The sequence below is a fragment of the Stenotrophomonas sp. PI_27 genome (assembly GCF_027854495.1).
Lineage (GTDB): Bacteria > Pseudomonadota > Gammaproteobacteria > Xanthomonadales > Xanthomonadaceae > Stenotrophomonas > Stenotrophomonas pavanii.
The window spans coordinates 1-114,023 of sequence record NZ_JAJNOF010000014.1; the positions used below are offsets into that span (position 1 = coordinate 1).

A 114,023-nucleotide genomic window follows, 5' to 3' on the forward strand; every position below is an offset into this window, starting at 1 on the left:
TGCACTGCGGTTGCCACCCTGCCTGGACACGCCGTTCAGTAGATCCACGCCATGCGTGGATGGGGCAACCTCAGTACACATCGCGCCGGTAACGACCGGCCAGCAACAGCGCTTCCTTGCCCGCAGTACCCAGCACCTGCTCGATCACCGCATCCACGGCCGGGGCCATGCCCTGCAGGCTGCCGCAGACCAGGATCGTTGCGCCGTCGTCCACCCACTGCCGCAGCGTTGGTGCTTCGGCCAGCAGCCGGTCCTGCACGTAGCGATGCGCACCGCCATCGCGGCTGAACACAGCATCCAGCCGCGCCAGCGTTCCGCTCGCCAGCATTGCCTGCAGCTCGTCGCCGAAATGGAAGTCGTGTGCGGCGGTGCGCTCACCGAACAGCAGCCAGGTGCGGCGCGCGCCCTGCTGGGCACGTTCGTGCAGGTGGGCGCGCAGGCCGGCGATGCCGGTGCCGTTGCCGATCAGCAGCAGCGGCACATCGGCGGGCACGCCATGGAAATTGTCATTGCGGCGCAGGCGCAGCTGCACCGGCTCGCCGATGGCCACGTGGTCGCACAGCCAGCCGCTGCCGATGCCGGGCGTGCCGTCGGCGCGCAGCTGTCGGCGCAGCAGCAGCTCCACCGCGCCGTCGGCCATCACCGAGGCGATCGAGTACTCACGATGCGGCAGCGGCTGCAGGGTCGCCAGCAATGCGGGCAGGTCACCCGGCGGAACCAGCGAGGGCAGGTGCGAGCGCGCGACGCGCGCCAGCAAGGTCTGCCCGTCCTCCAGCACGGTGTCCGCATCGAAGCCCTGCGCGTGCAGCCAGGCGCGCGCGCTGGCGCAAGCATGTTGCGGGCCGATCTCGGCGATATCGCCGGCCTGCCACTGCGCCTCTGCGCCGGCCGGTGGCTGCAGGCGCAACCAGTACACCGGACCGCCGGGGCTGCCCGGGTTCAGATGCTCGCGCTGCAGCAGCGTCCACGGCTGGTACGCGGCCGGGCTCCAGTCCGGCAGTTCACTGGCGCCGCCGCCGAGTTGCCCCAGCAACTGCTGCCAATGCCGCAGCGCGGCCGGATCGGCGTTGTCGACTTCGATCGCATCGAACAGTGGATGCGCGCCATGCTGGCGCAGCCATTGGTCGAGCTGGTGGCCAAATCCGCAGAAGTGGCCATAGCTGCGGTCGCCCAGTGCGAGCACGCCGTACTGCAGGTGCTGCAGTGACGGCGGCGCGGCCATCACCCCGCGCAGGAAGGGCAGGGCGTGGTCGGGCGGATCGCCCTCGCCGGTGGTGCTGGCAATGAACAGCGCGCGCTGGCTGTCGGCCAGCAACGCGGCGTCGACGTCGTGCAGACCGCGCACGCGCACGGGCATGCCGGCGCCGCGCAGGGCTTCGGCACTGCGTTCGGCCAGCTCGCGGGCAAAGCCGGTCTGGCTGGACCAGACCAGCAGGAGGGGCGCCGTGTCTCCGGTTGCGGCATCGTCGCGCGGGCGCCCACGCCACCACAGTGCAGCGCAGGCCAGCGCATACACGGCCGTGGCGAGTGCCGCGATGTGCAAGTGTCGAATCGGTGGCGCGCCCTGCCACCATGCCTCACCGAGATGCAGGCGCAGCAACGCCCCGCCGATCAGCGCCAACAGGAGCAGGGCCAGGGTGTTGCCGAGCCACGCGCGCGACCGGCGTCCGCTCATGCGCCCTGCTCGTCGAGAAGACGCTGGAAGGCGCTGCTGAGGAACTCCTGCGGGCCGCCTGCAGCGCGCTGCAGGTAGCGCGCCGCCAGGCCTTCGCGCTCGGCCAGCGCCATGCCCTGGTCGCGACCGAGTACGGTCAGCGCGGTCGCCCAGGCATCGGCGTGCATCGCATCGCCGGCCACCACCGTGACTGCCGCAGCGACCTGGCGCACCGGCCTGCCGGTACGCGGATCGAGGCTGTGGCTGTAAGCCTCGCCATCGGCGTGGTACTGGTGCCAGCGATCGCCGGAGGTGGCCACCGCCCGGCCATCCAGTGCCAGCACGCGAGGCGGGGTATCGGTCCGCGCATCTTCTTCCGGTGCGGACTCCACCAGCACGCGCCACGGCTGGCCATCCGGTTTCCGGCCATAGCCGGCCAGTTCGCCACCGACCTCGATCAGCGCGGCAGCGATGCCTTGTCCGCGCAGCCACGCGGCGACGTGATCGACGCCGAAGCCCTTGGCGATCGCAGAGAGATCCAGTTCCAGCCCACCCGGTTGCAGCAGCGCATCGCCCTGCCACTGCAGGCGCTGCCAACCGCAGCGCTCACGCGTGGCCTGCAGGGTGGCGGCATCGGGCTGGCGGCGTTCACCGGCATGTGCACCGAAGCCCCACAGTGCAACCAGCGGACCGACGGTGGGATCGAAGGCGCCGTCACTGGCCGCAGCGATGGCCTGTGCGCAGGCCAGAACGCGGCGGGTCTCGGCCGGCAGCGTGCACCACTGGCCGGCAGCGGCATGATTGAAGCGGCTGAGGTCCGAGCCGGCTTCCCACGTGCTCATCTGCGCGACCACATCATCCAGGCGCGCCTGGATGCCAGCATGCAGCGGATGCAGGTCGCGCTGGCGTGGCGCGACCAGCGACACGCTCCAGGTGGTGCCCATGGTGGTGCCGCCGAGGCGGGCGATGTCGAGCAGGGGATCGGTCATGGGGGTCTGCTGCAGGCGCGATGCCGGGGCCTGCCCGGCATCGCCGCCCACGTCGTTACTGCGGCAGCACTTCCAGCGTGGCGACGTAGCTCAAGCGGCGCTTGGCGGCCTGCTTCAGCGACGTCTTGTTGTCCTCGGTACCGGTTTCCAGCCAGTACATGCCGGCTTCCGGCCAGGTCACCTTGATCTCGCCCTTGGCATCGCTGGTGACCTTCAGCTCGTCCTGCGCGTTGCGGTAGCGGGTGGCACCACGCACGATCTCGAATTCCAGGCCGGCGGTCGGCTTGCCGTCGACCAGCACGCGGAAGGTCGCTTCCTCGCCGGCGAACAGGTCGTTCGGGTGGCCGACGGCCACCAGCTCGATGCCGCGGTTGGTCGGCTTCAGCGCGGTATCGTTCGGCGCACCGTTGGTGACGAACGTCTCCACGCGGCCGACCGACTGGCTCAGTTCCAGCTTCTTCGCGTCCTTGGGCAGTTCGCCAAGGGTGGCGACGCTGCCGCGCCAGCGCTTGCGCTCGCCGTTCTGCTCGTAGGTGGCGAACAGGCCGTCATTGACCGACGCGATGCGGTAGGTACCCGGTTGCTTCAGTTCGATGTCGAACACGCTGCGGTACTTGCCGGTGGCCGCGTTCTGCGGCTGCACGGTGCTGCCGTCCGGCGCGGTGATCACCAGCGACTCCAGGCGCAGCGGCACGTGGTTGAAATAGAACAGGTCATTGGAGACCGCACCGTCGACGGTGATCCACGGCGCGTTGCCGGCGATCACGGTCTGCGAGGGCAGCAGCCAGGCCTTGTGGGCCAGGGCGGAGAAGGGAAGGGCAGCGGCCAGGGCGGCGGCGAGGACGAGCGTGCGCTTCATGCGGAAGACTCCAGTTGGAAGGGGTCGGATCCCTTTCCAGCGGAAAGGGCTCTGACCCCGAGGGATAGGGCGATGGGGTCAGAGCCCTTCCTGCGGAAGGGATCCGACCCCGGCTCAGGCGGTTACGGTTTGACGGCGAGGGTGACCTGTCCCAGCTCGGTGGCGCCCTGCGCCTTGCCGTTCTGCGCGGTGGTCGCCGGCCAGGTGAAGGGAATCTTCAACAGTTCACGGCCGCCGACTTCGCGCACGGCTTCCACCACCAGAGTGTAGTTGCCCGGGGCCAGCTGCTTCAGGGCCGGCTGCCTGTCGTTGAACGACAGCGCGTGCTTGCCGGCCGGGCGGGTCGGGCCGGTCACGCCATCCACCGGAACCTGCAGGGTGCGGCCGCTCTTGCGCCACCACTGGCGCAGGTCGGGAAGCCACTTGGTGCCGTGGCCTTCGCTGTTGCTGGTCTGCTGGTACCAGACCGACAGGTTGGCCGCGACCTTCTGGTCGGCGCCTTCCAGCCACACCGCCACGTACGGGCGGTGGTACTCGGCCACGTTGAGCTTGGGCACTTCGACATTGATGTCGAGGGTGGCGGCATAGGCCGGCGAGGTGGCCAGCAGGCCGCTGAGGGCGATGGTCAGGGTGACGCGCATGGGGCGGCTCCGGGAACGGGGGAAAGTCAGTGGATCAGCAGCAGGGCGATCAACAGCGGGATCATCAGGCCCAGGCCGACCAGCGGCCAGGTCATGCGCCGCTGCCGCGCATGCAGGTGCAGCAGGAACAGCCCGGTGATGCAGAACACCAGGCAGGCCACGGCGAACAGGTCCAGGAACCAGCCCCAGGCCGGGCCCGCGTTGCGGCCCTTGTGCAGGTCGTTGAGGTAGGACACCACGCCGCGCGAGGTCGATTCGTACTCCACCGCGCCGGTCTGGCGATCGATGCTCAACCAGGCGTCGCCACCAGGGCGCGGCAGCGACAGGTAGATCTCTTCGGCCGACCACTCGGCCGGGCGTCCGCCGATGGCGATGCCGAGCTGCGCGTCCAACCATTGGCGGGCCGGGCGCGGAATCGGCGCGTTGCCGTCCTCGCGCGTGCCGAGCTGGCCCAGCAGCGCGGCCGGCAGCGCCAGGTGCTGGTTCTGCACCTGGGGCCTGGCTTCGATCTTCGCCGCATGGTTGAGGGTCAGGCCGGTCACCGCGAACAGCAGCATGCCGATCAGGCACACCGCCGAACTGATCCAGTGCCACTGGTGCAGCGTCCGCAGCCAGAAGCCACGGTTCTGTTGCTGCTGCACGGTGGAAGTAGCAGGACGGCTCACGGCACGGTTCGGGGCGGACGGGGACTGCCCATTACATCATTGATGAGAATAGCTCGCAATTGCGTGTCGTTCTGTATCCCTGGAGCAGGTATGGGGGGGCGGCCAGCGGCCGGCACCACCGATCGGTAGATCCACGCCATGCGTGGATGAAGCGGTGCCGACCAGGGTCGGCACCCACCGGGGCAGGGCGCGGCGATCAGAACGTCGCGTTCAACGAAATCCAGTAGCTGCGGCGCTGGTCCTTGGTCGCGTAGTCGTCCACGCAGTTGAACTCGCTCTGGCTGATCAGCAGGCACGACTGTGAGACGAAGTCCTTGTCGAACAGGTTGTTGACCCGCGCGTTCACCGTCAGCCAGGGCGTGGCCTTCCAGCTGCCACCGAGGTGGAAGATCGTGTAGTCCTCGTAGTAGCGGGTGTGGCGGGCGCCGTTGGCGTCCAGCAGCGTGTCGCGGTAGCGGTCGTAGCGGCCTTCGCCGGTCAGCGACAGGCTGATCGCTTCGTTGAGCTGCCAGTTGAGGCTGGCATTGGCCATGTGCCTGGCCGGCATGGTGCCGCTGATCGGCAGGCCCTTCTGCGCGCCGCTGGTCTGCTCGCTCCGGGTCCAGGTGTAGTTGCCGCGCAGCTGCAGGCTGTCGAGCAGGTCGACATGCGCGGCCAGTTCGGCGCCACGGGTCTCGGCCTTGTCGATGTTCACGCTCTGGGTGAAGGTGCTGTAGCCCAGGGCCGCCCAGCCCGGGCCGATGTCCACGCAGTAGCCGCTGCCGGCGCGGGCCACTTCGCAGTTCGGGAAGGTGCCGCCGCTGGCGATCTTGTCCTCGAACGTGTTGAAGAAGCCGGTGACATTGAAGCCCCAGCGCTGGCCCTCGTAATAGGCCGCCAGCTCGTAGTTGGTGCTGGTTTCGGGCTTCAGGTTCGGCGAACCGACCAGCGGCAGCACGCCCTGGCCACCGAAGCCGGTGATGCCCGGGAACAGCTGGTCCGGACGCGGGGTCTTGTAGCCGGTGCTGACGCCACCCTTGAAGGTCCACGCATCGCTGGCGTTCCACACCAGGTAGCCACGCGGACTGACGTGGCTGCCGAACACGTTGTGGTCGTCGTAGCGCAGGCCGAAGGTGGCGGTGAGGGTATCGGTCAGCGCCCAGTTGTCCTCGGCGAACAGCGCCCACATGCGGTGCGTCTGCTTGACGTTGCTGCGGTAGCCGGCGCCGTCCATGCCGAACACACCGTCGACCATGTCGGTGTCGTTGTATTGGCCACCCACGGTCAGCGTGTGCGCGCCGAAGTCCAGGTCGAGCATGGTGTCGAGCACGTAGCCTTCCAGCTCCATGGTCCGCAGCGGACGCGGCAGGAATGCCTGCAGGCGTGCCATCTCGCTCGGGTTGAGGGCGGCCAGTGCATTGCCACGGCCGGCTGCACAGTTGCTGGCGGCGCCGGTGCGGCGGCAGACGTCATTCCACAGCGCCTGCAGGTTGGCGCGCTCGTCCAGGGTCAGCGGCAGCGAGCGGCCCAGGTTGCTGCTCCTGCTGTGGGTCAGCGAGGTCTGCCAGGTGCCGAAGCTGTAGCGGCCCTGGTGGGTCAGCGACAACTGGTCGCGCTCGTAGCGCTGGTAGGCGGTGTAGCCCACGCGCGGCTGCACTACGCGGCGGGTGAGCGTGCCGTTGCCGTTCGGGTTGGGAATGACCGCGTTGCCGACGCGCCACAGGCTGGCCAGGCTGTCGAGGGTGCCGGTCTGGCCCTCGCTGTTGTCGAACTTCTGCCGCGACACGTCGTAGTCCAGCCACAGTTCGTGGTCGTCGTTGATGCGGACGTCCAGGCGTACGCCGCTGTTCCAGTTGGTGTTGGCGACCGACTTGCCACCACCGCCGAAGCCGATGCTGCGCTCCCACAGGGTGCCATCCGGCAGCGGCAGCGCATCCCATTCGGGGTTGGATGCCTTGGCATCGTAGTAGCTGCCGCGTACCGCCAGGCTCAGGCGATCCTTCAGCAGCGGGCCGCTGAGGTAGAGGTCGGTGGTGCGTGCGTCGCCGAACTGGTCGTCCTGCTGCACGGTGAAGCCCTGGCTGACCGAGCCGTGCCAGCTGTCCTGGTTGCGGCGGGTGATGATGTTGATGACGCCGCCCATCGCGTCCGAACCGTACAGCGTGGACATCGGCCCGCGCACGACTTCAATGCGTTCGATCGCATCCAGTGGCGGCAGGTAGGCGAACTGGCCGCCACCGAAGTTGTTCGGATAGATCTGACCGACGTTGCTCTGGCGGCGGCCGTCGATCAGCACCAGGGTGTACTCGGACGGCAGCCCGCGCATCGACACGGTGGCGCGGCCGTTCTTGTCGGTGGCCTCCAGGCCGACATCGATGCCTTCGACGTCGCGCAGCGCATCGACCAGGCTGGTGTACGGCCGCCTGCTCAGTTCCTCGCGGCTGACCACGCTGATGCTGGCCGGGGCATCGATCACCTTCTGCTCGAAGCCGGCGGCGGTGACCACCACCTTGTCCAACGTCTGCGGGGCGCCGGAAGCGTCACCGTGGGCGAAAGCGGGGCTGGCGAAAGCCGCCAGTACGGCGCTGGTCAGCAGGGTACGGGACAGGGACGAACGGACACGATGGCGCTGGGCCATGGCAGTTACCTCGAAGGATGCAGGGGGGCGCGATGCCGCGCGCGAACGGCGTGGCAGGCACGGAAGGCCCGGTCAGGGGCGGCAGGGATGAAGCAGGCAGCGGCGTGCAGGCGCGACCGCGCAGGCGGTCACGTCGGGCCGTGGATCAGGCGAGTGGCGGCGCCTGGCCGCGTTGCTGGCGGCGCCCGGGCGCATCGGCCCAGGGCGTGTCCGGAGCGGCCAACGGCCAGTCCGGGCGCACGCCGGGCATGGCCGGCGTGGCGGGTACGAGTTCAAGCTCGGTGCGCAGCCATTGGCTGGCCAGCAGCAACGGCGGGCGTGCCTTCTCGGCTGATTTCACCGGAGCGGCAGCACATCGGCGCAGCTTGGCCGGTGCTTCTTCCAGCAAGGTGCCTTGGCCGCCGCGCTCTTCCAGCGGCATCTGCACGGCCATTCCGGCTTGGGCCTGTGGCAGCAGCGGCAGCGCGCCCAGCAGCAACGCCAGCATCGCCACCCATGCCAGCAGGCTGGCCAGCGCAGGACGCTGGCCGCGCATGGCGGTACCCATCGTGCGATGGATCAGTGGGCGAGGGCGAAGCGGGCGCAGCAAGCGAAGATCCCCAGGGGCCTGCCGGCAGCGGCCGGCATCAACGGGGCGTGATTGTAATGAGAGCCGTTAGCTGTTGCAAATGAGAATGATTGCCAACGTGTCGCAGGCCGGCGCGACGGGGGCTCAGACTTCGCTCCAGCGCCGCAGCAGGTTGTGGTACACGCCGGTCAGCTGCAGGATCGCCTCAGCGTCGGCGCCGGTCTGGCGCAGGCGCTCGATCGCGCCATCCATTTCCCACAGCAGGCGGCGCTGCACATCGTCGCGGATCATGCTCTGCACCCAGAAGAACGACGCCACGCGTGCGCCACGGGTGACCGGCCGCACCTGATGCAGGCTGCTGGACGGATAGACGATCAGGTCGCCGGCCGGCAGCTTCACTTCGTGCTCGCCGTAGGTGTCGCTGATGACCAGCTCGCCGCCTTCGTATTCGTCCGGCGCCGACAGGAACAGGGTGCAGGAGATATCCGAACGCAGCTGTTCGCCGTTGGCCAGGTTCATCACCGCGCCATCGACATGGAAGCCGTAGGTGCCGCCGCCGCTGTAGCGGTTGAAGCGCGGGGGCAGGTACTTCAGTGGCAGCGCGGCGCTGAAGAACAGCGGGTGCCGGGCCAGCGCGACGAGGATGACCTCGCCCAGTTCGCGGCGCAGCGGCGACGCCTCGGGCAGCTGCTGGTTGTGCTTGGCCTGCGCGCCCAGGTGGCCGACCGTTTCGCGGCCATCGGTCCAGTCGGCGGCATCGAGGCGGCGGCGGAAGTCGGCCACCTGGTCGGCGCTGAGGATGTCGGGGATGTGCAGCAGCATGCGGGACTCCTCAGAGCGACGGTGGCGCAACCAGGGCGCGCACCTGTGGATGCGGCGATGCGGCCAGTTCGGGCACGATGTGCGCCATGAACGCCGGGCTGCCGTGGGCCAGTGCAAGCCGTAGCCAGTGCACGGCCCGCTCGACCTGGCCGGCCTGCAGCAGGATCGAGGCGTAGTTGGCCTGGCCGCGGAAATCACCGGCCTCGGCCGCGCGCTGGTACCAGGCCAGCGCTGCCTGCGGATCGGCTGCGGTATCCAGCCCGTCCTCGAGGTGGCGGGCCAGCAGGTTCATCGATTTGGCATGGCCCAGGTGCGCGGCACGGGTGTACAGGGCCAGTGCCTGCGCGCGGTCCTGGGTGACGCCGCGGCCGGTGGCCAGCAGGTTGGCCAGGTTGTACAGGCCCCAGTCCAGCCCGGTGTCGGCTGCGCGCCGGTACCACACCGCCGCCAGTGCCGGATCCGGCGCGGTGCCCTGGCCCAGTTCATGGCAGCGGCCAAGCATGTTCATCGCCATCGGTGCGCCGTTGTTGGCGGCGGTTTCGTACCAGAGCAGCGCAGCCGAAGCATCCTGCGCGGTGCCTTTGCCTTCCATGTGCATCTGCGCAAGCAGCAGTTGTGCCTCGACCTGTCCGGCCTGCGCGGCGTCGCGGACGCGTGCGAACGCGGCCTGCGGATCGTGCTGCAGCAGCTCGGCCAGGGCGTCGCTGTCGATGGGGGTACGGTTCGCCATGGGGTGAGTATCGCCGGAAACAAAAACGGCGGCAGGAGAACCTGCCGCCGTGGTGGAACGAAGCTACATCAGAACTTCACGTTCAGTGCCAGGGTGGCCGAGCGCCCCGGGGCGATGCTCGCGTAGTGCGAGGCATAAGCCTTGGTGAAGTAGGTCTTGTCGGTCAGGTTCTGCACGTTGAGCTGCAGGCTGATGTTCTCCTGGATCGCGTAGCTGGCCATCGCGTCGAAGCGGGTGTAGCTGGCGATCCACTTGGTGTTGGCAACATCACCGTACTGCTTGTCGGAGTAGAACGCACCGGCGCCGAGGGTCAGGCCGATCGGGAAGCGGTAGGTGGTCCACAGGTTGGCGCTGTGCTTGGCGGTGTTCGGGAACACGTTGCCGTTGTACGGCGAGGGCACGTAGACGTTGGACGGGCAGGTACGACCGACCGGTGCGCCACAGACGAAGCCGTTGTCCTTCAGTTCCGAGTCCAGGTAGGTGTAGCCGCCGTACAGGCTCCAGGCCTCGGTCAGCTGGCCGGTGAAGCCGAGCTCGAAGCCGTTGATTTCCTTCTTGCCGGCATTCTGGCTGGTGCCGTTGTCGACGGTCACGCGCGCGTTGTTCATCACGGTGTGGAAGATCGCCGCGGTGAGGTTCAGGCGCTGGTCGAACAGGTCCCACTTGGTGCCCAGTTCGAGGTTCTTCGTATCCTGCGGCTTGAGGTCGGCCACGGCGGCGCTCAGGCCGTCCGAACCATCGCCCCCGTCCATGCCCGGCGGCGTCGAGGAGGTGCCCCACGACAGGTAGATGCTGCCGTTGGCAGCCGGCTTGAACACCACGCCGGCCTGGTAGTTCAGGAAGTCGTTGCTGTTGCGCACGCGGGTCGGCGCCTTGCCGGCCACCGGGGTGGTCAGGGTGGTGCGGAAGTCGTCGTAGCGCAGGCCGAGGTTGATCATCCACTGCTCATTGAGCTCGATGGTGTCGAACACGTAGGCCGAGGTGGTCTTGGTGCGCTGCTCGACGTCCAGCGCCTTGTCGCTGCGATACACCGAATGGGTGGCCGCCCACGGATCGCGCGGGTTCGGGTTGGCGAAATCGGTGCAGTTGTAGCCGGTGGCTGCGCCGGTGGTCGGGCACTTGCTGTTGCCGGTGAGCGGGTTGCTGGTGCCCGGGGTCATCAGGTAGCTGCCGCGGGTCATCTTCTCGTCGCTGTACTCCACGCCGGCGCTGTAGCTGTGCTTGAGCACGCCGGTCTGGAAGGCGCCGGTCAGGCCCAGCTGGTCGGCGAAGCTCTTGACGTCGACGGCACGGCTGTTGGTACGGCGCCACAAGGTGCCGTAGTTGTTCGGGTTGCCTTGGCTGTCGTCCGGCTGGGTCCACAGGTAGTCGTTGCTGGTGTTGCCCAGGCGCGCGATGTTGCGCAGCTTGTGGCCGCCGAAGTCGTAGCTTGCATCCAGGGTGCTGATGTCGGCGCGGGTGCGCTGGAAATCACGGTCGACCAGGCCGTAGTAGTTGTTGCGGTCCGGCACCATCGGGCGGCCGTCGACCCACTTCGACGCCGGCGCACCGCTCGGGTTGCCGTACGGGAAGCCACCGGCGTCCGGCAGGTCGTCGCTCTGCATGTGGTAGTGGCTGGCGATCAGCTGCGCCGGGCCGTTCAGGCCGAACGCGATCGACGGCGCGATGCCCCAGCGGCTGACGTTGGCGGCGTCGCGGCCGGCGATGTCCGATTCGTGCTTCATCAGGTTCAGGCGCGCGGCGATGCCATCGCCCAGCACGTAGTTGGCGTCCACGGTGCCGCGCGCGTAGCTGTCGGTACCGATGCCCATGCTGGCGCTGGTCTCGTTCTTCAGCTTCGGTGTCTTGCTTACCAGGTTGAGGCTGCCACCGCCGGAATCGCGGCCGCCGTAGGCCGAGCTCGGGCCCTTGACCACTTCCACCTGCTCCAGGTCGAAGATTTCGCGGGTCTGCGAACCGACGTCGCGCAGGCCGTCGACGAAGACGTTGCTCTGCGAATCGAAGCCACGGATGAAGGGGCGATCACCGGTCGGGTTGCCGCCTTCGCCGGCGCCGAAGGTGATGCCCGGCACCATGCGCAGCGCATCCTGCAGGTTGGTCGCACCGGTTTCGGCGATCAGCTTCTCCGACACGATCGACACCGACTTCGGGGTGTCCAGCAGTTCGGCGGTGAACTTCGGCGAGGACGGATTGAACCAGCTGCCGCGCACCTGCACCTTGTCCAGCTCGGTGGCATTGCGGGAGCCGGCGTCGGCGCTGTCGGCAGCCTGCGCAGCCAGCGGCGCGAAGCCCGCAGCCAGGGTAGCGGTGGCGAGCAGGGAAACGCGCGGGGCGTGCTTGCGGGACGTGATGTAGGTCATGGCGATGGGTCGTGGCGTGGATCGGGAAAGGGCGAGGGGCGAAGCGCAGGCAGCGCGTCGACACATGGAAGGCTTCTTCTGCAGGACCGGGCCGATGCCCGGCTGGCAGGAAACGCAATCAGGCGCACGGCAACGGCCGCAGGGCGCCTCAGCTGGCGTGCGGTGCGGGCGGCGCGTGGCCGGGGTTCAACCGCAGTGCGGGATCGTGCCGCTGCCAGCGCAGGGCGTCGGAGCGCCACAGCGGAATGTGCGCGACCAGCACGGCACGCGGGGGAGCCAGTGCGGTGCAGGGTGCGGCGCCCTCGCCATCCAGCGGCGGCTCCGGTGCCGGGGCGGCATGGTGCGGGCATTCGTCCACCGGCGGGGCCGGCAACGGCATGGCTTGCTGCAGCCCTTCAGCGTGCGCCTGCCAGCCGTGGGCCGCAGGCCCGTTGCCGCGCCCTTCGTGCAGCGCCGACCAGCCCAGCAGCAGCGTCAGCAGCGCGGCCACGAGCAGCGGCCACCCTTGGCGGGCGAGCTGGCACAGCGTGGCGGTGGGCGCGGGCGAAGCCATGGCGCAGGGGTGGCGTCGTTACGAAGGTGTTACGTAGAATAACATTAACGATAATGATTCGCATATGCGCAATCGAATGAGCGGTCTGGAGGCCCCGAGAGGGTCCTGAAGGCCTCTCAGTGCGCTCCGCTGGCTCCACCCCCTTGGGTGAATCCACCGGCGGCCAGGAGGGCACTTCAATCGCGGTCGTCGCGGGTCCAGACGGCGTCGTGTTCGCGCTTCACCGGGAACTTGGGCACCGGCGTATAGGCCGGTGCGCACAGGGCGCGGCCATCGCGCACGTCGAAGCGCGCGCCGTGCAGCACGCATTCCACGCTGCCTTCGGTGGTGTTGAACTCGCCTGAAGACAGCTCGAACTCTTCATGCGTGCACTGGTCTTCCAGGGCGTACAGCTCACCGTCCAGGTTGAATACCACGATCGGCGTGCCGGTCACTTCGTCGAACACACTCTTCATTTCGCCCGGCAGCAGCTCGTTGCCGGCGCAGACGAAGGTCCAGGTATCGCTCACGCGGCGGCTCCGGCCAGCGGCTTTTCCAGGATCTCGAAGCGCAGGTCGTCGCGCTTGGGGATGCCGAAGCGCTCATCGCCGTACGGGAATGGCTTCTTGATGCCGGTGCGCTGGTAGCCACGACGCTCGTAGAAGGCGATCAGCTCGTCGCGCACGTCGATCACCGTCATCTGCATCACCGGCACCTTCCATTCGCGCGCGGCGTGTGCTTCGGCCGCCTCCATCATCTGCTTGCCAACGCCACCGCCCTGCTGCGCCGGATCGACCGAGAACATGCCGAAGTAGCCCTTGCCGTCGACATCGGCGACGTGTGCGCAGGCCACCAGCTGGTCCCCGCGCTCGGCCAGCAGAATGGTCGAGCGCGGCCGGTCCAGGTCGGCCTGGATGCCTTCGGCGTCGATGCGGGCGCCATCCAGCAGGTCGGCTTCGGTAGTCCAGCCGACGCGGCTGGCGTCGCCACGGTAGGCCGAGGTGACGAGGGCGATCAGGGCGGGGATGTCGGCCGGCGTGGCGGCGCGGAAGGTCAGGGTGGTCATGGGGACATTCTATGTGGGGCGGGGAAGGGCGCGGGAGGTCGCAGGATGGGGGGCTTTGCAGAGTGTGTCGACTACATCCTGTTGACGTCTCCTTCATGTTTCGTTCATAACTGCAGCCAGCACCCGCCCACCGTGAAGCAACGCGTGGCTGTCTGCCGGCGCGGGTGCCGCCTGGTCGAAGGCCAACTGCCGTTCGGCGCAGGTGGGGCACACAGGGACGTCGATCCAGGGAGGATCTGCATGCAGTCTGGCCTCATTTCTCATCCGCGCGCCGCAATGGCTGCCAAGCATCTGCTTCTGGGTGTCGTTGGCCTGTGCGTGCTGGCACCGGTCGCCGTTTCAGCCCAGATCGTTCCCACCTGGCGGCAGGAGTACGACAAGCGGCTGAAGTACGGGGACCTTGTCGAACCGCTGAAGGGCGAGATCTTCGGCGAGCAGGTCAATCTCTATGACGGCTCGATCAGTTTCAAGGCTACGGATATTTCGATTCCGGGCAACAGTGGGCTCGCGGTATCGCTCAGCCGCAGTTACGGGGATGTCAGCGGCAGTGCAAATGACAAGGAATATGGAAACTGGGATCTCGACATTCCATCGCTTTCAGGCACCTACGGAGACCAGCCCGAAACCGCGATCGGCGGGCATTGGACGCCAAGCGCCCGTTGCTCGACAGTTTCCGCACCCCCGTCGCTGGATGTCTGGAATTACAAGCAGACCCAGACCATCAGTTTTGCTCCGCACACCTATTGGGAGGGGGTGAGGCTTTCATTGCCGGGCGGAGGCGGTGAAACCGTCCTGGCGGGCAGCGGGGACGCGCGCCAGCCAACGCCCCAGGTTGGCACGCCAACCCCCTGGAACACAAAAGGGGGATGGTTCTTCTCCTGCCTCAGTGCGCTCAAGAGCGGCCAGCCGGGCGAGGGTTTCCTAGGGCACGCGCCAGACGGAACCAAGTACTACTTCGACTGGATGGTGGCGCGCGAGAACGAGTCTGCCGTTCTCCAGCCCTACGACACCATCACCCATGCCACGTTGAAACGGAAAAAGGTCTTCCTCTATCCATCACAGGTTGTCGATCGTTTCGGCAATTGGGTCCGGTACGAATGGAGCGGCGGGCGGCTGGATCGAATCGTTGCCAACGATGGGCGCAGCATCACCCTTGCCTATGACTCCCAGGGGCGCATCGCAACGGCAACCGCAGCAGGCCGAACCTGGTCCTATGGCTACACCCCGGCCGGTGTGTTGCAGTCGGTGACGCTGCCGGACGGGACGGCGTGGAGCTACAACCTGCCGCCTGTCAATGTGACGAAGAAGTACCAGGAGTACACCGGGCAGGACGTTTGGGCCTATATGGAGGTCCCGGCTCTTTGCGCGAAGACGAACAAGATTGTGCAGACCGAGGTTGCAGCCTCCATCACGCACCCATCAGGCGCGGTAGGAACCTTCGTGTTCCGACCTTTCCGGCATGGCCGCAAGAATGTTCCGTTCAACTGCCAGACTTCCGGCGACGACCAGTTGCTGGCCGACGGATGGAATCTCACGCCTATCTATCGGGACGCGATGTCGCTGGTGGCAAAGCGGATAAGTGGCCCGGGGATGCCCACGGCGGAGTGGAGCTATCAGTACACCAATCTGGGGTGGGAGTACGACAGGAGAGTCGACCAGGCTGGGTGGCCGGCAATCCCGGTGGGGCAGGCAGAGCCCAAGATAACGATTGAAACCCTGCCGGATGGCACGATCCGGACATACGAATTCGGAAAGGAAGTTGGCTATAACGACGGTCTGCTGCTGTCGACGACAACCAGCTCTGGTGGCGCGGTGGTTCGAACCGAGCGCAGTAACTACTACCCGGACGCGCAGCTTGCCAGCGCACCGTTCCCGCGCGAGGCGGGTCGGAACCTCAAGTACGGGGCCACGGAGCTGGGAGAGCATCTGAACCGCCCAGTGCAGAGCACGATCATCAATCAGGACGGCGTGCAGTTCACCCGTACGGTGCAGGCCTTTGATGCCTTCGTCCGCGAAGTTTCCGTCGTCGAAGCGAATTCCGCTGGACAGAGTCGCACCAGCAGTACCAGCTACTACGACAATCCCGCGCTATGGGTGAACGGCCAGACGGCGCGCAGTGTGCTCAACGGCATCGAGCAGTCCCGCACCGAATTCGATACGACCAAAGCGCTGCCGCTGCGCGCCTACGCATTTGGCCGCCTGGCCCAGCAGGTGACCTACGCAGCCGACGGCACGGTTGCATCGGTGGCCGATGGCCTTGGAAATACCAGCCATCTGTCGGGATGGAAGCGTGGTGTTCCGCAGCAGCTCCGCCTGCCGGCCACGCCCGAAGCGCCCAATGGTGCGGTGCGCACGGTTGTCGTCGACGACAACGGTTGGATCACCTCGCTGACCGACGAAACCGGCGCAACCACCAGCTTCAGCTACGACAGCATGGGCAGGCTGCGCAGCCTGCAGTTCCCTGGCGGCGACAGCGTGAACTGGAATGGCGTAACCATGGACCTGCAGCGACTGGGTAGCGCGCAGCTGGGGGTTCCCGCCGGTGCATGGAAGCACTCCCGCACGCAGGGCGGGCGGCGCACCGATACCTACCTGGATGCGATGTTCCGCCCGGTGCTGGTAACCGAAAACGCCAACAACGTGCTGGACAGTGCCGTGGTGACCCGCTACGACACCAGCGGCAAGACCGTGTTTGCCTCGTATCCCACGCGGCAGCTCTCCGATATCAATGCCGCCCTGGCCGGCACCACGACGCAGTACGACGCGTTGGGCCGCCCCACCGTGGTCAGTCAATCGTCCGAGCTGGGGGCACTGGTTACCCGCACCGAGTACGTGGGCAAACTGTCGGTGAAAGTGACCAACCCGCGCGGCCAGGCGACGACGACACGTCACCTTGCCTACGACCAGCCCAGCTACGAGATGCCGCTGACGCTGCAGCACCCGGAAGGCGTGGTGACCGAGATCCAGCGAGACACGTTGGGCAAGCCGCTGGCGATCACCCGCCGCAGTGCAGACGGCAGCCAGTCGCTGACCCGCCGCTACGTCTATGACGGCTACCAGCAGCTGTGCAAGACCATCGAACCGGAAACCGGTGCGACCGTGCAGGACTACGACGCGGCAGGCAACGTGCTGTGGTCGGCGGCCGGCACGGGTTTGACCAGTACCACCGACTGCAATCGCAATGAAGCGCTGGCCAGTGGACGTGCGGTGAAGCGTAGTTACGACGCCGCCAACCGCTTGTCGACCCTGATCTTCCCGGATGGGCGTGGAAATCAGAACTGGTCCTACGCACCTGATGGTCTGCCTGCCGAGATCAGTACGCAGAACGACCCGGCCCGGCCGATGGTCGTCAACCGCTACCAGTACAACCGCCGCCGCCTGCTCAGCGGCGAAACCCTGCAGCATCCGGATCTGGGAAGCCTGAGCCTGGCCTATGGCTACGATGCCAACGGCACGCTGGCCAGCAATACCTATCCGGGTGGGCGTGTCGTCAGCTATGCGCCGGATGCACTGGGTCGGGCGACGACGGTCGGCGGCTATGCAAAGGAGGCCAGTTACTTCGCCAACGGCGCGCTGGCCCGCTTCGTCTATGGCAACGGGATCGTGCACACGTTGACCCAGAATGCCCGCGGGCTGCCCGACCGCAGCCGCGATGCCACCGCAGCGGCCGCAGTGCTGGATGACAGCTACGACTACGATGCTGGGGGCAACGTGATGGCCATTTCCGATGGCCTGCCCGGGGCGCCCGGCAACCGGGACATGACCTATGACGGCCTGGACCGGTTGCGGACGGTCACTGCGCCGGGCTTCGGCAACGCGCTGTATGAGTACGACGCGCTGGACAACCTGCGTCGTGCCAAGGTCGGCAGTCGCGATCGTACGCACTATTTCGATCCGACCAATCGGCTGGTCAATGTGATCGAAACCGGAACCGGGGCGACAGTGACCGGTCTTGGCTATGACGTGCAGGGCAATCTTTCGGTGCGCAATGGTCAAGCTTTCGCGTTTGACTACGGCAACCGGCTGCGCGCGGCGGGGACAGCAGAGAGTTACGAGTACGACGCCCACGGGCGCCGGGTGAAGGCCAGCGCCAGTGGCAAGGGGGCGATCTATTCGTTCTACGACAACGGCGGTGTGCTGCGATTCCAGCGCAACGAACGTACCGGCAAACAGACCGACTATCTCTACCTGTCAGGCAGCCTGGTGTCCCAGGTGCATGGCGAAGCCGCACCCGGCGTTCCCGCGCTGAGTGCGCCGGGCTACATCACCCAAGGCAGCGTGAACCTGACCTGGAGCCCGGCCGGTGGTGCCAACCGCTATGAGCTGCAGCGTGCCCTTGCGGGCACCTGGAGCACGGTCTTCGATGGCGCGGCGCAATCGTTCACCAGCACCGGCCTGGTCACGGGAACCTATCAGTTCCGGGTGCGCGGCTGCCGGGCGGTGTGCGGCGGATGGAGCAATGTCGCATCAGTGGCCGTGGCACTGGCGCCATCCATCGTGCCGACCTTGAACGTGCCTGCCACAGCTCTCAATGGCAGTTACAGCGTTGCATGGTCTGCGGCATCCGGTGCCGAGCGCTATGAGCTGGAGGAAAGCGCCAATGGTGGCGCCTGGGTCCAGGTACATAACGCCATCGGTCAGTCCAAGGCCTTCAGTGGCAAGGCAGCGGGAGGCTACAACTACCGGGTTCGCGCATGTAACCCGGTGGGGTGCACGGGATACAGCGCCACGGCTGCGGTGACGGTGGTGTATCCGCCTGCCACTGCGCCAGGTCTCTCTGCGCCAGCACGCGCTGCGCCGGGCAGTATCGGCATTGGCTGGAACGGGGTGGCTGGTGCCACGGGCTACACCCTGCAGGAAAGCAGCAATGGTGGCGGATGGGTCACGCTGTTCGACGGCGACGCAGGTTCCTATGCCACCGCTGCCCGCGGCGTGGGCAACTATGGCTATCGGGTTGCTGCCTGCAATGGCGCGGGCTGCGGGCCGTGGTCGGCCACGGCGGCGGTAGCAGTGATCGGGCCGCCGACGATCGAGCCGGTGATCAGCGCGCCGGGCCTGGTGAACGTGCCGCAGTACAGCCTGAGCTGGTCGGTGCCGGCCAACAGCGAGAGCTTCGTGCTGGAGGAGAGTGCCAACGGTGGTGGCTGGACGGTGGTGCATAACGGCGGCGGGAACAGCTTTGGTGCCAGCCGTGGTAAGGGTAGCTATGCGTATCGGGTAAGGGCGTGCAATTTCGCCGGATGTAGCCCCTATTCAGGCATTGCGACGGTTGTGGTCGCACTTCCGCCTGGCACGCCCAGCTTCTACCTTGCCGAATGGTTGACCACCCGCAAGGCACCGTATCAGGTGCAGTGCTCGGTAGGCTGGAGCCAAGTGGCCGATGCGACCGAGTACCAGCTTGAGAGTGGTGGCGGTGGAAAGCGCCTGTATACCGGGCCGAACGCTTATGTGAGTGCGGACGGCAATGCCTACTGTGCTGGTGACTATCGCGTGCGTGCCTGCAATGCCGGTGGTTGCTCGCCGTGGTCGGCCGACCATCCCGTCACCCGCGGCGTACTGAGCTGGGACTAAGCCATGAATGGACTCTCTTTGCTGTTGATTCGGGCGGTGCTCGTGGTGGTGGTGCTGGCGGCCTGTGTGGCTCCGGCGGCCGCACAGGAAGTCGTCGAGTACATCCACACTGATGCACTGGGTTCACCGGTGGCGATCACCGATGCCAGCGGAAACGTCATCGAGCGTATGGTGTATGAGCCGTATGGGGCGGTGGTGAATCGGCCGTTGAAGGATGGGCCGGGATATACGGGGCATGTGACGGACTCGGGGACCGGGCTGAGTTATATGCAGCAGCGGTACATGGATCCGCAGTTGGGGATTTTCTTGTCAACTGATCCTGTCACGGCCTATCAGCAGTCAGCTGAACAGTTCAATCGATTCAGATATGCAAATGGCAGTCCTTACAGATTTACCGATCCCGATGGGCGATCAGCTGCATTGGCATTTGAGTTCATTGCCCCTGTCGTAATCCTCGCAACTGGCTACTACATACTAACTACTCCTGAGCAGCGCGCAGACATGGGGCGTCGCCTGGAGGCTGGGATTAGGGGGGCAGTTAAGCAGAATCAGTCGAGTTCAAATACTCCGTCTGATAAGCCTATTGTTGATGATCTTGTTAAAGGCAAAGGACCTGCGCCTGGCGAGGCTGGTAAGAGAGGCGAGTTTGGTGGCGAGCCAGAGGGCGGCGATGCGGACTGGAAAAAAATGAAGGAGACCCCAGGCGTTACCGGTGACGACAGCAACCTTCAACTGCCTGGAGGGGGGAGTGCAAACCGACATGACAGCACGCGACCCTATCCTGATGGATTGGTTCCTAAGGGTACCGATACAATCAAGGTCTACGTTACGGGTAGTAAGATTCCGATCACTGTTAGATATCCGAAGAAGCCATGAACAATGTATGCTGCTGGCCTGACTTCATCGCGCTGTCCCTCTCCAATGTGACCCCTCCTGATGTCCCCCTGCTCAGGGAGGATTGGGCAGGGATGGCGTTTGATCGCAACCTGTATGAGGATTTTGCTCCGAACGATGTTTGGGTGGCGTGGCTGAGCGCACTTTCGGAGCACTTTGCAGATATCGCGATGTGCGCGGTTCGATGTTCAGAGTGCTCCGACAGGGGAAGCCCCGTGGAAATTGAGCGAGGTCTGGATGGCCTGCGCTCCTACTGGCTGGAAGATGGGAACTTCATGCGTGATCATTTCTTGTTTTCGCGTGATGGTCGCTGGGTTGTAAAGCTGGATCAGGACGTGACGTTATTTGCGGGGGATGTCACTTTCCTTGCGGATGTTGTCGCGCGACTTGGTGGTGTAGAGCATGTCGAGAAGATGATGCGACGGGACCTGATTGGTACAGCTGAGGACGTTGTTGGCCTCGGTGGATACATCAAGGGGCTTCTTGCGCCCTTGAACGCAACGACTCCATAGCAGATTGCTGCGTAGATGATTGGGTGTGCAGGTGCTATGTGATGGAGTAGCTTCAAAAGGAGGAGCTGAGTGCCAGGGTTTGTTGAGAGCTTCCCCATTTGGGCTTCCATCATTCTGGGTGCCATGTGGATAAACGCATTTGCGGCTCACAGGATGTTGCTGAAAATCGAGCGTGAACGACCGGAAGTACTCGCTGCAGTCGGAATCATCAAGGTTGATTGGTGGCTTAGGTGCTTGCGCGGTATTGCAGTGCTTGCCCTTACTTCCAAAGGGCAGGCGCTCTATCAAGGGGGAACGGTGGGTGCTGAGGGGCGTCGTGATGATGTACGTCTTCTTGATTGCATCCGGGGTATCCATGCTTGTTGGCATGTAGGAGACGGTGCCTCAAGGCCGTTGATGGTGGACGGATCGGCATTACGGTGAGATTGCCCGTTCCTGGCATCACTCGGTGCTTCCCGGTCACGCCTCTGCTTGGTTGCGTTCAGTGCGCAATAAAAAACGCCGCAGTTTCCTGCGGCGTTCTCATACTTCTTCGATTCTGGCGAATCTTCAGCCCAGCAGCTTTCGCACCTTCGTCAACGCCGTCATGAACCGCTCGATCTCGGCATGCGTGTTGTAGAACGCGAGCGAGGCGCGGCAGGTAGCCGCGACGCCGAAGTACTGCAGCAGCGGGTGTGCGCAGTGCTGGCCGGAGCGCACCGCCACGCCTTCCAGGTCAAGCAGGGTCGCCAGGTCGTGCGCATGCGCGCCATCGATCAGGAACGAGACCACGGCGGCCTTCTCCGGCGCTTCGCCGATGATGCGCAGACCGTCGACGCGGCGCAGCTCTTCGGTGAAGTGCGCCAGCAGTTCGGCTTCGCGGGCTTCCACGTTCTCCTGACCAAGCTGCTGCAGGTAGTCGGCAGCCACACCCAGGCCGATGAAGCCGGCGATGTTCGGGGTGCCGGCTTCGAATTTGTGCGGGGCATCGTTGAACACGGTGCCGTCGAAGCTGACTTCCTTGATCATCTCGCCGCCACCGAGGAACGGCGGCATCGCATCCAGATGCTCGCGGCGCGCCCACAAGGCGCCGGTGCCGGTCGGGCCGCACATCTTGTGGCCGGTGATCGCGTAGAAGTCGCAGCCGATCGCGGCGACGTCGACCTTGCGGTGTGGCACGGCCTGCGAGCCGTCGACCACGGTGATGATGCCGCGCTTGCGCGCCTCGCGGCAGATCTCGCGCACCGGGTTGACCGTGCCCAGCACGTTGGAGACATGGGTGACCGCCAGCAGCTTGACCTCCGGGGTCATCGCCGCGCGCAGCGCATCCAGGTCCAGTGCGCCGTCAGGCGTGATCTCGGCCACGCGGATGGTGGCACCGGTACGCTGCGCGACCAGCTGCCACGGCACGATGTTGGCGTGGTGCTCCATGCGCGACACCAGGATCACATCACCGGTCTTCAGCCGCGGCAGCGCCCACGAGTACGCCACCAGGTTGATGGCGAAGGTGGTGCCGCTGCACAGCACCAGCTCGCTGGGGCGCACGTTGAGGAAGCGCGCCAGCGTGTTGCGCGCGCCTTCGTAGGCGTCGGTGGCCTCGCTGCCCAGCGCGTGCACCGCGCGGCTGACGTTGGCGTTGTAGCGGCGGTAGAACTCGTCCACCGCGCCGATCACCTGCACCGGCTTCTGGCCGGTGTTGGCATTGTCGAAATAGACCAGTGGCTTGCCATGCACTTCACGCATCAGCAGCGGGAAGTCGAGGCGGACGCGATCCCAGTCGGGGGCGCCAGTGCGTTCTTCGATCGGGCGCGGGGTGGACAGGTTCATGCCACACCTGCCTCGGCCAGGGCCTTGTCCAGGCGGCGTGCCAGCTGCGCACGCAGCGCGTCCGGCAGGATCTTCAGCGGTTCGTGGCAGAACGCGGCGCTCAGCAGTGCTTGCGCCTGTGCCTGCGGCAGGCCGCGCGAGCGCAGGTAGAACAGCGCGTTGGCATCGAGCTGGCCGACGGTCGCGCCGTGCGCGGCCTTCACTTCATCGGCGTCGATCACCAGCGTCGGCTGGGTGTCGATCTCGGCATCGGCCGACAGCAGCAGGTTCTTGTTGGACAGGTTCGCGTCGGTGCCGTCGGCGCCTTCGCGGATCTGGATGCCACCATGGAACACCACGCGGCTTCGGTTGGCGGCGACGCCGCGCCACAGCAGTTCGCAGGCGGTATCGCGCGCGATGTGGTCGATGCCCAGGCGGGTTTCGACGTGGCGGCGGCCGTTGCCGAGCAGCACGCCATTGGCGGTCAGCTGGGCGTTGTCGCCTTCCAGGCGGACGTTCAGTTCATGGCGGCTGAGCGCGGCGCCCAGTTCCAGGTCAACGCGGTGGTACTGCGCGTCGCGGGCCAGCACCGCGTCAGTGCGCAGGAAGCTGGTCTGGCGTGCGCTGCCGGCCTGCACGCGGGCGTGCTTGAGCACGGCATCGCGGGCGACGTGGGCATGCAGCACGGTGTTGTCCAGGTGGGTGGAATCACCGACGCTGAAGCGGTGCTCGACCACGCCCAGGCTGGCGCCGGCGCGCAGTTCGATCAGGTGGCGGTGATGCCAGGCCAGGTCGGTGTCGCCGGCGACGCTGGCGAACACCAGCTGCAGCGGGACGTCGACCTGCACGCCTTCATCCACGCGCAACACCACGCCTTCATCGGCCAGCGCGGCGTTGAGACGGGCAAAGATCTCTTCGCTGCGCTCGTAGCGACGGCCAAGGAAACGCGCGGCGTCTTCGCCGGAGGCCAGTGCGGCCGACAGCGGCTGCAGCTGCACGCCGTCCGGCAGCGCCTGCACGTCGCTCAGCGCGGCGTCCAGGCGGCCGTTGACGAACACCAGGCGCGGTGCCGGGATGTCGTCCAGCAGCGCGGCGTCCAGCACCGGTGCCTGCAGCGGTGCCGCAGCGAACGCGCGGCGCTCCAGCTGGCGCAGCGAGGTGTACTTCCAGGCTTCGTTGCGGGCGGCGGGAAGACCGTCGCGCAGGGCTGCATCCAGCACTTCGCGGCGCGCATCACTGCCGCAGAAGGCCTGGGCCATCGAGTCAAGCAGGGCGCTCATCAGACCGCCGCCTCGGGCACGACCCGGTCCTTCAGGAAATCATAGCCGTGCGCTTCCAGTTCCAGCGCCAGCTCGGGGCCGCCGCTCTTGACGATGCGGCCATCGGCCAGCACGTGCACCACGTCCGGCTTGATGTAGTCCAGCAGGCGCTGGTAGTGGGTGATGACCAGGAACGAACGGTCGGTGCCGCGCAGTGCGTTGACGCCGTCGGCCACGCTCTTCAGCGCGTCGATGTCCAGGCCCGAGTCGGTCTCGTCCAGGATCGCCAGCTTCGGTTCCAGCACGGCCAGCTGGAAGATCTCGTTGCGCTTCTTCTCGCCGCCGGAGAAACCTTCGTTCACGCCGCGGTGCAGCAGTTCGTCCTTCAGATGCAGCACGGCCAGCTTCTGACGCACCAGCTTGAGGAACTGCATCGAATCGAGTTCTTCCTCGCCGCGCGCCTTGCGCTGGGCGTTCAGTGCCGCGCGCAGGAAGTAGGTGTTGTTCACGCCCGGGATTTCCACCGGGTACTGGAACGCCAGGAACAGGCCGGCGGCGGCGCGTGCTTCCGGGTCCAGCTCCAGCAGGTCGACGCCGTCGAACTGCACGCTGCCTTCGGTGACTTCATAGCCGTCGCGGCCTGCCAGGACATTGCCCAGGGTGGACTTGCCGGCGCCGTTCGGGCCCATGATGGCGTGCACCTGGCCGGGCTTAACATCCAGCGACAGGCCCTTGAGGATTTCCTTGCCGCCGATGCGGGCGTGGAGGTTTTCGATCTTCAGCATGGTGGGGATTTCCGTGGGGCGGGCCAGGGCCCGCCGGTAAAGAGAATGCGTTTGCGAGGGGCAGGGGCGGGCGCTCAGCCCACCGAACCTTCCAGCGAGACTTCCAGCAGCTTCTTGGCTTCCACCGCGAACTCCATCGGCAGTTCGCGGAACACCTGCTTGCAGAAGCCGTCGACGATCATCGACACCGCGTCTTCCTGGCTGATGCCACGGGCGCGGCAGTAGAACAGCTGGTCGTCGGAGATCTTGGAGGTGGTGGCCTCGTGCTCGACGGTGGCGCCCGGGTTCTTCACCTCGACGTAGGGGAAGGTGTGCGCGCCGCACTGCTTGCCGATCAGCAGCGAATCGCACTGGGTGTAGTTGCGCGCGCCGTCGGCGTTGCGGTCCACCCGCACCAGGCCGCGGTAGGTGTTCTGGCCGCGGCCGGCGCTGATGCCCTTGCTGACGATCTTGCTCTTGGTGCGCTTGCCGACGTGGATCATCTTGGTGCCGGTGTCGGCCTGCTGGCGGTGGTGGGTCAGCGCCACCGAGTGGAACTCACCGACCGAGTCGTCGCCCAGCAGCACGCAGGACGGGTACTTCCAGGTGATCGCCGAACCGGTTTCGACCTGGGTCCAGGTGACCTTGCTGCGCGCGCCACGGCATTCGGCTCGCTTGGTGACGAAGTTGTAGATGCCGCCGACGCCGTTCTCGTCGCCCGGGTACCAGTTCTGCACCGTGGAGTACTTGATCTCGGCGTCTTCCAGCGCCACCAGCTCGACCACTGCGGCGTGCAGCTGGTTCTCGTCGCGCATCGGCGCGGTGCAGCCTTCCAGGTACGACACGTAGGCCTTGTCCTCGCACACGATCAGGGTGCGCTCGAACTGGCCGGTGTGGCCGGCGTTGATGCGGAAGTAGGTGCTCAGCTCCATCGGGCAGCGCACGCCCTTGGGAATGAACACGAAGCTGCCATCGGAGAACACCGCCGAATTGAGCGCGGCGAAGTAGTTGTCACCGACCGGCACCACGGTGCCCAGGTACTGGCGGACCAGCTCCGGGTGTTCCTTGATCGCCTCGGACATCGAGCAGAAGATCACGCCCTTCTCGGCCAGTTCCTTGCGGAAGGTGGTGCCGACGGACACCGAGTCGAACACCGCATCCACCGCCACGCCGGCAAGCTTGGCGCGTTCGTGCAGCGGCACGCCCAGCTTGTCGTAGGTGTCGAGCAGTTCCTTCGGCACGTCATCCAGCGAGGCGTACTTCGGGCCCTTCGGCGCGGAGTAGTAGCTCAGCGCCTGCAGGTCGATCGGCGCGATCTCCAGCTTGGCCCAGTCCGGCATCGGCAGGGTCAGGAAGTGGCGGTAGGCGTCCAGGCGCCACTGCGTCATCCACTCCGGCTCCTCCTTCTTGGCCGACAGGGCACGGATGGTGTCCTCGTCCAGGCCCGGGGGCAGGGAGTCCGATTCGATCTCGGTGATGAAGCCAGCCGAATACTTGCGGCCGAGCTGTTCGTGGATCTCGCGGTTGGGCGTGTCGTCGTGGGCGACGTTTTCGATGGTTTCGGTGGCCATGGGGGCTGCCTGTGGATCAGGAGACGACATCGACAGCGATGGTGCGGCGCTGTTCGTCATCGGCAAGGGGAAGAGGGGGCAGGATCTGGGCGAGGGTGACATCGCGCAGGGCCTCGGAGACCACGTCGTTGATCAGTCGCCAGCTGCTGCGCGCGCCGCACTTGGGCGCCATGCCGCACTGGTGGTGGTCGTGGCTGCATTCGGTCAGGGCCAGCGGCCCTTCCATTGCTTCGACCACCTCGAACAGCGAGATCTCGATGGCCGGGCGGGTCAGCCGGTAGCCACCACGGACGCCGCGCAGGCCTTCGACCAGGCCGGCCTGGGCCAGCGGCTTGAGGACCTTGCTGACGGTGGGCGGCTCCAGGCCGGTGAATTCGGCCAGCTCGGTGGCGCTGAGCACCTCGCCCGGACGGGCGGCGAGCACGGTCAGCACGACGGTGGCGTAATCGGTGAGCTTGGTGACGCGCAACATGGGGATGCGAGTGGTTCTTAAAGCGGACTGAAATTGTACGCTTTTATTCGCCACCATCCAACCCGGGCATTCAGCCGGCGCTGGGGCCGGGCGGGGAGGACACGCCGGGGCCGTTGCCGGGCCGCAATCCTGCGCCAACGGGGTGATTTTCGCAAATCACCCGGAATGGGCGAGAATCAAGGTTCCATCCGCTGCAAACAGCCCGTGCCGATGCCGAAGAAGATCCAAGCCCGCAAGTCCGCCATCCATGGCAACGGCGTGTTCGCCGTGGCCCCGATCAAGCAGGGCGAGCGCGTGATCCAGTACAAGGGCCTGCTGCGCAGCCACGGCGACGTTGATGCCGATGACAGCGGCGACGTCGAAAGCGGCCATACCTTCCTGTTCACCCTCAACGATGACTGGGTGATCGATGCCAACTACAAGGGCAACGATGCGCGCTGGATCAACCATAGCTGCGACCCGAACTGCGAGGCCGTGATCGAGGAAGACGAGGACGGCGACAGCCGCGGCGACAAGGTCTTCATCGAGGCGCTGCGCGACATCACGCCCGGCGAGGAACTGACCTACAACTACGGCATCACCCTGGCCGAGCGCCACACCGCCAAGCTGAAGAAGATCTGGGAGTGCCGCTGCGGCTCGCCCAAGTGCACCGGCACCATGCTGCAGCCCAAGCGCTGACCCTTCCGGCGGTGCCGACCGCTGGCCGGCACGGATGCTCTCCACCTGCCGTGCACGGCAGGGTCACCGCCGTGCAAGGCAGGTTCGTCCACGCTGTGCGCTCCCCAACTGGAGTGCACCCATGGCAGAACGATTGAAGGGCAAGCAGATCGCCATCCTGGCCACCCACGGCTTCGAGCAGTCCGAGCTGACCGAGCCCAAGCGGCTGCTGGAAGCGGAGGGCGCGCGGGTCAGCGTGGTGTCGCCGGCGAAGGAAGCGACCATCAAGGGCTGGAAAGAGAAGAACTGGGGCGACGCTGTCGCGGTCGACATTCCGCTGGATGAGGCGGATCCGGCGCGCTTCGATGCCCTGGTGCTGCCCGGAGGCGTCATCAATCCGGACACGCTGCGTACCGATGACGCCGTGCTCGGTTTCATCCGCTCGGTGGATGAAGCCGGCAAGCCTGTGGCGGCGATCTGCCATGGCCCGTGGCTGCTGATCAACAGCGGCCTGGCCGATGGCCGCGAGCTGACCTCCTGGCCGTCCCTGCAGCAGGATCTGGCGAACGCGGGTGCGAAATGGCGCGATGCCGAGGTGGTGGTCGACGGCAACGTCATCACCAGTCGCAAGCCGGACGACATTCCGGCCTTCAGCGAGGCGGTAGTGAAAGCGCTTGCCGCCTGACGCGTACCGGTAGTGCCGGCCGCTGGCCGGCAGATGCAGTCACTGCGCTGCCGGCCAGCGGCCGGCACTACCTCATCGACCCGGTACGACCTTATTTACCCAGTACGCCTGGCGGCACCAGGTTGCCCAGGTTCTGGTTGAACGTGACCACCAGCTTGCCGTTCTTCACCTGCGCCGACTGCACCTGCAGGGCGCCGAGCAGGCCGGCCACGGCCGGGTCCAGCTTGTAGATCGGCTCACGCTGGGCGTAGTCGCTCAGCCACGCGTTGAGCAGGCTGCGGGTGCGCGAGTCGAGGCGGCCGCCCTGGTTGGCCGGGGTGAAATCGTCCACGCTCGGTTGCTGCAGGTGGAAGCCCTGGGTCTGCGCGTCATAGCGCAGGCCGCTGCTGAGCTTGACCGTGCCCAGTTTGGCCGGACTGCCGCCGGCAGTGGCCAGCGCCACATCCATGCCCAGGTTCAACCGTTCGCCGGCCGGCAGGCTCAGCTGTGGGTGGCTCATGGTCAGCGCGATCAGGCCGCCGAGGGCGTCCTGGGTGCGCGGGAAGCTACCGTCCAGGTACTGCTGCACATCGCTGGCGCCGACCGACAGTTCGCGGCCGGAGATGGAAGGGGCGGCCTGTGCGCCGATCGCCGCAGCGATCAGCACGGTGGAGGCCGCGAGGCGGGTCATCAGGGAACGCAGGCGCATGGCAGTGACCGGTGAGCAGGATGGAGTGGATCAAAGAGTAGCCGCGCAGGCTGAATCGCGCGTGCATGCTGCAGCAACGGTTCAGTCCAGCGTTGGGCGCAGTTGTGCCGAGTGGATCTGCCAGGCACTGCCATCGCTGCTGGGCTGCACGCGGTACCAGCCGCTGAAGCGGAAGGTGCCGTTGGCGGTGACCGCGCGGACCTGCACCGGCACCTCAAGCAGCTGCGGTGGCTGCCGATCATCGCGCGCGATCGGGGGATCGCTGTGCAGGCGCAGGGTGCGCAGGTCCTGCAGCTGCCGCAGCGCGGCGTCGTCGGCGCGCCGTGGATCGCCGGGCGGAATCGTCCAGGCGGCGTCACTGGCGGCGCGGTCGCGGTTGAGCAGTGCGGCGACGTAGCGGTTGAGCATCGTCGAAGGCGGCTCTGCGCCGTCGTCGACGGCAGCCAGCAGCGGGATGTCGCTTGCCTGCAGCGCCGGCGCCTGCGGGCCAAGCGCCGGGTCGGTGGCCGCAGTGGCCGCAACGTCCTCGGACGCGTGGGCGCGTTCGCCGGTTACCTCGGCGGCCGGGCGCGAGCAGCCCGGCAGCACCCAGGGGGCGATCAGTAGCGGGATGATCTGGAACAGGGCCCTGCGCATGCCTGCCTCCTCCCCGAGGCAACCGTGGCGCGGCAGTGTACCGATTGGGCGGGGATCAGCGCGAGGAGGGCAGCTGCTCCAGCGCGTCCAGCGCCGGCAGCACCTGGGCGGCGATGGCCGCCAATGCGTGGCCGTCGGTCCCGGCGTGGCGCTGCACGATGTCGCGCAGCAGCTGGGTGGCGATCACCAGCGTCGCGCGCTCGTCGCCGCTGATGCCGGCGGTACGCGGGGCCGCTTCCAGCAGGCGCATCAGGTCGCGGCTGGCGCGATGTTCCAGTTCGATGGTGCAGCGCCCGGTGCACTGCAGCCCGTCCTTTTCGATCGGGGTCACCGAGATCCGGTAGCGGGTGGAGGGGCTGGCCATGAGGATGTGCTCGCCGTAGCTGTGGAGGATGTGCCCACCATAGGCAAGGCCACGGCCGGCGGCGACGGCCACCGCTGCACGCAGTGTTCCACCCGGTACGTTCCAGCGCCTGCCGAGGCGCCGCCCGGCCAATAGCGACGGGCTTGAACGGGGATCGCCCAGCGTGCGGCAACGCTGTGTTGCGGATTGCTCCGGGGCGACGTCCCGCGCATGGCGCGGATTCCCCGCAGGGCGCGCGCAAAAAAAACGGGACGGCCAGAGCCGTCCCGTCGGAATCCGCGTCGGGCGCGCGCTTAGAGCGCGGCGTCCTTCAGCTTCTTCAGCGGACGCACCTTCAGCTTGGTGGTGGCCGGCTTGGCGGCGAACCACTGCTCTTCCTTGGTGAACGGGTTGATGCCCTTGCGCTTCGGCTTGGCCGGCACATTGACGGTGGTGATCTTCAGCAGGCCCGGCAGGGTGAAGGAGCCTGCGCCCTTCTTGTGCACGGAGGAGGCGACGGCGCTTTCCAGCGAGGCCAGCACAGCGCGGACGTCCTTGGCGACGACGCCGGAGGCTTCAGCGATGTGTGCAACCAGGCCGGACTTGGTCAGCACTTCCTTGATCGGCTTCGGAGCGGCCGGCTTGGCGGCTGCCTTCGTCGCGACTTTCTTCACTGCCTTCTTCGGGGCAGCCTTCTTAGCGGTCTTTGCCATGGTTTCCTGTTCCGTGAACGGTTGGTTGTTTGGTCGGCGCCGAACCCCGTCGGCAAGCGCAATGTAGGGCAACTCCGGGGCGCCGCCAATAGCCCGAAGCGCGGAAAGTGCATGTTTTTTCATATCCAGGCCGATTCAGTACATGGCCGGCGGTGGGGATGGGGGCGTAGTGGCGCGCGCGGTGAGCGGCCCCTGTCCATCGAGCGGATGCGCGAAACCACTGAAAACAAGGGAAAAATGCGCTCCGGGCTGGCGAGGAAGTGTCCACGTGCGGGTGCGGGGACGACGTCCGGCCTGCGGCGGAGCGACGCAGGGCTAACGCGTGGCATGCGAGGGTGACCGTTCATCACCGCCACGCAGGAGCAGCACAATGGGAATCTCGCGACACGCCACCGCGCACTGGGAAGGCGATCTGAAGTCGGGCAAGGGAGCGTTGAGCACGCCGCAGAGCGGCCTGCTGGACAAGACCCGCTACGGCTTCAACAGCCGTTTTGGCGACGAAAAGGGTACCAATCCGGAAGAGCTGATCGCCGCCGCGCACGCGGGCTGCTTCACCATGGCGCTGTCGGCCAAGCTGGGCGAAGCCGGCTTCACCCCGACCTCGCTGGACACCGAGGCGAAGGTCGACCTGTCGCTGGAAGGTGGCCCGCAGCTGTCGCAGATCCGGCTGAAAGTGAAAGCGGTGGTGCCCGGCATCGACGCGGCGCAGTTCCGCGCCATTGCCGATGACGCCAAGCAGAACTGCCCGGTATCCAAGGCGCTCAGTGCGGTGCCGATCAGCCTGGAAGCCGAACTGGGCTGAGCCGAGGTAGTGCCGGTCGCTGGCCGGCAACCGCATGATGCCGAGGTCCATGTAGCAGCCGGCCAGCGTTATGGCGGCCTCCCTGGCCGCCACCCTCCGGGCCGTCGCGTCCGACGTTGGCAGCGGCTCGTGCCGCTGCCTTCGGCTCTACCACCCGCCAGCGCGATCACCAATCAAGGGTGCCGGTAATCACCGTCTGCACCTGGCCGCCCGACCAGACCTCGCCGTCCTCATCGACCCGCAGGGTCAGGCGCGCATCGTGGCCGACCTCGCGGCCCTGGCTGACTTCGAACGGTGCACGGCCGTGGGGCAGGGCCTGGCGCAGGTCCAGCCACGCGGCCAGCACTGCATTGGCAGCACCCGAGGCGGCGTCCTCGAAGCGCCGGCCATTGCCGACGAAGGCACGCACGGCCAGGTCGAATCCCTCGTGGCCATCGCTGAAGGCATAGGCGAACACGCCCATGCTGTCGGTGGACTCGGCCAGCGCCGCCACCGCGTCCCAGTCCGGGTGCAGAGCGCGCAACGCCGCTTCATTGGCCACCTGCACCAGCCACCAGCTGCGTCCGCCCTGCATCCGCGCCGGCGGCAGCGTGCCCAGCGGCCAGTCCTTCAGTGCCGCCTGCAGGCGCGGGTCGGTGGCCTCGGCGATCTCCGCCAGCTGCGCGCGCGGGGTGCGGATGGCGATGCGCTGCTGCGCGCCCTCGCCGCTGATGCGCAGGGGCAGGGCGCCGGCAATGCCGTCCTGCACCAGCACGCCATCCACGGCTTTGGCCAAGCCTGCCTGCAGCACCGCATGCGCCGTGCCGACGCTGGGGTGGCCGGCGAACGGCACTTCCTTCTGCGGGCTGAACATGCGCAGCCGGTAGCTGGCACCGGCGGCCTGCGGCGGGAACACGAAGGTGGTTTCGGGCAGGCGCGTCCAACGCGCGATGGCCTGCATGCTGGCGTCGTCCAGGCCCTCGGCATCGAGTACCACGGCCAGCGGATTGCCGGCACCGGCGCGCGGGGAGAACACATCCAGCTGCAGGAAACGGCGGGTGGTCATCGGGGCGGAACTCCAGTAAACAGGTGGCATAGCGTAGCGCGGGGCACCAAATAGGGGACGGAGGGAATTAAGTCGCTTTTGCCCCATGTGCCATAAGCGACTTAATTCCCTCCGTCCCCCTTTTTTTCGTGCGCTACCAGCGGACGCGGCCGTCGATGACCGGCTGCACCTGGCCGCCGATCCAGACCGTGCCCTGCGCATCCACCTCGACGTGTACGCGGCCATCGCGGCCGACTTCGCGGCCCTGGCTGGCAATGTAGCGGCCCTCGACGCCGGGCAGGGCATTGCGCTGCCGCAGCCAGGCGCCGATCAGCGCGTTGGCGCTGCCGGTGACCGGATCTTCCGGCACGCTGGCGGCATCGGCCGGGCAGAATGCGCGCACCACGCGGGCGTGGCCGCTGCCGGCCTCGTCGGCGAACACCGCCACGCCGGTGGCGTCGGTGGCCAGGCTCCAGTCGCGCAGGGCAGCCATGTCCGGTGCCAGCCCGCGCACGGCAGCGGCGTCGCGCAGCGGCAGCAGCCACCAGCGTGCGCCGTTGTCCCAGAGTTCGGGGACGTGCCCGCGGGCGGCCAGTGCCAGCAGTGCTTCAGGTGCCCCCTCTGCGGCCGTCGGCAGCTGCCGCGCCGGTGGGCTGGCCAGCTGGATTTCCAGTGCCCCGGCCGGGCCGCTCACCCGCACCGGCAACAGTCCCGCCGCGCATTGCTGCAGCAGGGCGCCATCACGCGGTCGGGCCAGCTCGCAGGTCACCGCCGCCCAGGCCGCGCCGACGCTCGGGTGGCCGGCGAACGCCAGCTCGCGGGTCGGGGTGAAGATGCGGATGTGGTAGTCGGCGCCGGGCACGCTGGGGCGCAGGAAGAACACGGTCTCGGACAGGTTCAGCCAGGCGGCCAGGGCCTGCATCTGGCTGCTGGAGAGCGCGTCGGCGTCCAGGATGGCGCCCAGCGGATTGCCGGTGCCGGGGCGGGGGGCGAAGACATCGAGCTGCAGGTAACGAAGGACGGCCATCTGCGGGGGTATTGCGCTTAGAATCAAAGGTTCCGCCCCCAAGGGCGGCTTCCCCACATTCTACATAGCCAATCCATGTCAGCTTCCCCCCTTGTCGATCGTTGGATCGTACTGAAGTTCGGCGGCACCTCGGTGTCGCGTCGTCACCGCTGGGACACGATCGCGAAGCTGGCGAAAAAACGCGCGGAAGAGACCGGCTCGCGCGTGCTGGTGGTGGTGTCGGCGCTGTCCGGTGTCACCAACGAACTGACCGCGATTGCCGATGGTGCGCCCGACAGCCGGGACCGGGTGGCAGCGCTGGTCGAACGCCATGAAGGCTTCCTGGCCGAGCTGGGCCTGGGCCGCGAGGTGCTGGCCGAGCGTTTGGCGGCGCTGCAGGGCCTGCTCGACGATGCGCGCGCGGCCACCCGTCCGCTCGCCTGGCAGGCCGAAGTGCTGGGCCAGGGTGAGCTGCTGTCGTCGACCCTGGGCGCGGCCTATCTGCACGCCTCGGGCCTGGACATGGGCTGGATGGACGCGCGCCAGTGGCTGGACGCGATGCCGCCGCAGCCGAACCAGAGCGAGTGGTCGCAGCGACTGTCGGTGAACTGCCAGTGGCGTGCCGATGCGGAGTGGATGCAGCGCTTCCGCGCGCAGCCGACCCGCCTGCTGATCACCCAGGGCTTCATTTCGCGGCATGCCGACGGCGGTACCGCCATTCTCGGCCGCGGTGGCTCGGATACCTCGGCGGCGTACTTCGGCGCGCTGCTCGGCGCCAGCCGCGTGGAGATCTGGACCGATGTGCCGGGCATGTTCAGTGCCAACCCCAAGGATGTGCCCGACGCGCGCCTGCTGACCCGGCTGGACTATTACGAGGCGCAGGAAATCGCCACCACCGGCGCCAAGGTGCTGCATCCGCGCTCGATCAAGCCGTGCCGCGACGCCGGCGTGCCGATGGCCATCCTCGATACCGAGCGCCCGGAACTGCCGGGCACCAGCATCGACGGCAGCGCCGCTCCAGTGCCCGGGGTAAAGGCGATCAGCCGCCGCAACGGCATCGTGCTGGTGTCGATGGAAGGCATCGGCATGTGGCAGCAGGTCGGCTTCCTGGCCGATGTGTTCAACCTGTTCAAGAAGCACGGCCTGTCGGTGGACCTGATCGGTTCGGCCGAAACCAACGTCACCGTGTCGCTGGACCCGTCCGAGAACCTGGTCAACACCGATGTACTGGCCGCCTTGTCGGCCGACCTGTCGCAGATCTGCAAGGTGAAGGTGATCGTGCCGTGCGCGGCGATCACCCTGGTCGGCCGTGGCATGCGTTCGCTGCTGCACAAGCTGTCGGACGTGTGGGCCACGTTCGGTCGCGAACGCGTGCACATGATTTCGCAGTCGTCCAACGACCTGAACCTGACCTTCGTCATCGACGAGGCAGATGCCGATGGCCTGCTGCCGATCCTGCATGCCGAGCTGATCGACAGCGGTGCGATGCCGGTGGAAGAAACCGAAGTGTTCGGCCCACGCTGGCGCGAGATTGCCGGCACCGTGCGCCCGCGCGGCACGCCGTGGTGGCGCGGCCAGCGTGCGCACCTGCTGCAGCTGGCCGATGCCGGTACGCCGCGCTACGTCTACCACCTGCCGACGGTGCGCGCCCGTGCCCGCACGCTGGCGGCGATCAAGCCGATCGACCAGCGCTACTACGCGATCAAGGCCAACAGCCACCCGGCCATCCTGCAGCTGCTGGAAGCGGAGGGCTTCGGCCTGGAGTGCGTGTCGCACGGCGAGCTCAAGCATGTGTTCCAGCACCTGCCGGAGCTGTCGCCGCGGCGCGTGCTGTTCACTCCCAGCTTCTGCCCGCGCAGCGAGTACGAGGCGGCGTTCGCCCTGGGCGTGACCGTGACCGTCGACAACGTGGAAGCGCTGCAGCGCTGGCCGGACCTGTTCCGCAACCGCGAACTGTGGCTGCGCGTCGACCTGGGCCGGGGCGAAGGCCACCATGCCAAGGTCCGCACCGGCGGCAAGGATTCCAAGTTCGGCCTGCCGATCGCCCGCGTGGACGAGTTCGTGCGCGCGGCCACCGAGCTGGGCAGCCGCGTGGTCGGCCTGCATGCACACCTGGGCAGTGGCGTGGAAACCGCGCAGCACTGGCGCCTGATGTGCGATGAGCTGGCCGGTTTCGCCCGCCGCATCGGCAGCGTGCAGACCATCGACATCGGTGGCGGCCTGCCGATTCCGTACAGCGACGAAGACGAGCCGTTCGACCTGGACGCCTGGGCCGAGGGCCTGGCCGAGGTCAAGGCGCTGCACCCGGCATTCCGCCTGGCGATCGAGCCGGGTCGCTACCTGGTGGCCGAATCGGGCGTGCTGCTGACCCATGCCACCCAGGTGGTGGAGAAGGACGGCGTGCGCCGCGTGGGCCTGGATGCCGGCATGAACACGTTGATGCGCCCGGCGCTTTACGACGCCTGGCATGACATCGAGAACCTCAGCCGGCAGGGGGGGTATGCCGAAGCGGCGTTCGATGTGGTTGGGCCGATCTGTGAATCCAGCGATGTGTTCGGCAAGCGCCGCAAGCTGCCGGTGTCCACTGCGCCGGACGACGTGATGCTGATCGCCGATGCCGGTGCCTACGGCTATGTGATGGCCAACACCTACAACCAGCGGGCGATGCCGCGCGAAGACGTGATCGAGTGATTGCCTTCCGCACCCTGCACCCGCCCACCGACACGTCCCGCGCGCATGCGCGGGCCTGTGCCTGACCGGATACACCATGACTGCTTTCGACAAACACCAGGTTTCCCGCTTCCGCTTCGTCCGCTGCGACTTCGCTGCGGATACCGGCGTGGCCCGGCTGGTCTACGCCTTCGATGACGGCCCGGAGATGGTGGAGACCATCACCGTGCCCGGCGCCCCGTTCGTGCTGGACCCGGCGCGTGCGGCAGCGGTGCAGCGCGCGCTGCAGCTGCTGCACCTGATCGCCGGCGTCAGCTACTACAAGGCCGGCGTACCGGATACGGTCAGCATCGACAGCTACAGCATCGATGCCGATACCGCGGCGCTGGTGGAGACCATTTACCTCAACGGCCTGGGCGAATTCGCCTACCGCAACGGCCTGAACCTGCGCGGCCGCTTCCGGTTGCCGGTGCAGGGCGAGGCCGTGCAGGCGCCGGCGCTGGGCCTGCAGCCGCACGCGCTGGTGGCCATCGGCGGCGGCAAGGATTCGCTGGTCAGCATCGAAGCGCTGCGCCGTGCCGGCGTGGACGAGACGGTGACCTGGATCGGTGGCTCGCAGCTGATCCGTGCGTGCGCCGAGCGCACCGGCCTGCCGACATTGAACCTGGGCCGCACGCTGGCACCGGAGCTGTTCGAGCTGAACCGCCAGGGCGCCTGGAACGGCCATATCCCGGTGACGGTGGTGAACTCGGCGATCATGGTGCTGGCCGCGTTGCTGCACGGCGTGGACCAGGTCGTGTTCTCCAACGAGCGCTCGGCCAGCTACGGCAGCCAGATTCCAGGCACCGGCGAAGTGAATCACCAGTGGTCCAAGGGCTGGGCCTGCGAGCAGGCGTTCGGCAGCCATGTGCAGAAGTACGTGGCGGCCGACCTGCAGTACTACTCGCTGCTGCGCCCGATGTCCGAGCTGGCGGTGGCCCGCCAGTTCGCCAAGAATGACTTCTACGACGCGCATTTCTCCAGCTGCAACCGCAACTTCCACATCCTCGGCGAGCGCCCGGTGAACCGCTGGTGCGGCGTCTGCCCGAAGTGCCATTTCGTGTTCCTGGCGCTGGCCCCGTTCATGCCCAAGACGCGCCTGGTGCGCATCTTTGGCCGCAACCTGCTGGACGATGCCGAGCAGGCCGGTGGCTTCGATGCGCTGCTGGAATTCCAGGACCACAAGCCGTTCGAGTGCGTGGGCGAAGGCCGCGAATCGCGTGCGGCGATGGCGACGCTGGCGCAGCGCCCGGAGTGGAAGGAAGACGTGCTGGTGAAGCGCTTCTGCAATGAGATCCAGCCGCAGCTGGACGCCGCCGAACTGGAACTGGCACCGCTGCTGCAGCTGCAGGGCGAGCACCGTGTTCCGGCCGCGCTGTGGGAACGGGTGCGTGAAGATTTCGAAGCTTGAGGGAAAGCGCGTTGCGCTGTGGGGATGGGGCCGTGAGGGCCGCGCCGCGTTTGCGGTGCTGCGTGCGCGCCTGCCCACGCTGGCATTGAGCCTGTTCTGCCCGGCGTCCGAGGTCGAAGCGGCGCGTGCGGAAACGCAGGGTGCGCTGGACGTTCGCGGTGAGCCGTCGGCCGAGGCGCTGGCGGCGTTCGACGTGGTGATCAAATCGCCCGGCATCAGTCCTTATCAGCCGATCGCGCTGCAAGCAGTGGCGCAGGGCACCACCTTCATCGGTGGCACCGCGCTGTGGTTTGCCGAGCATGCAGGTGCTGATGGCATCGTGCGCGACACCGTGTGCGTGACCGGTACCAAGGGCAAGAGCACCACCACCGCGCTGGTCGCGCACCTGCTGCGCGCGGCCGGCCACCGCACCGGCCTGGTCGGCAACATCGGCCTGCCGCTGCTGGAAGTACTGGATCCACAGCCTGCGCCCGAGTACTGGGCGGTGGAGTTGTCCAGCTACCAGACCGGTGAGGTGGCACGCAGTGGCGCCCATCCGCAGGTGGCGGTGGTGCTGAACCTGTTCCCGGAACACCTGGACTGGCACGGCAGCGAACAGCGTTACATCGAGGACAAGCTGCGGCTGGTGACCGAAGCCGCGCCGCGCATCGCGGTGCTCAACGCCGCCGATCCGCACCTGGCTGCGCTGTCGCTGCCCGAGAGTGAGATGGTCTGGTTCAACCAGCCGCAGGGCTGGCACATGCGCGGTGACGTCGTGCATCGCGGCGAACAGGCCGTGTTCGATACCCGCAATACGCCGCTGCCGGGCCGCCACAACCGCGGCAACCTGTGCGCGGTGCTGGCCGCGCTGGAGGCACTGGGCCTGGACGCGGTGGCGCTGGCACCGGCGGTGCAGGATTTCCGCCCGCTGCCGAACCGCCTGCAGCGCATCGGCGTGGCGAAGGGCCTGACCTACGTCAACGATTCGATCAGCACCACGCCGCATGCCAGCCTGGCTGCGCTGGAGTGCTTCGCCGGCCAGCGCATCGCGCTGCTGGTGGGCGGGCATGACCGTGGCCTGGACTGGACCGATTTCATGCAGCACATGGCGCACGATGTGCCGCCGGTGGAGATCGTGACCATGGGCAGCAACGGCCCGCGCATCCACGCGATGCTGCAGCCGCTGGCCGATGCCGGTCGCTTCGGCCTGCACGCTGCGGGCGATCTTGCCGAGGCGATGGCGCTGGCGCGTGCCGCGCTGGGCGAGCAGGGTGGGGTCGTGCTGCTGTCGCCGGGCGCGCCGAGCTTCGGGGCCTACCGCGACTACGTGGCGCGCGGACGTCATTTCGCCGCGCTGGCTGGATTCGATCCGGACAGCATCAGTGCGATCCCGGGGTTGGGCATCGCCTGATCCGCCGGATCGGGGGCGGATCCCTTTCCGCAGGAAAGGGCTCTGCCCCCCCATCCACGCACGGCGTGGATCTACCATGGGCCCTTCCAGGACGGATCGAGAAGCCCGCATGTGTACCTTCATCACCCTGTTCCTGCCCGCATTGTTCTCGCACGTTGAAGCCGCCGCGATCATGGAGCGCAGCGGACGGCGCCTGTTCGCGCAGGATTCGCCCAGCCTGCTGGCGGCCACCGGTCCCGGCTGGCAGCCCTGGCTGAGCGCGGGCCACTGCGATTGCGGTACGGCGCTGGCCTCGTCGCATGGCGAGCGGGAGTGGAACGGCGATGCCGAACGCTGGCGGAAGAAGGGCTGGAGCGCGGCGAAGATCGCCCGTGCGCTGGCCGAGCAGCGGGCACGACAGGAACGGGATCAGCAGGAACGTCGCGATGACGCCCTGGTCGACGCCGGCCAGTGGCTGCAGCGTGTCGACGCGCTGTTGCAGGCTGGGGCCGCGCGCATTGGCCTGCTGGTACGCGACTACGACGGTTCTGTGGGGGCCCGGCAGCCGAAGCCGCCGGAACGCCACTGGCCGCGCGCGCACCTGGCGGCGTCGGATCTGCTGGCATTCGAGCCGGGCACGTTGCACTGGATCGAACGCGGGTAGTGCCGGCCGCTGGCCGGCAACCCGCGGAGAAATTCATCCGCGCATGGCGTGGCTCCACTGTAGCGCCGAGCCCACGCTCGGCTGCCTTCATTCGTCTTCGTCGATGAACGCGTAATCGCCGTCAATCAGCTGCTGCAGGTAGGCGTCGAAGCTGGGCGCGATCACCGCGTAGCTGTCCGGATCGTGCAGGTAGCGCACCACCTGGCCGACCGTACCGCCCGGTGCGGGATCGAAATCCAGGTACAGCATCGAGGTGCCGCCATTGTTCATGCAGTGCGAGAAGCACAGCCGGCGGCTCATCGGCAGATCGGCGTCGATGCCCTTGCCGAGGATCTCCGGCTCGTCATCCAGCCATTCTTCATAGATGGAACGGATGCTGTCGTCCCACTGCCGCTGGTCCTCGAAGATCTGTGCGACCGAGCGCAGGTAGTACGGATAGCCGCCGTCCTCAACGTCAGAGCCGAGCATCAGCACGCAGACCTCGCCGCCGGGGTACTCGCGGAAGTGGGTGCCATCCACGCGCGACAGCAGTTCCACCAGGCTGTCCGGCACCTGCGGCCACTGCACACGCAGGCGCTGCAGGTCTTCGGCGCTGGCGCCCTGCACATGGGCCCACTGCGGGGCATCGTCGGCAGACAGGCGTGGGATCAGGCCAGACAGAAAGCGGTCAACAACGTTCATGCGGAAAAAAGGGGACGGAGGGGATTAAGTCGTATCCAACCACACCTGCGTCACGTCGCCAATGCAGAATGCGACGCGGGAGGGGCAAATGCGGCTTAATCCCCTCCGTCCCCTTTTTCTTGCGGAGCAGGCGCATGAATCGTTGGCGATGCGGTGTGGCGGTGGTCCTGGGGCTGGCGGCGATGCCGGCGTGGGCGGCAATGAAGACCCAGCCGGTGGAATGGAAACACCAGGGCACGACCTTCAGTGGCGTGCTGGTCTATGACGATGGCGGGCACGGGAAGCGTCCGGGGCTGGTGATGGTGCCGAACTGGAAGGGCGTGAACGAATCGGCGGTCGAGAAGGCCAAGCAGCTGGCCGGCGGCGACTACGTGGTGCTGGTGGCCGATGTCTACGGCAAGGGCGTGCGGCCGAAGACCGATGCCGAGGCCGGGCCGGTGGCGACCAAGCTGCGCAACGACCGGCCGCTGCTGCGCGCACGTGCGCTGGAAGCGGTGAACGTGCTCAAGGCCCAGGCCGGCAAGGTGCCACTGGATGCCAGCCGGATCGGTGCGGTGGGCTTCTGTTTCGGCGGTACCACCGTGCTTGAACTGGCTCGCGCCGGTGCGCCATTGGCCGGTGTGGTCAGCCTGCACGGCGGGCTGGGTTCGCCGCTGCCGGCGCAGGCCGGTGGTAGCCATCCGTCGGTGCTGGTGCTCAACGGCGCCGACGACAGGAGCGTGACCGCCGAGGACATCGCTGGTTTCCAGAAGGAAATGGATGCGGCCAAGGTCGATTGGGAGTTCACCAACTACAGCGGTGCGGTGCACTGCTTCGCCGAGCGCGATGCCAACAGCCCGCCGGGGTGCCAGTACAACGAGCGGGCGGCGAAGCGCGCGTGGAAGGCGCTGGATGAATTCTTCGAGGAACGTTTCGAGAAACGCTGATCGGTGCAGCGGTAGTGCCGGCCGCTGGCCGGCATTCCCGTGGCATCGGCAGCCTCAGGAGGTTGCCGGCCAGCGGCCGGCACTACAATGCGGTCGATGCGAGGGGTTGGCACCCACCGATGTTTCCGTGCCGACCAACGGTCGGCACGCCGCCATCAATGCGAGCGCTGCACCGCGTAACGTGCCAGGCCGCGCAGGGCCGCCACGGCATCGTTGTCGCCCAGGCCATCGAGCGCGCGCTCGGCGGCTTCGGCATATTCCTCGGCACGCGCGCGGCTGTACTCCAGGCCGCCGGTAGCACGGATCGCGGCCAGCACTTCCGGCATCGCCGAGGCGTCGCCGTCCTGCACGATGGTGCGCAGGCGTTCGCGGGTAGCGGCGTCGGAGTGGGCCATCGCGTGGATCAGCGGCAGCGTGGCCTTGCCCTCGGCCAAGTCGTCGCCCAGGTTCTTGCCCAGCTCCTCGGCGTTGGCCGAGTAGTCCAGCACGTCGTCGGCAATCTGGAACGCATAGCCCAGGTGCATGCCGTAGTCGAACAGGGCCTGCTGGGTCGCCTCATCCACGCCGCTGGCCAGCGCGCCCAGGCGGGTGCCGGCGGCGAACAGCACCGCGGTCTTGCGCTCGATCACGCGCAGGTAGGCGGCTTCGTCGGTATCCGGGTTGTGCACGTGCAGCAGCTGCAGCACTTCACCCTCGGCGATGCGGTTGGTGGCGTCGGCCAGGATCTGCATCACCGGCATGCGCTCCAGCTCGACCATCAACTGGAAGCTGCGCGAGTACAGGAAGTCGCCGACCAGCACGCTGGGCGCGTTGCCCCACAGCGCGTTGGCGGTGCTGCGGCCGCGGCGCAGGCTGGATTCGTCCACCACGTCGTCGTGCAGCAGGGTCGAGGTATGGATGAATTCGATGATCGCCGCCAGCTGGTGGTGCTCCGGCCCGGCCTGGCCGACCGCATGGCCGGCCAGCATCACCAGCATCGGGCGCAGGCGTTTGCCGCCGGCGGAAATGATGTGGTCGGCGATCTGGTTGATCAGCACGACGTCCGAAGACAGCCGGCGCCGGATCAGGGCGTCGACGGCGGCCATGTCGGCCGCGGCAAGCGACTGGATCTGGGGCAGGCCCAGGGCGGGACGGGTGTCTTCGGTGATGGTCATGCGATCAGGCTTTCAGGCTCACCACTGATTATAGGCGCTGGCCGTGAATTCGGGCGCAAACCGGCCCGCGCGGCAATTCCAGCCCGGCCTGCGCGGCCCTCCGCGTGAATACGTATGCAGGTTGCGCCATGCCTGGGAGCCCGCCGCTAAGCTTGCCGGATCAGGATTTCGGCCCGCTGCCGGCGGGTCCCGCATGCCCGGAGGGGGGCTGTCGATGTTGCACTATCCATGGTGGCGCGGAGCCGTCATCTACCAGATCTACCCGCGCAGTTACCTCGATGCCAACGGCGATGGCGTGGGCGATCTGCCCGGCATCATCCAGCGCCTGGACCACATTGCCGCGCTGGGCGTGGATGCGATCTGGATCTCGCCGTTCTTCAGGTCGCCGATGGCCGACTTCGGCTACGACATCGCCGATTACCGCGACGTTGATCCGCTGTTCGGCAGCCTGGACGACTTCGACCGCCTGTTGGCCAAGGCCCACGGCCTGGGCCTGAAGGTGATGATCGACCAGGTGCTGAGCCACACCTCGATCGAGCATGCCTGGTTCCGCGAGAGCCGCCAGGACCGCAGCAACCCGAAGGCCGACTGGTACGTCTGGGCCGACCCGCGCGAGGACGGCACGCCCCCCAACAACTGGCTGTCGCTGTTCGGCGGCTGCGCCTGGCAGTGGGAGCCGCGCCGCGAGCAGTACTACCTGCACAACTTCCTGGTCGACCAGCCGGACCTGAACTTCCATCACCCGGACGTGCAGCAGGCCACCCTGGACAACGTGCGCTTCTGGCTCGACCGCGGTGTGGATGGCTTCCGCCTGGATGCGATCAACTTCTGCTTCCATGACGCGCAGTTGCGCGACAACCCGGCCAAGCCTGCCGACAAGCGGGTGGGCCGCGGCTTCAGCCCGGACAACCCGTACGCCTACCAGTACCACTACTACAACAACACCCAGCCGGAGAACCTGCCGTTCCTGGAGCGCCTGCGCGCGCTGCTCGACCAGTATCCGGGGGCGGTCAGTCTGGGCGAGATCTCCTCGGAGGATTCACTGGCGACCACGGCCGAGTACACCCGCGATGGCCGCCTGCACATGGGCTACAGCTTCGAGCTGCTGGTGGACGACTACAGCGCCGCTTACATCCGCGATACGGTCTCGCGCCTGGAAGCGGCAATGACCGAAGGCTGGCCGTGCTGGGCGGTGTCCAACCACGATGTGGAGCGCGCGGTCAGCCGCTGGGGCGGCCACCCTGCCGACCCGCGCCTGGCGCGGATGCTGGTGGCGATGCTGTGCTCGCTGCGCGGTTCGGTCTGCCTGTACCAGGGCGAGGAGCTGGGCCTGGCCGAGGCCGAGGTGCCGTTCGAGGCCCTGCAGGATCCCTATGGCATCACCTTCTGGCCGAATTTCAAGGGCCGTGACGGCTGCCGTACCCCGCTGCCGTGGACCGATGCACCGCTGGCCGGCTTCACCACCGGCCAGCCCTGGCTGCCGATCCCGGCCGAACACCGGGCCGTGGCGGTGGCCGTGCAGGAGCGCGACCCGCATTCGGTGCTGGCGGCGTTCCGCGCGTTTCTGGCCTGGCGGCATACCCAGCCGGCCCTCCTGCACGGCAGCATCAGATTTCTTGAAAGCGCCGAGCCTGTGCTGCTGTTCGAGCGTATGCTTGCAGATGAAACCCTCCTGCTGGCCTTCAACCTGTCGGCCGAGGCGGTGAGCCATCCGCTGCCGCCAGGCGACTGGCAGCAGGTGGCGGTGCCGGGCCCGGATGCGGGCACGGTGCAGGGCAATGAACTCCAGCTGCCGCCACGCGCGGTGTATTGCGCCCGACGCAGCTGACCGTTTTCTCCGGTGGCGGTACTTGCGGGGACGGGGCCGAAGTGCCCCGTCCCTTTTTTGTGGGTGGGGTTCCGGCGAAAGGCATCCACGCAAAAGAAAACCCGCTGCCTGCGCAGCGGGTTTCCGGTCCTGCTCCCTTTGTGTTGCCGGCCAGCGGCCGGCGCTACCGTGCCCGGGGTGCCGGCCAGCGGCCGGCGCTACCGTGTCCGTGTTGCCGGCCAGCGGCCGGCGCTACCGTGTCCATGTTGCCGGCCAGCGGCCGGCACTACCGGGTCCGGGGTGCCGGGCAGGGCCCGGCGCTACCTCAGAACTTGTAGTTCACGCCCAGCATGTAGGTGCGGCCCCACTCGATGTACTCCAGCGGGCGGTCCTTGCTGCCGGCGTAGGTGCGGTACGGCTCGTTGGTCAGGTTGCTGCCCTGCAGCAGCAGGGTGAGACCGCGCAGGGTGCTGCTGTCGCTGAAGGTGTAGCTGATCTGCGCGTCGGTCACGTTCTCGCCGACCACGTAGCGCAGGCTGCGGTTGCCGTTGAAGTTGCCGATCTCGCCAATGAAGTCCGAACGGCGGCGCTGGCTGACGCGTGCTTCAAAGCCACTGCGCTCGTAGTAGGCGGTGAAGTTGTACACGCGCTTGGACAGCCCCGGCAGGCTGATCGGATCGCTGCCGACGCTGGACGCGCTTTCCGGGTCCAGGATGGTGATGTCGCTCTTGTTGAAGGTCGCGCTGGCCTGCAGGCCGAAGCCACGCAGGTTGTCGGTCAGCATGTCCAGCGGGAACGATGCGGTCAGCTCCAGGCCCTTCAGCGTGCCGCCCTTGCCGTTCTGCGGCGCGGAGAAGGTGCCGGTGGTCAGCACCGGCACGGTCATGCCCGGCGGCGGTACGTAGCTGCCCAGCAGGGCGGTGAAGTCGTAGTTGTCGACCGACTGCGTGTAGACGTAGCTCTTCAGGTCCTTGTAGAAGATCGCGGCGGCGACGTAGGCCTTCTCGCCGAAGTACTTCTCGTAGGACAGGTCCAGTGCGGTGGCGCGCCACGGATCCAGCAACGGGTTGCCGCCACTGCCGCCGGGGCGGCCGGTGGCGGTATCCACGCCGAACTCCAGGCCGGCACGCATCTGGTCCACGCGCGGCCGCGCAACCTGCTTGGCGGCGGCGAAACGCAGGGTCTGCTGGTGCGGGAACATGAAGGCCAGGTTCAGGCTCGGCAGCCAGTCATTGTAGGTGCGGCCGTTCGAGTACGGCTGTACGTTGTTGCCGGCCGACTGCGAGCTGTCCCAGTAGCGCGAATCCGAGCTCTGGTCGGTGTGCTGCATCTGCACGCCGATGTTGCCGCGCACGCCGACTTCGCCGATGTCGGTGTTGATGTTCAGGCGCGCCCAGGCGGTGGTGATCTTCTCCTGCACCGTCCACGACTTGGGAATCAGGTAGTCCAGGTTGTCGACCGGGTTGAAGGTCATGTAGCGGCCGACCGCGGCCGGCACGTTCCAGGCCGGGATGGTGCCGAGGCCGGCGAAGCCGAGGTTGACCGGGCGGTACTGCAGGTCCGAGGCGATGTTGGCATCGCCCTGCGCACCGAGCAGGATGTTGCCTTCGGACTGGGTCTTCACCTTGCGGCGGTCGGCGTAGTTCACGCCGATGTCGATGTCCGGCGCCCAGGAGGCGATGGCATCGGGCAGGGCGATGGTGGCGGCCAGCTTGCCGCCCTTCAGGCGGTCTTCCACCTGCGGCACCTTGCCATAGCCGGAACCGTAGATGGTGTTGGTCAGGAACAACGCATCGGGATTGGAGTAGTTCAGGCCCGGGCGGATCTGCGAGAAGCCGTCCTGGCGGATCGTCACGCCGATCGTGTCCAGCTGCGGCATCGGGGTCAGCTGCAGGTTGTTCTCCAGGTTCAGCTCATCGCGCGTGGCCTTGGAGTAGTTCAGGTCGGCGACCAGCTTGACGCCACCGAAGTTGAACTCGTTGTTCCAGCCGAACGCATCGATCTTGTCCTTGCGCTTGTTGTACATGCCACGCACCAGCGGATACACGCCGCTGGCGGTGCCGCCGGTGAACGAGCCGTTGGCGTTGATCTGCGGGTTGCTGATCAGCAGGCCCGGCGTATAGCCACCGTTGTAGTTGCTCAGGTTGAGCTCGAACTGGTTGGCGGTGTCGATCTGCTCGGCTTCGGTGTGGAACGCATCGAAGGTGCTGGTCCAGCTGTTGTTCGGGCGGAACTGGATGGTGGCCATCACGCCGTCACGCTTGTTGTTGCCGGTGCGGCGCAGCGCCTTGATGCCGTCGGAGAAGTAGGTGCCGGCACCCACGCCCGGACGGTCGCCCTTGTCGGTGTGCTCGGTGGTCCACGGCTCGTACAGGCCGACCTGGTTCTCCTGGATCGGCATGTCGCTGTGCGCGTAACCGATGGCGATGCCCAGCGTCTTGTCCAGGAACTGGTCGATGTAGCTGGCGCTGAAGCGGTTGCCGTACGGATCGGTGTTGGCGGCGCGGCCCAGCGAGCTCTTCTGGTAGCGGCCACTGACCGCGATCACGCGCTCGCCGAAGCTGAGCGGGCGCGCCGTCTGCATGTCGATGGTGCCCGACAGGCCTTGGCCGACCAGCGCGGCATCCGGGGTCTTGTACACGGTCACGCCGTTGACCAGTTCGGACGGGTACTGGTCGAACTCGACGCCGCGGTTGTCGCCGGTGCTGACCACTTCGCGGCCATTGAGCAGGGTGGTGGCGAAGTCCGGCGACAGGCCGCGCACGCTGATCACCTGCGCACGTCCGGCGACGCGCTGTGCGGCCAGGCCGGGCAGGCGCGAGATGGACTCGGCGATGCTGACGTCGGGCAGCTTGCCGATGTCTTCGGCGGAGATCGCCTCGACCACCGAGGTGGCGTCCTGCTTGACCGCGATCGCGCTCTCGATGCCGCGGCGGATGCCGGTGACCTGCACCGTATCGAGGTTGGTGGCGGCGGTGCCGGCCGGCGTGGTGGTGTTCTGCGTGGACTGTGCCGACGCCAGTGTCGGCGCCAGGACAACGGCCAGCGCGATGCTCAGCGCGCTGCGCTTGTGGTTCAACATTTTCCCCTCCCAGGCAATGTTGCAGATCGATTTGTGAGCGTTCCGGCGGGGCCGTGAACGTGCGACGCGGTGGCCGCTGTCGTCGCCGCTATGGTAGGCAGCGCATTCTTCGCGGGAATCACCCTGCATACGTATTCAATGGCGTCTGCAGGGATGTAATCGCTTTCAGGTGCTGCTTGCGGTAGTGCCGGCCGCCGGCCGGCAATCGCACTCACCGGGTTGTCAGCCGGCGGCCGGCACTACCCGGGCGTTCAAAGCGGTGTGAAGCGAATGGCCTGCCCGCCACCCGGTGCCAGTACCACCGTCAGCAGGTCGGCGCTGGTCACCTCGCGGGTTTCGCGGGTGAATGCGAATGGATTGCTGCGGAAATCCGCGCCCTCGCCATCGCGGTAGATCTCGGCGCGATAGCGCACGCCCGGCTCCAGGAAGCCCAGCGAGACCGGCAGCACGCGGCCGTGTTCATCCGTGATGCTGCCGAGGAACCAGTCGCGGCTGTTGCGGTCGCGGCGCACGATCGTCACGTAGTCGCCCACTTCGCCATCGAGCACGCGGCTCTGCTCCCAGTCCACCGCCACGTCCTCGATGAAACGGAACGCCTCGCGGTGCTGCAGGTAGTGTTCGGGCAGGTCGGCGGCCATCTGGATCGGGCTGTACAGCACCACGTACAGCGCCAGCTGCCGCGCCAGCGTGCTGGGGATGGCCTGGCCGTGGCGGCCCTTCAGGCTGAGGATGCCGGGGGTGTAGTCCATCGGCCCGGCCAGCATGCGGGTGAACACCAGGTTGACCTCGTGCTCGGGCGGGTTCGGTGGCTGGCCCCAGGCGTTGTACTCCATGCCGCGCGCGCCTTCGCGCGAGATCCAGTTCGGGTAGGTGCGGCGCAGGCCGGTGTCCTTGATCGGTTCATGCGGGTTCACCGACAGGTGCCGGCGCGCGGCCTCCTGCACCACCTTCAGATGGTGGCGTGCCATGAACTGCCCGTCGTGCCACTCGCGCCACAGCGGTCCCCCTGCCGGATTGCGACGATCGACCTGGCCGTCGTCGCACACATAGCCGGTCTTGAACTGGTCCACGCCCAGCCGTGCATACAGGTCCAGCGCGGCACCCAGCTGGTCTTCGTAGTGCTCGATGGCGCAGCCGGTTTCATGATGGCCGATCAGGTGCACGCCCTTCTTCAGGCCATACGCCGACAGCGCTTCAATGTCGAAATCAGGCGTGGCGCGGGTGAAATCGAAGTCGTAGCCATTGCCCACCCACATGCCATCCCAGCCCGGGTTCCAGCCTTCCACCAGCACGCCGCGGAAGCCGTGCGCGGCCGCGAAGTCGATCACCTTCTTCGTCTTGGCGGTGGTGGCCGCGTGCTTCGGCCCGGTCGCCCAGCTCTCGTTGTCCAGGTGCATCGACCACCACACGCCCAGGTACTTGGCCGGCTTCACCCAGCTCACATCACCCAGCGCATTGGGTTCGTTGAGATTGAGGATCAGGTCCGATTCGACCAGGCCGCCGGCGCGGTCGGCGATCTGCAGCGTGCGCCAGGGCGTGGCGAAGGGCAGGGTGCGGCGTACCTTCCAGCCTTCGGCCGAGGGCGAAAGCTGCGCGCGCAGGCGTTGTCCCTCGGTCCGGCGCAGCCACATGCCGGCATAGTCCACCAGCGCCGCTTCGTGGATCGCCACGTGCAGGCCGTCGCGGCTGCGCAGGGTCATCGGCGTATGCACCAGCGGCACTTCGCGCAGCGGCGTGCGCTGGTACAGGTATTCGTAGTGGATCGGCTCGCCGGCGGGAATCCACCAGGCGGTTGATTCGGGCGCGATGGCGAACTCGGTCAGTTCGTCATCGATGATGGCCTCGCGCAGGTTCGGTTGTTCAGGGAACACATAGCGGAAGCCAAGGCCATCATCGTAGACGCGGAACACCACATCCAGCCGTCGCTTGCCGCCGGTGGTTTCGGCGAGCTGTACGGTCAGCTCGTTGAAGTGGTTGCGGGTGAGCCGGCGTTCGCCCCATGGCTGTTCCCAGGTGTCATCGACGCTGCGCCGCTGCTGGCCCAGCAGGGCGAAATCGCGGTCCAGGCGGCCGTCGCGCAAGGCAAAGCCGAGCTTCGAATCCTCCACCACGGTGTCGCCCAGGCGCTCGACACGGTAGCGGGCGGTGCCGCCATCCAGCAGCAGACTGACCTTCAATACCTTTCCCGGCGATTCGACGCTGGCCACCTGCGGCGTGGCCTGTGCCAGCGTGGCCCACCCGATCAGGGCCAGGCCGAGCATGTGCGCGAACACCGCGCGTACAGCAGTGGATGACATCGGCAGTTCCCCTCCCAAGGCGCCGTTGGCAGACCCGGACCATAAGCCAGCGCGGCGGGCGCGCCACCGCGCGATGCCATGAATACGTATGCAACTGGACGCAGCTGACAGCCCCGCGTCTACCATGGGGCCAGGGCACCTTGAGGGAGGGGCCGCGCCCGCCCGCCGGCAACGACGGTGCGGACCTACAACGCGTGCAGAGAGGGAGGGAGGCCGACGGGCGCAAGCCGGTCCGCCGCTTCGATGCTGAAGATCATTTGCCTGACCGCTGCCCTGGGGGCAGCGCTGGGTTCGACCGCGCAGGCGGCCGACCTGCAATTCGACGGCCGCAACGCGCGCGCCGAAGCGGCTGCCAAGGGTGGCTTCGTGCTGCATGCGCCGAAGGGAGAGGTGTGCATCGCGCCCATGCCGATGCGCAGCCACACCGACAGCGTCATGTTCGATGCGTTGTTCGCGCTGGCCCAACAGGAGATGGACCAGGACCGGGTGGACGCGATCCGCGATCCGGCGTTCGACGAGGGCCGGCCGGTCCCGTGCGACTGCTTCCAGACCGGTGCGCGCTGGCCCTATGTGTGGACCCGCGATGTCAGCTTCGCCGCCGATCTGGCGCTGGCGCGGCTGGACCCGCAGCGGACCCGGCAGTCGCTGCAGTTCAAGCTGTCGGCAGCCCGTGACGGGCGTACGCCCGGCCTGTTCGTGGCGCAGGACACCGGTTCCGGTGGCAGCTGGCCGATCAGCAGCGACCGGGTGGTGTGGTTCCTGGCGGCTCGCCACCTGCTGGAGGATCGCGTGTTTGCCGACCAGGTCTGGCAGGCACTGCAGGGCACGCTGGCGCAGGACCGCGCGATGGTATTCGACGCGCAGATGGGCCTGTACCGTGGCGAGACCTCGTTCCTGGACTGGCGCGAGCAGACCTATCCGGACTGGACCCGCGAGGACGTGCGCTTCATCGGTGATTCCTACGCGCTGTCCACCAACGTGCTGCACTACCAGGCACTGCGCCTGGCCGAACGCTTGGCCGGTCAGCGCGGCGACGCCCGTGCGGCCGACTACAGGGCGTGGGCCGATGCGTTGGCGCAGCAGATCGATACACGCTTCTGGCGCGAGGACATGGGCCAGTACATGAGCTACATCGGCGAAGCCGCGCACCCGGTGCCGTATGCCAAGGTGGATCTGCTCGGCCTGTCGCTGGGCATCCTGGCCGGAGTGCTGCCGCCCGAGCGCGCGCACCGCGCGCTGGCCGCGTATCCGAGGGCACCGGCTGGCAGCCCGGTGGTGTGGCCGCAGGAGGCGCAGCAGCCGATCTACCACAACCGCGCGATCTGGCCGTTCGTCAGCGCCTACGCGCTGCGCGCGGCGCGGCAGCTGGACGATGCGCCGCGCATCGCCGCCGAAATCCGCTCGCTGATGCGCGGCGCCGCCCTGGCCGGTTCGAACATGGAAAACTACGAACTGGTCAGCCAGGCCGTGCATGTCGAGGAAGGCGCGCTGAGCGGCCCGGTGGTCAATTCCGAACGCCAGTTGTGGTCGGTGGCGGGGTACCTGTCGATGGTGGTCGAAGGCGTGTTCGGCGTGCAGGACGATGGCCGCGTGCAGCCCAAGCTGCCGGCCGCGCTGGTGCCCGAACTGTTCGGCAAGCAGCGCCGCATCTCCCTGGAGGCCGATGGCAAGCGTTATGTGCTGGAGCGCCCGAAGCAGGTGGGTGATGGCCTGCTGGTGGCGGGCACGGTGAAGACGCGGGGCACCACGACCACCGTACAGCTGGTGGCCGCGCCGTCGCGTGCGTTGCCCGTCAGCACGGCCGATGCCAATGCGCGCGCGCCGGCGACCCCGGCCGTACCGCAGGTACGACGCAGCGGCAAGGGTTGGTCGGTGCCGGTGGCCGAAGGCCAGGTGCTGTGGCGGGACGGCCGGGCGGTGACTGCAATCACGCAGGGTGTGGCACGTATCGTCGATGATGGCCTGCAGCATTGCCTCAGCCTGACCATGCGCGACGGGGCGTTGGAGTCGCTGCACAGCCCGATGCGCTGCGTCGGTCCGCAGCAGCTGCTGAAGGGCGCAACGCGCTGGCAGTTCACCCCGGCCAAAGCCGGGCAGCTACGCCTGCGCCTGCAGTACAGCAACCCCAGCGGGCCGATCAACACCGGGGTGACGGCTGCAGTGAAACAGCTGGCGCTGCAATGCCCGGGCCAGCCGCTGCAGCGGCGTACGGTCACCCTGCCGCACAGCGTAGCCGTGCAGGATTCGACCTCGGCGACGTTCCCGGTGACCAGGGGCCGCTGCACGATCACGCTTGAAGAGGGGTTCAACATGAGCGCGCTGCAGCACTTCGCGCATTACACCGGCGGCAAGGGCGGGCGCGATGGCGTGGTGAACCAGGCCCAGGTGCGGGCACTGACGGTGGCGCCGGTTGCGGCCGCAGAGGGCGCACCATGAACCGTCCGGCCAAGCCGCAGCTGTCGTTCTGGCAGATCTGGAACATGTGCTTCGGGTTCCTCGGCATCCAGTTCGGCTTCGCCCTGCAGAATGCCAACGCCAGCCGCATTTTCGAGACGCTGGGCGCGGACATGGATGCGGTGCCCGGGCTGTGGATCGCGGCGCCGCTGACCGGCCTGCTGGTCCAGCCGGTGATCGGCTACCTGTCCGATCGCACCTGGACGCGATGGGGGCGCCGCCGTCCGTTCTTCATGATCGGGGCGGTGCTCACCACGCTGGCGCTGCTGGTGATGCCGAACTCACCGACGCTGTGGATCGCCGCCGGCACGCTGTGGGTGCTGGACGCGTCGATCAACGTATCGATGGAGCCGTTCCGTGCCTTCGTCGGCGACCAGCTGGCACCGCGCCAGCGCCCCGCCGGCTACGCGATGCAGAGCTTCTTCATCGGCGTGGGTGCGATCGTCGCCAGCTTCCTGCCCTTCATCTTGGCTCATTTCGGTGTCGCCAACACCGCAGCCGCCGGGGAAGTGCCCGACACCGTGCGCTATGCGTTCTATTTCGGCGCGGTGGTGCTGCTGGCGGCGATCACCTGGACAGTAGTCAGCACCCGCGAATACTCGCCGGCAGAGCTGGCCGGTTTCGATGATGCCGAACCTCCGGCACACCACGCAGCAGCGGTGATCAGTGGTCCTGCACCGTGGACGCAGGTGGCCTTGTGGCTCGGGCTGGGTGTGTTGCTGGCCCTGCTGATCACCTGGCGGCAAGGCGACAGGATGCTGTACGTGCTGGCGGGCCTGTGCGCCGGCTATGGCCTGTTGCTGGCGGCCGCGCGCGCGTTGCCGGCCACCCACATGCTGGCCGCCATCGTGGGTGACCTGCGCGCGATGCCGATCACCATGCGTCGCCTGGCGTGGGTGCAGTTCTTCTCGTGGTTCGCGCTGTTCGCGATGTGGATCTACACCACCGCCGCAGTGGCGGGCACCCATTTCGGTTCGACCGATCCACAGTCGGCGGCCTACAACGAGGGCGCCAACTGGGTGGGTGTGCTGTTCGGTGCCTACAACGGTTTTGCCGCGCTGGCCGCAGTGCTGATTCCACCGTTGGTGCGTGCGATCGGCCTGCGCTGGAGCCACCTGGTCAACCTGTGGCTGGGCGGCGCCGGCCTGGTCTCATTGATGTTCATCCGCGATCCGCACTGGCTGCTGCTGTCGATGGTGGGCGTTGGCTTCGCCTGGGCATCCATCCTTTCGCTGCCGTATGCACTGCTGTCCGACAGCGTGCCGGCGTCGAAGATGGGCGTGTACATGGGCATCTTCAATTTCTTCATCGTGATCCCGCAGCTGGTCGCTGCCAGTGCGCTTGGCTTTGCCCTGCGCGCCTGGCTGGGCGGCCAGCCGATGCAGGTGCTGGTGCTGGGCGGTTGCAGCCTGTTCGTCGCCGGCCTGTGCGTGCTGCGGGTTCCGTCCCGTCCGGAGGTGGTGTGATGCGTGGTGCGCTGTCTGTTGCTGTTTCCCTTGTACTGCTGGCCGGCCAGGCGGCGGCCGCGCCGCGCCAGGACTACGTCGGTACCACCGAGCCGTTCGCCAGCGATGCGGTGTACTTCGTGGTCACCGACCGCTTCGTCAACGGTGATCCGGCCAACGATCATCGCGACCAGGGCGGCGCGCACCGCACCTTCGATATTCCGGTGCCGTGCCCGGACAAGGTGGACGGCAACATCGGCTACCTCGGCGGTGACTTCCGTGGCGTGCTCGACAATGCGCAGTACATCCGCGACCTCGGCTTCGGCGCGGTGTGGATCACGCCGATCGTCGACAATCCGAACGAGGCGTTTACCGGCAGCAAGCCGATCAGCTGCACCAGTACGCTGACCGACCGCGGCAAGACCGGCTATCACGGTTACTGGGGCATCAACTTCTACAAGCTCGACGAGCACCTGCCCAGCAAGGACCTGGACTTCGCCGGGCTGGCCAAAGGGCTGCATGGCGCGGGCCTGAAGGTGGTGCTGGACATTGTCGGCAACCACGGCTCGCCGGCCTGGACCATGCCAACGCGGCAGCCGCAGTTCGGGCAGATCTTCGACAAGGAGGGCAGGCTGATCGCCGACCACCAGAACCTGCCGCCCCAGAAGCTGGATCCGAAGCACAACCCGCTGCACGCGTTCTACAACAACATCGGACCGGTCGACAGCAAGGACGGTTCGATCTTCGACGGCAATCTGGCCGAGCTGTCCGACTTCAACCAGGACAACCCGGCGGTGATGGATTACCTGGTGGGCGCCTACCTGCAATGGACCGCGCAGGGCGTGGATGCACTGCGCATCGACACCATCGGTTGGCTGCCGCACCCGTGGTGGCACGCCTTCGTCAAGCGCATCCGCGCCGAGCATCCGGGCATGTTCATGTTCGGCGAGGCGTTCGACTACGATGCCGCGCGCATTGCCGAGCACACCTGGCCGGCCAACGCCAACGTCAGCGTGCTCGACTTCCCGTTGCGAGGGGCGCTGGAGCAGGCCTTCGGCACCGCCGGCAAGGGCTTTGAAGTCCTGGCCGAGCCGCTGTACCTGAGTGGCGGTCCCTACGCCAACCCGTACGAGCTGATGAGCTTCTACGACAACCATGACATGCCTCGCCTGCAGGCCAGCGACAACGGCTTCATCGATGCGCACAACTGGCTGTTCACCGCGCGCGGCATTCCGGTGGTCTACTACGGCTCGGAAACCGGCTTCATGCGCGGTCGCGCCGAGCACGCCGGCAACCGCGCCTACTTTGGCCAGGAGCGTGTCGACGCCGCGCCGCAGAGCCCGATCTTTGCACCGCTGCAGCGCATCGCCAGGCTGCGTGAGGCCACTCCGGCGCTGCAGCGTGGCCTGCAGGTGAACGAGCGGCTGCAGGGCGACGAGGCGGTGTTCTTCCGCGTACTGCAGCACGGCGACGTGGCGCAGACCGCGCTGGTGCTGTTGAACAAGGGCGAACAGGCCCGGACCTTCACCGTGGCGCGTTACCTGCAGGCGGGCCGCTGGCGCGATGCGCTGGGCGGCGGCGAGGTGAAGGTGAAGAACCGCCTGCAGACTGAAGTGCCTGCGCACGGGGTGAAAGTCTACGTGCTGGATGCGCCGGTACAGCAGCCCGCGCTGCAGGCCGAGCTGGACAAGGCGATGGCCGACCAGAAGGCGCGGGACGTGCGCCTGGGGCGGTAGTGCCGGCCGCCGGCCGGCAACCCATGAATCCATGGTCCCTTCAGGTGCCGGCCAGCGGCCGGCACTACCGGGGCGACCCTATGCGGCACAATAGGCCCCCCTCACGCCGTGCCGCACCGCCATGACCGACCTCGCCCCGCAGACCCCGATCGAAACCCTGCTGAAGGCGGCGATGGACGGCGCGGTGCCGATCCGCGCCTTCATGGAGGCCTTCGTCGCCTCCGAGGTGGTGCTGCTGACCGGCAGCCTGGTGACCCCCGATGGCAGCGGCTTCGACCCGCTGCTGTTCGACAAGCAGGGCACCCTGCACGTGGCCGTGTTCACCGATCCGTCGCGCGTGGGCATCTACAGCCAGCAGGCCGAACACCAGATCCGCTGGCGGATGCTGGACGTGCTGCGCCGCGTGCCGGGTGGCTACGGCGTGGTGATCAATCCGGGCACTCCGCTGGGCTTCGAGATCTCGCCCAGCGGCGTCGGCGAGATCCTGAAGGACTTCGCCCAAGGCTGAGTTGCCGTCGCGCCATTTGTAGCGTCGAGCCATGCTCGAATGCCTTTCGCGCATGGCCTGATGTGTCGAGCATGGCTCGACTCTACAGAAGGCTTCCCTTCGGGCGCCGTCCATGATCCCCTTGGGTGACTTGGGGATCGAGGCATTGCCATGGAATTCAGGGGACTACCCGCCGACGCACCGGAACGGCAGCAATTAGCCCAGTGGTACCACGCGGAATGGGGTCAGGACGCCGGCCTGACACTGGAACAGGAACTGCAGCGGCTCAATCCGCCACAGGATGCCGAAGGTTTCCCGCACCTGATCGCCGCATTCGATGACGGTCAAGTGGTTGGCGCAGTCCAGCTCAAGCGGCGGGAAATGCAGGCGTTCCCACAGTACGAGCATTGGCTGGGCAGCGTGTTCGTGGCCGACAGCCATCGCGGGCGTGGGCTGGCTGGCGCGCTGGTGGAGCAAGCAGCGGCGCAGGCGGTGCGGATGGGGGTTTCCGATCTCTTCCTGCAGACCGAGGCCCTGGACGGTGGGCTGTATGCGCGGCTGGGCTGGAAGCCGCTGCAGGAAGCCGACAACCGCAGCTATCGCGTGCTGGTGATGGTGCGCAGGTTAGCCGCATGAGCGTGTCCACGGCACGCCATTCTCGCTCCGCGCTGGTCTTCCTGATCGCGGCCATTGTCGCCGCGCTGGTGTCCATGCCCGTGCTGCGCGCGGTGGGCATGGTGCTGTGGCCGGTGTTCTTCATTGCCTGGCTGATCAACCTGGGCGCGGCCTGGCATCTGGCCCAGTGGGCGCACCAGCAGGGTCGTTCGGCCTGGGCGTTCGGATTACCGGCGGCGCTCGGCACCGTCGCCTCGATCGTGGTTTTCGTGCTGCTTGCGTTGCTGGGGCCAAAATCCCCGGTGCGCTGAACCTTCGCGGCTGTCGTGGACAGTGTGCCGAGCATGGCCCGGCACTACAGTAGGGCGAGCCAAGTCAGGCCACTCCAGGCCCCGCATGTGTTGCGCGGAGCGCCGGCGCATCGGCCGGCGCCCCGTTCCTCACATCGTCACCTTGCGCCGGTTGTCATCGCTCACCCGGTCGATCAGCTTGTTGTACGGGTCAAAGCCCGCTTCATCCGGCTTTTCATCCACCGTCACCGTGATCTTCGGCGCGGCGCTGGTGATGTGGTGGCGCTGCAGGTACAGCACCTTCTGGTCGCGCTCCTTGCCCGACGGCCCGTTGGCGAACACGCCAACCTCGACCCAGTCATCCATCTTCCCGTCACTTTCCTTGCCCTTGCCGTCGGCGTACTGCTTGGCCGCGTGCAGGTCCAGTGTCACGTCGTAGCGGCCGTCATCGCGCTTGCGGGCGCTGGCGGCCATCACCCGGTTGTCGTAGAAGCTGATCTTCTCGAACAGGTCGGTGACCAGCTGCTGGCGGTCGGCCGGGGTCTCGGCGCGGATGTAGCCCAGCAGCTCGCGTGAGGTGGTGTACGGCGGCTGCTGGTAGCCCTTGTCCTGCAGGAAGCGCTTCAACGCACGGTTCAGCGCCTGCTCGCCGATCTCCTCGCGCAGGCGGTAGAAGGCCAGCGAACCCTTCTGGTAGTGGATGTACTGCTGGTTTTCCACGCGTTCCAGCGGCTGTTCCTCGATGGCTTCGCCACCGCGGCCGGACAGGTAGCCGTCCAGTTCGCGCTTGAGAAATTGGCGCATGTGCTGGCGGCCGTACTCCTGCTCCATCACCATCAAGGCCGAGTACTGCGACAGCGATTCGGACAGCACGGTCGCGCCCTGCACGTTGGCGCCGATCACCTGGTGCGCCCACCACTGGTGCGCGATCTCATGCGCGGTCACGTAGAACACGTAGTCCACCTTGTCCGGGTCGCGCAGGTCGGCGATGAAACCGATGGCCTCGGAATAGGGGATGGTGTTGGCGAACGACTGCGCGAAGCGGGCATAGCCCGGGAACTCGATGATGCGTACCTGGCGGTGCTGGTACGGGGTGAAGTTCGCCTCGTAATAGGCCAGCGACTTCTGCACCGCCTCGATCATCCGGTCCACGTTGTAGCCGTGCGCCGGATCGAAGTAGACCTCGATCGGGATGTCCTTGTACTTCGCCTTGCGCACCTCCCAGCGTGCCGAGAGATAGGCATAGAAGTTCAGCATCGGCCGGTCCATGGCATAGCTGAAGCAGCGCCGGCCGTTGACCGTGGTCTCGTGCTGCAGGTAGCCCGGGGCCAGCGCCACCTGGTCTGGTGCGGTGCAGACCGTGGTGCGGAAGTCGAGCCAGTCGGCATCGTTGGTAATGTAGGTGTTGGCGCGCGCCGCTTCGTCCTCCAGCCTGGGCATGCGCCGTGGTTCACCCAGGCCGCGCTTGCGCCGCTCGTTGCGATCGGTGATTTCGGCGCCCTCGTTGTAGCCGAACGAGGGCAGCACGCGGCTGTTGAAGAAGGTGCCGTTGTCCACGATGTTGCTCGGCGCCTGACCGGCGGTGATGCCGTTGGGTTTCTGCACCACCCGGAAATGCACGTTGCGGGTTTCGCCCGGCTGCAGCGGCTTCTGCAGGCGGTAGATGCGGTAGCCGAGATCGGCATCGCGCAACGACAGCGTCTGCCCACCCAGGTCGACGTCGACCAGCTGCTTGTCATCGCCCATCGAAACATGCACGTCCTGGATCGGCGTGGCATGGGTATTGCGCACCGTCCAGTTCGCATCGATCACCATCGACTGCGATTCCGGGAACAGGTCCACGCGGTTGTCCACTGCCACGATGCGCGGCTGCGGCAGGGTGCGGTACTTCGACAGCTCGCGCTCGTAGCGGGCCTGGAGGTCCAGCTGCTGGTCGGGCGAGATGAACTCGTTGCGGATATTGGTGCTCCAGTACAGCCAGCCGCCCACGCCGGCGAAGGCCAATGCCGCAAGTCCGGCAAAGACGCCGGTCGGGCCGCGCAGGCGGCGGCCGGCCAGGGCCAGGCGCTGGCGCAGGCCCTGGCTGACACCGCGCACCCAGAATGCCGACGCCAGGCACATCAGGGTCAGCAGGAACAGTGCCCAGTAGCCCTGGAATGCCAGCTGCCCCGGCAGGAAGTGGCCGTAGCCGTTCATGTCCGAATAGGGAGCGTTGGGCCAGCCACCGAAGTTGTACAGGTTCTGCGTGTAGTCCAGCATGCCGAGCACGCCCTGGCCGATCATCACCACGATCAGCAGCGCGTAGCCGAGGAACTTGTTGTTGGTGAGCACCTGCAGCACCAGGGCCAGGCCTCCCATCAGGAGGTAGATCACCGAATCCATCGCCAGGCTGCGCAGGTACAGCAGCGGCTCCAGGTGGGTGTAGCCCTTTACCAGCTGCACGCCCATCGCCGCCAGCGCGCCGGCGGCCTGGAAGCAGATGATCACTGCCAGCAGCGCGGTGAACTTGGCCAGCAGCGGTACCCAGTTCGGCACCGGCATGGCATCGGTCACTTCGTTGATGCGCGCGCTGCGTTCCTTCCACACCAGCTCACCGGCGAAGAACAGCACGATGATCACCAGCAGCCAGCTGAAAGCGCCCTGCAGGCCCATGATCATCTGCGAGGTGACCGGCCAGATCGAGGTGCCGTACAGGGTCTGCCGGAACAGCGCGTTGGGCAGGAAATTGGCCATGCCCAGCACGAGCAGCACGATGAACGGCACGCTGCGCAGTACACCGCGTGTATCGAAGCGCACCTGGCGCAGGAACTGTTGCCACGCGGTGGACGCACTGAATGCCGGAACCACGCGCGGCAACGGGGAGCGGGTGGGGCGAAGCGCTGCGGCGTCGGCAACCGGCTGCGCCTGCCGGCGGCCCCAGCGACGACGGCCGCTGCCGCTGCGCTCGGTGCGGAACAGGGCGAACGTGGCGGCGAACAGCAGCGCCGTCACGCCCAGCCACAGCGCGCGGTTGGCCAGCAGGTAGCCTGCCAGGCCGGGAACGCCGCTGTTGTGTTCGGCGGTGGACCAGTAGCGGATGGTGCGCGACAGGGCGCGCATGCCCAAAGGCTCGCTGAGCACCGCCAGCCAGGTGTTGTCGATGTCGCGCAGCACCGCCGCGCTGGCGCCGAACAGCACCAGGTAGGCCACCAGCCCGATGTAGACCCACAGGATCGAACGGGTGACCGCCGCCAGCAATGACAGCAGCGCGGTGGTGAACAACAGGTTGGGAATGACGATGACCGCAAAACTCCAGGCATAGCCCTGCCAGCTGATCGGCCCCATGCGCTCGGCGTCCACCCAGGGCATGAACGGTGCCAGCCAGAGCCCGAAAGCGACCAGCAGGTAGAACAGCAGGCCGGTGGCCAGGGCCGCGGCGATGCGCCCGGCCAGGTAGTCGCGGCGTTTCACCGGGCTGGCGAAGATCAATTCGGCGGTGCCCAGTTCGAAGTCACGCAGCAGCGCATTGCTGACGAACAGCGCAGTCACCAGCATGCCGAGCAGGGTGAAGATCCCCAGCATCTGTGCGATCACGGTCGGCGCGTTGCTGTGCACGTTGCCGCTGCCGCCACCGATCTGTACGGCGTCACTGGACGCGGCGGCGAAGGCGAGCAGGGCGAACAGCCCGGCCAGCAGCCACAGCAGGGGCGAGCGCAGCTGCTCGCGCAGCTCGAAACGGAAGAAGTTGAGGATCATGGCGTGCTCCGCTCAGGCTGCCGCGCGGGCACGGGCCTGCAGGCGCAGGCGCTGGAAGTACACGTCCTCGAGGTCGGGGGCCACGGCCGCGAAGCCGTCGCCGGGGTCGTTGGCGCTGTGCACATGGATCACCGGGCGGCCACCGACCAGCCGGGTCGACAGCACCACATGGCGCGCTTCATGCTCGGCCAGCTCCGAAGGATCGACCTGCTTGCGCCAGACCTGGTGCTGCAGGGCGTCGATCGCCTCGCTGGGGCGGCCGCTCAGCAGTACCTGGCCCTTGTTCATGATCGCCATCGTCGGGCACAGGTCGGTCACGTCCTCGACGATATGGGTGGACAGGATCACCGCCACGTTCTCGCCGATCGCGGCCAGCAGGTTGAGGAAGCGGTTGCGTTCCTCCGGGTCGAGGCCGGCAGTGGGCTCGTCGACGATCACCAGCCGTGGGTCGCCCAGCAATGCCTGGGCAATGCCGAAGCGCTGGCGCATGCCGCCGGAGTAGGTGCCGAGCTTGCGCTTGCGCGCGTCCCACAGGTTCACCTGCTGCAGCAGTCCATCGACCACTTCGCGGCGCTGCGCGCGCTGGGTCAGTCCCTTGAGCACCGCGAAGTGTTCCAGCAGGTCCAGCGCGCTGACTTTCGGGTACACGCCAAAATCCTGCGGCAGGTAGCCCAGGCGGCGACGCACCGCGTCCTTGTCGCGCAGCACGTCGATCGGTGCCTCGCCCGGAATGCTGAGGACGGCCGTACCGCTGTCGGCTTCCTGCAGGGTGGACAGCGTGCGCATCAGCGAGGACTTGCCAGCGCCGTTGGGCCCAAGCAGGCCGAACATGCCGCGCGGGATGTCCAGGCTGACGTTGTTGAGAGCGTGCACGCCGTTGGCGTAGGTCTTGGACAGCGAATCGATCTTCAGCATGCGACGTACACCTTTCCCTGGACGTTGTCTGCGCGTTATCCGCGCAATCGCCCCGGTCCGCATCCGCCGTTGGTCATGGGGGGGGAAATCCCGCCGTCGCGCGTTGGCAGGGACGGCGCTTACCCGCGCAGGGACGATTCGCGTACCACCAGCTTCACCGGAATGCTCTGGCTGTCCACCGGCTGCCGGCCGATCAGCGCCAGCAGGCGTTCCACCAGCAGCTGCCCGGCCTGCTTGGTGTCCTGCTGTACGGTGGTCAGCGCCGGGGACACCGAAGCCGCCAGCGGGATGTCGTCGAAGCCGGTGACCGCCACGTCCTGCGGTACGCGCAGCCCGGCGTCGCGCAGGGCGCGGATCGCGCCGATGGCGATCAGGTCGCTGGCCGCGCAGATCGCATCGACTGGTTCAGCGCGCGCCAGCAGCGCCTGGCAGGCCTGCTGGCCAGAGGCTTCGGTGGTGATGGCGTCGTGCTGCAGCGCCGGTTCGGCGGCCAGGCCATGTTCCTGCAGGGCCGCGACGTGGCCGCGGTAGCGCTCCTGGAATTCGGGGTAATGGCTGGAGGCATGGCCGAGGAAGGCGATGCGGCGGCAGCCCTGCTGCAACAGGTGGGTGGTGATGTCATGCCCGCCCTGGAAGTTGTCGCTGCCGATCGAGACACCGGGCTGGCCGGGCAGGGCGGCGCCCCAGCGCACGAAATGCGTGCCCTGTTCGACCAGCCGCTGCAGGCGGTCGCGCGATTCGTGGTAGTCGCCGTAGCCGAGCAGGATGATGCCGTCGGCCTTGTTGCTGTCCTCGTAATCGGCCTGCCAGTCGGTGGACAGCTGCTGGAGCGAGACCAGCAGGTCCTGCCCATGCAGCGCGCAGGCGCGGGTGATCGAGCCCAGCATCGAATGGAAGAACGGGTTGATCAGCGAGTCGTCGTTGGTCGGGTCCTCGAAGAACAGCAGGGCCAGCGTGCCGGCATTGCGCAGGCGCAGGCTGGAGGCATTCTTGTCGACTTTGTAGTTCAGCTCGCGGGCAATGCGCAGGATGCGCTCACGGGTCTCGGCGTTGACCATCGGGCTGCCACGCAGGGCCCGCGACACGGTCGGCTGGGAGACCCCGGCCAGGTGGGCGATGTCCAGGGAGGTGGCTTTGCCTTTGATCGTCATGTGCGGGCGGAGCGGGCAGGTGGAAGGTGCCCGGGCATGATGCCATGCGCAGACGCGAATGCCCCTCTCAATGTCGGCCTGGGCGCAGGTAAGTCATTGCCGGACAAGGAAATCAGCCTGATCCTTCGGTGCGGTCGGGGTGTCCTGACCGGGCGGATGGCGGCGGCAATGGTAAGATGCGTCGTTCTCGCATTCCCCCAAATTTCACCAGGGGCGGCCCAGCGTACTGCACCCCGCCCGGGGCTGTGCTATCACTGGCGGTCTGCCCCTGGACAACGGACGAAGGTACCTATGGCGCGCGGCATCAACAAAGTCATCCTGGTCGGCAATCTCGGCAACGACCCGGACGTGAAGTACACCCAGGGCGGCATGGCGATCACCCGCATCAGCCTGGCCACCACCAGCGTCCGCAAGGACAAGGATGGCAACCAGCAGGAGCGCACCGAATGGCACCGCGTGGTGTTCTTCGGCAAGCTCGGCGAGATCGCCGGCGAGTACCTGCGCAAGGGCAGCTCGGTCTACGTCGAAGGCAGCCTGCGCTACGACAAGTACACCGGCCAGGACGGCGTGGAGAAGTACTCCACGGACATCATCGCCGATGAAATGCAGATGCTGGGCGGCCGCGGTGAAGGCGGCGGCGGTGGCGGTGGCGGTGGCGGTGGTGGCAACTATGGCGGCGATCGTCCGCAGCGCCAGCAGGCGCCGCGCCAGGAGTACGGCGGCGGCGGTGGCCAGCGTGGCGGCCAGGGCGGTGGCTATGGCAACCAGGGCGGCAACCAGGGCGGGGGTTACGGCAACCAGGGCGGCAACCAGCGCCCGCAGCCGCAGCAGGCGCCGCCGATGGACGACTTCGCTGACGACGATATTCCGTTCTAATTCCTACTTGACGGTTTTAGTGTTGATAGAGGCCCTCATCGTTGCGGATGGGGGCCTTTTTTTTCGTTCGGCAGAATCCGGCCGTGATCTGACCTTCTACTTGCGGCAGGGTGTTGATGGATGACTGGCGACACACCATAGCGAATCAGAATGGAGAGCGGCACGGGAAAGCCGTCTGCGCGAGCCCATCGCTGGTGCATGGCTTCGGCGGGTCTTGATACGGCGTGCGAAGGACAGGCATAAGCCTAACGAGCTGGTGCGGGGCTGTTGCACACCGCGTGGACACAGTTACCGCGAGCCTATGCTCGATTGCGGGGCGTCTGGGGTGGGAACTTGGCGCGCTGCATGCTTGGGTGCGTTCCCTATCGGTGTCAGAAGTTAATGAAGCAGAGCGATCTTGATGGATATTAATGAAATTACCAAGATGCTTGAGGCGGGTGACGACAATGGCGCGCGTGACCACCTTTTGAATCTTGTAAAGCGCGATCCTGCTTGTGACGCCGCGTGGTTGTTTCTTGTTGGGATTGGGTTTCGGAGCGATGATGCTGAGTTGTCCCTGTGGGCACTTCGTGGGCTTGAGAAGCTTCGTCCTCACGATGTGTTGGTCGCGTCTGGATTGGTGGATTGCTTGCTTCGGTTGGAGCGATACGAGGAAGTTAAGGAGGTCATTCATGCCTTCTCTAAGGTTGCTCGTCCTGGAATGCCCGCTCACGACACGGTCCTTGAAGAGCACCGCAAGGCACTTCAGTTCATTAACGATAGACTTGAGGCTGCAGGTGACGAAGACGAATAGCTGAAGCGTTCGCTAATCGCGAAGCCTTGGATTGATCGGTTACTTTCGCTCGACGTCACGAGTTCTACGCCTTGGTTCGGTTGCTCTCCGAGCCGTGCCTGGCTGGCAGCGTTGTCTTCAATGAGTTCTCAAGTTTTTGCGCGAGAGTGCTGTTCTTGATTCGCCCCCGAGCAGGCGTGGAGAGTTAAGATGTGCCAGTTTACGCGCCTTTCCGACGTTTCTGGTGAGTCGATGAAAACCACCGCACTGATTTCGTGCTTCGTCTTTTGTGCTCAATTTGGGTCCTCGCTAGCCGCCCGTCCGCTGTCAGAAAGACTCGCGGCGGACATCGAGATGGCCGAACACTCTATTCTTGCCTCGCTGGTGGTGCACAAAAGTTCCGAGAGCAAGTCGCTGTGCTCTCAGACGCCATATGCTTGTGTAGGAGCAGATGGTGCTGAGCTTGGTCTCGCCTTGATAGGGGGCAGCAGGAGTGCTGCCGCTCCTCGGCACTTGGTTGAGCTGTCGCGATTCCGTATGGATGGAGCGCTTTCCGAAGACTACAAGTGCTACCTCGCCGCGCATGGAAATTCAGTGGCTCAGGCTGCGCCGAAGCTGGATGCCAAGAAGCTGGCAGGGCAATGCATGTCCGAATTTGCTGCTTTCAAACGTCGGGCCGGCGCCGCGAAGTTCGACGTGGCGCCCGAGAATATCTGCAACTCAGTGGCGGACATCCAGCGATCCCTGCGTGAAGCTGTCCGACTAGCCAATGCAGGCGGTGAATGTGACGGCTTCTGAGTCGGTCGTCGGAAAGAGCTGATGCGTACGTGATTCGCGAAGCCTTGGCTTGGTTGACTACTGTCGCTCGACGTCACGAGCTATACAGCTCTTCAATCCGCCGGCTCCGAGGCGGTGCTGGGCCCTGGCGGCAGGGTGCACCCGGATGCATAGGGCCAATGCCTTGGCTCGGGGCATCGAAGTTCTACTGACTTTGCTCGCTCGCTTGAGGAAAAAGCCAGTAGATTTCATCTCAGGCGACGGATCTGGTTAGAAAGGAAAGCCCCGCTAATGCGGGGCTTTTCTTTCTGCGCGATGTCGTTGGCATTGTGCTTCGCAGCATCAATTTTCGTGCACCGCAACTTGCAAGCATCCAGTTTCCTCCCCTATGGTGCAATCGATTGCATTGCTGTGAATCGTTGCGTTTGATACCGGTTGGGAGGCCGGGAGGTGGATGTCCATCCATACGATCAGACCGGTCCCGGCAGGTGGGCTGACACGACGTGATGCGCTTCGTATCGCTGTCGCTGGAAGCGTGGCCCTGGGTACCACCGTGGGCGCGCGGACTGCATTCGCCACCACTGCACCGCTGAAGGGCAACCTGAAGCACTCCGTGGCGCGCTGGACCTTCCCGCAGCTGTCGGTCGCCCAGCTCTGCGCGACGGTGAAGGACATCGGCTTCGCCGCCATCGACCTGGTTGGCCCGGAAGACTGGCCCACGCTGAAGGCCCATGGCGTGTACAGCTCGATGTGCAACGGCGCGGAGCTGGGCCTTACCAAGGGCTTTGCCGGCCGTGAGTTCCACGACCCGCTGGTAGAGCGCTACACGCGGCACATCGATCTGGTGGCCGATGCCGGTTACCGGAATCTCATCTGCTTCTCCGGCAACCGCAACGGCATGGACCCGCATGACGGCATGGCCAATGCCGAGGCTGGCCTCAAGCGCATCCTCGGGCATGCCGAGAAGCGTGGCGTCGTGCTGGTGATGGAGCTGCTCAACTCCAAGGTCGATCACCGCGACTACCTGTGCGACCACTCGGCCTGGGGCGTGGAGCTGTGCCAGCGGCTTGGCTCGGACAACTTCGGCCTGCTGTACGACATCTACCACATGCAGATCATGGAGGGCGACATCATCGCCACCATCGGCAAGCATCACGCCTGCTTCAAGCACTACCACACCGCTGGCGTGCCTGGCCGGCATGAGATCGGAGACCAGCAGGAGCTGAACTATGCAGCGATCTGCCGCGCGATCCGCGACACCGGTTTCGAGGGGTATGTGGCGCAGGAGTTCATGCCTGCCGCGCCCGATCCTGTTGGTTCATTGCGCGAGGCGATCCGCCTCTGCGACGTCTGAAACGATATCCACCCAGGTGAGAGACCCATGGCAGATAATCACTACGACGCCATTGTTGTTGGCTCGGGAATCAGTGGCGGCTGGGCAGCGAAGGAGCTGACCGAGAAGGGCCTGAAGGTCCTGATGCTGGAACGCGGGCGCAACATCGAGCACGTCAAGGACTACGTCAACGCGATGAAGGAAGCGTGGGATTTCCCGCATCGCAACCGGCCGACGCAGGCGATGAAGGCCGCGTTCCCGGTGCTGATGCGCGACTACGGCCTGGCCGAGAACCTGGAAGGAATGTGGGCCAACGAGCAGGACTCGCCCTACATCGAGACCAAGCGCTTCGACTGGTTCCGTGGCTACCACGTGGGCGGGCGCTCGCTGATGTGGGGCCGGCAGAGCTATCGGTTTTCCGACCTGGACTTCGAAGCCAACCTCAAGGATGGCATTGCCACCGACTGGCCGATCCGCTATGCCGACATCGCGCCGTGGTACGACCATGTGGAGAAGTTCGCCGGCATCGCCGGCACGCGCGAAGGACTGGACGTGCTCCCGGACGGCGAGTTCCTGCCGCCGATCCCGTTGAACATCGTCGAGAAGGACGTGGCCGCTCGGATCAAGAAGGCCTTTGGCGGAACGCGGCACATGATCCACTCGCGCACGGCCAACATCACCCAGCCGATGCCCGAGCAGGGGCGCGTGAACTGCCAGTACCGCAACAAGTGCATCCTGGGCTGTCCCTTCGGTGCCTACTTCTCGACCCAGTCGGCGACGCTGCCGGCGGCGATGAAGACCGGCAACCTGACGCTGCGGCCGTTCTCGATCGTCAAGGAAGTGCTCTACGACAAGGACCGCAAGCGTGCGCGTGGCGTGGAGGTGATCGATGCCGAAACCGGGCAGACCTACCAGTACACCGCCAAGGTCATCTTCCTCAACGCGTCGTCGTTCAACTCCACCTGGCTGCTGATGAATTCTGCGACCGACGTCTGGGACGGGGGACTGGGTTCTTCGTCGGGCGAGCTGGGGCACAACGTGATGGACCATCATTTCGGTGCGGGCGCCTCGGGCCGGGTCGAGGGCTACGAAGACAAGTACTACTTCGGCCGCCGGCCCTGCGGCTTCTACATTCCGCGTTTCCGCAATGTCGCGTCCGACAAGCGCGGCTACCTGCGCGGGTTCGGTTACCAGGGCGGTGCCAGCCGCACCGGCTGGTCGCGCGAGATCGCCGAGCTGAACATCGGTGCCGATCTGAAGGAGGCGCTGACGGTGCCGGGTGACTGGCGCATCGGCATGACCGGGTTCGGTGAAATGCTGCCGCACCACGACAATGCGATCCGCCTGGACCGCGACCGCAAGGACAAGTGGGGGCTGCCGGTGCTGGCGATGGATGTGTCCATGCGTGCCAACGAACTGGCGATGCGCAAGGACATGGCCGCCGATGCCGCCGAGATGCTGGAGGCGGCCGGGGTCAAGGACGTGAAGATGCACGACAACGACTACGCCCCGGGCAAGGGCATCCATGAGATGGGGACCGCGCGCATGGGACGTGATCGGAAGAGTTCGGTATTGAACGCGCACAACCAGGTCTGGGATGCGCCCAACGTCTACGTCACCGACGGTGCCTGCATGACCTCCAGCGCCTGCGTGAATCCCTCGTTGACCTACATGGCGCTGACCGCGCGCGCGGCCGACCATGCGGTGCGCGAACTGAAAGCGGGGAACCTGTGATGGACCGCCGCGAACTGCTGAAGATGATCGTCGCCGCCACCGGTACGGCCATGGTCGGCCTGCCGGCCCTGGTGCATGGCAAGGTTCCGGCAGCCGGGGCGATGCCCGCGTTCTCCGACGCCGATATCGGCATGCTCGACGAGATCGCCGAGACCATCCTGCCACGGACCCGGACACCGGGTGCAAAGGATGCCGGCGCCGGCCTGTTCATGGCGACGTTCGTCAGCGACTGCTACACCGCCCGCCAGCAGGCAGCGTTCCGCACCGGCCTGGCCGACATCAACACGCGCGCAGGCGGTCGTTTCGTGTCGCTCACGCCGGACGCCCGCACCGAACTGCTGCGCCGCCTGGACGCGGAAGCCAGGGAACGCCCTGCCGAGGTGACCGAAACCGGGACGCCCGAACAGGGCGAGGCCATGCCGCATTACTTCACGATGATCAAGCAGCTGGCCATTTTCGGCTTCTTCACCTCCAAGGTCGGCGCGACCGGAGTGCTGCAGTACGTCGCCGTGCCGGGACGCTACGATGGCGACCTCGCCTATGTCCCCGGTACGCCGGCGTGGGGGACCAGCTGATGGACAACACCAGGATGATCCGCACAGCGCTGGCCACCGCCGGCCTGCTGGCCACGGCATCGGCATCGGCGCAGGACAGTGCCGACGCTGCACGTGACCCGAAGAAGACCGAAGTGTGGACCCCCGTACCCGCTGTCGTGGCCACGCCGCCAGGCAAGGCCCCCTCCGACGCGATCGTGCTGTTCGATGGCAAGGATGTGTCCGCGTGGGAATCGGAGCAGGGCGGACGCGTGCCCTGGAAGGTTGCCGGGGGCGCCATGACGGTCGTTCCGGGCAGCAAGGGCATCCGTACCCGGCAACGCTTCTGCGATGTCCAGCTGCATGTGGAGTGGCGCACGCCCACTGACACGAAGGGCTTCGACGGCCAGAACCGGGGCAACAGCGGGATCTTCCTGCAGGAACGGTATGAACTGCAGGTGCTCGACAGCTACAACAACCCGACCTATGCCAATGGCCAGGCCGGCTCCATCTACAAGCAGGCCATGCCGCGGGTGAATGCCTCGCGCGCGCCGGGCCAGTGGCAGGCCTACGACATCCTCTGGAAGGCCCCGCGCTTCTCGGCGGGAGGCGGGCTGATTTCGCCTGCGCGCATCACGGTGCTGCACAACGGCGTGCTGGTGCAGGATGACACCGTGCTGGCAGGCAAGACCGAGTACATCGGGGCGCCCTCGTATTCGCCCCATGCCTGTGCGCCGCTCTATCTGCAGGAGCATGACTCCAGGGTCAGCTACCGCAACATCTGGGTGCGCGAGCTGTAGCCCGGTCCGTTACTTCGCCAGGTAGCTGGCGATGTCATCGATCTCCTGCTGCGACAGCTGGGGGAAGGGCGGCATCAGGCCGCCGCCCTTCCTGATCTTGTCCTTGATCTGCGCGGCATCCAGGCGCTTGTTGACATCGGTGAGCGCCGGGAACGCACCCGGCATGCCAGCGCGGTCCGCGCCATGGCAGGCGGTGCAGTTGGCGGAGTAGAGCTTCGCCCCGGCGGCAGGGTCGTCCTTGCACCACGCGGCGGTTGCCAGTGTCGTGCCGCACAGGAGCGCGGCCACGGTCAGGATCGGTTTCAGGCGGATGTCCAAGCAAGGCTCCTTTGCGGATCAGCGCCGCGCACGAGCGGGCTGGCTGAGGGTCAGGTGTTCACGCAGGTAGTCCGCGCCGGTCTGGATGACCTTGCCCGGATCGCGTGGCTGGTCGTGCTCGACGATGTACCACTTCACGTTGGCCGCCGCTGCGGCAGGCAGGATCGCGTTCCAGTCCAGCACGCCCTGGCCTACCGCGGCGAATCCGCCTTCGTCTTCGGCCTGGCCCTTGGGCGCATTGTCCTTGGCATGCACCGCGAAGAGGCGGCCGCTGAACTTGCCCAGCATCGCCGCCGGGTCCAGACCCGCACGCGCGACCCAGGCCAGGTCCAGCTCGGTCTGCAGCTCGGGCCCGGCCGCCGCGAACAGCAGCTCCAGTCCGGTCCTGCCTTCGAAGTCGGCCAGCTCGAAGTCGTGGTTGTGATAGGCCAGCTGCATGCCCTTGCCGCGCAGTTGCCTGGCGATCCGGCCCAGGTCCTGGCCCAGCGCGGTCCAGCCTGCGGCATCGGCCGGCCGGTCCTTCTGGTCCAGGTAGGGCACCACCAGCGTGGTGTTGCCGATCGCGCGGTTGAACGCCACCACGCCATCAAGGTTGTTGCGCAGTTCGGTCAACGGGACATGCGACGAAACCGCCTTGATCGCGTAGCGGTCCAGCAACTGCTTCAACGCCTGCGCGCTGACGTTCTGGGTACCGACCGTTTCCACCGCGCGCACGCCCGCGTCGTGGACGATCTTCAGCTGCTGGTCCAGTGAGCCGGCGTTGCGCAGCGTGTACATCTGCACGGCGATGGGTTGCTGCGGGGCTGCTGCGTTCCGCGCGAAGGCGGGCAGGGCAGCGAGCAACAGCACGACAAGGCTTGCAGTTCTACGCACATGGATGTTCATCATGGGATCCTCCCGGGATTCAACCGATGGCGGTCCAGGCGCGTGACCTGGCCGATGCAATGACACGATCGACGATCTGCGCCGAGCGCAGGCCGTCTTCGAAGGTGGGCAGGCCCTGCGGCCGCTCACCTTCAATGGCGCGGTAGGTGTCGGCGACGAACGCCTCGAAGCACTGGGCGTAGCCCTGCGCGTGCCCGGCCGGCAGCACCGACAGCCGGCGCTGTTCGGCAGTGCCCGCGCCGGGCCCGCGCACGAAGATCTCCTCGCGCTGGTCGGGCAGGCCGATCCACAGCCGCTCGGCATCCTCCTGGTCGAAGGCGACGCTGGCGTTGGCGCCGTCGATCTCGAACCAGAGGCGGTTGCGGCGTCCGGCCGACACCTGGCTGACGGTCAACGACGCCAGCGTACCGGCCCGGGTCCTGAACATCGCGGCCGCCACGTCCTCGCTTGCGACCGCCTGCATTGCGCCCCCTGCGGCCGGTGTGCTGAAACTCTGCGCGCTGACCGCGCCGCGTTCGGCGATCACGGTGGCGAACGCCGCGCTGACCTCGGCGAAGCGTTCGCCGCTGACCCATTCGACCAGATCGCACCAGTGCGAACCGATGTCGGCGAACACGCGTGACGTGCCTCCCAGCGCAGGGTCCACGCGCCAGTTGTTGCTGGCCGGGTCCAGCAGCCAATCCTGCAGGTAGCTGCCATGGATCAGGTGCAACGGCCCCAGCTCACCCTGCGCGATGCGCGCGCGGGCCTCACGCACCACCGGGTGGTAGCGGTAGACGAACGGCACCGTGGCAACCAATCCGGTCGAGGCGGCCAACGCGGCCAGCTCCCCCGCATCCTCCAGCGTGGTCGCCAGCGGCTTCTCGCAGATCACGTGCTTGCCGGCCTCCAGCGCGGCCTGGGCCATGGCACGGTGCAGGTGGTTCGGCGTGCAGACGTGCACGACCTGCACCTGCGGGTCGGCCATCACCTGTTCGATGTCCCGATAGGCGAGCGGAACATTCCACGCCTCCGCCGTGTCGCGTGCACGCTGCGGGGAGGACGCGGCCACGCCACGGATCTGCGCGCCGGCCAGCAGCGCCGCGCGACGATGCACGGCGCCGATCATGCCGGTGCCGATGATGGCGATTCCAAGCTGGGGCATCGGCGGGTCTCCTCAGAGGGTGGATGGTGCGGCCGCAGCCACCGGCCGGTCGCGGAACAGCAGCAGGAAGGCGACCAGCACCACCAGCGCGACGCCGGCCGGGAACAACCAGATCTGTTGCCAGTCCGGGCCTGCGGCGGTGGTGAAGTGCTCGACCACGGCACCGGACAGGAAGGTGCCGATCAACATGCCAACCCCGTAGGTGGCCAGGGTGATGAAGCCCTGCGCGCTGCTGCGCGCGGCAGCGCCGGCGTGCGCATCGGTGTAGATCTGGCCGGTAACGAAGAAGAAGTCGTAGCAGATGCCGTGTAGCACGATGCCGATCACCAGCAGCGAGAAACCGCCCCCGGCATCGCCAAAGGCGAACAGGACGTAGCGCACCACCCAGGCCGCCATGCCCACCGCCAGCATGGTCTTCACCCCCAGCCGCACGAACAGGAAGGGCATGGCCAGCATCAGCAGCACCTCGGAGACCTGGCCCAGCGACTGCAGGCCCGCGGCACCGCGCACGCCCAGGTCGTTGAGATAGGGGTTGGTGAAGTTGTAATAGAACGACAGCGGGATGCAGATGGCGATGGAGGCCAGGAAGAACACCAGGTAGGCGCGCGACTTCAGCAGCCGCAGCGAGTCCAGCCCCAGGATCTGCCCCAGCCCGGCGTCGCGCTGCTGTGCCAGTGGCGGTGTGTGTGGCAGGGTGAACGCATACAGCCCGAGCACCAGCGACGCCAATGCGGCCATGCGGAACGTCAGCTCAAGCCGATGCGCCTGCTCCCACCCCAGCCATCCGATCAGCACGCCTGCGATGATCCAGCCGATGCTGCCGGCCACGCGTACCAGCGGGAACTGCTTCTCGGGCGACTGCATGTGCCGCATGGCCACGCTGTTGGCCAGTGCCAGGGTCGGCATGAACAGCAGCATGTAGCCCATCACGCAGGCCGAGAACACACTGAAGCTGGTGGCGGTGGACGCCAGCCACATCAGCACCGCGCCGGCCAGGTGCAGCACCGCGAGGATGCGCTGCGCCGCGAAGTAGCGATCCGCGATCAGGCCGACCAGGAACGGCGCCACGATGGCGCCGATGGACTGGCTGAGGAAGGCGGTCGCCACCTGGCTCGCGCTGGCCTGTAGCGGGCCCTGCACCAGGTAGGTGCCGAGGGTGACGAACCACGCCCCCCAGATGAAGAACTGTAGAAACATCATCGCGCCCAGGCGCGACATGGCGTGCGTCATGGCTTGCCCTCCCGGGGCGGTCTTGGCTCAGATTCCCAGCATGCGGTGCAGTGACGCGGCGTCGGTGCCGCTGTCGGCAAAGTCGTCGAAGGCGCGTTCGGTCACGCGGATGAGGTGGTCGCGGATGAAGGCGGCGCCCTCGCGCGCGCCGTCTTCGGGGTGCTTCAGGCAGCACTCCCATTCCAGTACCGCCCAGCCGGGGAAATCGTACTGGGCGAACTTCGAGAAGATCGCCCTGAAGTCGATCTGGCCGTCGCCCAGTGAACGGAAACGGCCCGGACGATCGATCCAGTCCTGGTAGCCGCCATACACGCCGCTGCTCGCGCTGGGACGATACTCCGCGTCCTTGACGTGGAAGATGCCGATGCGCGCGTGGTAGCGGTCGATGAAGCCCAGGTAGTCCATCTGCTGCAGCAGCAGGTGGCTGGGGTCGTACAGGATCTTCGCGCGCGGGTGGTGGTCCACCACGTCGAGGAAGCGTTCAAAGGTCGCGCCGTCGTGCAGGTCCTCGCCGGGGTGGATCTCGAAGCACAGGTCCACGCCGCAGGCGTCGAAGGCATCCAGGATCGGGCGCCAGCGGCGGCCGAGTTCGGCGAAGGCTTCATCCACCAGCCCGGGGGGGCGCTGCGGCCAGGGGTAGAAGTAGGGCCAGGCCAGTGCGCCGGAGAACGTGGCGTGTGCGGTCAGTCCCAGCCGCTGGCTGGCTTTGGCGGCCAACAGCAGCTGCTCCACCGCCCAGGCCTGGCGGGCGGCCGGATCGCCGCGCTTTTCCGGCGGCGCGAACCCGTCGAACAGCGCGTCATAGGCGGGATGGACGGCCACCAGCTGCCCCTGCAGGTGGGTCGACAGTTCGGTGATCTGTACGCCATGCCCGGCCAGTATGCCGGCAATGTCGTCGCAGTACGCCTGGCTGCGGGCGGCCTCGGCCAGGTCGAACAGGTGGGGCGCGGAGGTGGGGACTTGTACGCCAGAATAGCCCAGACCCGCGGCCCATCCGGCCAGCGTGTCCAGCCGATCAAAAGGAGCTGTGTCGCCGATGAACTGCGCCAGGAACAGCGCTGGACCCTTGAGCGTCTTCAACGTGATTCGCCCTCGATGCAATCGATTGCATTATCCTAGCAGGGGCTTACGCAGGACCTGTTGTGCAGTGCACAGCGGGCAGGAGAACTAACGCCATGGCCACCATCTACGACATCGCAAGACACGTAGGCGTGTCCGCCGGTACGGTGTCGCGCGCGCTTTCGCGGCCGGACAAAGTGCTACCGGCCACCCGCGCGCGGATCGAACAGGCGGCCGCCTCGTTGGGCTATGTGCCCAACACGGTGGCGCGCACGCTCAAGACCCAGCGCAGTGGCAAGATCCTGGTCACCGTCCCGGACATCGCCAATCCGTTCTTCGCGCAGATCCTGCAGGGGGCGGAGGAGGCCGCGCAGGCGGTCGGCTATGCGGTCCTGCTGGGCGATACCCAGCATCAACCCGACCGCGAGGAGCGCTACGCGCAGATGCTCAGGCGCAACGAGGCCGACGGCATGATCGTGCTCGGGCATCGCCTGCCGCCCACCGCGCGCGAGATCGTCGAGCAGCGTGGCGCCGCCGCGCCGGTGGTCAACGGGTGCGAGTTCGACCCCGCACTGGGCATCCCCAGCGTCCACATCGACAATGCGGCCGCCGCACGCACCGTGATGGAGCATCTGTACGCGCTGGGACACGAGCGGATCGCCGTGGTCGGCGGGCCGCCCGACAACCCCCTGCACCAGCAACGGCTGGAAGGGGTCCGCGCGGCCGGCAGGGCGCGTGGCCGCCTGCGCCAGCTCAGCATCGTGCCGGGTGACTTTTCCGTGGACTCCGGGCATGCGGCGGCAATGGCGCTGCTGCACGCCACGCCTGTTCCGACCGCGGTATTCTGCTTCAGCGACCAGATGGCGCTGGGCACCCTCGCGGCCTGCCGGGACCTGGGCATCCGCGTGCCGGACGACCTGTCCGTCGTCGGCTTCGACGATCTGGCGTCGTCGCGTTACCTCACCCCGCCGTTGACGACCGTCCGCCAGCCCATGCGCGAGATCGGCGAGCGCGCGGTCAACCTGCTGCTCGCGATCATCGATCAGGCCGATGTACCGCTTCAGCAGACGCTGGAGTTCAGTTTCATGCTGCGCGGTTCGACGGCGGTGCCCAGGCCCGGGTGAGCGCGGAGCGGGGCGGCGGCGGGCAGGCACCGGGCGGTCGCGGCAGCGTGCAACCTTGATCCCGAATTGACGCCGGGCTGTCAGACTCATCGCAGGCAGCCCGGCAAGGGCCGTAGCAGCAGGTGCGATCGTCCAAGGGGGTCGGCAATGCCGTTCTTCACCGATTCGACGGAAGGCGCGGTCGAAGGCATTGGCGCGGCACGGCGCATTGGCTGGATGCGCTTCGTTGGCAATGGACTGGGGGCGATCCCCATCGCCTCGATCATGCTCGAACGCGGGGACGGCGGACCGGCATGGAGCCTGCTGCTGCTCAACGCACTGGCGTGGCCAGCACTGGCCTTGTTGCTGACCCGGCGCTCCCGCCAGCCGGCAGTCGTCCAGTTCCGCTGCATGGTGGCCGATTCCTTCTTCGGCGGTGGCTGGATCGCGTTCATGGCGCTGAGCGCCGTGCCCAGCGCGCTGTTCGCTGCACTGCTGGTGGCCGACAAGATCGCCGCCGGTGGCGTGCGCCTGGCGATGCGCGCCACGCTGGCGCTGCTGCTGGGCTTCGCGCTCGCCTGGTGGGCGCTCGGGTTTCCGTACCAGCCGGTGACGTCGCAGCGCACGATCGTGCTCAGTGTGCCGTTCCTGTTCGTCTATGGCATCGGCCTCAGCATCCTCAGCTGGCAGCTGGCGCGCCGGGTCAAATCGCAGAACCGCCAGCTGCAGCGGCTCAGCCGGATGGATCCGCTGGTCGAGCTGGCCAACCGTGGTTTCCTGATCCTGCGCGCGCAGCAGGCACTGGACCGGGCGCAGGGCCAGGGCGGCTTTGCCTGCCTGCTGATGCTCGATGTGGACGACTTCAAGCGCATCAACGATTCGCATGGCCACCGCGCCGGCGACGAGGTGCTGCGCCATGTCGCGGCGACGTTGCGCACGTTCGCGCGACCGGGGGATACCCCGGCGCGGCTCGGCGGCGACGAGTTCGTGGTGCTGCTGCACGACTGCGCGCCCGCCGATGCGATGCACGTGGCCGAGCGCGTGCGCCTGCACCTGCTCGAAGCCGCGCGCCAGGCCACGCCGGGCGTGGAATTCAGCGTGAGCATCGGCATTGCCGCCACGCCGCGCGGGGGCAGTGTCGAGGACTGGCTGGCACTGGCCGACCGCGCGCTCTACCACGCCAAGCGGCAGGGCAAGAACACGGCCAGCTACGGCGAATGAGTGCAGCAGGCGGCGGCAGGGCGGCCACCGGATGAACGCGTAATACCCGTTCAGCCTGCACGCCGAATCGGTGGGTCAATCCTCTACCATGGGCCACCCCGCCCGGACGCGCTCCCATGCAAGATGCTCTTGTTGCCCCGCCCAAGCCCCCGATTGCCAGGATCGCGGCCTGGTTGATGATGCTGCTGGGCATGTGGCTGGCGCTGAAACTGGGCCTGGTGGTGACCCTGCTGTCCGGCCTGCTGGTGTTCCAGCTGACCCACGTTCTGGCGTCCACCGTGGAAGGCAGGCTGCCGCCGGGACGGGCACGGGCGATCGCGGTGATCGTGCTGTCGGCGATCATCATCAGCGCGCTGGTGCTGGCCGGGATCGGCGTGGCCTCGTTCTTCCGCAACGAGACCGGCGGCCCGGACGCACTGCTGGCGCGGCTGATGGAGATCCTCAACACCTCGCGGCACCAGGTGCCGGCGCTGCTGCAACCCTACATTCCCGAAGACATGCCAGCGCTGCGCGCGGCGCTGAACGACTGGGCCGCCGAGCATCAGCGCCAGCTGGGCGTGGCCGGTACCTCGGTGGTCCAGGTGGGTGTGCGCGTACTGATCGGCATGGTGCTCGGCGCCATGATCGCGCTGTATGACGAACTGCCGCTGCCGAAGATGGGCCCGCTGGCGCAGGAGCTGATCGGGCGCACCAGCCGCCTGGCCACCGCCTTCCGCCAGGTGGTGTTCGCGCAGGTGAAGATCTCGCTGCTCAACACCGTGTTCACCGCCATCTTCCTGCTGGGCGTGCTGCCGTTGTTCGGCATGCACCTGCCGCTGTCCAAGACCCTGGTGCTGATCACTTTCCTGGCCGGCCTGCTGCCGGTGGTGGGCAACATCATCTCCAATACCATCATCACCATCGTCGCGCTGTCGGTCTCGTTCTACGTGGCGGTGGCGGCGCTGCTGTACCTGATCGTGATCCACAAGCTGGAGTACTTCCTCAACGCGCGCATCGTCGGTGGCGAGATCCAGGCCCGCGCGTGGGAACTGCTGCTGGCCATGCTGGTGATGGAAGCGGCCTTCGGCCTGCCGGGCCTGGTCGCCGCGCCGGTGTTCTATGCCTACGTGAAGCGCGAACTGGTCGACCAGCGCTGGATCTGACGCGGCTGGGCAGGACGCCATTGCCACGATCCGAGTGCCGGCGCGGCCTTGCCGTTGGGTTCGCGGCGGGTGCGCCATACCCACGGGCACGGTTGGCCCGGTAGCGGCTTGGCGCCCGCGTGGCCGGCCGCTACAGTGAGCGCACTTCAGGGGAATATTGCATGGCCCGCAAGGCGTCGCCCATTGGATTGCGGACCTGGGTCTGGATCCTGGCCGGGCTGTTCGTGGTCTGTACGCTGCCCTTGATGGCCATCGCGCTGGTGCAGGGCACGCTGCGCTTCACTGCCGCCGAGGACAACCTGGTCAGCCTGCGCCAGCTGCGGCAGACCTTTGACCTGGCCAACCGGGTGTCGGCCGAACGCGGCCCGGCCAACAGCCTGCTGGGGGCAGACCCGGCCGATGCGGACGAACAGGCACGGCTGGCAGCACAGCTGGCGGTCGCGCGCCGGCGGGTCGACGCCGCCCTGCTGCAGCTGGACACCGCGTCGAGAGCCGATCCGGACGTGGTCGGCGCGCACGGGCTGCTGGCCGACGCGCGACGTCGCCTGCACTCGGCGCGGGCCGCGGTGGACCGGGTGGCGGCACAGCCGCAGGGTGCACGCCGGGTGGAGGACGTGGAGCGCGCGATCAGCAGCATGTTCGCCGTGGTGGACCGCCTGCACGTGCTGACCTCGGCGCAGATCAACGCACTGGTCAGTGCCGACCGCGAAGCAGCGATTCCCGCGATGCAGGGCCAGGTGCTGATCGACCTGCGCGAACATGGGGGCCGCCTGGCTTCGAACGTGATGGCGCCGGTGGCGGTCCCGGGGGCATGGCGTGATGAACAGGTCCGTGCCGCATTGCAGACCGAAGGCCGCCTGCTGGAGCTGTGGCGGCTGGCCGGCAGCCATGAAGCGGTGTACCGCAGTGATCCGGGGCTGTCCTGGCATTGGGACATGGCGCGCCGGCAGTTCTTCGGCGAATCGCTGCCGATGATCGAACGGCTGATCGACGATGGCCGGCGCGGCGTGCGCCCGCCGTGGACCGCCGCCGAGTTCACCGCACGCTACGTGCCGACCCTGCAGTCGCTGGAAGCGCTGCGCGACGGTTACCTGACCGTGGCCATCGCCCGTTTCGAGCACGCCCGCAACCGTGAAGCCATGCGCCTGGTGGTGCTGGTGGCAACGGCGCTCGGTACGCTGGTGGTACTCGGCGTGGCCCTGCGCATTGCCCACCTGCAGATCCTGCGGCCACTGCTGCAGGCGCAGAAGCAGGTGGTCCAGATTGCCTCGGACGCGCCCGGTCCGGCGCAGCACGTGACCCACCCGCTGGCCGAGATGCAGCGCCTGTTTGATGCCATCGAAGTGCTGCGCGAAAAGTCGCGGGAGCGCTCGGCCCTGACCAGCGAGCTGCGCCAGCTGGCCGGCACCGATGAACTGACCGGGTTGTTGAACCGGCGCGCGCTGGACGAGAGGGTGCAGCAGCGCCACGCTGATGGCGGCAACAGCGCGGTGGTGATCCTGCTCGACGTGGACCGTTTCAAGGCGATCAACGACGGCCATGGCCATGATGCGGGCGACCAGGTGCTGGTGCAGGTGGCGCGCCTGCTGCAACGGCACCTGCGGCGCAGCGACAGCGTTGCCCGCTACGGTGGCGAGGAGTTCCTGGTGCTGCTGGCCGATGGCGATCTGGCCGGCGGGCGCCAGCTGGCCGAATCGCTGCGCGTGGCACTACAGCAACTGGACATCGCACTGGCCGGTGGCAACGTACTGCGCGTTACCGCCAGCTTCGGTGTGGCCGAGGGCGGGACCGATGCACTGGGCTGGCGCACGCTGCTGCGCGCTGCGGACGCGGCCATGTACCAGGCCAAGGCACAGGGGCGCGACCGCGTGCGCGTGGCTGGCGGTGGCCGCAACCTGCGCTGAGCAGTGCATCAGCCGATGCGTGCATGCACGCGCCGAAGCGTCCGCGCGATCATGCGGCGCGCAATCGGCCGTGGCACCGACAGCCCGCGCCAGCGCAACGCGCCCACCCGGAAGGTGGCGCTGGCGGTGGCCAGCACCTTGCCGGTCGGATCGGTCAGCCAGCCGCGGGTGAAGGCGATGCTGCCCTTGCTGTGCTCGACTTCGCCCCAGCCGATGATCCGCCCGGGCCGCGCCGGGCTGACGAAGCTGGTCTTGGACTCCACCGTGACCGCGATGCGATTGGCCGGCAGCGTGGCGTAGATTGCCGGCCCCATGCAGTCATCGAGCATCGCAGACAGGAATCCCCCCTGCACGTTGCCCATCGGGTTGGTCAGCAGCGGGCGGGCCTCGAATTCGACGTGGATGCGGCGCTGTGCATCGTCGTAGTCGACGAAGCGCCAGCCAAGCAGGGTGCCGGCCTGGGAACGCGGCAGATCACCGTTGACCACGCGGTAGAAGATCGATTCGGGATTCATCGTGGAGCCTCGTGGGGAGGGGGGAGGGGAACTCACCGGGACAGTGACAGCACGGCCAGCACGAAGCCGAGGAGCGACAGCAGCACCACGGCCGCGCCGGTGGATACCGGGGTACGCGCACCGGTGCGTCGCCGCACGCCGGAGGCGACCAGCACCGGCGGCACGGTGGCGACCAGGCAGAACAACTGGAACGCCAGCAGCTGTGGCAGCGCGAAGTGACCGCCTAAGAAGATCAGCCAGGCCAGCATCACGCCGGCGCCGGCCAGCGCGATCCAGCCTGCACCCACCACGCGGATGAGGGCCATCACCAGCACCTGCATGCGGGGTTCAACCGCAGCCCACGGCAGGCCGACCGCCTGGCCGTGGTAGGGCATGAAATCGGAGCGCCTCAGGTAGGCCGCGGCGAACAGCGCGACAATGACGAATGCCAGCAGGTAGCAGCCGAACGCGAGCCAAGCGAACAAGTCCATGTGGAGGCCATGCGGTTGCGGAGGAGTCGCCGCCCGCACGCCGGCGGCCATGCCGGTCGTGCGACGGGGTTGCGCGATTCTGGGGCATCACGCCGTTAGGGACGCGTCGCGGCCTGCAGGGCCGTTCCTCCATCTGCCGTTAACGCCAGTGTGGTGTTGAGGCATGCGTCACGCACGCGCCATGAGCTCTATCTCGTTTCCTGTGAAGAGGCCGCAACTGGCCATCCACGCTTCGGTCACCGCGCTGCGCAGAGGCTGGGATTCCATCCGATGAAGGACGACGTCATGACCCAGCTCACCCTGCCCGAACTGGCCAAGAAAATGGCCGGCATTGATTTCACCCTGCTGCAGACCCACGCCGGTGGAGAGATTGCCGGCCGTCCGATGAGCAACAACGGCGACGTGGACTATGACGGTGACAGCTGGTTCTTCACTACCGAAGACACCGACATGGTGAAAGAGATTGAAGCTGACCCGGCCGTTGCCCTGGGGTTTTCCGGCAGCAAATCGTTGCTGGGCAAGCCGCCGCTGTTCGTGCACGTGCAGGGCAGGGCTGCGCTGGTGCGCGATCGCGCCACGATGAGCCAGCACTGGGTGAAGGACCTGGAGCGCTGGTTCGAACAGGGCGTGGATACACCGGGGCTGGTACTGATCCATGTGCGCGCCAGCCGCATCCACTACTGGGATGGCGAGGACGAGGGCGAGCTCACAGTCTGACCCGGCGGTGGTAGGGCAACGCAGCCGTTGCGCGCCGCGCCCGGGCTTTGCCATCCTCCCCGCTGCGTTCCGCACCGTGGAGTTCCAATGCGCCCTGCCATCTGGCTGATCCTGGCCCTGCTGCCTGCCCTGGCGGCAGCGCCGCCTACACGCGCAGCCAAGGCCAACGCACAGCCGCAGGACTCCTTCAGCGAGTTGTTCGATACCGCCTGCATGCAGCACATCGGCGCGCCGGCGCGGTTGCAGTCGCTGATGGAATCCAACGGGCTGTCGCCGCTGCCGCCGGCCGAGGCCGCGACCCTGCTGCAGGGGCAGCCGGGCGTGGCCTGGATGGTGCCGCTGGCCAGCGGCCGTTATGCGGTCAGCTGGGCCGACGAAGGCACCTGCTCGGTGTATGCGGAAAAGGCCGATGCGGCTGTGGTGCAGAAGGGTTTTGCACGACTGGTGCAGGCCGCACCGAAGCCCTTGCAGGCACGCTCGCTGCCGGGCCGTGGGCCATTGTCGGCCGACCAGGTCGCGATCCAGTACGGCTGGGCCGCGCCGGGACAGGCCAAGCTGCATGCGCGCTTCCGGCTGGTGACGCGGCAGGCGCCGGAGGCAGGCGTGCAGGCGATGGCCTCGGTGACGCCCGGTGAGGCGATGCGGGAGCAGAGCACGCCGGGGCCCTGATCGGAACCCCCGAGCACGGTTCAGCCTTTCACGCTGGTTGTGGTATATCGTTTATCGATAAATCCACCCGGGGCGGCGGGGCCGCTCCAATGCCGGAGGCCGCTTGACCGCTCGTCCCGCCCGCGCCAGACCGGCGCGAGGCTTGTTCACCCTGGCCCAGGCCGCCGTCCAGGCGGTGCGGGCGATGTGCTGGTTGGGCATCCTGGCCGCGCTGCTGGCCGTGCCGCTGGTCGCCCACGACCGCCGCTGGCTGCTCGACAGCGTCCATGACGCCGGTGCCGCCGCCGCGCACGGCAATGACCTGTTCCTGCATTTCTGCCTGGGCCTGGGCGCAATCGTCGCGCTGCTGGTGCTGTGCCTGCTGTTCCTGCGCCATCTGCTGCGGCTGCTGAAATCGGCGGCGCGCGAGCGGCCGTTCACCCACGCCAACGCACAGCGCCTGCAGCGCATGGCCTGGCTGATGCTGGCGATGGAGCTGCTGTCGATCCTGATCGGCGCCTACGCGGCCTGGATGGGTCCCGACTTCACCTGGATGGAGGTGGGCGGCGGCATGTCGATCACCGGCCTGGTGGCGGTGCTGATGCTGTTCGTGCTGGCACGCGTATTCGCTGTGGGCGCGGCGATGCGCGATGACCTCGATGGTGTCATCTGATGGCGATTGTCATCACCCTGGACCGCATGCTGCAGGAACGGGGCATGACCCTGTCCGAGCTGGCCGGTCGCATCGACATCACCCTGGCCAACCTGTCGATCCTGAAGACCGGCAAGGCGCGCGCCATCCGCTTTTCCACGCTCGATGCGATCTGCCGCGAGCTGCAGTGCACGCCTGGCGACCTGCTCGGGCATGACCCGGCGCAGGCGCAGGACGCGGACTGAGTGGACGCCCTTTTCCCCTAACTACTGACGAAACGGACCTGAAATGGAATGGTTGGCTGACCCCTCGATCTGGATGGGCCTTGCAACCCTGGTCGTGCTGGAGATCGTTCTCGGCATCGACAACCTGGTGTTCATCGCGATCCTGGCCGACAAGCTCCCACCGCACCAGCGCGACCGCGCGCGGGTGATCGGCCTGGCGCTAGCGCTGCTGATGCGGCTGGTGCTGCTGGCTGCACTGGCCTGGATCATGAAGCTGACCGCGCCACTGCTCACGCTGTTCGACCACAGTTTTTCCGGGCGTGACCTGATCCTGCTGGGCGGTGGCCTGTTCCTGCTGTTCAAGGGCACCATGGAGCTGCACGAACGGCTGGAAGGCCGCGAACATCACGAGGACGGCAGGAAGGTCTACGCCAGTTTCGCGATGGTGGTGGCGCAGATCGTGGTGCTCGATGCGGTGTTCTCGCTGGACTCGGTGATCACTGCCGTCGGCATGGTCGACAACCTGGGCGTGATGTATGCGGCCGTGACCATCGCCATGGCGCTGATGCTGCTGGCCAGCAAGCCGCTGACCCGCTTCGTCAACAAGCATCCCACGGTGGTGGTGCTGTGCCTGGGCTTCCTGCTGATGATCGGCTTCAGCCTGGTGGCCGAAGGGCTGGGCTACAAGATCCCGAAGGGCTACCTGTACGCAGCGATCGCCTTCTCGATCCTGGTCGAGGCGTTCAACCAGTGGGTGCGTTTCAACCGCGAGCGCAACGAGCGCCGCCTGCCGTTCCGCCAGCGCACCGCCGATGCCGTGCTGCGCATGCTCGGCGCGCGCCCGGCCAATGGCCAGGACGATGAAGGCGTGGACGCGCAGGTGGACGCTGAAGAGCGCCTGCAGCCGGCCGAACACGAGATGATCCGCAGCGTGCTCGGCCTGGCCGATCGCCCGGTGTCGAGCGTGATGACCGTGCGCGCCGACGTGCAGTGGATCGACCTGGCGCGTGGGCAGGAGGACGTCGTGGCGCGCCTGGTGGCATCGCCGCATACCCGCCTGCTGGTGGGTGAGGGTGACCTGGACAGCCTGCGTGGCGTGGTGCAGAGCCGCGACCTGCTGGCCGACCTGCTGCAGGGCAGGCCGCTGCAGCTGGAAGGCAACCTGCGTGAGCCGCAGTACGTGCTGTCCAGCGCCAGCGCATTGCAGGCGCTGGAGCTGATCCGCCAGCATCCGGTGCCGCTGGCCGTGGCGGTGGACGAGTACGGCAGCGTGGAAGGACTGGTGACCGCCAACGACCTGCTGGCGGCGATTGCCGGTGACCTGGTCGATACCCAGGACGAGCGCTATGGCGTGGTCGCGCAGGGCGAGGGCCAGTGGGAGGCCGACGGTGCACTGACCCTGGACGACCTGCAGCGCCTGGCCGGCGTGTCGCTGCCGCGCAGTGCCGACTACATGACCATCTCCGGGCTGGTGCTGGAGCAGCTGGGCCGGCTGCCGGACATCGGCGATGCGGTGGAGGTGGCGGGCGTGCGCATCACCGTGCTGGCGATGGAGAAGCGCCGTATCGCCCGCCTGCGGGTGGAACGCCTCGACGGAATGGCCTGACCACCTGTTGTTGTAGAGCCGAGCCCAGGCTCGGCTGCATGCTGAGACGCTGAGCCTGGACTCGGCTCTACACAACACGACCCGCAGCCGTCACCATGGCGGCCCGCTTTCTTTCCAGGATGGTTGCAGTGCTGAGTACGATCGGTTTGTTGATGGGCCTGTATGTGGCCTGGCGCCTGTTCTGGCCACTTCGCATGCCCACTTGGCTGAAGGTCGTGCTGTCGCTGCTGCTGGTGGGCGTAGCCGTGCAGCTGCGTATCGTCGCCACCTTCTGGGGCACGATGGCGTCGCCGGAAATTCCGAAGCTGGCCATCGCCACGCTGGCCACCGGCTCCACGGCGGTGTTGCTGCTGGCGTTGCTGATACTGGCGATGGATGTGGGCCTGCTCGCGTCCCGCCTGCTGCGCTGGCCTCGTGCGGTCGCCGCATTGCGCACGCGGCGCTTGCGGCCGGCGGCTGGCGTGCTGGCCCTGCTGGTCAGTGGTTATGGTGTCAGCCAGGGCATGGCAGTGCCCCAGCCCCGGCAGATCGAGGTGAGCATTGCCGGGCTGCCCGCTGCGTTCGACGGCTATCGCGTGCTGCAGCTGACCGACATCCATGCCAGTCGTCTGCTGACCGGCGACTGGGTGCGCAGGGTGGCGGATGAGAGCAACGCATTGACGCCGGACCTGATCGTGATCACCGGCGATCTGATCGACGGCAGTGTCGAGGCCCGCCGTGACGACGCGCGCCCACTGGCGGATCTGCGGGCGCCGGACGGTGTCGTCGCCATCACCGGCAACCACGAGTATTACGCGCAGTACCAGGCATGGATGCAGGCGTTCCGCGCGCTGCACATGCAGGTGCTGGAGAACAGCCACCTGCAGGTGCGGCGTGGCGACGCGGCGCTGACCATTGCCGGGGTCACCGATCCGGTGGCCGCACGCTACGGCCTGCCGCTGCCGGATCTGGACGCCGCCTTGGCCGGCGCCGATCCCGCCGCGCCGGTGATCCTGCTCGATCACCGCCCGCGCAATGCACGTGCGGCAGCGGCGCGCGGCGTCAAACTGCAGCTGTCCGGCCATACCCACGGCGGGCAGATCATCGGCATGGACCAACTGGTGAAGCGGGCCAATGGTGGCTTCGTCTCCGGCCGCTACGACGTGGATGGGATGACGCTGTACGTGAGCAATGGTGCGGGCCTCTGGGCCGGTTTCCCGGCACGCATCGGCGTGCCTTCGGAGATCACCCTGGTGACACTGCGCCGCGCGCCGTGACCTGAAGTGGGTCAGATCCCTTTTCCTGGGGAAAGGGATCTGGCCCCGGGTCGTCAGGCCGTCCGCAGCGGTGGCCGCGCATGCGCGCTTCGGCGCAGCGCCTGCGCCCGCTTGGCGATCCAGCGCACCACGAAGGCGGTGAACAGCAGTGCCGACGGCACCGCATACCAGACGTTGCCCGGCACGCGCTTGAAGTACGAGTAGGTGAACACCGCCGCGATGATCCACATGCCGGTGACGTGCAGGCGACGCCAGGCGGTGGGCCCCATGCGCCGGGCAAGCCCCCGGTGCGAGGTGATGGCCAGCGCCAGGATGGCGAGGTAGCCCACCGTGCCTGGAAGGTTGGCCAGCGCGGATCGTGCAGGCCAGAACGCCGGATTGAGGATGCCGAAACTGGTGATGGCGACTGCGTGCAGCAGGTGCGAGAACGCGAAGGACAAACCGACGGTGCGCCGTTCGCGCAGCAGGAACCGGGTGAATGGGCCCGGTAGCAGGCTGGCGAACGACGATGCCGTGAACGCCGCCAGGAACAGCAGGAACGACGTGCGTGCAGTGACCCGGATCGCCGCACGGCTGCCTTCGGCTGCATCGGGATGCAGGGCGAAGGCCGCCAGCGCGAACGCGATCAGGACCACGGCGATGGCCACGAACAGGCGCCAGCCGTGCAGGAAGGGAGTATTGGATGCAGCCATGGTGAGACCTCGAAGTAGGGGGCGGGTCGTGCCGGCCGCCGGCCGGTCAAGGAACGGGTCGTGCCGGCCGCTGGCCGGTCAAGGAACGGGTAGTGCCGGCCGCTGGCCGGTCAGGGAACGGGTAGTGCCGGCCGCTGGCCGGCAACCTCAGGAAGAAGGCAATGCAACCAGCACGCCTGCCGCGCACAGTTCGTCCAGAACGGGCGCGCAGGCCACGCGCAATGCATCCGTTGCCACGCCATGTGTTTCGGACAACACCTGCAGTGCCTCATCCACCGGCGCGCCGTCGTCACCGAAGACCGATAGCAGCGCGTAGGCCAGCGGCGACAGTTGCTCGACCTGCAGGCTGAAATCGGCGAGGCGCCGGATCAGCAGCAGCGTGGGCGCAGCGCTCAGCACCGACCCCGGCCCCTCGTCCTCGTGCACCGGCCACTGGTAGCCAAGCACTCTTGCCAACGGCGACACCGCCAGCACATCACTGTCCTCGGGTACGCGCTGCAGCAAACGCCCGGCGTCACGCGCTTCGATGTACAGCGACTGCCGTGTGCTCTCGTAGTGCGCCAGTTCCGCCGCCCAGCCCGGCAGTGCCAGCGTGTCCTGCACCGCCAGCCAGGCCGCGAACTCGTCGGCGATCCGTGGGAACAACGGGGTCTGGCAGGTGTGGCGGGCGTAGTAGTGCTCCACCGTGTCGCGCCAGCGCGGCGTGCCCAACTGCTGTCGCAGGTGCGGCAGGCTGCCGGCCAGCAGAGTGTCCAGGCTGTCGATGCACAGGCGGCGGTATACCGCCAGCCTGCGTGCCTCGATGCCATGGGGTGCGGCCACTGATGGGTCGCGCACATGGTCGGCCCAACGCCGTTGCAGGGTGGCCAACGACTCAGCCATGGGCCACCTCCGGCCAACATGCCTCAACCTGCACCTGGCGGATCTGCGCAACCTCGGCCAGCAGCTCGGCCAGTGGCGGGAAGTTGAAGTCGCGTTCGAGCAGCGTGGGACGCACGCCCACCCGCATGTAGGCCTCGCGCAACAGCGCCCAGACCACGCCTTTCACCGGCGCACCATGGGTATCGATCTTGAAGCCATCGTCTTCATCGAAGTGGCCCGCCACGTGCAGCGAGGCGACACGCTGGGACGGCACGCGGGCCAGGAATTCGAAGGCGTCGTAACCGTTGTTGCAGGCGTTGACGAAGACGTTGTTGACGTCCAGCAGCAGGTCGCAGTCGGCCTCGGTGAGCACGGCGTTGATGAAGTCGATCTCGCTCATGTCCGCGCCGGGAACGGCGTAGTAGGAGATGTTCTCCACGGCGATGCGCCGGCCCAGCACGTCCTGCACCTGGACGATGCGACCGGCGACATGGTGAACGGCCTCGGCAGTGAATGGCAGTGGCAGCAGATCGTAGACGTGGCCACCGGCGGCGCAGTAGCTCAGGTGTTCGCTGTACAGCTGTACCTGGTGCAGGTCGAGGAAGGCACGGGTCTGCGCCAGCAGGGTACGGTCCAGCGGATCAGGACCGCCCAGCGACAGCGACAGGCCGTGGCAGGTCAAGGGGTGCCGCTCGCTCAGCTGGCGCAGCGCGGCGCCATGGGCACCGCCGACGCCGATCCAGTTGTCGGGGGAGACCTCAAGGAAGTCGATGCTGCCGGCCGGTGTTGCCAGCAGTTCGTCGATCAGTCCGCGGCGCAGGCCAAGGCCGGCAGCAGTGGGGGGCAGGGGCAGGGACATGGCGGATGCTCCAGCGAGAGGGCGCCGCCCTGATGGCGGCGCCGGTTGGACGTCGATCAGTCGGCAACGCGGGCGAACAGGCCCTTGGGCATCGGCTTGCCGTTGGCGGTGTAGACGCTGCGCAGGTAGTCGTGCGCCTCCTGTTCGCTGATGTAACCGTCGTGGTCGGTGTCGATGCGGTCGAATTCGGCGGCACGCGTGGCAGCCACAGCGTTGAACTCGGCACGCGAGACCCGGCCGTCGTGGTCGCGGTCGGTGCGCGCAAACGAGGCGTCGCCGCACTTGCCTTCGCCACACTGGCCCTCGGCTACCTTGGCCTTGCCGGCGGGCTTGCCGGTGGTGGTCTTGTTGGCCCCGCACTTGCCTTCACCGCACTTGCCTTCGGCGGCGGCGCTCATGGCCACCGCGCTGATCGCCAGCGGCTGTATCGCCGCGGCCTGGCCGGCCAGCAGCAGGCCACCGGCCAGGGCGATGCCGATGGCACCGATGCGCGGCAGGCGGGAGGAAGAAGTGTTCTTGGTCGAGATGGACATGGTGGTGACTCCTTGGGAAAGCACGCGGGGCGTGCGGGATGGACGCCGCCGAAGAGGCGACGGAAAGCGAAGCGCGCGGGAACAGGGGATTCGGCTCAGGCGGCGCGGCGACGGCGCAGCAGATGGCCCAGCAGCAGCACACCGCCGAGCAGGGCACCGCCGAAGCCGATGCCGGGCAGCAGCGCGGCAACCGGCAGCAGCAAGGCGATCAGGCTGACGCCCCAACCCAGGCCGTCATTGCCTGCCGTGGCGCGGCCGGGGCCGGCCAGCAGCCGGTCCACGCTGAGTGCGCCACCGCCGTTGAGGATCAACGGCAGCAGCATGGCCAGGAACAGCAGCGGCAGCTTGAAGTTGCCATAGCCCTGGTCGGTGATCGCATAGCCCTGCCAGAGTTCACCCAGGCCGTTCCATTGGTCGGGCCAGTGCACGGCGGCGATGGCAACGATGGTGAGTACCCAGAAGACGTAGGCCACCGAGCGCGTGGCCAGGCCGAGCAGCAGCATCACTGCACCCACCAGTTCCAGCCACGTGGCCAGCTGCCAGTTCAGCGACGCGGGCAGGGTGGAGAACGGGAACGGGAAGCGGCCTTCCAGGTCGGCGAACCAGTTCTGGCCGCCCAGCTTCTCGCGGCCGGATTCAAAGAACTCCCAGGCCAGCAGCGTGCGCAGCGCCAGCGGTGACAGCCAGCGGCCGACGGCGTCCAGTCGGGGGGTATATACGGAAGAGGCGGTGCTGATCATGGTGGTGTCATGCGGGCCAGTGGTCGATGGAGGCCATTTCAGGCGGCGCAGGTATCGGCAACGTGTGCCGTTGCCCGGGGTTTTGTCAGCGACTGTGGCCGCGCCCGGGTTTCGTACAGTCAGATACAAAGACGATGCGTTGAGCCACATCGGGGCGTTGCGCGCCCGCGTGCGGGGGGCGATATCCACCCGGCAGTGCCCGGCCAGGACCGGCGCCGGAATGTATCCCACTGTAGAAACCCGCCTTCGCCCTACAGTCCGGTACAACTCCGCGCCACGGAGAAACAGCGCCGATACACCGGCAGGCGGAAATGGCCACTCCCAACACCGGAGTGCTTCCCCATGATCCGTACCTCGTTGCTCGCCGCCGCTCTCGCCCTTGCTGGCACCGCCGCCCCCGCCTTCGCTGGCCAGGCCGATACCGCTGCACCGCCCACCGTCATCCTGGTGCACGGCGCGTTCGCCGATGGCTCCAGCTGGAGCAAGGTCATCAGCACGCTGCAGGACTGGAAGCTGCCAGTGGTGGCCGTGCAGAATCCGCTCACCTCGTTGGCCGACGACGTCGCCGCCACCCGCCGCGCGATTGCCGCCGCGCCCGGCAAGGTGGTGCTGGTCGGCCACAGCTGGGGTGGCACGGTCATCACCGAAGCGGGCAATGACCCGAAGGTGCAGTCGCTGGTGTACGTGGCCGCTTTCGCGCCGGACGCAGGGCAGTCTTCGGCGCAACAGGGCGAAGGATTCCCGGTCGCTCCGGGCGTTGCCCGACTGCAGGAAAGGGATGGCTACCTGACGTTGCCGGCCGATGCCATCGCCCAGGACTTCGCGCCGGATGTGATGAAGAAGTCCGCCACGCTGCTGTACAGCACGCAGGTCCCGTTGAAGGCCAGCGCGCTGGGCGAAGTGGTGAGCGTTGCGGCGTGGCGCAGCAAGCCGAGCTGGTACGTGCTCAGCCGCGATGACCGCATGCTGTCGCCGCAGCTGCAGGCCGCGACCGCACGTCGCATCGGTGCACAGCTGCAATCGATCGGCAGCAGCCATGTGTCGCTGCTTTCGCATCCGGCGCAGGTGGCTGACAGCATCCTGGAAGCGGCGGGAGTGAAGCCGGCAGAGCTGCCGCTGGCCGAGCAGGGGGGCTGAGCGATGACCGCGCTGCGTGCGTACGCGCTGCCGTTGCTGATGGGACTGCTGGGTGGGGCTGCGCTGTTGATGGCCTGGCCCAGCCCGGAGGCCGATGCGCAGCCGGCCCAGGCCGTTCCCGCCGCCGGGTTCGATGGTGGCGGGCCCTGGCACAACAGCCCACCGCTCACACTGGAGCAGTTGCGGGGGCAGGTGGTGCTGGTCGAGTTCTGGACCTACACCTGCAGCAACTGCCTCAACGTGGCGCCGTATGTACACCAGTGGCATGCACGCTACGCGCCGCAGGGGCTGCGGGTGATCGGCGTGCATACCCCGGAGTTCGCCTATGAAGGGCTGCCTGGCAACGTGCGCAAGGCCATCACGCGGTTGGATATCACCTGGCCGGTGGTGCAGGACAACCAGTACCGGATCTGGAACACCTGGGGCAACCGCTTCTGGCCCGCGCTGTACCTGCTCGACCGGCAGGGGCGGGTGGTCTACCGCCACTACGGCGAGGGCGACTACGCACGCACTGAAACCGAGATCCAGCGCCTGCTGGCCAGCCCCTGAGCCGCGCTACCATGGCCGCGTCGCACGGCCCTGACCTCCGTCTTCATCGAGACCGCAATGAATCACGTACCGCATATCCTTGTCGTCGACGATGACAGCGAGATCCGCCAGATGCTGGCCGACTACCTGCAACGCAACGGCCTGCGCGTGAGCCAGGCCGATGGTGGCCGGGCCATGCGCGCGCTGATGGATACCCATGCCGTGGATCTGGTGGTGCTGGACGTGATGATGCCGGGCGAGGACGGCCTGAGCCTGTGCCGCAACCTGCGCGCCGGCAAGCATCGCGCCGTGCCGGTGGTGCTGCTGACCGCCCGCGACGACGAAACCGACCGCATCATCGGGCTGGAAATGGGCGCTGACGACTACGTGACCAAACCGTTCTCTTCGCGCGAACTGCTGGCACGCATCACTGCGGTGATCCGCCGCACCCGGATGTTGCCGCCGAATCTGCAGGTGAGCGAAGCCGGTCGCCAGCTGGCCTTCGGCGAGTGGCGCCTGGATACCACCGCACGCCATCTGCTGGATGCGCAGGACACCGCATATCCACTCAGTGGCGCCGAGTTCCGCCTGTTGCGCGTGTTCCTCGACCACGCCAATCGGGTGCTCAGCCGCGACCAGCTGCTCAGCCTCACCCAGGGTCGCGATGCCGAACTGTTCGATCGCTCGATCGACCTGCTGGTCAGCCGCGTGCGCCAGCGCCTGGGGGATGACGCGCGCGAGCCGACCTACATCAAGACCGTGCGCAGCGAAGGCTATGTGTTCAGCGTGCCGGTGCAGTTGCTGGGGCCGGACGAATGAACACCGCCGCACGCCGCCCACGCTGGCCGCGCACGCTGTCGGCGCGGCTGCTGCTGGTGCTGCTGGGCGGACTGGCGCTGGCCCACGCACTGTCGTTCGGCCTGCTGTTCTTCGAACGCGACCAGTCCACCCGCAGCATGATGCTGCGCAACCTCGACGAGGATGTGGCCGTGAGCGTCGCGTTGCTGGAACACCTGCCCGCAGACCAGCGCGCGGCCTGGGTGCCGCGACTGGAGCGGCGCACCTACCGTTACCTGCTGCGCCCGGCTGCGGCCGGACCCGGGCTGCAGACCGATCGCGCACGCCAGGTCACCACGGTCATCGATGACAGCCTGCAGCACCGCTATCCGTTGCAGGCGCGCCAGGTGGCTCGCCTGCCGGAGCGGTTCGAGGTGGAACTGCGCCTGCACGACGGCACCCCCGTGACCATTGAAGTCACGCCGTCGGGGCTGCCGCTGGCGCGTTGGTTGCCCGCCGTGCTGCTGGTGCAGCTGGCGCTGCTGCTGGTGTGCGCGTGGCTGGCGGTGCGCCTGGCCATGCGGCCGCTGCAGCAGCTGTCGCATGCGGTCGAGCATCTGCAGCCGGGCAAGGACGGGCCGGCACTGCCTGAAGATGGCCCTGCGGAAGTGGGCGGCGCGGCGGCCGCGCTCAACGCACTGCAGGCACGCATTCGTGGCCATGTCAGTGAGCGCCTGCAGATCCTGGCCGCGATCTCGCATGACCTGCAGACCCCCATCACGCGCATGAAGCTGCGGGTGGAGGCCCTGCCTGAAGACAGCACCCAGCAGCGGCTGCTGGCCGACCTCGACCACCTGGGGCAACTGGTGCGAGAGGGCGTGGCCTATGCGCGCAGCAGCCACGTCGCCAGTGGCGCGCCAGTGGCGATGGACCTGGGCGCATTCCTGGCCAGTGTCGTCGGCGACTACGAGGACGTGGGCAAGCCGGTCAGTGGTGGTGCGCCCGCTGGACTGGTCGTGCAGACCTGGCCGCAGCCGCTGCGCCGGGTGGTCGGCAATCTGGTCGACAACGCGTTGCGTTACGCCGGTGCCGCCGAGATCGAGGCCGGCCGTGATGACGCCGGCAGAGTGTGGATCAGCATTTCCGACCGTGGCCCTGGCATTCCCGAGGACCAGCTGCAGGCAGTGCTGGCGCCGTTCCATCGGCTGGAAAGCTCGCGCAACCGCGATACCGGTGGCACTGGCCTGGGACTGGCCATCGCGGTGCAGCTGGCGCAGTCGCTGGGTGGCTCGCTGCAGCTGTACAACCGGGAGGGCGGCGGGCTGCGGGCGGAATTGCAGTTGCCGGGCTGAGTTGCTCGGTCCTTGGGTTCGCGGGCCGGCGCACGCCTGCTTCCGCTTCGACGACGGGGGCGTCACCGGCCATGAAATCCAGTACATGCCGGCAATGGATGGCCGATGACCGGTATTTCACCCCGTTCGTGCCACGCTGCATGCAACGTGCCCAACCAGGATCGAAGCTGTTGAAGGCGAAGAGGCAATGACCGCGGCGCGGCAGCGCTCGATGTGGGTGGCGGGCCTGTCCACGGTGGTGGAGTGGTACGACTTCACCCTGTACCTGTATTTCGCCACGGTGTTGTCGCGGGTGTTCTTCGGTGGCGGCGAACAGGCCCTGCTGGTCACCCTGGCTGGCTTTGCCGTGTCCTACCTGATGCGCCCCTTGGGCGCGCTGTGTTTTGGCCACCTGGGTGACCGGCTTGGCCGGCGCTGGATGCTGCTGGCCTCGATGGCGTTGATGGCTGCGGCGATGCTGGCCACCGCGCTGCTGCCGACCGCGGCCACCGCAGGCACCCTGGCGGGCGTGCTGCTGCTGGCACTGCGCTGCGTGATGGCGTTCTCGGTGGGCGGCGAATACACCGGTGTCGTGGCGTACCTGCTGGAAAGCGCACCGGCGCGACGGCGGGGCCTGGTGACCTCGCTGGCCTCGGCGGCCAGTGAGGTGGGCGCGCTGCTTGCGGTAGCAATCTCCGCGATTACCGTGGCGCTGCTGCCCACCGCGCAGCTGGACAGCTGGGGCTGGCGCATTCCGTTCTTCGTCGGCGCGGCGCTGGCTCTGGTGATCCTGGTTGCGCGCGCGGGCATGCACGAATCGCCCGAGTTCGAACGCCAGCGGCGAGAGGGCAGCATCCCGGCCACGCCGCTTCGGCACGTGCTGCGCAACCACCCGCTGGCGGTGGCGCGCACCTTTGCGATCTCCGCCTTGGGATCGATCACCTACTACGTGGGCATCACCTACGTACCGGCCTTCCTGCATGCGCGCGGCCACGATGAGGGCGATGCCCTGTGGCTGTCGACGATCGCGGCGGTCGCGGTCATCGCCATCACACCGTTGTGTGGCGCGTTGTCCGACCGGGTCGGACGACGGCCGATGTTGTTGGGCCTGACCGTGCTGGCGGCGCTGCTGCCGCTGTCCCTGTTCGCGTGGATGGCACAGGCGCCGCCGCTGGGTATCGCGTTGGCTGCGGTGCTGCTGGCCTGCGTGGCCGGCGGCGTAAGCGCGGTGGCGGCACCGGCCACGGCCGAGCAGTTTCCCGGCGAAGGCCGGGTCAGCGGTCTGGCGCTGGGCGTAACCATGGCTACGGCGGTGTTCGGCGGTGCGACGCCGTGGCTGGCGCAATGGTGGGTGGAACGCAGCGGCTGGGCAGCAGCGCCAGGCGCGATGATCGCGCTGGTGGCGGTGCTGGTGCTGCCGGTGCTGTGGACCCTGCCCGAGACGGTCCCGGGCAGGGCCAAGCGCTAGCGGGTCAGACCTTGAGGGTCTGCTCGATGTCGGCCAGTACCGCGGCCGCATCCACGCCGATGGCGATCGACTGCACCACGTGGCCGTCCCACACGCTGGGACCGAATGCCAGGCCTTCCGGCTTGGGAATCGTCATGCCGCGGGCAACGCCGTCGGTGGCCACGCGCACGCTGGCGCGTTCGAACTGGAACAGCTCCGGTCGGGTCAGCGCGATGCAGGCGCAGCAGTCGTGCACGACCATGCCCTTGTGGCCGGCCTGCAGGTAGAAGTCCACGTAGTCCTGCGACAGCGCGCGCACCAGTTCGGCATCGGCACCGCCGATCGCAGCCAGCGTGTCCAGGCCGTCACGGTTCATTTCCACGCGGGTGGTCACGTCCAGGCCGATCGCGGTGACCGGCCAGCTGGCGGTGAACACCACGTCGGCGGCTTCGGCGTCACCCCAGATGTTGGCCTCGGCGGCCGGGGTGATGTTGCCGTTGACATGGAAGGCGCCGCCCATGATCACCACCCCGCGTACCAGGCCGGCGATGTCCGGGGCCTGCTGCAGCGCCAGCGCCAGGTTGGTCATGCGGCCGACCGCGACCAGGGTCACTTCGCCCGGATGGGCGCGGACCAGATCGATGATCAGCTGATGGGCCGGGCGCGCATCGGCGGCCACGTCCAGATGGGCCGGCACCGGATGGTTGCCCAGGCCATTGTGGCCATGGATGTGCACCGGCCAGGCTTCCGGGGTGGCCTCCGGCTGCAGCGGGCCTTCGGCGCCACGTGCGACCGGAGCGGCAAAGCCCCAGGCCTGCTTCAGGTACAGCGCATTGTGCGTGGTCGACTCCACCGAGGCATTGCCGAAGGTGGTGGTGACGCCGATCAGGTCAATCTGGGCGTGCTTGTGCAGGTACAGCAGGGCCAGGGCGTCGTCGACGCCCGGGTCGGTATCGAAAATGACTTTCAGCATGTTGTTGTTCTTCTTCTTCCGTGTGGTGCGGGGGGCGCCGGCGGCCCGCAGGCAGGCCGGCGCGCCCTGCATTGTCCCATCTTCATGACGGGCAGGGCCATTGCCGGAGGGGCAGGCCATAATGCCCGCAGTCCAGGCACGGAGTCGCCGAATGCTGATCGTTGCCCTTCTGCTGGTGCTGCTGGTGCTGGGCCTGAACGTGGTGGCCACCGTGGTGATCGCCAGGCGCGATGGCCTGTCGGCGGGCGGCCGGACCGTGCAGTTGCTGCTGGTCTGGCTGCTGCCGGCGGTCGGCGCGATCCTGTGCATGGCGGTGGCCACGGCCGACGGCTCCGGGATCCGGGGCGACAACAGTCTCGGCGGTGGCTACGATCACGCGGGCGGCTACTCCGGCGACGGCGCCAGCCAGCACAGCCATGGCAGCCCGGATTGCGGCAGCGACGGTGGCAGCGGCGACGGCGGCAGCTGCGGTGGTGGCGATTGACGAGACGTTACGGGATGCCGGCCAGCGGCCGGCACTACCCAACCATGGCCACGACCCGGTAGTGCCGGCCGCTGGCCGGCAACCACATCCCCTCAGCCGCCACCTTCGGCGGGCAAGCGCCCACGGCACGTTCGACAGCCCAACCAAGCTCACGTCCGGTAGTGCCGGCCGCTGGCCGGCAACCACATCCGCTCAGCCGCCGCCTTCGGCGGGCAAGCGCCCCCGACACGTTCAATAGCCCAACCAAGCTCACGTCCGGTAGTGCCGGCCGCTGGCCGGCAACCTCTTCCGCTCAGCCGCCACCTTCGCTGGGCAAGCGCGCCCGGCACGTTCAACAGCCCAACCAAGGCCACGTCCCGGTAGTGCCGGCCGCTGGCCGGCAACCACATCCGCTCAGCCGCCACCTTCGGCGGGCAAGCGCCCTCGACACGTTCAATAGCCCAACCAAGCTCACGTCCGGTAGTGCCGGCCGCTGGCCGGCAACCACATCCGCTCAGCCGCCACCTTCGGCGGGCAAGCGCCCCCGGCACGTTCAACAGCCCAACCAAGGCCCCGTCCCGGTAGTGCCGGCCGCTGGCCGGCAACCACATCCGCTCAGCCGCCACCTTCGGCGGGCAGGCGCCCACGGCACGTCCAACAGCCCAACCAAGGCCCCGTCCCGGTAGTGCCGGCCGCTGGCCGGCAACCACTTCCCCTCAGCCGCCGCCTTCGGCGGGCAACGGCGCCGGCACGTTCAGCAGCCCGCCTGCCGCCACATAGGCGGCCAAGGCCTGGCCCTGGCTGAGCAGGTGGCGTTCCATGGTGCGTTCGGCGGCCTGCGCGTCGCGGCGACGGAAGCACTCCATCAGCTCGCGGTGCTCGGCCAGCGATTGCGCGGTGCGCCCCGGGGTCAGCAGCTGGCGGCCGCGATGCATCTTCAGGATGCGGTGCAGGTCGTGGGTGATGCGGATCAGCCACGGATTGCCGGCGTAATGCTGCACGGTTTCGTGGATCAGGTAGTTGTTGCGGTAGTACTCGGCGATGTTGCCCTCGGCCGCCGCCGCTTCCATCGCCGCATGCAGGGCCTCCAGCTGTTGCACGCCGGCATCGTCGATGTGCCTGACCGCCTCGTGGGCGCAACGGCCTTCCAGCATGGCCATCACCGGGAACAGCTGGTTGAGGTCTTCCAGCGTCAGCCGGGTGACCCGGCTGCCACGACCGGCATCGATCTGCACCAGGCCTTCGGCTGCCAGCAGCTTCAACGCCTCGCGCAGGGGCGTACGGCTGATGCCCAGTTCTTCGCACAGCGCGGGCTCGTCGATCCACTCGCCCGGCGGCAGCCGGTAGTCGTAGATGCGCTCGCGCACGTGTTCGGCCACCTCTTCGTACAGAGGCGCGCGCTTCTTCGGTGACCGCGGGGCAGGGGCAATGGCCATGCGCAGAGTGTAACGCCAGGCCGCACCGGCCAGCGGCCGGCACGACCCGATGGCGGTTACATCCAGCCCGGCACCACGAACACCAGCCAGGCCAGCAACGGCCCCAGGGCCACCACCAGGCCGCTGTACACCAGGAAGCGACGGAACAGGCTCTCGCGCTCTTCCTTGGCTGCCGAAGCCACCACCAGTGCGCCATTGGTGGAGAACGGGCTGACATCGACGATGGTGGACGACACCGCCAGCGCGCAGATCACGCCAGCGGCGCTGAGGTGACCCTGCATCAGGAACGGCACGGCCAATGGAATCGTTGCGCCGAGCACCGCGGCCGACGAGGCGAATGCGGAGACGATGCCGCCGACGTAGCAGACCAGAAGTGCACCGAGCAGCGGGATGCCGATGTCGGACACGCCGTTGCCGATGAAGTCCACCGCGCCGGCATGTTCCAGCACGCCGATGTAGGTCACCACGCCGCAGATCAGCAGCACGGTGGACCAGCTGATGCCGTCGACCGCGCCCTTCTGGCTCTGCGGCGACAGCAGCGCCAGCGCCACCGCCACGGTGATCGAGACCAGGCCGACGTTGAGGTTGTAGATCAGCGCGGCCACGCCCAGGCCGAGCAGGCCGATCAGGGTGAACAACCGCTCCCGGGTCAGGCTGACCGCATCCAACGCCGCCGGATCGTTGGACAGGGTGCCGCCGCCCGCCGCGACCAGCGCGCCATGGCCTTCGATCGCGAACTGGCGCGATGACGCCTGCGGGCCACCGGCCATCGCCAGTTCCGCACTGCCGATCGTTCCTGCTGCGGTGATCGAGCCGCGACGCAGCAGGGCGATGCCACCGAAAGCGAAGAAGCAGATCGTCGCCATCATGAAGTTGAAGCCCAGGCTGGTCAGGAACACCGCCATCTCGGTCACTTCCAGCCCGGCTTTCTGCACCACGCCATTGGTGATGCTGCCGTACACGCTGATGGGCGAGAAGCCGCCGGCCTGCGCACCATGGATGACCAGCAGGCCCATCATCAGTGGATTGATGTTGTACTGCTTGGCAAAGCGCAGGGCGACCGGGCCGATGATCGCGACCGCCGCCGGGCCCAGCGCGCCGAACGCGGTGAGGACCGCGGTGATCACGAACATCACCCACGGAATGGCCACGATATGGCCACGCACCGCTTTCACTGCCCAGTGCACCAGCAGGTCGATGGTGCCGTTCTTCTGCGCGATGGCGAACAGGTAGGTGATGCCGACCAAGGTCAGGAACAGATCGCCGGGAAAGCCGGCCAGGACCTCCTTGCCGCCCATGTCGACCCACAGCCCGCCGATGATGAAGGCCAGCGCGAAGGCGACGGCCCCCATGTTGATCGGCATCGCCGTGGCGACGATGAACATGATCACCAGACCGATGATCGTTGCGATTTGTGGACTCATGCGCCCTCCCAGACACGTGACTCACGTACAGCGCGGATGGAGACCCGCCATCCCCGGGGTAAGGCGACGTACAGCGTGTTGCGTGATACGTACTGCTCGAACCCGTTACTGCCGCCGTTGCAGCGCACTGCGCACCCAGGCCGCGGCGCCTTCAAGGCTCTGGAACTCTTCCGCCGCGCGTACCTCGCAGCACGGATAGGCCGGCGCGACCATGCGCGCCAATGCGTTGCCCGGGCCCAGCTGCAGGAACACCCGCGCGCCACGCTCGAAGGCCTGGCGCATCACCTGCGCCCATTCGATGGTCTGCGCCAGCTGCGCCGACAGCGTGTGGACCGCCGTTGTGCGATCCCGCACCGGTCGCGCGTCGATGCCGGCCAGCAGGGGCAGGCGTGGTGCCTGCATCTGCGCTGCTTCGAGCACGGCGGCAAACGACGTCACTGCGCCGGCCAGCAGTGGCGTGTGCGCGGGCACATGGACCGGCAACGGACGGATTTCTGCGCCGAAGGCCTGTGCGTCTGCCGCCAACGCGAGTAGCGACGGCCGTGCACCCCCCAGGATGAAGTGGTCATCACCATTGGCAATCGCGATGAACGCGCCGTGCGTATCGCACAGGCGCTGTGCGGCAATGCGGTCCAGCCCCAGGACTGCCTGCAGCCCGGCACCATCCGGACTGGCGGCATCCATCAGCCGCGCGCGCTGCGCGGCCAGGGCAAGGCAGGTCGGGGTGTCGAAGCTGCCGGCGATGGCATGCGCGGCCAACTCCCCGATGCTGTAGCCCGCGATCACTGTCGGCGTTGGCAACGCCTCGCGCAGGCCCTGCCAGTGCGCCAGGCTGGCCGCGCACAGCAGCGGCTGCGCCTTCGCATTGTCAAAGCGGTCGGCGGCCGCCGCGGCGGCGAATGCATCGCGGCCCAGCAGTTCGTCCGTGGCATCGAGCACCGGCCGCGCAGCAGCAACGTCGCGCACGCGATCGAACATCGCCGCATGTTGCGCGCCCTGTCCAGGGCAGAGCAGGGCAAGGCTCATGTGCCCTCCTGCTGCAGCAGGAACAGGCTGCAGGCAAGCAGGTCGGCGCTGCCACCGGGGCTGAGGTGGCGTGCAACGAAGGCGTCGGCGATGACGTGCAGGCGCGGCCGCCAATCGTGTGCGAAGGCACCACCTTCGGCCAGGAAACGACGGGCCTGCTGCTGCGCCCAGCGCAGGCCTTCAGCACCACCGCGATGCAGCAGGTTGAGGTCGTCGGTGTGTGCGACCAGCTGCATCAGCGTGTGGCACATCGCGGCCTCGCGCGCCAGCCCATTGGCCAGTGCATCGCGCAGGACCGGCAGCGCCACCTCGCGCAACAGCGGGTAGCCGGCGGCGGCCTGTTCGCGCACGCCTGGCACCTTGTGCAGGGCGCGCGCACGTTGGCCCGGGCTGCCTGCATCCAGCGGTGCCCGTGCGAAGTCCGCAGCCCAGCGACGGACCTCCAGGCAGACCTGCTCACCGGTGGCGGCATGGCCCAAGCGGGACCGGCAGGCCGCGGCGGCCGCCACCAACAGGCCGAGACTGAAGACCGCGCCACGATGGGTGTTGATGCCGCCGGTCGCGCGCAGCATCGCGGCTTCGGCGGCAATGCCACACCGGCGCATCGCCTCGAAGTCCGCCCCGGCTGCACCGAGGCGGGCCACCGCGGTGAAATAGTGGCGCAGCGCGAACAGGCTGCGCAGGAAGGTGCGCGCATCCATGTCGTGATGGCTGCCGCGGTCGAACGGCGTGACCAGTCCCGGTTTCGGTGCCAGGGCCAGTTCTGCATGCAGGCTGGCAACGGCGAGGCGCCCCAGGCGCGCGCAGTCCACGGCGGCGGCCGGCCTGGCAGTCGGCTGCGCAACGGCGTTCATGCGCTCACCCCGGCGGGGGCGAATACGGACTCTCGCAGTTCCAGCGCGGCGCCGGCCGGGCGCTTGACCAGTACCTCGCGACTGCGTCCCGCGTATTCCCGCCAGTTCACGGCGGCGCCGTCGGCCAGGCACAGTTCGCCATCGACCCGTCGGCCGTATCGCGTTTCCCATGCCTGCAGCCTTGCAGCCAGGGCATCGGCCTGCGCGGTGGTGTCGATCCGCCACAGCAGATCGATGTCCGAGCGCGCGTGCACATAGTGCAGTCCAGTGAGGTGCTGCCAGGCGAACGCTCCGAATACGCGCGCCGCGGCGATGTCCTGCAGTGCCTGCAGGGGGCGCTGCCAGTCCTGCACCAGGTCGCCTTCCAGCACCGCCTGAAGCGCCGGTGGTGGCGCGGTGCGCAGCACATCGTGTGCCGGCACGCGCAGGGCCAGGCGCAGTTTGCCCTCGGCGGGGGGCAGCGGTACGCCCAGGCGCAGGCGGGGATCGGCATCGTCGGCGGCACGCCGGGCGACGATGGCCGGCAGGCCCTGCGCAAACCAGGCGGCCAAGCGCGGTTCATGCGCGGCGATGTCTGCCTGCCAGCCGGCGTACGCTGACAGCCAGACCAGCGTATGGCGGGGCAGCCGCTCAGGCATCGCCCTGGCTCACGGCTGTGGCCACGCGTGCGGCCAGCATGCGACCGCCGCGCTGAGCGCCGCGTGCGGCACGCAGGTCGCCTTCGACCGGCGCGCGCAGGGCCCGCAGCAGGTGCTGGGCAAGGTCGCCTTCCCACACCGATTCCACCGCGCCCATCGCCACGTAGTTGGCCACGCCCGGTGCGAACACCGGCGAGCTCTGGCTGAGCGCCTGCAGTTTCTCCAGCGGCTGCTTGGTCACCCGTGCCATCGCGCGCAGGTCCATTACCCGCACCTGCGCATCGGGCAGGGCGTGGATGTGGTCGGCCATCAGGCCGAAGGACAGGAAGCCACCGCTGACCGATTCGCCGTAGACCAGCGTGACCAGGCGCGCGCCACGCCGGCGTGCCAGGTCGAGCGTCTGCGCGAGATGTGCAAAGTAGCCATTGATGCCCAGCAGCTCATCGCGTCGCGCCAGGCGCTGGCCGGCGGTATCGGCCAACATCACGATCGGCCGCTGCGGGTGCGCGGCGGTGCTGGCTAGCACGGCTTCGGCCAGGATGAGCGCATGGTCGACGCCGACCTCGATGCGGTCGGTGGTGCCGATCACGGTCACCTCGCCATCGTCGGTGGCTGCGCTGCCGGTCAGTACCGAATCGTCCACCGCAATGGCGTGCCCACGAGGGAACAGCGCATCGAACAGGGTCTGCAGCGGTGCAGTCATGGCAGGCTCCGGCCATCGGTGGCGGCGAGGAAGGCATCGGTGTCCAGCACTGGCAGCCGCTCGGGTTCGGCGATGCCCTGGCGGGCCCAGATCTCCAGACCGTCGCGGCAATCGCCCCAGGCCTGCACGCGTGCCTTCAACGCGGCGTGGCGGGCCTGCAGGGCGCTCAGCGCCGTGTCGGTATCGTTGCTGCTGGTGTCGGGCTGCAGCGCATTGGCTGCGGCCTGCGCGAACGCTGCGATGGTGTCGGGCACCAGCACCTGCGCCTGGTCGATCAGGTACCGGTGCTTGCCACCGGTCACGCGCCAGACCAGCGCGCGATCGCGTGAGTCGAACTCTTCCACGCCGCGTACGGTCTCGATCACTTCCGGGCCGGACAGCGACAGGCGCCCCTCTTCGGACATGATGACCGTGGTGCAGCAGCGGGCGACGATGCCCATGCCGCCGAAGGCGCCGTTGCCGCTGCCGATCAGCGCGATCACCGGCACGCCGGCAGCGCGTGCACCCAGGGTGGCGCGCATGATTTCGGAAATGGCGATCAGCCCGGCATTGGCTTCGTGCAGGCGCACGCCGCCGGTATCCAGCAGCAGCAGCACGCCGTCAGGCCGGGTGTCGGCGGCGCGGCGCAGCAGCCCGGTCAGCTTGGCGCCGTGCACCTCGCCCACGCCGCCGCCCATGAATGCACCCTGCTGTGCGGCCAGCAGCACGCGCTTGCCCCGCAGCGTGGCTTCGCCGACCACGATGCCGTCGTCGAACGCCGCGGGCTGGTCGAGTTGGGCCAGGTGCGGACTCGTCATCCGCCGTGCCGGGCCGAGGAACTCGCGGAACGAACCCGCGTCGACTAGCCCGGCAATGCGTTCGCGTGCATCGGCTTCGTAATAGCTGTGGCGTTGTACGTGGCTCATGGCTTGCCTCCGGCCAGCAGGGTTTCCACGGCCTGGTCCAGGCGCAGGCTGACCACCGCCGGGGTGGCACCGGCGTCATTGATCGACACGCGCACGTCGCGCAGCGGATGGCGTTGCGCGAAGTCGGTGATCACGGCCTGCCAGATGCTGCCGAAGCCCTGCGCAGCGGTGATGATGCGCACGGTCATCGCACCCTCCTGTGCCACAGGCTCCAGCAGGATCTCCAGGTTGCCCGAAGCCAGCACGCCCACCAGCACCGCATCGTGCGGGAACTGCACGCGGGTGCGGCCGTCGAATCGATAGTCGAGGGTTTCCATGCTCAGCCCCTTACCAGTTGCGGAAGCGCTTGGGCGGGTCGTACAGGCCGCCGGACCACCGCACCAGGTCCTTCACCGACCGCGCCGCCAGCAGGTCACGGCTGGCATCGCGCACCGAGATACCGAGGTCGTCGGGACGACGGATCACGCCGCGGTCGCGCAGGTTCTCCACCATCGCGCGGTCGCGGCCCATGCCCACTGCGGTGTAGCCGGCCACGCCCCGGATCGCCTGTTCGCGTTCTTCCGGGGTGCGGCACAGCAGCAGGTTGGCGATGCCTTCCTCGGTCAGCACATGGCTGACGTCGTCGCCATAGATCATCACGGGCGGCAGCGGCATCTGCGCGCGCTCGGCCAGTTCCCAGGCATCGAGCTGTTCGACGAAGGCCGGTGCCATGTGCTCGCGGAAGGTCTCCACCATCTGCACCACCAGCTTGCGCCCGCGCGGCATCTCGCCCGGGCGCGCGGCCTGCTGGCCGGCCTTGATCCAGGCGTCGCTGGCATGGCGGCGACCACGTGCATCCGAGCCCATGTTCGGCGCGCCGCCAAACCCGGCGATGCGGTCGCGGGTGGCGGTGGAGCTGTTGCCCTGCAGGTCGACCTGCAACGTCGAGCCGATGAACATGTCACAGGCATACAGGCCGGCGGTCTGCGAGAACGCGCGGTTGGAGCGCATCGAGCCATCGGCACCGGTGAAGAACACATCGCTGCGTGCGGCGATGTACTTCTCCATGCCCAGTTCGGAACCAAAGGAATGCACCGACTTCACGAAGCCCGATTCGATCGCCGGAATCAGCGCCGGATGTGGATTGAGCGCCCAGTGCTGGCAGATCTTTCCCTTCAGCCCGAGTGATTCGGCGTAGGTGGGCAGCAGCAGTTCGATGGCGGTCGTGTCGAAGCCGATGCCATGGTTGAGGCGGTTGACGCCGTACTCGGCGTAGATGCCTTTGATCGCCATCATTGCCATCAACACCTGGATCTCGGAGATCTGCGCCGGGTCGCGGGTGAACAGCGGTTCGATGTGGTTGGGACGCGGCGCCTGCACCACGAAGTTGACCCAGTCGGCGGGGATATCGACGCGGGGGAGGGTGTCGACGATCTCGTTGACCTGGGCAATGACGATGCCGCCACCAAACGCCGTGGCCTCGACGATCACCGGGGTGTCTTCGGTATTCGGCCCGGTGTACAGGTTGCCGTGGCGATCTGCGGCCTGTGCTGCGACCAGCGCTACGCGCGGGGTCAGGTCGATGAAGTAGCGGCCGAACAGCTCCAGGTAGGTGTGGATGGCGCCGATCTGGATGCGCCCCTCGGCCACCAGGTTGGCCAGCCGCACGGACTGCGGGCCGGAGAACGAGAAGTCCAGTTTCGAGGCGATGCCACGCTCGAATACATCCAGGTGCGAGGGCAGGGACAGCACCGACTGCACCATGTGCAGGTCATGGACCCGCGCCGGGTCGAGGTCGGCCAGCGCTTGGGCGAGGAAATCGGCCTGCTTCTGGTTGTTGCCTTCCAGGCAGACCTTGTCGCCGGGCTCCAGCAGCGCATGCAGCAGGTCGCCGATGTCACCGGCGGCAACGCTGCGTCCCCGGGCCCATGGCGCGGCCCGTTCCAGGCGCGTCTGGCGACTGCATTCCAACGTATCCCAGCTCGGGTTCATCGACCGGCTTCCGATGGGTGGTGAAATAATTACGCCATAATTATGAGGGCGGGCGCAACCTGCAGTGCAGCAAAAGGAAGGGCCCGCGCGAGGCGGGCCCATTCAGGGATCCGGGTAGTGCCGGCCGCTGGCCGGCTCCACGCGATGCAGGAGGACGGGGAGCCGGCCAGCGGCCGGCGCGGCCCTTTCCAGTCGCTCAGAACTTCCAGCGCAGGCTGGCCGACACGAAGCGCGGCTCGCCGTAGTTGTTGTAGTCCAGGTTGGCCCAGTAGGTCTTGTCCAGCGCGTTGCGCACGCTCAGCGTCGCGGTCCAGTTGTCGCTGATGCGGTAGTTGGCGTTGAACTGCACCAGGGTGTACGCCGGCTGGTTCACCGTTACCGTGCCGCCGAGCGGGTAGGCGATGTTGTAGCCCTGCACTCTGCTCTGCCACTGCAGGCCACCGCCGACGCTCAGGCGCTCGAGCGCGCCGCGCAGCTGCAGCTGGGTGTTGAACTGCAGCAGGTCCTTGGGCGGATTGGCGTACAGCAGGTCGGTGGCCGCGCGGGTCACCTTGACGTGGGTGTAGCCGGCATTGACCGTCCAGCCCGGCAGGATCTCGCCGTTGACGTCCATCTCCCAGCCGCGCGCCTTGGTGCCGTTGACGCCGATGTAGGCCGAGCTGCCGTCGCTCAGCGTGCCTTCCGGCACCCCCATGTCACGCACCGCGTAGTTGTCCTGCTTGGCTTCGAACACCGCCGCATTGGCGGTCAGGCGGCCCTCGAACCACTGCGTCTTGATGCCCGCTTCCAGGTTCGAACCCTGCACCGGCGCCAGCAGGTTCTCGTTGCGGTCCTTGTAGTTCTGCGGATTGAAGATCTCGGTGTAGCTGGCATAGGCCGAGACGTTCGGGGTGATCTCATAGACCAGGCCCACGTAAGGGGTGACCTCATCGCTCACCTTGTAGGCACCACTGGTGCCGGTGTAGGCACCCGCCGCGTTGTAGGACCGGCTGAGGGTTTCCCATCGGCTCAGGCGCGCACCGGCAATCAGCGACAGCGGATCGGCCAGGTGCAGGCGGGTGGCCAGATAGACGCCGCTCTGCGTGGTCTTGGCCACGCGGCGTGCGCCGGTACGGGTGTAGGTCACCTCGGAGATGTCGCCGTTCCAGCTGTGCACGTTGGGAATGTAGTAGCAGCGTTCGCTGCCGCAGCGGGCCCAGTCGGTCGGGAAGTTCAGCGCCACGGTGTTCGTGGTGCCTTCCAGGTCCGACCATTGCGCGCCGACCGTGAGGTCGTGGTCGCGGCCGAACAGCGGGAAGCTGCCGGTCAGGTAGGCATCGACATTGCGGCGGGTGTCCTTGGAATCGCCGGCGGCCGCGCGCAGGTAAATGCCCGCGCCGGTCACCGGGTCCGGGTTGCCGGTGCCGTACAGGCGCACGTTCTGCACGTTGCCGCGGGTGTAGGCGGTGTTGACCTTCAACAGCCAGTTGTCGCCGAAGCGCTGTTCCAGGTTGGCGAAGGCGGTGTTGCTCTCGCGCTTCCAGTAGCTCCACTTCGGCGACAGGTTGGTCGAGCGCGGCAGGTGCGCGAAGTTGCCCTGGTTGTCGAAGAACGGCACCGTGCCCCAGGTCGAGCCGGTCGGGTTGTTGTCCTGGGTCTGGTAGCCAAGGGTGACCGTGGTGCTGTCGGTGACATCGCCTTCCAGCACCGCCATGCCGGCCATCTTGTTCTCGTCGTAGCGGTCGTAGTACAGCCCGCGATCGGTATAGGCGGCGACCACGCGGCTGCGGAAGCGGCCGTCATCGGTCAGTGGTGCGGTCACGTCGGCTTCCATGCGGCGGTAGTCCCAACTGCCGGCACTGACCGAGAACGATGCGTCGAATTCCTTGCCGGGGCGCTTGCGCAGCAGGTTGACCGTGGCCGACGGCACGCCGGCGCCGCTGAGCAGGCCGTTGGCACCGCGGATCACTTCGATGCGGTCGTAGAAGGCGGTGTCGTATTCCTGGTTGGTCGAGCCGCTGTAGGTGGGGATGCCGTCGACCTGGAAGTCGGTGATGGCAAAGCCGCGTGCGTAGTACAGCGGGCGCTGGGTGTCATAGAAGGACACGCTGACGCCGGTCACGTTGCGCATCACGTCGTTGATGCTGAACAGCGATTCGTCCTGCAGGCGCTGCAGGCTGATCGCGGTGGCCGACTGCGGGGTTTCCTGCAGGGTGATCGGCAGGCGCGTGGTGCTGGCAGGCGGAGCGGACTGCTCGGCACGCACGCTGACCCGGTCCAGGGTCTTGGCGTCGGCCGTGCCGTCGGCGGCGGCGAACGCACTGGGCGTGGCCAGCAGGGCCAGTGACGCAAGCAAAGCGGCCGGCAGCAGCGCACGGCGGGGCAGGCGGTTACGGAAGGTCAGGGACATGATGGGCTCGAAGCATTGAGGCGGGGAAGGGCGGCAACAGTCGTCCAGCACCCGGGGCGGCGGCTTCGGGCACGGTCAGGTTCATCCGGGAGACGCGCGGTTACCGCGCAGGATGCAAATGTAAATAATTCCCAACAACATTACAATTCGCTTCATTCCGGGGCGCTGCCACGCTCAGCGCCGCTGGCGGGGTCGGATCCCGTTGCCGCACAAACGCAAACGGCCACCCGAAGGTGGCCGCCTGCCTGCATCACGGGGAACGCGCCGGCTTACAGCGCCTGCAGTTCCTCGTTGGCGTTGCGCTTTTCCTTGGCCGGCGCCGGGGCCACTGGCGGTGCCGCGGCGGCCGGGCTGGGCGATGCGGCGTTCGCATCCACCGGCACCTCCAGGTACGGCAGGTGCAGGGTCTGGCTGGTCAGGGTACGGATCTCGTTCACCAGCGCGGCGCTGTCGTTGAGCTTGCGCCCGTACGACGGCACGATCTCGCGCAGGCGGGTTTCCCAGCCGGCCTTCATCTGCTCCGGGAAGGCCTTGGCCATCAGGTCCAGCATGATCGGCGGCGAGGTCGACGCACCCGGCGAGGCACCGAGCAGGGCCGCAAGGGTGTGGTCCTTGTCGGTCACGATCTCGGTACCGAACTGCAGCACCGGGCCCTTCAGCGGATCGCGCTTGATGATCTGCACGCGCTGGCCGGCGGTGACCAGCTTCCAGTCGCCCGGCTTGGCATTGGGGAAGTACTTGACCAGCTCGGCCTGGCGGTCGGCATCGTTCAACCGCGCCTGGCCCATCAGGTACTGCACCAGGTCCAGGTTGTCCTTGCCCACTTCCAGCATCGGGCCGACGTTGTTGTGGTTCACCGACGAGTACAGGTCCCACCACGAGCCATGCTTGAGGAACTTGGTGCTGTACAGCGCGAACGGCCCGAACAGGACCACCGGCTTGCCGTCCAGCTTGCGTGCATCCAGGTGCGGCACCGACATCGGCGGTGAACCGGTCTCGGCCATGCCGTAGGCCTTCACGCCATGGCGCGAGGTCACGTCCTGGCCCTGGAAGGCAAGGAACTGGCCACCGACCGGGAAGCCGGCGTAGTCCTTCGACTCCGGAATGCCGGACATCTGCAGCAGCTTCAGCGCGGCGCCACCGGCACCGATGAACACGAAGCGGGCGTGGGTGGTGGACTCGGTGCCGGCCTTGAGGTCCTTCACCGTCACGTTCCAGCTCTTGTCGGCGTTCTGCCGCAGCGCGGTCACTTCATGGTTCAGGTGCAGGCTGAAGTTCGGGCTGCGCTGCAGGCCGCTGGTCAGCTGGCGGGTGATCACACCGAAGTTGACGTCGGTGCCCAGCGGCATCCAGGTTGCGGCAACCTTCTGCTTCGGATCGCGGCCTTCCATCAGCAGCGGGGCCCACTGCCTGATCTGCGCCGGATCTTCGGAGTACTGCATGCCGTAGAACAGCGGGTTCTTCACCAGCGCCTGCTGGCGCTTGTGCAGGTAGGCGATGTTGTCATCACCCCAGACGAAGCTCATGTGCGGGGTCGGGTTGATGAAGTCGCTGGGCTGGCTCAGCCGCCCCTGCTTGACCTGGTGCGACCAGAACTGGCGCGAGACCTCGAACGATTCGGCGATGCCGACCGCGCGCTTGGTCTCGATGCTGCCGTCGGGCAGTTCCGGGGTGTAGTTCAGTTCGGCGAACGCCGAGTGGCCGGTGCCGGCGTTGTTCCAGCCATCGGAGCTTTCACCGGCGACGCCGTCGAGGCGTTCGTAGACCTGGATGTTCCAGTCCGGCTGCAGTTCCTGCAGGTAGGTGGCCAGGGTGATGCTCATGATGCCGGCGCCGACCAGCACAACATCGACGGGCTTGTCGTTGCTGGCGGCGGGCACCGAGCGCTGGGTCAGCGGCCAGTACAGGAACAGCGCGGCGGCCAGCAACAGCAGCACGAGCAGGGCGAGAAGAGCCTTGCCAAATTTCTTCATGGGGGCGGGATCGTTGGCGGAGGGGAAGGGGTCAGGATGCGCGTGGGGCAGGGAAAGGGCGTGAAGAAACAACGCCTTGCAGCATCCAGCGGTGATTCTAACCGGAACCGGTCCGTTTTTGATGCAACGCAGCATCCGACCTTTCGCGGCCCCGTCGCAGGCAGCGTCGGGCAAGGCCAGGCAGCGCCCGAGTCAGACCCGTTCGATGATCGGCCGATCAGTATCCGCATCACCCATGGACCCTGTGTGGAAAAAGGGGACGGAGGGGATTAAGTCGCATTTGCCTTGGATGTCGTATCGGCCTAAAGCGACTTAATCCCCTCCGTCCCCTTTTTGCGCTGTGCGTCAGCGCTTGCGCCGGATCAGTGCCGAGGAGGCATCCAGCACGGCGCGGGTCAGCAGCGCCATGGTCTGCACGTCGCCCTTCCAGTGCTGCCAGTACAGCGGCACGTCTTCCCACGCGCGCTGGCGCACGTAGACCAGTCGCCCGGCGTCCAGGTGCCGCTTGACCAGCGGCAATGGATTCATCGTCCAGCCCATGCCGCCCAGGTTGGCCTGCACGAAGGCGCGCGTGGACGGAATCCACCACGTCGGTGCGGTGCTGGGCAGGTCGTCGCCGGCCATGCGCCGGGCGAAGCGCGACTGCATTTCGTCCTTGCGGTTGAACACCAGTACCGGCGCCTGTGCCAGCGCCTGCGCGGTCACGCCCTTGGCGAAGTGGCGTTCGCGGAATTCGGGGGTGCAGGTCGCTGCATAGCGGATGCTGCCCAGCGCATGGATCTGGCAGCCCTGCACCGGCTCGTCCAGCGTGGTCACCGCGCCCAGCACCGTGCCCTGGCGCAGCAGCTCCACCGTGTGGTCCTGGTCTTCCACACGCAGGTCCAGGGTGGTGCCGGTGGTCTGCGCGAACTGGTAGGCGGCCTGCGGAAACCAGGTTTCCAGGCTGTCGTGGTTCACCGCCACCGGGATGCTGGCCTGGGGCAGGTCCTCATCGGCCAGGCCCATGCGGTGCAGCGCATCGTGTTCCAGCAGGGCGGTCTGCTCGGCCAGCTGCACCAGCAACTGGCCCTCGGCGGTCGCGGTGGCCGGGGTGCCACGCTTGACCAGCAGGCGGCCGATCCGGTCCTCCAGCGCCTTGACCCGCTGCGAGATGGCCGAAGGCGTGACATTCAGCGACTGCGCGGCGCGGTCGAAGCTGCCTTCGCGGATGACCGCGGCGAGGGCACGCAGCTGGGCATGATCGATGCGCATCGAATTAAGCTCCGCTAATGTTGGTTTAGGAAGTTTAGCTCGTCTTTTTCATGTTGCGGCGCGACAATGGCGCCCGTTCCGGTGCTGTCCGCCTTCGCGAGGCACCGTCCCCCCAAGCAATACAAGGCAGTGAATCCCATGTTCTCGGTCATCTCCGCCAGCACCGGCCTCGGTGCCTGGTTCTCTGGTGCAGCTACCGGCATCGGCCTGTTCGCCGTGGTCGGCGCCCAGAGCGCCTTCATTCTGCGCCAGGGCATCCTGCGCAAGCACATCGTGCCGGTGGTCGCCACCTGCGCGGCCATCGATGCCATCTTCATCTTCGCCAGCGTCGCCGGCCTGCGCACGCTCACCTCGGCGCTGCCGTGGCTGACCAGCGCCGTGCTGTGGACCGGCGTGGCCTTCCTGGCCTGGTACGCGATGAAGTCGGCACGCCGTGCGATCGCCGGTGGCGGTGGCATGGGCGACGCCGACAGCGACGACGGCAGCCGCCGTGCGGTGCTGATCGCCGCGGTCGGCTTCTCGCTGATCAATCCGCACTTCTGGCTGGACATGATGGTGATCGGCTCGATCGCCGAGAACTTCGGCAACGCCCGCATGGCCTTCGCCGCCGGCGTGGTCACCGCCAGCTGCCTGTGGCTGACCGCGCAGGGCCTCGGCGCGCGCCTGCTGGCGCCGCTGTTCACCAAGCCCAGCACCTGGCGCGTGCTCGACGGCACCATCGCGGTGATCCTCAGCATCCTGGCCCTCATGTTGGCGGTGCGCGGGGTCCACTGACCCGGCGCACGCCCCCCGAACCCACGTCCTGACTCTCTCTCCAAGGTAGTGGCAACGACGGCACCGGCAACGGTGCCGTCGTCTTTTCCGGCTCTGGCGGGAAACCCATGGCCCTGCCTAGAATCGGCCACCAGGACAAGGTGTCCACAGGAGCAGGGGAAGGATGCACAAGACGATTCTGGCGGCCGCACTGGCCGTCATCGGGGGCGTTGCCGCAGGCAGCGTGGGGGCGGTGGACCTGACGCAGTATCTGCGCCGGGAGAGCTTCACCGATATCAAGATTTCGCCGGGGGGCGAGTACGTGGCGGCGACGGTGCCGATGGAGGACGCCACCGCGATCGCCGTGCTGCGGTTGAAGGACAAGCAGATGGTCGGCAGTTTCCGGCCACCCAGCCGCAACCACGCGCAGGAATTCGACTGGGTCAGCAACGAGCGCCTTCTGATCGGCCTGGCCCAGAAGTGGGGCTCGCTCGACCAGCCCAATCCCACCGGCGAACTCTACGCCATCGATGCCAACGGCAATCGCGGCGAACTGCTGGTCGGCTACCGCGTGGAGAGCAACGGCCCGGGAACCCGCATCCAGCCGAAGAAGGTCGAAGCGGTGGCCGCCTTCCTGGCCGACGACCTGCCGGGCGATGAGCGCAACGTGCTGGTGACCGTATGGCCGCTGGCCGAGGATCCGTTCACCCGCGTCGACCGCATGGATGTGACCACGGGGCGTCGCTCGCGGGTGGCGTCTTCGCCGGTACGGCGCGGCGAATTCACCACCGATGGCGCCGGCGAAGTGCGCTTCGTGCACGGCTCGGGCAGCGACAACGTCAACAAGCTGTATTTCCGCGAACGCAGCGGCGACACCTGGAAGCTGATCAACGACGAGGCCGTCAGCAAGCGCATCGAAACCGCCCTCGGCTTCTCGGCCGATGACAGCGTGGCCTACCTCAACGTCGAGCAGACCCAGGGCCCGGATGCGATCGTCAGCTGGAACCCGCAGACCGGCGAGCGCGCCACGCTGCTGCGCGACGAGGTGGTCAATCCGTACCGCATCATCCATCGCCCTGGCACCCATGTGCCGGTCGGCGCGCTCTACCTGGGCGATACGCCACGTACCCGGTTCTTCGACGAGAAGTCGCCGGAGGCACGCCTGTATCGCAGCCTGGAAGCCGCCCTCGGGGGCGCCGTCTACATCACCTCCAGCACCCGCGACGGCCGCGTCGTGCTGGTGGAAACGTGGTCGGGCTCGAACCCGGGCGATTTCTACGTGTACGACACCGTGGCGCGCAAGGCCGACCATCTGATCAGCCGCAGCGACTGGATCGACGTCGAGCGCAGCGCCAGCGTGAAGCCGATTGCATTGAAGGCCCGCGACGGTCTGCCACTGCACGGGTTCCTGACCCTGCCGGCCGGCAGCAACGGCCGCAACCTGCCGATGGTGGTGATGCCGCATGGTGGCCCGTTCGACATCTTCGATTCCGGCCAGTACGACCGCGAAACCCAGATGCTGGCCGCCGCCGGTTATGCCGTGCTGCAGGTCAATTTCCGCGGGTCGGGCAACTACGGCCGGGCCCACACCCAGGCCGGTGCGCAGCAGTGGGGCGCGGCGATGCAGGATGATGTCACCGATGCCACCCGCTGGGCGATCAGCGAAGGCATCGCCGACGGCCGTCGCATCTGTATCTACGGCGCCAGCTACGGGGCCTACTCGGCGATGATGGGGGCCGCGCGCGAGCCCGGGTTGTACCGGTGCGCGGCCGGCTATGTGGGTGTCTACGATCTGCCGATGATGTACACCCGCGGCGACATCCAGGACCGCGGCTCAGGCGTGACCTACCTGCGCGAATGGCTGGGTGATCCGGCCAAGCTGGGCGCGGTGTCCCCGGTGAACCTGGCCGAACGGATCAAGGTGCCGGTGTTCCTGGCCGCCGGTGGCGAAGACAAGCGCGCGCCGATCCAGCATACCGAGCGCATGGAAGCAGCGCTCAAGCGCGCCGGCACGCCGGTGGAAAGCCTCTACTACAAGACCGAAGGCCACGGCTTCTACACCGAGGCGCATCGCAGCGAGTACTACGACAAGCTGCTGGCGTTCCTGGCGCGCAGCCTGGGGGGCAAGACCGCGACGACCGCGCCCGCGGCCGGCAAGGACAAGGCGCCCTGAGCTGACAGGGCGGCGGATGATCGTTCCGCCGCCCTGGTTTTCCACATGTGCGCGGGTTACTTCACCCCGTGCATCATCTTCTTCAGCAGCGGCGCGGCGAGGAAGGCGGCCAGCGCGCAGCCCAGGCCGATCCACATCAGCAGCCAGAACAGGTGCGCATAGGCGCCTGCGGCAGCCACCATGTCCAGCGATTCACCTTCCGGCACCTCGATCGCGGCCAGCTTGCCGAACAGGGCCGCCAGCGTTTCCGAGAACGCGGTAGCCAGGAACCAGGTGCCCATCATCAGGCTCATCACCCGCGGCACGGCCAGCTGGGTCACTGCCGACAGGCCGACCGGCGACAGGCACATCTCGCCGCTGGCCAGCAGGAAGTAGGCCAGCACCAGCCACCACACGCTGGCCATCTCGCCGGTCGCGCCGACCTGCTGAGCAGCCAGCGCCAGCGGCACGAACGACAGCGCGGCAATCACCAGGCCCCAGGCCGACTTGACCGGCTTGCCCGGTTCCCAGCCGCGGCGGTCCATCCAGGTCCACAGCGCGGCGAAGGCCGGTGCCAGCAGCACCAGGAACAGGCCACCGAGATAGGTGAGCGAACCGGCGGTCTGCGGAATCACCAGGCAGTCGCGCACCAGCAGCACCAGCATCAGCACGACAATGGCGGCAAAGAACGCGCGCGGTGCGGCCGAACCCGGGCGCCGTTCCGACAGGCGCGCGCTGACCACGAAGCCCAGCGGTGCCAGCAGCAGCGAGAGGATCGACCACGGCAGCGGCGTGCCGCCGGTGATCACCAGCGCGGGCACGATGTCCTTGGTCAGCAGGCGGTCGGTGAAGGTCACCCACGAGCCGTAGGACTGCTCGTACATCGTGAAGAACACCAGCGCCAGGAAGATCAGCACCATCAGCGCGATCATCTGCTGGCGCTGCACCGGCGTGCATTTCGTGCCGGTGAACCAGGCGAACCAGACCAGCACGCCGCCCAGCACCACCACCATCAGCATCAGCGCCAGGCTGATTTCACCGCCCAGCGCGAACGCGCCGTTGCCGGCAGCCCACATCAGCCACGCCACCGGCAGCACACCAAGCACCGCGCACAGGTAGATGAGCCATTCGCGTGGCAGGCCCAGCACCTTCTGCTTCAGCGCCGCCGGTTGCGGTGGTTCGGCATGGCCCTGCAGGTACTTCTGGCCCCACAGGAACATCGCCAGGCCGGCCAGCATGCCGATACCGGCCGCACCGAAACCGTACTTCCAGCCGTAAGCCTCACCGAGGAAGCCGCACACCAGCGAAGAGAACAGCGCGCCCAGGTTGATGCCGGCGTAGAACAGCGAGAAGCCCGAATCACGGCGCGGGTCGTCCTTGGCGTACAGCTTGCCGACGATGGTGGAGATGTTCGGCTTCAGGAAGCCGACGCCCATGATGATCAGCGCCAGCGACAGGTAGGTCACCGCCAACGC

100 protein-coding genes (1 of these 100 running past the window's edge) are annotated in these 114,023 nt (G+C 67.3%); 43 read left to right on the forward strand and 57 right to left on the reverse strand.

What is annotated here, in order from left to right; genetic code table 11:
- Positions 1-70: 70 nt before the first annotated feature.
- The 13 genes from LRM18_RS16375 to LRM18_RS16435 all read right to left on the reverse strand — a co-directional run bounded on the left by LRM18_RS16375 (position 71) and on the right by LRM18_RS16435 (position 13,503).
- A complete protein-coding gene (locus tag LRM18_RS16375; protein ID WP_270955047.1) occupies positions 71-1,675 on the reverse strand; it encodes a sulfite reductase subunit alpha in 1,605 nt (534 codons plus the stop codon).
- Positions 1,672-2,643, reverse strand: coding sequence for an FAD:protein FMN transferase (locus LRM18_RS16380; RefSeq protein ID WP_270955048.1), 972 nt, complete (start codon positions 2,641-2,643; stop codon positions 1,672-1,674). Before LRM18_RS16380 ends, LRM18_RS16375 begins: the two co-directional genes overlap by 4 nt.
- 55 nt (positions 2,644-2,698) lie before the next feature.
- Positions 2,699-3,502: a DUF4198 domain-containing protein gene (locus LRM18_RS16385; protein WP_270955049.1), complete on the reverse strand. Its 804-nt coding sequence runs from the start codon at positions 3,500-3,502 to the stop codon at positions 2,699-2,701.
- Between the two features lie 122 nt (positions 3,503-3,624).
- Complete coding sequence (locus tag LRM18_RS16390; RefSeq protein ID WP_049467441.1) at positions 3,625-4,143, reverse strand: DUF2271 domain-containing protein; 519 nt, start codon at positions 4,141-4,143, stop codon at positions 3,625-3,627.
- Between the two features lie 26 nt (positions 4,144-4,169).
- The gene (locus tag LRM18_RS16395) at positions 4,170-4,808 is read right to left on the reverse strand and encodes a PepSY-associated TM helix domain-containing protein (RefSeq protein WP_064237798.1); all 639 of its coding nucleotides are present in this window, start codon (positions 4,806-4,808) and stop codon (positions 4,170-4,172) included.
- Positions 4,809-5,004: 196 nt separating this feature from the next.
- Entirely contained in the window at positions 5,005-7,425 is a 2,421-nt protein-coding gene (locus LRM18_RS16400; RefSeq protein WP_270955050.1) for a TonB-dependent receptor, read from the reverse strand.
- 145 nt (positions 7,426-7,570) lie between these two features.
- Positions 7,571-7,972, reverse strand: coding sequence for a hypothetical protein (locus LRM18_RS16405; protein WP_057495262.1), 402 nt, complete (start codon positions 7,970-7,972; stop codon positions 7,571-7,573).
- Positions 7,973-8,137: 165 nt separating this feature from the next.
- Positions 8,138-8,815, reverse strand: a complete 678-nt coding sequence (locus tag LRM18_RS16410) for a Fe2+-dependent dioxygenase (protein WP_049467433.1) — start codon at positions 8,813-8,815, stop codon at positions 8,138-8,140.
- A gap of 10 nt (positions 8,816-8,825) precedes the next feature.
- The gene (locus LRM18_RS16415) at positions 8,826-9,545 is read right to left on the reverse strand and encodes a tetratricopeptide repeat protein (RefSeq protein ID WP_103283285.1); all 720 of its coding nucleotides are present in this window, start codon (positions 9,543-9,545) and stop codon (positions 8,826-8,828) included.
- Between the two features lie 68 nt (positions 9,546-9,613).
- On the reverse strand, positions 9,614-11,905 hold the full coding sequence (locus LRM18_RS16420; RefSeq protein WP_270955051.1) for a TonB-dependent receptor: 2,292 nt from the start codon (positions 11,903-11,905) through the stop codon (positions 9,614-9,616).
- A 148-nt stretch (positions 11,906-12,053) separates the two neighbouring features.
- Positions 12,054-12,458 (reverse strand): hypothetical protein, encoded by a 405-nt coding sequence (locus LRM18_RS16425; RefSeq protein WP_053462388.1) that lies wholly within the window; start codon positions 12,456-12,458, stop codon positions 12,054-12,056.
- Between the two features lie 176 nt (positions 12,459-12,634).
- Positions 12,635-12,967 carry a non-heme iron oxygenase ferredoxin subunit gene (locus LRM18_RS16430; protein WP_053462389.1) on the reverse strand — a complete coding sequence of 111 codons (333 nt, stop codon included), beginning with the start codon at positions 12,965-12,967 and terminating at the stop codon, positions 12,635-12,637.
- Positions 12,964-13,503 (reverse strand): GNAT family N-acetyltransferase, encoded by a 540-nt coding sequence (locus LRM18_RS16435; RefSeq protein WP_270955052.1) that lies wholly within the window; start codon positions 13,501-13,503, stop codon positions 12,964-12,966. The genes LRM18_RS16430 and LRM18_RS16435 overlap by 4 nt, the downstream gene beginning before the upstream one ends.
- A 240-nt stretch (positions 13,504-13,743) precedes the next feature.
- On the opposite strand from LRM18_RS16435, the gene LRM18_RS16440 reads away from it, so the two are divergent.
- The 3 genes from LRM18_RS16440 to LRM18_RS16450 are packed head-to-tail and all read left to right on the forward strand — an operon-like array spanning position 13,744 to position 20,480.
- Entirely contained in the window at positions 13,744-19,074 is a 5,331-nt protein-coding gene (locus LRM18_RS16440; RefSeq protein WP_270955053.1) for a wall-associated protein, read from the forward strand.
- A gap of 3 nt (positions 19,075-19,077) precedes the next feature.
- Positions 19,078-19,950, forward strand: a complete 873-nt coding sequence (locus LRM18_RS16445; protein WP_270955054.1) for an RHS repeat-associated core domain-containing protein — start codon at positions 19,078-19,080, stop codon at positions 19,948-19,950.
- Positions 19,947-20,480, forward strand: coding sequence for a hypothetical protein (locus tag LRM18_RS16450; protein ID WP_239505269.1), 534 nt, complete (start codon positions 19,947-19,949; stop codon positions 20,478-20,480). The genes LRM18_RS16445 and LRM18_RS16450 overlap by 4 nt, the downstream gene beginning before the upstream one ends.
- Positions 20,481-21,029: 549 nt before the next feature.
- On the opposite strand, the gene LRM18_RS16455 is transcribed toward LRM18_RS16450, so the two are convergent.
- From LRM18_RS16455 to LRM18_RS16475, 5 genes are all read right to left on the reverse strand, one after another.
- Complete coding sequence (locus LRM18_RS16455; protein WP_064237807.1) at positions 21,030-22,286, reverse strand: cysteine desulfurase; 1,257 nt, start codon at positions 22,284-22,286, stop codon at positions 21,030-21,032.
- Positions 22,283-23,545, reverse strand: a complete 1,263-nt coding sequence (sufD, locus tag LRM18_RS16460) for a Fe-S cluster assembly protein SufD (protein ID WP_270955055.1) — start codon at positions 23,543-23,545, stop codon at positions 22,283-22,285. Before sufD ends, LRM18_RS16455 begins: the two co-directional genes overlap by 4 nt.
- Positions 23,545-24,309 (reverse strand): Fe-S cluster assembly ATPase SufC, encoded by a 765-nt coding sequence (gene sufC, locus LRM18_RS16465; protein ID WP_270955056.1) that lies wholly within the window; start codon positions 24,307-24,309, stop codon positions 23,545-23,547. Before sufC ends, sufD begins: the two co-directional genes overlap by 1 nt.
- A 74-nt stretch (positions 24,310-24,383) precedes the next feature.
- Positions 24,384-25,859, reverse strand: a complete 1,476-nt coding sequence (sufB, locus tag LRM18_RS16470; RefSeq protein ID WP_270955057.1) for a Fe-S cluster assembly protein SufB — start codon at positions 25,857-25,859, stop codon at positions 24,384-24,386.
- 16 nt (positions 25,860-25,875) lie between these two features.
- Positions 25,876-26,331, reverse strand: a complete 456-nt coding sequence (locus LRM18_RS16475; protein ID WP_005408436.1) for an SUF system Fe-S cluster assembly regulator — start codon at positions 26,329-26,331, stop codon at positions 25,876-25,878.
- 210 nt (positions 26,332-26,541) lie between these two features.
- Between LRM18_RS16475 and LRM18_RS16480 the strand changes: the two genes are divergently transcribed.
- Complete coding sequence (locus tag LRM18_RS16480; RefSeq protein WP_049467412.1) at positions 26,542-27,009, forward strand: SET domain-containing protein-lysine N-methyltransferase; 468 nt, start codon at positions 26,542-26,544, stop codon at positions 27,007-27,009.
- Positions 27,010-27,130: 121 nt separating this feature from the next.
- Positions 27,131-27,673: a type 1 glutamine amidotransferase domain-containing protein gene (locus LRM18_RS16485; protein ID WP_049467411.1), complete on the forward strand. Its 543-nt coding sequence runs from the start codon at positions 27,131-27,133 to the stop codon at positions 27,671-27,673.
- Between the two features lie 91 nt (positions 27,674-27,764).
- Here the strand turns inward: LRM18_RS16485 and LRM18_RS16490 are convergent, their stop codons facing one another.
- From LRM18_RS16490 to LRM18_RS16505, 4 genes are all read right to left on the reverse strand, one after another.
- A complete protein-coding gene (locus LRM18_RS16490) occupies positions 27,765-28,361 on the reverse strand; it encodes a DUF1439 domain-containing protein (protein ID WP_270955058.1) in 597 nt (198 codons plus the stop codon).
- 81 nt (positions 28,362-28,442) lie between these two features.
- Positions 28,443-28,997, reverse strand: a complete 555-nt coding sequence (locus LRM18_RS16495; RefSeq protein WP_049467408.1) for a hypothetical protein — start codon at positions 28,995-28,997, stop codon at positions 28,443-28,445.
- Between the two features lie 55 nt (positions 28,998-29,052).
- Positions 29,053-29,361 carry a DUF3861 family protein gene (locus LRM18_RS16500; protein ID WP_053462642.1) on the reverse strand — a complete coding sequence of 103 codons (309 nt, stop codon included), beginning with the start codon at positions 29,359-29,361 and terminating at the stop codon, positions 29,053-29,055.
- A gap of 293 nt (positions 29,362-29,654) precedes the next feature.
- Positions 29,655-30,053, reverse strand: a complete 399-nt coding sequence (locus LRM18_RS16505) for an HU family DNA-binding protein (RefSeq protein WP_005408442.1) — start codon at positions 30,051-30,053, stop codon at positions 29,655-29,657.
- 370 nt (positions 30,054-30,423) lie between these two features.
- On the opposite strand from LRM18_RS16505, the gene LRM18_RS16510 reads away from it, so the two are divergent.
- Entirely contained in the window at positions 30,424-30,855 is a 432-nt protein-coding gene (locus LRM18_RS16510; RefSeq protein ID WP_049467406.1) for an OsmC family protein, read from the forward strand.
- A gap of 166 nt (positions 30,856-31,021) precedes the next feature.
- Here LRM18_RS16510 and LRM18_RS16515 read toward each other — a convergent pair whose 3' ends face one another.
- On the reverse strand, positions 31,022-31,900 hold the full coding sequence (locus tag LRM18_RS16515) for a PhzF family phenazine biosynthesis protein (RefSeq protein WP_150827398.1): 879 nt from the start codon (positions 31,898-31,900) through the stop codon (positions 31,022-31,024).
- A gap of 133 nt (positions 31,901-32,033) precedes the next feature.
- Positions 32,034-32,906, reverse strand: coding sequence for a PhzF family phenazine biosynthesis protein (locus LRM18_RS16520; RefSeq protein WP_049467403.1), 873 nt, complete (start codon positions 32,904-32,906; stop codon positions 32,034-32,036).
- Positions 32,907-32,981: 75 nt separating this feature from the next.
- On the opposite strand from LRM18_RS16520, the gene LRM18_RS16525 reads away from it, so the two are divergent.
- The 4 genes from LRM18_RS16525 to LRM18_RS16540 all read left to right on the forward strand — a co-directional run bounded on the left by LRM18_RS16525 (position 32,982) and on the right by LRM18_RS16540 (position 39,038).
- Positions 32,982-35,576: a bifunctional aspartate kinase/diaminopimelate decarboxylase gene (locus LRM18_RS16525; protein WP_270955059.1), complete on the forward strand. Its 2,595-nt coding sequence runs from the start codon at positions 32,982-32,984 to the stop codon at positions 35,574-35,576.
- A gap of 76 nt (positions 35,577-35,652) precedes the next feature.
- A complete protein-coding gene (murL, locus tag LRM18_RS16530) occupies positions 35,653-37,005 on the forward strand; it encodes a UDP-N-acetyl-alpha-D-muramoyl-L-alanyl-L-glutamate epimerase (RefSeq protein WP_270955060.1) in 1,353 nt (450 codons plus the stop codon).
- Positions 36,986-38,395 carry a UDP-N-acetylmuramoyl-L-alanine--D-glutamate ligase gene (gene murD / locus LRM18_RS16535; protein WP_270955061.1) on the forward strand — a complete coding sequence of 470 codons (1,410 nt, stop codon included), beginning with the start codon at positions 36,986-36,988 and terminating at the stop codon, positions 38,393-38,395. Before murL ends, murD begins: the two co-directional genes overlap by 20 nt.
- Positions 38,396-38,504: 109 nt before the next feature.
- Entirely contained in the window at positions 38,505-39,038 is a 534-nt protein-coding gene (locus tag LRM18_RS16540; protein ID WP_270955062.1) for a hypothetical protein, read from the forward strand.
- 87 nt (positions 39,039-39,125) lie between these two features.
- Here the strand turns inward: LRM18_RS16540 and LRM18_RS16545 are convergent, their stop codons facing one another.
- A complete protein-coding gene (locus LRM18_RS16545; RefSeq protein ID WP_064237816.1) occupies positions 39,126-39,719 on the reverse strand; it encodes an SMI1/KNR4 family protein in 594 nt (197 codons plus the stop codon).
- A 134-nt stretch (positions 39,720-39,853) separates the two neighbouring features.
- On the opposite strand from LRM18_RS16545, the gene LRM18_RS16550 reads away from it, so the two are divergent.
- Positions 39,854-40,645, forward strand: coding sequence for a dienelactone hydrolase family protein (locus LRM18_RS16550; RefSeq protein WP_270955063.1), 792 nt, complete (start codon positions 39,854-39,856; stop codon positions 40,643-40,645).
- Positions 40,646-40,800: 155 nt separating this feature from the next.
- Here the strand turns inward: LRM18_RS16550 and LRM18_RS16555 are convergent, their stop codons facing one another.
- A complete protein-coding gene (locus LRM18_RS16555; protein WP_049467389.1) occupies positions 40,801-41,799 on the reverse strand; it encodes a polyprenyl synthetase family protein in 999 nt (332 codons plus the stop codon).
- Between the two features lie 214 nt (positions 41,800-42,013).
- Between LRM18_RS16555 and LRM18_RS16560 the strand changes: the two genes are divergently transcribed.
- On the forward strand, positions 42,014-43,627 hold the full coding sequence (locus tag LRM18_RS16560; RefSeq protein WP_270955064.1) for an alpha-glucosidase family protein: 1,614 nt from the start codon (positions 42,014-42,016) through the stop codon (positions 43,625-43,627).
- 304 nt (positions 43,628-43,931) lie between these two features.
- Here the strand turns inward: LRM18_RS16560 and LRM18_RS16565 are convergent, their stop codons facing one another.
- Positions 43,932-46,688: a TonB-dependent receptor gene (locus LRM18_RS16565; protein ID WP_057494194.1), complete on the reverse strand. Its 2,757-nt coding sequence runs from the start codon at positions 46,686-46,688 to the stop codon at positions 43,932-43,934.
- A gap of 251 nt (positions 46,689-46,939) precedes the next feature.
- Positions 46,940-48,991 (reverse strand): glycoside hydrolase family 97 protein, encoded by a 2,052-nt coding sequence (locus LRM18_RS16570; RefSeq protein WP_270955101.1) that lies wholly within the window; start codon positions 48,989-48,991, stop codon positions 46,940-46,942.
- A gap of 237 nt (positions 48,992-49,228) precedes the next feature.
- On the opposite strand from LRM18_RS16570, the gene LRM18_RS16575 reads away from it, so the two are divergent.
- The 6 genes from LRM18_RS16575 (at position 49,229) to LRM18_RS16600 (ending at position 56,033) form a co-directional block, all read left to right on the forward strand.
- Entirely contained in the window at positions 49,229-51,421 is a 2,193-nt protein-coding gene (locus LRM18_RS16575) for a Six-hairpin glycosidase-like protein (protein WP_270955065.1), read from the forward strand.
- Entirely contained in the window at positions 51,418-52,905 is a 1,488-nt protein-coding gene (locus LRM18_RS16580) for an MFS transporter (protein ID WP_064237822.1), read from the forward strand. The genes LRM18_RS16575 and LRM18_RS16580 overlap by 4 nt, the downstream gene beginning before the upstream one ends.
- On the forward strand, positions 52,905-54,620 hold the full coding sequence (locus LRM18_RS16585) for an alpha-amylase family glycosyl hydrolase (RefSeq protein ID WP_270955066.1): 1,716 nt from the start codon (positions 52,905-52,907) through the stop codon (positions 54,618-54,620). Before LRM18_RS16580 ends, LRM18_RS16585 begins: the two co-directional genes overlap by 1 nt.
- A 121-nt stretch (positions 54,621-54,741) precedes the next feature.
- A complete protein-coding gene (locus LRM18_RS16590; RefSeq protein ID WP_049397663.1) occupies positions 54,742-55,128 on the forward strand; it encodes an SseB family protein in 387 nt (128 codons plus the stop codon).
- A gap of 150 nt (positions 55,129-55,278) precedes the next feature.
- Positions 55,279-55,743 (forward strand): GNAT family N-acetyltransferase, encoded by a 465-nt coding sequence (locus LRM18_RS16595; protein WP_164083101.1) that lies wholly within the window; start codon positions 55,279-55,281, stop codon positions 55,741-55,743.
- A complete protein-coding gene (locus tag LRM18_RS16600; RefSeq protein WP_270955068.1) occupies positions 55,740-56,033 on the forward strand; it encodes a hypothetical protein in 294 nt (97 codons plus the stop codon). The genes LRM18_RS16595 and LRM18_RS16600 overlap by 4 nt, the downstream gene beginning before the upstream one ends.
- A gap of 129 nt (positions 56,034-56,162) precedes the next feature.
- Here LRM18_RS16600 and LRM18_RS16605 read toward each other — a convergent pair whose 3' ends face one another.
- The 3 genes from LRM18_RS16605 to LRM18_RS16615 all read right to left on the reverse strand — a co-directional run bounded on the left by LRM18_RS16605 (position 56,163) and on the right by LRM18_RS16615 (position 61,813).
- Positions 56,163-59,747: an ABC transporter permease subunit gene (locus LRM18_RS16605; protein WP_270955069.1), complete on the reverse strand. Its 3,585-nt coding sequence runs from the start codon at positions 59,745-59,747 to the stop codon at positions 56,163-56,165.
- A 12-nt stretch (positions 59,748-59,759) separates the two neighbouring features.
- Entirely contained in the window at positions 59,760-60,662 is a 903-nt protein-coding gene (locus LRM18_RS16610) for an ABC transporter ATP-binding protein (protein ID WP_049467373.1), read from the reverse strand.
- A gap of 119 nt (positions 60,663-60,781) precedes the next feature.
- The gene (locus tag LRM18_RS16615) at positions 60,782-61,813 is read right to left on the reverse strand and encodes a LacI family DNA-binding transcriptional regulator (protein WP_270955070.1); all 1,032 of its coding nucleotides are present in this window, start codon (positions 61,811-61,813) and stop codon (positions 60,782-60,784) included.
- 291 nt (positions 61,814-62,104) lie between these two features.
- Between LRM18_RS16615 and LRM18_RS16620 the strand changes: the two genes are divergently transcribed.
- The 7 genes from LRM18_RS16620 to LRM18_RS16650 all read left to right on the forward strand — a co-directional run bounded on the left by LRM18_RS16620 (position 62,105) and on the right by LRM18_RS16650 (position 68,638).
- Complete coding sequence (locus tag LRM18_RS16620) at positions 62,105-62,689, forward strand: single-stranded DNA-binding protein (RefSeq protein WP_270955071.1); 585 nt, start codon at positions 62,105-62,107, stop codon at positions 62,687-62,689.
- A 400-nt stretch (positions 62,690-63,089) separates the two neighbouring features.
- A complete protein-coding gene (locus LRM18_RS16625; protein ID WP_270955072.1) occupies positions 63,090-63,482 on the forward strand; it encodes a hypothetical protein in 393 nt (130 codons plus the stop codon).
- A 189-nt stretch (positions 63,483-63,671) separates the two neighbouring features.
- Complete coding sequence (locus LRM18_RS16630; protein WP_130768407.1) at positions 63,672-64,259, forward strand: Imm57 family immunity protein; 588 nt, start codon at positions 63,672-63,674, stop codon at positions 64,257-64,259.
- A 433-nt stretch (positions 64,260-64,692) separates the two neighbouring features.
- A complete protein-coding gene (locus tag LRM18_RS16635; RefSeq protein ID WP_270955073.1) occupies positions 64,693-65,592 on the forward strand; it encodes a TIM barrel protein in 900 nt (299 codons plus the stop codon).
- A gap of 27 nt (positions 65,593-65,619) precedes the next feature.
- A complete protein-coding gene (locus LRM18_RS16640) occupies positions 65,620-67,305 on the forward strand; it encodes a GMC family oxidoreductase (protein WP_049467361.1) in 1,686 nt (561 codons plus the stop codon).
- Positions 67,305-67,880 (forward strand): gluconate 2-dehydrogenase subunit 3 family protein, encoded by a 576-nt coding sequence (locus tag LRM18_RS16645; protein ID WP_270955074.1) that lies wholly within the window; start codon positions 67,305-67,307, stop codon positions 67,878-67,880. Before LRM18_RS16640 ends, LRM18_RS16645 begins: the two co-directional genes overlap by 1 nt.
- On the forward strand, positions 67,880-68,638 hold the full coding sequence (locus LRM18_RS16650; RefSeq protein WP_270955075.1) for a DUF1080 domain-containing protein: 759 nt from the start codon (positions 67,880-67,882) through the stop codon (positions 68,636-68,638). The genes LRM18_RS16645 and LRM18_RS16650 overlap by 1 nt, the downstream gene beginning before the upstream one ends.
- 9 nt (positions 68,639-68,647) lie before the next feature.
- Here the strand turns inward: LRM18_RS16650 and LRM18_RS16655 are convergent, their stop codons facing one another.
- The 5 genes from LRM18_RS16655 to LRM18_RS16675 are packed head-to-tail and all read right to left on the reverse strand — an operon-like array spanning position 68,648 to position 73,295.
- Positions 68,648-68,944 carry a cytochrome c gene (locus tag LRM18_RS16655; RefSeq protein ID WP_270955102.1) on the reverse strand — a complete coding sequence of 99 codons (297 nt, stop codon included), beginning with the start codon at positions 68,942-68,944 and terminating at the stop codon, positions 68,648-68,650.
- Between the two features lie 30 nt (positions 68,945-68,974).
- A complete protein-coding gene (locus LRM18_RS16660) occupies positions 68,975-69,841 on the reverse strand; it encodes a sugar phosphate isomerase/epimerase (protein ID WP_270955076.1) in 867 nt (288 codons plus the stop codon).
- A 19-nt stretch (positions 69,842-69,860) separates the two neighbouring features.
- Positions 69,861-70,985, reverse strand: coding sequence for a Gfo/Idh/MocA family oxidoreductase (locus LRM18_RS16665; RefSeq protein WP_270955077.1), 1,125 nt, complete (start codon positions 70,983-70,985; stop codon positions 69,861-69,863).
- A gap of 12 nt (positions 70,986-70,997) precedes the next feature.
- Positions 70,998-72,215 carry a nucleoside permease gene (locus LRM18_RS16670; protein ID WP_074726553.1) on the reverse strand — a complete coding sequence of 406 codons (1,218 nt, stop codon included), beginning with the start codon at positions 72,213-72,215 and terminating at the stop codon, positions 70,998-71,000.
- A 27-nt stretch (positions 72,216-72,242) separates the two neighbouring features.
- On the reverse strand, positions 72,243-73,295 hold the full coding sequence (locus LRM18_RS16675; protein WP_270955078.1) for a sugar phosphate isomerase/epimerase family protein: 1,053 nt from the start codon (positions 73,293-73,295) through the stop codon (positions 72,243-72,245).
- Between the two features lie 95 nt (positions 73,296-73,390).
- Here LRM18_RS16675 and LRM18_RS16680 point away from each other — a divergent pair, with 95 nt between their 5' ends.
- The 4 genes from LRM18_RS16680 to LRM18_RS16695 all read left to right on the forward strand — a co-directional run bounded on the left by LRM18_RS16680 (position 73,391) and on the right by LRM18_RS16695 (position 78,644).
- Positions 73,391-74,398, forward strand: a complete 1,008-nt coding sequence (locus LRM18_RS16680) for a LacI family DNA-binding transcriptional regulator (protein ID WP_270955079.1) — start codon at positions 73,391-73,393, stop codon at positions 74,396-74,398.
- A gap of 147 nt (positions 74,399-74,545) precedes the next feature.
- Positions 74,546-75,598: a sensor domain-containing diguanylate cyclase gene (locus tag LRM18_RS16685; protein WP_053505872.1), complete on the forward strand. Its 1,053-nt coding sequence runs from the start codon at positions 74,546-74,548 to the stop codon at positions 75,596-75,598.
- 116 nt (positions 75,599-75,714) lie between these two features.
- Positions 75,715-76,740, forward strand: coding sequence for an AI-2E family transporter (locus LRM18_RS16690; RefSeq protein WP_049467349.1), 1,026 nt, complete (start codon positions 75,715-75,717; stop codon positions 76,738-76,740).
- Between the two features lie 161 nt (positions 76,741-76,901).
- Positions 76,902-78,644 (forward strand): GGDEF domain-containing protein, encoded by a 1,743-nt coding sequence (locus LRM18_RS16695; protein ID WP_053505870.1) that lies wholly within the window; start codon positions 76,902-76,904, stop codon positions 78,642-78,644.
- A gap of 8 nt (positions 78,645-78,652) precedes the next feature.
- Here the strand turns inward: LRM18_RS16695 and LRM18_RS16700 are convergent, their stop codons facing one another.
- Both LRM18_RS16700 and LRM18_RS16705 read right to left on the reverse strand, forming a co-directional pair.
- On the reverse strand, positions 78,653-79,159 hold the full coding sequence (locus LRM18_RS16700) for a PaaI family thioesterase (protein ID WP_103283263.1): 507 nt from the start codon (positions 79,157-79,159) through the stop codon (positions 78,653-78,655).
- 32 nt (positions 79,160-79,191) lie between these two features.
- Entirely contained in the window at positions 79,192-79,629 is a 438-nt protein-coding gene (locus LRM18_RS16705) for a hypothetical protein (RefSeq protein WP_270955080.1), read from the reverse strand.
- A 285-nt stretch (positions 79,630-79,914) separates the two neighbouring features.
- Here LRM18_RS16705 and LRM18_RS16710 point away from each other — a divergent pair, with 285 nt between their 5' ends.
- The 6 genes from LRM18_RS16710 (at position 79,915) to LRM18_RS16735 (ending at position 84,732) form a co-directional block, all read left to right on the forward strand.
- The gene (locus tag LRM18_RS16710; RefSeq protein WP_064239624.1) at positions 79,915-80,346 is read left to right on the forward strand and encodes a pyridoxamine 5'-phosphate oxidase family protein; all 432 of its coding nucleotides are present in this window, start codon (positions 79,915-79,917) and stop codon (positions 80,344-80,346) included.
- Positions 80,347-80,433: 87 nt separating this feature from the next.
- A complete protein-coding gene (locus LRM18_RS16715) occupies positions 80,434-81,015 on the forward strand; it encodes a hypothetical protein (protein WP_270955081.1) in 582 nt (193 codons plus the stop codon).
- 184 nt (positions 81,016-81,199) lie between these two features.
- The gene (locus LRM18_RS16720; RefSeq protein ID WP_049467337.1) at positions 81,200-81,667 is read left to right on the forward strand and encodes a DUF2975 domain-containing protein; all 468 of its coding nucleotides are present in this window, start codon (positions 81,200-81,202) and stop codon (positions 81,665-81,667) included.
- Positions 81,667-81,891 carry a helix-turn-helix transcriptional regulator gene (locus LRM18_RS16725; RefSeq protein ID WP_005408494.1) on the forward strand — a complete coding sequence of 75 codons (225 nt, stop codon included), beginning with the start codon at positions 81,667-81,669 and terminating at the stop codon, positions 81,889-81,891. The genes LRM18_RS16720 and LRM18_RS16725 overlap by 1 nt, the downstream gene beginning before the upstream one ends.
- A 43-nt stretch (positions 81,892-81,934) precedes the next feature.
- Complete coding sequence (locus LRM18_RS16730) at positions 81,935-83,476, forward strand: TerC family protein (protein WP_270955082.1); 1,542 nt, start codon at positions 81,935-81,937, stop codon at positions 83,474-83,476.
- A 119-nt stretch (positions 83,477-83,595) separates the two neighbouring features.
- On the forward strand, positions 83,596-84,732 hold the full coding sequence (locus tag LRM18_RS16735; protein WP_270955083.1) for a metallophosphoesterase: 1,137 nt from the start codon (positions 83,596-83,598) through the stop codon (positions 84,730-84,732).
- 53 nt (positions 84,733-84,785) lie between these two features.
- Here LRM18_RS16735 and LRM18_RS16740 read toward each other — a convergent pair whose 3' ends face one another.
- The 5 genes from LRM18_RS16740 to LRM18_RS16760 form a co-directional block, all read right to left on the reverse strand.
- Positions 84,786-85,424, reverse strand: coding sequence for a ferric reductase-like transmembrane domain-containing protein (locus LRM18_RS16740; protein ID WP_270955084.1), 639 nt, complete (start codon positions 85,422-85,424; stop codon positions 84,786-84,788).
- 147 nt (positions 85,425-85,571) lie between these two features.
- Positions 85,572-86,306 (reverse strand): putative DNA-binding domain-containing protein, encoded by a 735-nt coding sequence (locus tag LRM18_RS16745; protein WP_270955085.1) that lies wholly within the window; start codon positions 86,304-86,306, stop codon positions 85,572-85,574.
- On the reverse strand, positions 86,299-87,144 hold the full coding sequence (locus LRM18_RS16750; RefSeq protein WP_270955086.1) for a DUF692 domain-containing protein: 846 nt from the start codon (positions 87,142-87,144) through the stop codon (positions 86,299-86,301). The genes LRM18_RS16745 and LRM18_RS16750 overlap by 8 nt, the downstream gene beginning before the upstream one ends.
- A 56-nt stretch (positions 87,145-87,200) precedes the next feature.
- Entirely contained in the window at positions 87,201-87,677 is a 477-nt protein-coding gene (locus LRM18_RS16755) for an EF-hand domain-containing protein (RefSeq protein ID WP_130768398.1), read from the reverse strand.
- Between the two features lie 95 nt (positions 87,678-87,772).
- Positions 87,773-88,417, reverse strand: coding sequence for a DoxX family protein (locus tag LRM18_RS16760; protein ID WP_049469733.1), 645 nt, complete (start codon positions 88,415-88,417; stop codon positions 87,773-87,775).
- A 342-nt stretch (positions 88,418-88,759) separates the two neighbouring features.
- Between LRM18_RS16760 and LRM18_RS16765 the strand changes: the two genes are divergently transcribed.
- The 5 genes from LRM18_RS16765 to LRM18_RS16785 all read left to right on the forward strand — a co-directional run bounded on the left by LRM18_RS16765 (position 88,760) and on the right by LRM18_RS16785 (position 93,658).
- A complete protein-coding gene (locus tag LRM18_RS16765; protein WP_270955087.1) occupies positions 88,760-89,554 on the forward strand; it encodes an alpha/beta hydrolase in 795 nt (264 codons plus the stop codon).
- Positions 89,555-89,557: 3 nt separating this feature from the next.
- Positions 89,558-90,103, forward strand: a complete 546-nt coding sequence (locus LRM18_RS16770) for a redoxin family protein (RefSeq protein ID WP_053462430.1) — start codon at positions 89,558-89,560, stop codon at positions 90,101-90,103.
- Positions 90,104-90,160: 57 nt separating this feature from the next.
- Positions 90,161-90,901 (forward strand): response regulator, encoded by a 741-nt coding sequence (locus LRM18_RS16775; RefSeq protein WP_053462431.1) that lies wholly within the window; start codon positions 90,161-90,163, stop codon positions 90,899-90,901.
- Complete coding sequence (locus tag LRM18_RS16780; RefSeq protein ID WP_270955088.1) at positions 90,898-92,211, forward strand: HAMP domain-containing sensor histidine kinase; 1,314 nt, start codon at positions 90,898-90,900, stop codon at positions 92,209-92,211. The genes LRM18_RS16775 and LRM18_RS16780 overlap by 4 nt, the downstream gene beginning before the upstream one ends.
- Positions 92,212-92,398: 187 nt before the next feature.
- On the forward strand, positions 92,399-93,658 hold the full coding sequence (locus tag LRM18_RS16785) for an MFS transporter (RefSeq protein WP_270955090.1): 1,260 nt from the start codon (positions 92,399-92,401) through the stop codon (positions 93,656-93,658).
- A gap of 4 nt (positions 93,659-93,662) precedes the next feature.
- On the opposite strand, the gene LRM18_RS16790 is transcribed toward LRM18_RS16785, so the two are convergent.
- Entirely contained in the window at positions 93,663-94,610 is a 948-nt protein-coding gene (locus LRM18_RS16790; protein ID WP_182067502.1) for a nucleoside hydrolase, read from the reverse strand.
- A 151-nt stretch (positions 94,611-94,761) separates the two neighbouring features.
- Here LRM18_RS16790 and LRM18_RS16795 point away from each other — a divergent pair, with 151 nt between their 5' ends.
- Positions 94,762-95,094: a hypothetical protein gene (locus LRM18_RS16795; RefSeq protein ID WP_049469722.1), complete on the forward strand. Its 333-nt coding sequence runs from the start codon at positions 94,762-94,764 to the stop codon at positions 95,092-95,094.
- Between the two features lie 695 nt (positions 95,095-95,789).
- Here the strand turns inward: LRM18_RS16795 and LRM18_RS16800 are convergent.
- The 12 genes from LRM18_RS16800 to LRM18_RS16855 form a co-directional block, all read right to left on the reverse strand.
- Positions 95,790-96,509 (reverse strand): GntR family transcriptional regulator, encoded by a 720-nt coding sequence (locus LRM18_RS16800; protein WP_270955091.1) that lies wholly within the window; start codon positions 96,507-96,509, stop codon positions 95,790-95,792.
- Positions 96,510-96,565: 56 nt separating this feature from the next.
- On the reverse strand, positions 96,566-97,933 hold the full coding sequence (locus tag LRM18_RS16805; protein WP_049465216.1) for an SLC13 family permease: 1,368 nt from the start codon (positions 97,931-97,933) through the stop codon (positions 96,566-96,568).
- A gap of 105 nt (positions 97,934-98,038) precedes the next feature.
- A complete protein-coding gene (gene mdcH, locus LRM18_RS16810) occupies positions 98,039-98,959 on the reverse strand; it encodes a malonate decarboxylase subunit epsilon (RefSeq protein ID WP_270955092.1) in 921 nt (306 codons plus the stop codon).
- Positions 98,956-99,813 (reverse strand): triphosphoribosyl-dephospho-CoA synthase MdcB, encoded by an 858-nt coding sequence (gene mdcB, locus LRM18_RS16815; protein WP_150827372.1) that lies wholly within the window; start codon positions 99,811-99,813, stop codon positions 98,956-98,958. Before mdcB ends, mdcH begins: the two co-directional genes overlap by 4 nt.
- Complete coding sequence (gene mdcG, locus LRM18_RS16820) at positions 99,810-100,451, reverse strand: malonate decarboxylase holo-[acyl-carrier-protein] synthase (protein ID WP_270955093.1); 642 nt, start codon at positions 100,449-100,451, stop codon at positions 99,810-99,812. Before mdcG ends, mdcB begins: the two co-directional genes overlap by 4 nt.
- Complete coding sequence (gene mdcE / locus LRM18_RS16825) at positions 100,444-101,154, reverse strand: biotin-independent malonate decarboxylase subunit gamma (protein ID WP_270955094.1); 711 nt, start codon at positions 101,152-101,154, stop codon at positions 100,444-100,446. Before mdcE ends, mdcG begins: the two co-directional genes overlap by 8 nt.
- Positions 101,151-102,059: a biotin-independent malonate decarboxylase subunit beta gene (locus LRM18_RS16830; RefSeq protein WP_270955095.1), complete on the reverse strand. Its 909-nt coding sequence runs from the start codon at positions 102,057-102,059 to the stop codon at positions 101,151-101,153. Before LRM18_RS16830 ends, mdcE begins: the two co-directional genes overlap by 4 nt.
- The gene (gene mdcC, locus LRM18_RS16835; RefSeq protein ID WP_130768389.1) at positions 102,056-102,376 is read right to left on the reverse strand and encodes a malonate decarboxylase acyl carrier protein; all 321 of its coding nucleotides are present in this window, start codon (positions 102,374-102,376) and stop codon (positions 102,056-102,058) included. The genes LRM18_RS16830 and mdcC overlap by 4 nt, the downstream gene beginning before the upstream one ends.
- 10 nt (positions 102,377-102,386) lie before the next feature.
- Positions 102,387-104,030, reverse strand: coding sequence for a malonate decarboxylase subunit alpha (mdcA, locus tag LRM18_RS16840; protein WP_270955096.1), 1,644 nt, complete (start codon positions 104,028-104,030; stop codon positions 102,387-102,389).
- A 196-nt stretch (positions 104,031-104,226) separates the two neighbouring features.
- Positions 104,227-106,419, reverse strand: a complete 2,193-nt coding sequence (locus tag LRM18_RS16845) for a TonB-dependent siderophore receptor (RefSeq protein WP_270955097.1) — start codon at positions 106,417-106,419, stop codon at positions 104,227-104,229.
- A 269-nt stretch (positions 106,420-106,688) separates the two neighbouring features.
- Positions 106,689-108,392: a malate dehydrogenase (quinone) gene (gene mqo / locus LRM18_RS16850; RefSeq protein WP_053462443.1), complete on the reverse strand. Its 1,704-nt coding sequence runs from the start codon at positions 108,390-108,392 to the stop codon at positions 106,689-106,691.
- A 345-nt stretch (positions 108,393-108,737) separates the two neighbouring features.
- The gene (locus tag LRM18_RS16855) at positions 108,738-109,643 is read right to left on the reverse strand and encodes a LysR family transcriptional regulator ArgP (protein ID WP_049416399.1); all 906 of its coding nucleotides are present in this window, start codon (positions 109,641-109,643) and stop codon (positions 108,738-108,740) included.
- A 138-nt stretch (positions 109,644-109,781) separates the two neighbouring features.
- On the opposite strand from LRM18_RS16855, the gene LRM18_RS16860 reads away from it, so the two are divergent.
- Positions 109,782-110,417 carry a LysE family transporter gene (locus tag LRM18_RS16860; RefSeq protein ID WP_049465197.1) on the forward strand — a complete coding sequence of 212 codons (636 nt, stop codon included), beginning with the start codon at positions 109,782-109,784 and terminating at the stop codon, positions 110,415-110,417.
- A 163-nt stretch (positions 110,418-110,580) separates the two neighbouring features.
- A complete protein-coding gene (locus LRM18_RS16865) occupies positions 110,581-112,569 on the forward strand; it encodes a S9 family peptidase (protein ID WP_270955098.1) in 1,989 nt (662 codons plus the stop codon).
- A gap of 56 nt (positions 112,570-112,625) precedes the next feature.
- On the opposite strand, the gene LRM18_RS16870 is transcribed toward LRM18_RS16865, so the two are convergent.
- Positions 112,626-114,023, reverse strand: partial view of an oligopeptide:H+ symporter gene (locus LRM18_RS16870; protein ID WP_270955099.1) — the 3' portion only. It continues 357 nt past the right edge of the window; the window shows 1,398 of its 1,755 coding nt (coding positions 358-1,755); the start codon falls outside the window, past its right edge — the gene reads right to left on this strand; the stop codon is at positions 112,626-112,628.

Bases quoted from the DNA above. Each gene is read 5' to 3' on its own strand.
- LRM18_RS16375 (WP_270955047.1), bottom strand. From the start codon at position 1,675: ATGAGCGGACGCCGGTCGCGCGCGTGGCTCGGCAACACCCTGGCCCTG.
- LRM18_RS16380 (WP_270955048.1), bottom strand. From the start codon at position 2,643: ATGACCGATCCCCTGCTCGACATCGCCCGCCTCGGCGGCACCACCATG.
- LRM18_RS16385 (WP_270955049.1), bottom strand. From the start codon at position 3,502: ATGAAGCGCACGCTCGTCCTCGCCGCCGCCCTGGCCGCTGCCCTTCCC.
- LRM18_RS16390 (WP_049467441.1), bottom strand. From the start codon at position 4,143: ATGCGCGTCACCCTGACCATCGCCCTCAGCGGCCTGCTGGCCACCTCG.
- LRM18_RS16400 (WP_270955050.1), bottom strand. From the start codon at position 7,425: ATGGCCCAGCGCCATCGTGTCCGTTCGTCCCTGTCCCGTACCCTGCTG.
- LRM18_RS16405 (WP_057495262.1), bottom strand. From the start codon at position 7,972: ATGGGTACCGCCATGCGCGGCCAGCGTCCTGCGCTGGCCAGCCTGCTG.
- LRM18_RS16410 (WP_049467433.1), bottom strand. From the start codon at position 8,815: ATGCTGCTGCACATCCCCGACATCCTCAGCGCCGACCAGGTGGCCGAC.
- LRM18_RS16415 (WP_103283285.1), bottom strand. From the start codon at position 9,545: ATGGCGAACCGTACCCCCATCGACAGCGACGCCCTGGCCGAGCTGCTG.
- LRM18_RS16420 (WP_270955051.1), bottom strand. From the start codon at position 11,905: ATGACCTACATCACGTCCCGCAAGCACGCCCCGCGCGTTTCCCTGCTC.
- LRM18_RS16425 (WP_053462388.1), bottom strand. From the start codon at position 12,458: ATGGCTTCGCCCGCGCCCACCGCCACGCTGTGCCAGCTCGCCCGCCAA.
- LRM18_RS16435 (WP_270955052.1), bottom strand. From the start codon at position 13,503: ATGACCACCCTGACCTTCCGCGCCGCCACGCCGGCCGACATCCCCGCC.
- LRM18_RS16440 (WP_270955053.1), top strand. From the start codon at position 13,744: ATGCAGTCTGGCCTCATTTCTCATCCGCGCGCCGCAATGGCTGCCAAG.
- LRM18_RS16445 (WP_270955054.1), top strand. From the start codon at position 19,078: ATGAATGGACTCTCTTTGCTGTTGATTCGGGCGGTGCTCGTGGTGGTG.
- LRM18_RS16450 (WP_239505269.1), top strand. From the start codon at position 19,947: ATGAACAATGTATGCTGCTGGCCTGACTTCATCGCGCTGTCCCTCTCC.
- LRM18_RS16455 (WP_064237807.1), bottom strand. From the start codon at position 22,286: ATGAACCTGTCCACCCCGCGCCCGATCGAAGAACGCACTGGCGCCCCC.
- sufD (WP_270955055.1), bottom strand. From the start codon at position 23,545: ATGAGCGCCCTGCTTGACTCGATGGCCCAGGCCTTCTGCGGCAGTGAT.
- sufC (WP_270955056.1), bottom strand. From the start codon at position 24,309: ATGCTGAAGATCGAAAACCTCCACGCCCGCATCGGCGGCAAGGAAATC.
- sufB (WP_270955057.1), bottom strand. From the start codon at position 25,859: ATGGCCACCGAAACCATCGAAAACGTCGCCCACGACGACACGCCCAAC.
- LRM18_RS16475 (WP_005408436.1), bottom strand. From the start codon at position 26,331: ATGTTGCGCGTCACCAAGCTCACCGATTACGCCACCGTCGTGCTGACC.
- LRM18_RS16480 (WP_049467412.1), top strand. From the start codon at position 26,542: ATGCCGAAGAAGATCCAAGCCCGCAAGTCCGCCATCCATGGCAACGGC.
- LRM18_RS16485 (WP_049467411.1), top strand. From the start codon at position 27,131: ATGGCAGAACGATTGAAGGGCAAGCAGATCGCCATCCTGGCCACCCAC.
- LRM18_RS16490 (WP_270955058.1), bottom strand. From the start codon at position 28,361: ATGCGCCTGCGTTCCCTGATGACCCGCCTCGCGGCCTCCACCGTGCTG.
- LRM18_RS16495 (WP_049467408.1), bottom strand. From the start codon at position 28,997: ATGCGCAGGGCCCTGTTCCAGATCATCCCGCTACTGATCGCCCCCTGG.
- LRM18_RS16500 (WP_053462642.1), bottom strand. From the start codon at position 29,361: ATGGCCAGCCCCTCCACCCGCTACCGGATCTCGGTGACCCCGATCGAA.
- LRM18_RS16505 (WP_005408442.1), bottom strand. From the start codon at position 30,053: ATGGCAAAGACCGCTAAGAAGGCTGCCCCGAAGAAGGCAGTGAAGAAA.
- LRM18_RS16510 (WP_049467406.1), top strand. From the start codon at position 30,424: ATGGGAATCTCGCGACACGCCACCGCGCACTGGGAAGGCGATCTGAAG.
- LRM18_RS16515 (WP_150827398.1), bottom strand. From the start codon at position 31,900: ATGACCACCCGCCGTTTCCTGCAGCTGGATGTGTTCTCCCCGCGCGCC.
- LRM18_RS16520 (WP_049467403.1), bottom strand. From the start codon at position 32,906: ATGGCCGTCCTTCGTTACCTGCAGCTCGATGTCTTCGCCCCCCGCCCC.
- LRM18_RS16525 (WP_270955059.1), top strand. From the start codon at position 32,982: ATGTCAGCTTCCCCCCTTGTCGATCGTTGGATCGTACTGAAGTTCGGC.
- murL (WP_270955060.1), top strand. From the start codon at position 35,653: ATGACTGCTTTCGACAAACACCAGGTTTCCCGCTTCCGCTTCGTCCGC.
- LRM18_RS16540 (WP_270955062.1), top strand. From the start codon at position 38,505: ATGTGTACCTTCATCACCCTGTTCCTGCCCGCATTGTTCTCGCACGTT.
- LRM18_RS16545 (WP_064237816.1), bottom strand. From the start codon at position 39,719: ATGAACGTTGTTGACCGCTTTCTGTCTGGCCTGATCCCACGCCTGTCT.
- LRM18_RS16550 (WP_270955063.1), top strand. From the start codon at position 39,854: ATGAATCGTTGGCGATGCGGTGTGGCGGTGGTCCTGGGGCTGGCGGCG.
- LRM18_RS16555 (WP_049467389.1), bottom strand. From the start codon at position 41,799: ATGACCATCACCGAAGACACCCGTCCCGCCCTGGGCCTGCCCCAGATC.
- LRM18_RS16560 (WP_270955064.1), top strand. From the start codon at position 42,014: ATGTTGCACTATCCATGGTGGCGCGGAGCCGTCATCTACCAGATCTAC.
- LRM18_RS16565 (WP_057494194.1), bottom strand. From the start codon at position 46,688: ATGTTGAACCACAAGCGCAGCGCGCTGAGCATCGCGCTGGCCGTTGTC.
- LRM18_RS16575 (WP_270955065.1), top strand. From the start codon at position 49,229: ATGCTGAAGATCATTTGCCTGACCGCTGCCCTGGGGGCAGCGCTGGGT.
- LRM18_RS16580 (WP_064237822.1), top strand. From the start codon at position 51,418: ATGAACCGTCCGGCCAAGCCGCAGCTGTCGTTCTGGCAGATCTGGAAC.
- LRM18_RS16585 (WP_270955066.1), top strand. From the start codon at position 52,905: ATGCGTGGTGCGCTGTCTGTTGCTGTTTCCCTTGTACTGCTGGCCGGC.
- LRM18_RS16590 (WP_049397663.1), top strand. From the start codon at position 54,742: ATGACCGACCTCGCCCCGCAGACCCCGATCGAAACCCTGCTGAAGGCG.
- LRM18_RS16595 (WP_164083101.1), top strand. From the start codon at position 55,279: ATGGAATTCAGGGGACTACCCGCCGACGCACCGGAACGGCAGCAATTA.
- LRM18_RS16600 (WP_270955068.1), top strand. From the start codon at position 55,740: ATGAGCGTGTCCACGGCACGCCATTCTCGCTCCGCGCTGGTCTTCCTG.
- LRM18_RS16605 (WP_270955069.1), bottom strand. From the start codon at position 59,747: ATGATCCTCAACTTCTTCCGTTTCGAGCTGCGCGAGCAGCTGCGCTCG.
- LRM18_RS16610 (WP_049467373.1), bottom strand. From the start codon at position 60,662: ATGCTGAAGATCGATTCGCTGTCCAAGACCTACGCCAACGGCGTGCAC.
- LRM18_RS16615 (WP_270955070.1), bottom strand. From the start codon at position 61,813: ATGACGATCAAAGGCAAAGCCACCTCCCTGGACATCGCCCACCTGGCC.
- LRM18_RS16620 (WP_270955071.1), top strand. From the start codon at position 62,105: ATGGCGCGCGGCATCAACAAAGTCATCCTGGTCGGCAATCTCGGCAAC.
- LRM18_RS16625 (WP_270955072.1), top strand. From the start codon at position 63,090: ATGGATATTAATGAAATTACCAAGATGCTTGAGGCGGGTGACGACAAT.
- LRM18_RS16630 (WP_130768407.1), top strand. From the start codon at position 63,672: ATGTGCCAGTTTACGCGCCTTTCCGACGTTTCTGGTGAGTCGATGAAA.
- LRM18_RS16635 (WP_270955073.1), top strand. From the start codon at position 64,693: ATGTCCATCCATACGATCAGACCGGTCCCGGCAGGTGGGCTGACACGA.
- LRM18_RS16640 (WP_049467361.1), top strand. From the start codon at position 65,620: ATGGCAGATAATCACTACGACGCCATTGTTGTTGGCTCGGGAATCAGT.
- LRM18_RS16645 (WP_270955074.1), top strand. From the start codon at position 67,305: ATGGACCGCCGCGAACTGCTGAAGATGATCGTCGCCGCCACCGGTACG.
- LRM18_RS16650 (WP_270955075.1), top strand. From the start codon at position 67,880: ATGGACAACACCAGGATGATCCGCACAGCGCTGGCCACCGCCGGCCTG.
- LRM18_RS16660 (WP_270955076.1), bottom strand. From the start codon at position 69,841: ATGAACATCCATGTGCGTAGAACTGCAAGCCTTGTCGTGCTGTTGCTC.
- LRM18_RS16665 (WP_270955077.1), bottom strand. From the start codon at position 70,985: ATGCCCCAGCTTGGAATCGCCATCATCGGCACCGGCATGATCGGCGCC.
- LRM18_RS16670 (WP_074726553.1), bottom strand. From the start codon at position 72,215: ATGACGCACGCCATGTCGCGCCTGGGCGCGATGATGTTTCTACAGTTC.
- LRM18_RS16680 (WP_270955079.1), top strand. From the start codon at position 73,391: ATGGCCACCATCTACGACATCGCAAGACACGTAGGCGTGTCCGCCGGT.
- LRM18_RS16685 (WP_053505872.1), top strand. From the start codon at position 74,546: ATGCCGTTCTTCACCGATTCGACGGAAGGCGCGGTCGAAGGCATTGGC.
- LRM18_RS16690 (WP_049467349.1), top strand. From the start codon at position 75,715: ATGCAAGATGCTCTTGTTGCCCCGCCCAAGCCCCCGATTGCCAGGATC.
- LRM18_RS16695 (WP_053505870.1), top strand. From the start codon at position 76,902: ATGGCCCGCAAGGCGTCGCCCATTGGATTGCGGACCTGGGTCTGGATC.
- LRM18_RS16700 (WP_103283263.1), bottom strand. From the start codon at position 79,159: ATGAATCCCGAATCGATCTTCTACCGCGTGGTCAACGGTGATCTGCCG.
- LRM18_RS16705 (WP_270955080.1), bottom strand. From the start codon at position 79,629: ATGGACTTGTTCGCTTGGCTCGCGTTCGGCTGCTACCTGCTGGCATTC.
- LRM18_RS16710 (WP_064239624.1), top strand. From the start codon at position 79,915: ATGACCCAGCTCACCCTGCCCGAACTGGCCAAGAAAATGGCCGGCATT.
- LRM18_RS16715 (WP_270955081.1), top strand. From the start codon at position 80,434: ATGCGCCCTGCCATCTGGCTGATCCTGGCCCTGCTGCCTGCCCTGGCG.
- LRM18_RS16720 (WP_049467337.1), top strand. From the start codon at position 81,200: ATGTGCTGGTTGGGCATCCTGGCCGCGCTGCTGGCCGTGCCGCTGGTC.
- LRM18_RS16725 (WP_005408494.1), top strand. From the start codon at position 81,667: ATGGCGATTGTCATCACCCTGGACCGCATGCTGCAGGAACGGGGCATG.
- LRM18_RS16730 (WP_270955082.1), top strand. From the start codon at position 81,935: ATGGAATGGTTGGCTGACCCCTCGATCTGGATGGGCCTTGCAACCCTG.
- LRM18_RS16735 (WP_270955083.1), top strand. From the start codon at position 83,596: ATGGTTGCAGTGCTGAGTACGATCGGTTTGTTGATGGGCCTGTATGTG.
- LRM18_RS16740 (WP_270955084.1), bottom strand. From the start codon at position 85,424: ATGGCTGCATCCAATACTCCCTTCCTGCACGGCTGGCGCCTGTTCGTG.
- LRM18_RS16745 (WP_270955085.1), bottom strand. From the start codon at position 86,306: ATGGCTGAGTCGTTGGCCACCCTGCAACGGCGTTGGGCCGACCATGTG.
- LRM18_RS16750 (WP_270955086.1), bottom strand. From the start codon at position 87,144: ATGTCCCTGCCCCTGCCCCCCACTGCTGCCGGCCTTGGCCTGCGCCGC.
- LRM18_RS16755 (WP_130768398.1), bottom strand. From the start codon at position 87,677: ATGTCCATCTCGACCAAGAACACTTCTTCCTCCCGCCTGCCGCGCATC.
- LRM18_RS16760 (WP_049469733.1), bottom strand. From the start codon at position 88,417: ATGATCAGCACCGCCTCTTCCGTATATACCCCCCGACTGGACGCCGTC.
- LRM18_RS16765 (WP_270955087.1), top strand. From the start codon at position 88,760: ATGATCCGTACCTCGTTGCTCGCCGCCGCTCTCGCCCTTGCTGGCACC.
- LRM18_RS16770 (WP_053462430.1), top strand. From the start codon at position 89,558: ATGACCGCGCTGCGTGCGTACGCGCTGCCGTTGCTGATGGGACTGCTG.
- LRM18_RS16775 (WP_053462431.1), top strand. From the start codon at position 90,161: ATGAATCACGTACCGCATATCCTTGTCGTCGACGATGACAGCGAGATC.
- LRM18_RS16780 (WP_270955088.1), top strand. From the start codon at position 90,898: ATGAACACCGCCGCACGCCGCCCACGCTGGCCGCGCACGCTGTCGGCG.
- LRM18_RS16785 (WP_270955090.1), top strand. From the start codon at position 92,399: ATGACCGCGGCGCGGCAGCGCTCGATGTGGGTGGCGGGCCTGTCCACG.
- LRM18_RS16790 (WP_182067502.1), bottom strand. From the start codon at position 94,610: ATGCTGAAAGTCATTTTCGATACCGACCCGGGCGTCGACGACGCCCTG.
- LRM18_RS16795 (WP_049469722.1), top strand. From the start codon at position 94,762: ATGCTGATCGTTGCCCTTCTGCTGGTGCTGCTGGTGCTGGGCCTGAAC.
- LRM18_RS16800 (WP_270955091.1), bottom strand. From the start codon at position 96,509: ATGGCCATTGCCCCTGCCCCGCGGTCACCGAAGAAGCGCGCGCCTCTG.
- LRM18_RS16805 (WP_049465216.1), bottom strand. From the start codon at position 97,933: ATGAGTCCACAAATCGCAACGATCATCGGTCTGGTGATCATGTTCATC.
- mdcH (WP_270955092.1), bottom strand. From the start codon at position 98,959: ATGAGCCTTGCCCTGCTCTGCCCTGGACAGGGCGCGCAACATGCGGCG.
- mdcB (WP_150827372.1), bottom strand. From the start codon at position 99,813: ATGAACGCCGTTGCGCAGCCGACTGCCAGGCCGGCCGCCGCCGTGGAC.
- mdcG (WP_270955093.1), bottom strand. From the start codon at position 100,451: ATGCCTGAGCGGCTGCCCCGCCATACGCTGGTCTGGCTGTCAGCGTAC.
- mdcE (WP_270955094.1), bottom strand. From the start codon at position 101,154: ATGACTGCACCGCTGCAGACCCTGTTCGATGCGCTGTTCCCTCGTGGG.
- LRM18_RS16830 (WP_270955095.1), bottom strand. From the start codon at position 102,059: ATGAGCCACGTACAACGCCACAGCTATTACGAAGCCGATGCACGCGAA.
- mdcC (WP_130768389.1), bottom strand. From the start codon at position 102,376: ATGGAAACCCTCGACTATCGATTCGACGGCCGCACCCGCGTGCAGTTC.
- mdcA (WP_270955096.1), bottom strand. From the start codon at position 104,030: ATGAACCCGAGCTGGGATACGTTGGAATGCAGTCGCCAGACGCGCCTG.
- LRM18_RS16845 (WP_270955097.1), bottom strand. From the start codon at position 106,419: ATGTCCCTGACCTTCCGTAACCGCCTGCCCCGCCGTGCGCTGCTGCCG.
- mqo (WP_053462443.1), bottom strand. From the start codon at position 108,392: ATGAAGAAATTTGGCAAGGCTCTTCTCGCCCTGCTCGTGCTGCTGTTG.
- LRM18_RS16855 (WP_049416399.1), bottom strand. From the start codon at position 109,643: ATGCGCATCGATCATGCCCAGCTGCGTGCCCTCGCCGCGGTCATCCGC.
- LRM18_RS16860 (WP_049465197.1), top strand. From the start codon at position 109,782: ATGTTCTCGGTCATCTCCGCCAGCACCGGCCTCGGTGCCTGGTTCTCT.
- LRM18_RS16865 (WP_270955098.1), top strand. From the start codon at position 110,581: ATGCACAAGACGATTCTGGCGGCCGCACTGGCCGTCATCGGGGGCGTT.